The organism is Rhodococcus sp. IEGM1339 (genome assembly GCF_050321925.1).
In the GTDB taxonomy this organism is placed as follows: domain Bacteria; phylum Actinomycetota; class Actinomycetes; order Mycobacteriales; family Mycobacteriaceae; genus Rhodococcus; species Rhodococcus pyridinivorans.
Window position 1 is genome coordinate 342,370 of record NZ_JBNQFT010000001.1, and the last position, 115,343, is coordinate 457,712.

Annotated in this window: 101 protein-coding genes, 2 tRNA genes and 5 pseudogenes (2 of these 108 only partly in view); 37 read left to right on the plus strand and 71 right to left on the minus strand. The window is 68.9% G+C overall.

Annotated features, from left to right (window positions below; all coding sequences use genetic code 11):
- The 6 genes from ftsY to ACQR3U_RS01670 form a co-directional block, all read right to left on the minus strand.
- A protein-coding gene (gene ftsY / locus ACQR3U_RS01645; RefSeq protein ID WP_230809536.1) for a signal recognition particle-docking protein FtsY crosses the window boundary here: on the minus strand, positions 1–405 show its 5' portion. 1,155 nt of this gene lie to the left of the window's left edge; only the first 405 of its 1,560 coding nucleotides appear in the window; the start codon lies at positions 403–405; its stop codon lies beyond the left edge, outside the window.
- 12 nt (positions 406–417) lie between these two features.
- Positions 418–4,044 carry a chromosome segregation protein SMC gene (gene smc / locus ACQR3U_RS01650; protein ID WP_230809537.1) on the minus strand — a complete coding sequence of 1,209 codons (3,627 nt, stop codon included), beginning with the start codon at positions 4,042–4,044 and terminating at the stop codon, positions 418–420.
- 36 nt (positions 4,045–4,080) lie between these two features.
- A complete protein-coding gene (locus ACQR3U_RS01655) occupies positions 4,081–5,055 on the minus strand; it encodes an SMP-30/gluconolactonase/LRE family protein (RefSeq protein ID WP_230809538.1) in 975 nt (324 codons plus the stop codon).
- Positions 5,056–5,144: 89 nt separating this feature from the next.
- Positions 5,145–5,432, minus strand: coding sequence for an acylphosphatase (locus ACQR3U_RS01660; protein ID WP_019289083.1), 288 nt, complete (start codon positions 5,430–5,432; stop codon positions 5,145–5,147).
- Between the two features lie 3 nt (positions 5,433–5,435).
- Complete coding sequence (locus tag ACQR3U_RS01665; RefSeq protein ID WP_006551214.1) at positions 5,436–5,873, minus strand: OsmC family protein; 438 nt, start codon at positions 5,871–5,873, stop codon at positions 5,436–5,438.
- Positions 5,866–6,837: a LysR substrate-binding domain-containing protein gene (locus ACQR3U_RS01670; protein ID WP_006551213.1), complete on the minus strand. Its 972-nt coding sequence runs from the start codon at positions 6,835–6,837 to the stop codon at positions 5,866–5,868. Before ACQR3U_RS01670 ends, ACQR3U_RS01665 begins: the two co-directional genes overlap by 8 nt.
- Before the next feature lie 94 nt (positions 6,838–6,931).
- Here ACQR3U_RS01670 and pcaH point away from each other — a divergent pair, with 94 nt between their 5' ends.
- Positions 6,932–7,663 (plus strand): protocatechuate 3,4-dioxygenase subunit beta, encoded by a 732-nt coding sequence (gene pcaH / locus ACQR3U_RS01675; protein WP_006551212.1) that lies wholly within the window; start codon positions 6,932–6,934, stop codon positions 7,661–7,663.
- Positions 7,660–8,343, plus strand: a complete 684-nt coding sequence (pcaG, locus tag ACQR3U_RS01680; RefSeq protein WP_006551211.1) for a protocatechuate 3,4-dioxygenase subunit alpha — start codon at positions 7,660–7,662, stop codon at positions 8,341–8,343. The genes pcaH and pcaG overlap by 4 nt, the downstream gene beginning before the upstream one ends.
- 37 nt (positions 8,344–8,380) lie before the next feature.
- Here pcaG and mutM read toward each other — a convergent pair whose 3' ends face one another.
- The 10 genes from mutM to ACQR3U_RS01730 all read right to left on the minus strand — a co-directional run bounded on the left by mutM (position 8,381) and on the right by ACQR3U_RS01730 (position 20,524).
- Positions 8,381–9,244, minus strand: a complete 864-nt coding sequence (gene mutM / locus ACQR3U_RS01685) for a bifunctional DNA-formamidopyrimidine glycosylase/DNA-(apurinic or apyrimidinic site) lyase (protein WP_230809539.1) — start codon at positions 9,242–9,244, stop codon at positions 8,381–8,383.
- 6 nt (positions 9,245–9,250) lie between these two features.
- The gene (gene rnc, locus ACQR3U_RS01690) at positions 9,251–10,054 is read right to left on the minus strand and encodes a ribonuclease III (RefSeq protein WP_006551209.1); all 804 of its coding nucleotides are present in this window, start codon (positions 10,052–10,054) and stop codon (positions 9,251–9,253) included.
- An 11-nt stretch (positions 10,055–10,065) separates the two neighbouring features.
- The gene (gene rpmF / locus ACQR3U_RS01695) at positions 10,066–10,248 is read right to left on the minus strand and encodes a 50S ribosomal protein L32 (RefSeq protein WP_006551208.1); all 183 of its coding nucleotides are present in this window, start codon (positions 10,246–10,248) and stop codon (positions 10,066–10,068) included.
- A 2-nt stretch (positions 10,249–10,250) separates the two neighbouring features.
- Positions 10,251–10,865 carry a YceD family protein gene (locus ACQR3U_RS01700; RefSeq protein WP_006551207.1) on the minus strand — a complete coding sequence of 205 codons (615 nt, stop codon included), beginning with the start codon at positions 10,863–10,865 and terminating at the stop codon, positions 10,251–10,253.
- A gap of 101 nt (positions 10,866–10,966) precedes the next feature.
- Positions 10,967–11,725, minus strand: a complete 759-nt coding sequence (locus ACQR3U_RS01705; protein WP_006551206.1) for a DivIVA domain-containing protein — start codon at positions 11,723–11,725, stop codon at positions 10,967–10,969.
- 138 nt (positions 11,726–11,863) lie between these two features.
- Positions 11,864–12,355, minus strand: a complete 492-nt coding sequence (gene coaD / locus ACQR3U_RS01710; protein WP_006551205.1) for a pantetheine-phosphate adenylyltransferase — start codon at positions 12,353–12,355, stop codon at positions 11,864–11,866.
- Entirely contained in the window at positions 12,352–12,918 is a 567-nt protein-coding gene (rsmD, locus tag ACQR3U_RS01715) for a 16S rRNA (guanine(966)-N(2))-methyltransferase RsmD (protein ID WP_006551204.1), read from the minus strand. The genes coaD and rsmD overlap by 4 nt, the downstream gene beginning before the upstream one ends.
- Positions 12,915–16,316 carry a pyruvate carboxylase gene (locus ACQR3U_RS01720; protein ID WP_230809540.1) on the minus strand — a complete coding sequence of 1,134 codons (3,402 nt, stop codon included), beginning with the start codon at positions 16,314–16,316 and terminating at the stop codon, positions 12,915–12,917. The genes rsmD and ACQR3U_RS01720 overlap by 4 nt, the downstream gene beginning before the upstream one ends.
- 182 nt (positions 16,317–16,498) lie before the next feature.
- Entirely contained in the window at positions 16,499–18,790 is a 2,292-nt protein-coding gene (gene recG, locus ACQR3U_RS01725; RefSeq protein ID WP_033096481.1) for an ATP-dependent DNA helicase RecG, read from the minus strand.
- 45 nt (positions 18,791–18,835) lie between these two features.
- Positions 18,836–20,524 carry a DAK2 domain-containing protein gene (locus tag ACQR3U_RS01730; RefSeq protein WP_033096480.1) on the minus strand — a complete coding sequence of 563 codons (1,689 nt, stop codon included), beginning with the start codon at positions 20,522–20,524 and terminating at the stop codon, positions 18,836–18,838.
- A gap of 233 nt (positions 20,525–20,757) precedes the next feature.
- On the opposite strand from ACQR3U_RS01730, the gene rpmB reads away from it, so the two are divergent.
- On the plus strand, positions 20,758–20,949 hold the full coding sequence (rpmB, locus tag ACQR3U_RS01735; protein ID WP_006551201.1) for a 50S ribosomal protein L28: 192 nt from the start codon (positions 20,758–20,760) through the stop codon (positions 20,947–20,949).
- A gap of 88 nt (positions 20,950–21,037) precedes the next feature.
- Positions 21,038–21,853, plus strand: coding sequence for an enoyl-CoA hydratase/isomerase family protein (locus tag ACQR3U_RS01740; RefSeq protein ID WP_006551200.1), 816 nt, complete (start codon positions 21,038–21,040; stop codon positions 21,851–21,853).
- A gap of 22 nt (positions 21,854–21,875) precedes the next feature.
- On the opposite strand, the gene ACQR3U_RS01745 is transcribed toward ACQR3U_RS01740, so the two are convergent.
- Genes ACQR3U_RS01745 through ACQR3U_RS01755 form a run of 3 tightly spaced genes read right to left on the minus strand, consistent with a single transcriptional unit; the run spans position 21,876 to position 24,152 of the window.
- Complete coding sequence (locus ACQR3U_RS01745) at positions 21,876–22,604, minus strand: uracil-DNA glycosylase (RefSeq protein WP_230809541.1); 729 nt, start codon at positions 22,602–22,604, stop codon at positions 21,876–21,878.
- 3 nt (positions 22,605–22,607) lie between these two features.
- Positions 22,608–23,135, minus strand: a complete 528-nt coding sequence (locus ACQR3U_RS01750; protein WP_006551198.1) for a gamma carbonic anhydrase family protein — start codon at positions 23,133–23,135, stop codon at positions 22,608–22,610.
- Between the two features lie 45 nt (positions 23,136–23,180).
- Entirely contained in the window at positions 23,181–24,152 is a 972-nt protein-coding gene (locus ACQR3U_RS01755; protein ID WP_052039961.1) for a thiamine-phosphate kinase, read from the minus strand.
- A gap of 96 nt (positions 24,153–24,248) precedes the next feature.
- On the opposite strand from ACQR3U_RS01755, the gene ACQR3U_RS01760 reads away from it, so the two are divergent.
- Positions 24,249–24,863 carry a DUF3515 domain-containing protein gene (locus ACQR3U_RS01760; protein ID WP_019289078.1) on the plus strand — a complete coding sequence of 205 codons (615 nt, stop codon included), beginning with the start codon at positions 24,249–24,251 and terminating at the stop codon, positions 24,861–24,863.
- A gap of 75 nt (positions 24,864–24,938) precedes the next feature.
- On the opposite strand, the gene ACQR3U_RS01765 is transcribed toward ACQR3U_RS01760, so the two are convergent.
- Entirely contained in the window at positions 24,939–26,480 is a 1,542-nt protein-coding gene (locus tag ACQR3U_RS01765) for an acetyl-CoA hydrolase/transferase family protein (protein WP_230809628.1), read from the minus strand.
- A 349-nt stretch (positions 26,481–26,829) separates the two neighbouring features.
- Between ACQR3U_RS01765 and ACQR3U_RS01770 the strand changes: the two genes are divergently transcribed.
- The 5 genes and pseudogenes from ACQR3U_RS01770 to ACQR3U_RS01790 all read left to right on the plus strand — a co-directional run bounded on the left by ACQR3U_RS01770 (position 26,830) and on the right by ACQR3U_RS01790 (position 32,529).
- Positions 26,830–29,016: a RecQ family ATP-dependent DNA helicase gene (locus ACQR3U_RS01770; RefSeq protein ID WP_230809542.1), complete on the plus strand. Its 2,187-nt coding sequence runs from the start codon at positions 26,830–26,832 to the stop codon at positions 29,014–29,016.
- Positions 29,017–29,232: 216 nt separating this feature from the next.
- Entirely contained in the window at positions 29,233–29,739 is a 507-nt protein-coding gene (ectA, locus tag ACQR3U_RS01775) for a diaminobutyrate acetyltransferase (RefSeq protein ID WP_230809543.1), read from the plus strand.
- A gap of 61 nt (positions 29,740–29,800) precedes the next feature.
- On the plus strand, positions 29,801–31,090 hold the full coding sequence (ectB, locus tag ACQR3U_RS01780) for a diaminobutyrate--2-oxoglutarate transaminase (protein ID WP_006551192.1): 1,290 nt from the start codon (positions 29,801–29,803) through the stop codon (positions 31,088–31,090).
- A 58-nt stretch (positions 31,091–31,148) separates the two neighbouring features.
- Positions 31,149–31,547, plus strand: a complete 399-nt coding sequence (locus tag ACQR3U_RS01785) for an ectoine synthase (RefSeq protein ID WP_006551191.1) — start codon at positions 31,149–31,151, stop codon at positions 31,545–31,547.
- A 49-nt stretch (positions 31,548–31,596) separates the two neighbouring features.
- Positions 31,597–32,529, plus strand: a pseudogene (locus ACQR3U_RS01790) (D-isomer specific 2-hydroxyacid dehydrogenase family protein).
- Positions 32,530–32,567: 38 nt separating this feature from the next.
- On the opposite strand, the gene ligD reads toward ACQR3U_RS01790, so the two are convergent.
- Positions 32,568–33,506, minus strand: a complete 939-nt coding sequence (gene ligD / locus ACQR3U_RS01795; protein WP_230809544.1) for a non-homologous end-joining DNA ligase — start codon at positions 33,504–33,506, stop codon at positions 32,568–32,570.
- Positions 33,507–33,640: 134 nt separating this feature from the next.
- On the opposite strand from ligD, the gene ACQR3U_RS01800 reads away from it, so the two are divergent.
- Both ACQR3U_RS01800 and ACQR3U_RS01805 read left to right on the plus strand, forming a co-directional pair.
- Positions 33,641–35,179: an ATP-dependent DNA ligase gene (locus tag ACQR3U_RS01800; protein WP_230809545.1), complete on the plus strand. Its 1,539-nt coding sequence runs from the start codon at positions 33,641–33,643 to the stop codon at positions 35,177–35,179.
- Between the two features lie 5 nt (positions 35,180–35,184).
- Positions 35,185–36,030: an NAD-dependent protein deacetylase gene (locus tag ACQR3U_RS01805; protein WP_024100600.1), complete on the plus strand. Its 846-nt coding sequence runs from the start codon at positions 35,185–35,187 to the stop codon at positions 36,028–36,030.
- A 5-nt stretch (positions 36,031–36,035) separates the two neighbouring features.
- On the opposite strand, the gene proB is transcribed toward ACQR3U_RS01805, so the two are convergent.
- The 9 genes from proB to ACQR3U_RS01850 form a co-directional block, all read right to left on the minus strand.
- Positions 36,036–37,139 (minus strand): glutamate 5-kinase, encoded by a 1,104-nt coding sequence (gene proB, locus ACQR3U_RS01810; RefSeq protein ID WP_006551186.1) that lies wholly within the window; start codon positions 37,137–37,139, stop codon positions 36,036–36,038.
- A gap of 51 nt (positions 37,140–37,190) precedes the next feature.
- Positions 37,191–38,648, minus strand: coding sequence for a GTPase ObgE (obgE, locus tag ACQR3U_RS01815; protein ID WP_019289071.1), 1,458 nt, complete (start codon positions 38,646–38,648; stop codon positions 37,191–37,193).
- A 141-nt stretch (positions 38,649–38,789) separates the two neighbouring features.
- A complete protein-coding gene (gene rpmA / locus ACQR3U_RS01820) occupies positions 38,790–39,053 on the minus strand; it encodes a 50S ribosomal protein L27 (protein WP_006551184.1) in 264 nt (87 codons plus the stop codon).
- Between the two features lie 36 nt (positions 39,054–39,089).
- Positions 39,090–39,401: a 50S ribosomal protein L21 gene (gene rplU / locus ACQR3U_RS01825; RefSeq protein ID WP_006551183.1), complete on the minus strand. Its 312-nt coding sequence runs from the start codon at positions 39,399–39,401 to the stop codon at positions 39,090–39,092.
- 234 nt (positions 39,402–39,635) lie between these two features.
- Complete coding sequence (locus ACQR3U_RS01830; protein WP_372477496.1) at positions 39,636–42,956, minus strand: translation initiation factor IF-2 N-terminal domain-containing protein; 3,321 nt, start codon at positions 42,954–42,956, stop codon at positions 39,636–39,638.
- Between the two features lie 445 nt (positions 42,957–43,401).
- Positions 43,402–43,821 carry a nucleoside-diphosphate kinase gene (gene ndk, locus ACQR3U_RS01835; RefSeq protein WP_230809546.1) on the minus strand — a complete coding sequence of 140 codons (420 nt, stop codon included), beginning with the start codon at positions 43,819–43,821 and terminating at the stop codon, positions 43,402–43,404.
- A gap of 9 nt (positions 43,822–43,830) precedes the next feature.
- Positions 43,831–44,241, minus strand: coding sequence for a DUF4233 domain-containing protein (locus ACQR3U_RS01840; protein WP_006551180.1), 411 nt, complete (start codon positions 44,239–44,241; stop codon positions 43,831–43,833).
- Positions 44,238–45,659, minus strand: a complete 1,422-nt coding sequence (folC, locus tag ACQR3U_RS01845) for a bifunctional tetrahydrofolate synthase/dihydrofolate synthase (RefSeq protein ID WP_230809547.1) — start codon at positions 45,657–45,659, stop codon at positions 44,238–44,240. The genes ACQR3U_RS01840 and folC overlap by 4 nt, the downstream gene beginning before the upstream one ends.
- On the minus strand, positions 45,656–48,316 hold the full coding sequence (locus ACQR3U_RS01850; RefSeq protein ID WP_230809548.1) for a valine--tRNA ligase: 2,661 nt from the start codon (positions 48,314–48,316) through the stop codon (positions 45,656–45,658). Before ACQR3U_RS01850 ends, folC begins: the two co-directional genes overlap by 4 nt.
- Before the next feature lie 182 nt (positions 48,317–48,498).
- Here ACQR3U_RS01850 and ACQR3U_RS01855 point away from each other — a divergent pair, with 182 nt between their 5' ends.
- Positions 48,499–48,864, plus strand: a complete 366-nt coding sequence (locus tag ACQR3U_RS01855) for a hypothetical protein (protein WP_024100597.1) — start codon at positions 48,499–48,501, stop codon at positions 48,862–48,864.
- Between the two features lie 32 nt (positions 48,865–48,896).
- On the opposite strand, the gene ACQR3U_RS01860 is transcribed toward ACQR3U_RS01855, so the two are convergent.
- On the minus strand, positions 48,897–50,891 hold the full coding sequence (locus ACQR3U_RS01860; protein ID WP_230809549.1) for a S9 family peptidase: 1,995 nt from the start codon (positions 50,889–50,891) through the stop codon (positions 48,897–48,899).
- A gap of 125 nt (positions 50,892–51,016) precedes the next feature.
- On the opposite strand from ACQR3U_RS01860, the gene thiD reads away from it, so the two are divergent.
- Positions 51,017–51,808, plus strand: a complete 792-nt coding sequence (gene thiD / locus ACQR3U_RS01865; protein WP_006551175.1) for a bifunctional hydroxymethylpyrimidine kinase/phosphomethylpyrimidine kinase — start codon at positions 51,017–51,019, stop codon at positions 51,806–51,808.
- A 22-nt stretch (positions 51,809–51,830) separates the two neighbouring features.
- Here the strand turns inward: thiD and ACQR3U_RS01870 are convergent, their stop codons facing one another.
- The 8 genes and pseudogenes from ACQR3U_RS01870 to ACQR3U_RS01905 all read right to left on the minus strand — a co-directional run bounded on the left by ACQR3U_RS01870 (position 51,831) and on the right by ACQR3U_RS01905 (position 58,110).
- Positions 51,831–52,436, minus strand: coding sequence for a GNAT family N-acetyltransferase (locus ACQR3U_RS01870; protein WP_024100595.1), 606 nt, complete (start codon positions 52,434–52,436; stop codon positions 51,831–51,833).
- A gap of 9 nt (positions 52,437–52,445) precedes the next feature.
- Positions 52,446–53,657 (minus strand): winged helix DNA-binding domain-containing protein, encoded by a 1,212-nt coding sequence (locus ACQR3U_RS01875; protein WP_230809550.1) that lies wholly within the window; start codon positions 53,655–53,657, stop codon positions 52,446–52,448.
- 59 nt (positions 53,658–53,716) lie between these two features.
- Entirely contained in the window at positions 53,717–54,697 is a 981-nt protein-coding gene (locus ACQR3U_RS01880) for a heme-dependent oxidative N-demethylase family protein (RefSeq protein WP_230809551.1), read from the minus strand.
- A gap of 24 nt (positions 54,698–54,721) precedes the next feature.
- Complete coding sequence (locus ACQR3U_RS01885; protein ID WP_230809552.1) at positions 54,722–55,198, minus strand: dimethylamine monooxygenase subunit DmmA family protein; 477 nt, start codon at positions 55,196–55,198, stop codon at positions 54,722–54,724.
- Positions 55,195–56,220, minus strand: coding sequence for a heme-dependent oxidative N-demethylase family protein (locus tag ACQR3U_RS01890; protein WP_230809553.1), 1,026 nt, complete (start codon positions 56,218–56,220; stop codon positions 55,195–55,197). Before ACQR3U_RS01890 ends, ACQR3U_RS01885 begins: the two co-directional genes overlap by 4 nt.
- Positions 56,217–57,212: a PDR/VanB family oxidoreductase gene (locus ACQR3U_RS01895; protein WP_006551169.1), complete on the minus strand. Its 996-nt coding sequence runs from the start codon at positions 57,210–57,212 to the stop codon at positions 56,217–56,219. The genes ACQR3U_RS01890 and ACQR3U_RS01895 overlap by 4 nt, the downstream gene beginning before the upstream one ends.
- Positions 57,212–57,724: a dimethylamine monooxygenase subunit DmmA family protein gene (locus ACQR3U_RS01900; RefSeq protein ID WP_230809554.1), complete on the minus strand. Its 513-nt coding sequence runs from the start codon at positions 57,722–57,724 to the stop codon at positions 57,212–57,214. The genes ACQR3U_RS01895 and ACQR3U_RS01900 overlap by 1 nt, the downstream gene beginning before the upstream one ends.
- An 8-nt stretch (positions 57,725–57,732) precedes the next feature.
- Positions 57,733–58,110: pseudogene (locus tag ACQR3U_RS01905) on the minus strand (ethanolamine utilization protein).
- Between the two features lie 362 nt (positions 58,111–58,472).
- Between ACQR3U_RS01905 and ACQR3U_RS01910 the strand changes: the two are divergent.
- From ACQR3U_RS01910 to ACQR3U_RS01955, 10 genes and pseudogenes are all read left to right on the plus strand, one after another.
- Positions 58,473–59,075: pseudogene (locus tag ACQR3U_RS01910) on the plus strand (amidase family protein); the annotation flags it as partial.
- Positions 58,987–59,388, plus strand: a pseudogene (locus ACQR3U_RS01915) (acyl-CoA dehydrogenase family protein); the annotation flags it as partial. The pseudogenes ACQR3U_RS01910 and ACQR3U_RS01915, both read left to right, overlap by 89 nt.
- Positions 59,389–59,590: 202 nt before the next feature.
- Positions 59,591–60,967 carry a type III glutamate--ammonia ligase gene (glnT, locus tag ACQR3U_RS01920; RefSeq protein WP_230809555.1) on the plus strand — a complete coding sequence of 459 codons (1,377 nt, stop codon included), beginning with the start codon at positions 59,591–59,593 and terminating at the stop codon, positions 60,965–60,967.
- A gap of 42 nt (positions 60,968–61,009) precedes the next feature.
- Positions 61,010–61,897, plus strand: coding sequence for a glutamine amidotransferase (locus tag ACQR3U_RS01925; protein WP_230809556.1), 888 nt, complete (start codon positions 61,010–61,012; stop codon positions 61,895–61,897).
- Positions 61,898–61,950: 53 nt separating this feature from the next.
- Positions 61,951–62,649: a protein glxC gene (locus tag ACQR3U_RS01930; RefSeq protein WP_050993466.1), complete on the plus strand. Its 699-nt coding sequence runs from the start codon at positions 61,951–61,953 to the stop codon at positions 62,647–62,649.
- A 46-nt stretch (positions 62,650–62,695) separates the two neighbouring features.
- A complete protein-coding gene (locus ACQR3U_RS01935; RefSeq protein ID WP_033096464.1) occupies positions 62,696–64,024 on the plus strand; it encodes an FMN-binding glutamate synthase family protein in 1,329 nt (442 codons plus the stop codon).
- Positions 64,025–64,070: 46 nt separating this feature from the next.
- On the plus strand, positions 64,071–65,300 hold the full coding sequence (locus ACQR3U_RS01940) for an allantoate amidohydrolase (RefSeq protein ID WP_006551157.1): 1,230 nt from the start codon (positions 64,071–64,073) through the stop codon (positions 65,298–65,300).
- A complete protein-coding gene (locus ACQR3U_RS01945; protein ID WP_024100582.1) occupies positions 65,301–65,861 on the plus strand; it encodes a HutD family protein in 561 nt (186 codons plus the stop codon).
- A 57-nt stretch (positions 65,862–65,918) separates the two neighbouring features.
- Positions 65,919–67,109 (plus strand): NAD(P)/FAD-dependent oxidoreductase, encoded by a 1,191-nt coding sequence (locus ACQR3U_RS01950; protein WP_006551155.1) that lies wholly within the window; start codon positions 65,919–65,921, stop codon positions 67,107–67,109.
- A gap of 128 nt (positions 67,110–67,237) precedes the next feature.
- Complete coding sequence (locus ACQR3U_RS01955; protein WP_024100581.1) at positions 67,238–67,885, plus strand: helix-turn-helix domain-containing protein; 648 nt, start codon at positions 67,238–67,240, stop codon at positions 67,883–67,885.
- 84 nt (positions 67,886–67,969) lie between these two features.
- Here ACQR3U_RS01955 and ACQR3U_RS01960 read toward each other — a convergent pair whose 3' ends face one another.
- Entirely contained in the window at positions 67,970–69,307 is a 1,338-nt protein-coding gene (locus ACQR3U_RS01960; RefSeq protein ID WP_006551153.1) for an ammonium transporter, read from the minus strand.
- A 300-nt stretch (positions 69,308–69,607) separates the two neighbouring features.
- Here ACQR3U_RS01960 and fdhD point away from each other — a divergent pair, with 300 nt between their 5' ends.
- Positions 69,608–70,438 (plus strand): formate dehydrogenase accessory sulfurtransferase FdhD, encoded by an 831-nt coding sequence (gene fdhD / locus ACQR3U_RS01965; RefSeq protein WP_019289053.1) that lies wholly within the window; start codon positions 69,608–69,610, stop codon positions 70,436–70,438.
- Between the two features lie 9 nt (positions 70,439–70,447).
- On the opposite strand, the gene ACQR3U_RS01970 is transcribed toward fdhD, so the two are convergent.
- The 7 genes and pseudogenes from ACQR3U_RS01970 to ACQR3U_RS02000 all read right to left on the minus strand — a co-directional run bounded on the left by ACQR3U_RS01970 (position 70,448) and on the right by ACQR3U_RS02000 (position 77,023).
- Positions 70,448–71,629, minus strand: coding sequence for an alpha/beta hydrolase family protein (locus ACQR3U_RS01970; protein ID WP_039586891.1), 1,182 nt, complete (start codon positions 71,627–71,629; stop codon positions 70,448–70,450).
- Positions 71,630–71,665: 36 nt separating this feature from the next.
- Positions 71,666–71,977, minus strand: coding sequence for an SDR family oxidoreductase (locus ACQR3U_RS01975; RefSeq protein ID WP_372477497.1), 312 nt, complete (start codon positions 71,975–71,977; stop codon positions 71,666–71,668).
- A gap of 147 nt (positions 71,978–72,124) precedes the next feature.
- Entirely contained in the window at positions 72,125–72,781 is a 657-nt protein-coding gene (locus tag ACQR3U_RS01980) for a PaaI family thioesterase (protein ID WP_016691875.1), read from the minus strand.
- The gene (locus ACQR3U_RS01985; RefSeq protein ID WP_230809557.1) at positions 72,778–73,647 is read right to left on the minus strand and encodes a MaoC/PaaZ C-terminal domain-containing protein; all 870 of its coding nucleotides are present in this window, start codon (positions 73,645–73,647) and stop codon (positions 72,778–72,780) included. The genes ACQR3U_RS01980 and ACQR3U_RS01985 overlap by 4 nt, the downstream gene beginning before the upstream one ends.
- A gap of 6 nt (positions 73,648–73,653) precedes the next feature.
- Positions 73,654–75,089, minus strand: a pseudogene (locus tag ACQR3U_RS01990) (acyl-CoA dehydrogenase).
- Between the two features lie 34 nt (positions 75,090–75,123).
- A complete protein-coding gene (locus ACQR3U_RS01995; RefSeq protein ID WP_230809558.1) occupies positions 75,124–76,287 on the minus strand; it encodes a steroid 3-ketoacyl-CoA thiolase in 1,164 nt (387 codons plus the stop codon).
- Between the two features lie 118 nt (positions 76,288–76,405).
- Complete coding sequence (locus tag ACQR3U_RS02000) at positions 76,406–77,023, minus strand: TetR family transcriptional regulator (protein WP_230809559.1); 618 nt, start codon at positions 77,021–77,023, stop codon at positions 76,406–76,408.
- Positions 77,024–77,225: 202 nt separating this feature from the next.
- Between ACQR3U_RS02000 and ACQR3U_RS02005 the strand changes: the two genes are divergently transcribed.
- Positions 77,226–78,146 (plus strand): 3-oxoacyl-ACP reductase, encoded by a 921-nt coding sequence (locus ACQR3U_RS02005; RefSeq protein WP_230809560.1) that lies wholly within the window; start codon positions 77,226–77,228, stop codon positions 78,144–78,146.
- 33 nt (positions 78,147–78,179) lie between these two features.
- Complete coding sequence (locus ACQR3U_RS02010; RefSeq protein WP_006551143.1) at positions 78,180–78,923, plus strand: SDR family NAD(P)-dependent oxidoreductase; 744 nt, start codon at positions 78,180–78,182, stop codon at positions 78,921–78,923.
- A gap of 93 nt (positions 78,924–79,016) precedes the next feature.
- Here the strand turns inward: ACQR3U_RS02010 and clpX are convergent, their stop codons facing one another.
- From clpX to ACQR3U_RS02035, 5 genes are all read right to left on the minus strand, one after another.
- Positions 79,017–80,294: an ATP-dependent Clp protease ATP-binding subunit ClpX gene (clpX, locus tag ACQR3U_RS02015; protein WP_006551142.1), complete on the minus strand. Its 1,278-nt coding sequence runs from the start codon at positions 80,292–80,294 to the stop codon at positions 79,017–79,019.
- A 230-nt stretch (positions 80,295–80,524) separates the two neighbouring features.
- Positions 80,525–81,187 carry an ATP-dependent Clp protease proteolytic subunit gene (locus ACQR3U_RS02020; RefSeq protein WP_016691867.1) on the minus strand — a complete coding sequence of 221 codons (663 nt, stop codon included), beginning with the start codon at positions 81,185–81,187 and terminating at the stop codon, positions 80,525–80,527.
- 46 nt (positions 81,188–81,233) lie between these two features.
- Positions 81,234–81,860: an ATP-dependent Clp protease proteolytic subunit gene (locus ACQR3U_RS02025; RefSeq protein WP_016691866.1), complete on the minus strand. Its 627-nt coding sequence runs from the start codon at positions 81,858–81,860 to the stop codon at positions 81,234–81,236.
- A gap of 143 nt (positions 81,861–82,003) precedes the next feature.
- A complete protein-coding gene (gene tig / locus ACQR3U_RS02030; protein WP_346772272.1) occupies positions 82,004–83,389 on the minus strand; it encodes a trigger factor in 1,386 nt (461 codons plus the stop codon).
- A 73-nt stretch (positions 83,390–83,462) separates the two neighbouring features.
- Positions 83,463–83,539 (minus strand) — tRNA-Pro (locus ACQR3U_RS02035).
- Positions 83,540–83,678: 139 nt separating this feature from the next.
- Here ACQR3U_RS02035 and ACQR3U_RS02040 point away from each other — a divergent pair.
- From ACQR3U_RS02040 to ACQR3U_RS02065, 6 genes are all read left to right on the plus strand, one after another.
- Positions 83,679–83,752, plus strand: a tRNA-Gly gene (locus ACQR3U_RS02040).
- A gap of 397 nt (positions 83,753–84,149) precedes the next feature.
- Positions 84,150–85,307 carry a carboxylate-amine ligase gene (locus ACQR3U_RS02045; protein ID WP_230809561.1) on the plus strand — a complete coding sequence of 386 codons (1,158 nt, stop codon included), beginning with the start codon at positions 84,150–84,152 and terminating at the stop codon, positions 85,305–85,307.
- 127 nt (positions 85,308–85,434) lie between these two features.
- On the plus strand, positions 85,435–86,529 hold the full coding sequence (locus ACQR3U_RS02050; protein WP_230809630.1) for a zinc-dependent alcohol dehydrogenase: 1,095 nt from the start codon (positions 85,435–85,437) through the stop codon (positions 86,527–86,529).
- A gap of 12 nt (positions 86,530–86,541) precedes the next feature.
- Positions 86,542–87,117, plus strand: a complete 576-nt coding sequence (locus ACQR3U_RS02055; protein WP_230809562.1) for a hypothetical protein — start codon at positions 86,542–86,544, stop codon at positions 87,115–87,117.
- Positions 87,118–87,236: 119 nt separating this feature from the next.
- Complete coding sequence (locus ACQR3U_RS02060; protein ID WP_006551136.1) at positions 87,237–88,343, plus strand: wax ester/triacylglycerol synthase domain-containing protein; 1,107 nt, start codon at positions 87,237–87,239, stop codon at positions 88,341–88,343.
- A gap of 56 nt (positions 88,344–88,399) precedes the next feature.
- Positions 88,400–89,161 (plus strand): DUF1542 domain-containing protein, encoded by a 762-nt coding sequence (locus ACQR3U_RS02065; protein WP_230809563.1) that lies wholly within the window; start codon positions 88,400–88,402, stop codon positions 89,159–89,161.
- Between the two features lie 34 nt (positions 89,162–89,195).
- On the opposite strand, the gene ACQR3U_RS02070 is transcribed toward ACQR3U_RS02065, so the two are convergent.
- The 4 genes from ACQR3U_RS02070 to ACQR3U_RS02085 form a co-directional block, all read right to left on the minus strand.
- Positions 89,196–89,993 (minus strand): Fpg/Nei family DNA glycosylase, encoded by a 798-nt coding sequence (locus ACQR3U_RS02070; RefSeq protein WP_230809564.1) that lies wholly within the window; start codon positions 89,991–89,993, stop codon positions 89,196–89,198.
- Between the two features lie 3 nt (positions 89,994–89,996).
- Positions 89,997–90,476, minus strand: a complete 480-nt coding sequence (locus ACQR3U_RS02075) for a ribose-5-phosphate isomerase (RefSeq protein WP_230809565.1) — start codon at positions 90,474–90,476, stop codon at positions 89,997–89,999.
- A gap of 296 nt (positions 90,477–90,772) precedes the next feature.
- Positions 90,773–91,360 carry a GNAT family N-acetyltransferase gene (locus ACQR3U_RS02080; protein WP_024100565.1) on the minus strand — a complete coding sequence of 196 codons (588 nt, stop codon included), beginning with the start codon at positions 91,358–91,360 and terminating at the stop codon, positions 90,773–90,775.
- Between the two features lie 37 nt (positions 91,361–91,397).
- Positions 91,398–92,030 (minus strand): DsbA family protein, encoded by a 633-nt coding sequence (locus tag ACQR3U_RS02085; protein ID WP_006551131.1) that lies wholly within the window; start codon positions 92,028–92,030, stop codon positions 91,398–91,400.
- 159 nt (positions 92,031–92,189) lie between these two features.
- Here ACQR3U_RS02085 and ACQR3U_RS02090 point away from each other — a divergent pair, with 159 nt between their 5' ends.
- Positions 92,190–93,431, plus strand: a complete 1,242-nt coding sequence (locus ACQR3U_RS02090; RefSeq protein ID WP_019289039.1) for an NAD(P)/FAD-dependent oxidoreductase — start codon at positions 92,190–92,192, stop codon at positions 93,429–93,431.
- Positions 93,432–93,494: 63 nt separating this feature from the next.
- Positions 93,495–96,077, plus strand: a complete 2,583-nt coding sequence (gene pepN, locus ACQR3U_RS02095; RefSeq protein WP_230809566.1) for an aminopeptidase N — start codon at positions 93,495–93,497, stop codon at positions 96,075–96,077.
- Between the two features lie 123 nt (positions 96,078–96,200).
- On the opposite strand, the gene ACQR3U_RS02100 is transcribed toward pepN, so the two are convergent.
- Genes ACQR3U_RS02100 through ACQR3U_RS02110 form a run of 3 tightly spaced genes read right to left on the minus strand, consistent with a single transcriptional unit; the run spans position 96,201 to position 97,622 of the window.
- Positions 96,201–96,674, minus strand: coding sequence for a DUF5130 domain-containing protein (locus ACQR3U_RS02100; RefSeq protein ID WP_006551128.1), 474 nt, complete (start codon positions 96,672–96,674; stop codon positions 96,201–96,203).
- Positions 96,661–96,933 carry an aa3-type cytochrome oxidase subunit CtaJ gene (gene ctaJ / locus ACQR3U_RS02105; RefSeq protein ID WP_006551127.1) on the minus strand — a complete coding sequence of 91 codons (273 nt, stop codon included), beginning with the start codon at positions 96,931–96,933 and terminating at the stop codon, positions 96,661–96,663. The genes ACQR3U_RS02100 and ctaJ overlap by 14 nt, the downstream gene beginning before the upstream one ends.
- Positions 96,934–96,992: 59 nt before the next feature.
- Entirely contained in the window at positions 96,993–97,622 is a 630-nt protein-coding gene (locus ACQR3U_RS02110; RefSeq protein ID WP_230809567.1) for an HNH endonuclease, read from the minus strand.
- Positions 97,623–97,808: 186 nt separating this feature from the next.
- Between ACQR3U_RS02110 and ACQR3U_RS02115 the strand changes: the two genes are divergently transcribed.
- Positions 97,809–98,201, plus strand: a complete 393-nt coding sequence (locus ACQR3U_RS02115) for a globin (protein ID WP_230809568.1) — start codon at positions 97,809–97,811, stop codon at positions 98,199–98,201.
- A 16-nt stretch (positions 98,202–98,217) separates the two neighbouring features.
- Here the strand turns inward: ACQR3U_RS02115 and ACQR3U_RS02120 are convergent, their stop codons facing one another.
- On the minus strand, positions 98,218–98,637 hold the full coding sequence (locus ACQR3U_RS02120; RefSeq protein WP_230809569.1) for a cupin domain-containing protein: 420 nt from the start codon (positions 98,635–98,637) through the stop codon (positions 98,218–98,220).
- 84 nt (positions 98,638–98,721) lie between these two features.
- On the opposite strand from ACQR3U_RS02120, the gene ACQR3U_RS02125 reads away from it, so the two are divergent.
- Positions 98,722–100,359, plus strand: coding sequence for a glycoside hydrolase family 13 protein (locus tag ACQR3U_RS02125; protein WP_372477498.1), 1,638 nt, complete (start codon positions 98,722–98,724; stop codon positions 100,357–100,359).
- A 7-nt stretch (positions 100,360–100,366) separates the two neighbouring features.
- On the opposite strand, the gene ACQR3U_RS02130 is transcribed toward ACQR3U_RS02125, so the two are convergent.
- From ACQR3U_RS02130 to ACQR3U_RS02180, 11 genes are all read right to left on the minus strand, one after another.
- Positions 100,367–101,062, minus strand: a complete 696-nt coding sequence (locus ACQR3U_RS02130; RefSeq protein ID WP_230809571.1) for a hypothetical protein — start codon at positions 101,060–101,062, stop codon at positions 100,367–100,369.
- A 35-nt stretch (positions 101,063–101,097) separates the two neighbouring features.
- The gene (locus tag ACQR3U_RS02135; protein WP_016691845.1) at positions 101,098–101,532 is read right to left on the minus strand and encodes an acyl-CoA thioesterase; all 435 of its coding nucleotides are present in this window, start codon (positions 101,530–101,532) and stop codon (positions 101,098–101,100) included.
- A 3-nt stretch (positions 101,533–101,535) separates the two neighbouring features.
- The gene (locus tag ACQR3U_RS02140; protein WP_230809572.1) at positions 101,536–106,344 is read right to left on the minus strand and encodes an NAD-glutamate dehydrogenase; all 4,809 of its coding nucleotides are present in this window, start codon (positions 106,342–106,344) and stop codon (positions 101,536–101,538) included.
- A 140-nt stretch (positions 106,345–106,484) separates the two neighbouring features.
- Positions 106,485–106,907 (minus strand): acyl-CoA thioesterase, encoded by a 423-nt coding sequence (locus ACQR3U_RS02145; protein ID WP_019289031.1) that lies wholly within the window; start codon positions 106,905–106,907, stop codon positions 106,485–106,487.
- Entirely contained in the window at positions 106,900–108,573 is a 1,674-nt protein-coding gene (ettA, locus tag ACQR3U_RS02150) for an energy-dependent translational throttle protein EttA (RefSeq protein WP_230809573.1), read from the minus strand. Before ettA ends, ACQR3U_RS02145 begins: the two co-directional genes overlap by 8 nt.
- 72 nt (positions 108,574–108,645) lie before the next feature.
- The gene (locus ACQR3U_RS02155; RefSeq protein WP_372477499.1) at positions 108,646–109,776 is read right to left on the minus strand and encodes a lipase family protein; all 1,131 of its coding nucleotides are present in this window, start codon (positions 109,774–109,776) and stop codon (positions 108,646–108,648) included.
- 90 nt (positions 109,777–109,866) lie between these two features.
- Positions 109,867–111,900, minus strand: coding sequence for a cytochrome c oxidase assembly protein (locus ACQR3U_RS02160; RefSeq protein WP_230809574.1), 2,034 nt, complete (start codon positions 111,898–111,900; stop codon positions 109,867–109,869).
- A gap of 2 nt (positions 111,901–111,902) precedes the next feature.
- Entirely contained in the window at positions 111,903–113,153 is a 1,251-nt protein-coding gene (locus ACQR3U_RS02165; protein WP_230809575.1) for a vWA domain-containing protein, read from the minus strand.
- Positions 113,153–114,001 carry an AAA family ATPase gene (locus tag ACQR3U_RS02170; protein WP_230809632.1) on the minus strand — a complete coding sequence of 283 codons (849 nt, stop codon included), beginning with the start codon at positions 113,999–114,001 and terminating at the stop codon, positions 113,153–113,155. Before ACQR3U_RS02170 ends, ACQR3U_RS02165 begins: the two co-directional genes overlap by 1 nt.
- 44 nt (positions 114,002–114,045) lie before the next feature.
- Positions 114,046–114,957, minus strand: a complete 912-nt coding sequence (locus ACQR3U_RS02175) for an XdhC family protein (protein ID WP_230809633.1) — start codon at positions 114,955–114,957, stop codon at positions 114,046–114,048.
- 46 nt (positions 114,958–115,003) lie between these two features.
- Positions 115,004–115,343 carry the 3' portion of an aerobic carbon-monoxide dehydrogenase large subunit gene (locus tag ACQR3U_RS02180; protein WP_006551114.1) on the minus strand. It continues 2,054 nt past the right edge of the window, so the window shows 340 of its 2,394 coding nt (coding positions 2,055–2,394); its start codon lies off the right edge, out of view — the gene reads right to left on this strand; its stop codon occupies positions 115,004–115,006.

The following is a 115,343-nucleotide window of genomic DNA, read 5'->3' on the forward strand; positions in this document are numbered from 1 at the left end:
CTTGGGCTCGACCTTCGGCTCGGGCTTCGGTTCCGCCTTCGGCGCAGGCGCAGGTTCCGCCTTCGGCTCGGCGGGTGCGGGTGCGCTCGGCGGAGCTTCGGTGATCTCCTCCGGCAACGGCACCGTGCGGGGCGCCGGCTCCGGCTTCACCGCAGGCTTCGGTGCCGGTTTCGGCGCAGGTCGGGGGACCGGCGCCGGTGGCGCGGCCGTGCCCTGCGAGAAACTGAATCCGCTCTGCGCCTTGTAACCGCCCGAGCGGTCCTTTGTCTCGGCGGAATCGAGCTGCGGGGTCTCGGGCGCCTTCAGCGACACCTGCCGCCGCCGGTAGAGGGTCAGACCGACGACGAGCGCGACGAGAACGACCGCCAGCGCGGCGGCGATGACTATCCAGGCTCCGGTACTCACGCACCCATACTGTCAGGCCTGGAGCTCTTCCTCCGGTTCGGGGACCGGTGTCGCGATCTCGCGTCCGCGCAGTCGCTGCGAGATGACCCGGGTGATGCCGTCGCCCCGCATGCTCACGCCGTACAGCGCGTCGGCGACCTCCATCGTCGGCTTCTGGTGGGTGATGACGATGAGTTGGGACTTCTCGCGCAGCTGCTCGAACAGCCCGATCAACCGTCGCAGGTTGGTGTCGTCGAGCGCGGCCTCGACCTCGTCCATCACGTAAAACGGCGACGGACGGGCCCGGAAGATCGCGACCAGCATCGCCACCGCGGTCAGGGACTTCTCGCCGCCCGACAGCAGCGACAGGCGCTTGACCTTCTTGCCCGGCGGCCGGGCCTCGACCTCGATGCCGGTGGTGAGCATGTCGCTCGGGTCGGTGAGCACGAGCCGCCCCTCACCGCCGGGGAACAACTTCGCGAAGACCTGTTCGAACTCGCGCTCGACGTCGGCGTACGCCTCGGTGAACACCTGCAGTATTCGCGCGTCGACCTCCTCGACGACAGCGAGCAGGTCCTTGCGGGCGCTCTTGACGTCCTCGAGCTGGGTAGACAGGAAGTTGTACCGCTCCTCGAGTGCCGCGAACTCCTCCAGTGCGAGCGGGTTGACGCGTCCGAGCGTCGCGAGATCCTTCTCGGCGCGCTTGGCCCGCCGCTCCTGGGTGACCCGGTCGTAGGGCATCGGTTGGGGAGCGACGACCTGTTCGCCGCGTTCGCGGGCCTGCTCGTACTCGGCCATCTCCAGCGGCGTCGGCGGCAGCGGCACGTCGGGGCCGTACTCGGCCACGAGGTCGTCGAGGGCGATGCCGTGCTGCTCGAGGATGGTCTGTTCGAGTTGCTCGATCCGGAGCGAGGCCTGCGCCCGCGCCACTTCGTCGCGATGCACCGCGTCGGTGAGCTGGTCGCGCTGCACGGACAGTTCGCGGACGAGTTCGCGGGCCCGTTCGAGTTGCTCGGCGCATTCGGCGCGGCGCCGGTTCAGGTCGTCGCGCTGTGCGAGTGCCGTCGCCACGGCCACCTCGAGTTGTTCGGCGAGTCGCTGCCCTGATTCGGCCACCGCCGCGGCGACGGCCGCCGCCTGACGACGCGCGACGCGGGCACGTTCGGCACGAGCGCGGGCCTCGCGCTCGGCCTGCGCGGCGCGACGGAGCGAATCCGCTTTGCCCCGAAGCGCTTCGGCACGTTCCTCGGCCGTGCGTGCCGCGAGTCGCGCCTCGACCTCGACGGCCCGGACCTCGGCGAGCGCGGTCGCGGCCATCTCCCGCTCGGCGGCGGTGTGATCGGTGCCCGCACCGTCGCTACTTGCGGCCGAGTCGTCCTCGGCCAGGCGCAGTCGCTCCTCGAGCTCGGCCAGCTTCTCCCGTGCCGCGTCGCGTTCCTTCTCTGCCTCCGTGCGTTGGGCTGCGAGGCGTCCGGATTCGGCGTGAGCGGTGCGTGCCGCCTGGCCGAGCCGACCGAGTTGTTCGTAGACGGCCGACATCGCCGCGTCGGACTCGTTGAGCGCGGCAAGGGTCTGTTCGACGTGTTCGGCGCGTTCGGCCTGTTCCGCGAGTGCGCCCGCGAGGGCTGCGGCCAGTTCCTCGGAGCGACGTTCGGCCTGTTCGAGGCCGGCACGGGAAGTATCGATCGCCGCCTGGATCTCGAGGGTGCTCGGGGCGCGGTGCGAGCCGCCGACCACCCAGCCCGCGCCGGCGAGGTCTCCTCCGCGCGTCACGGCGCGCAGATCGGGCCGGGCAGCGCAGACCCCGAGGGCAATGGGCAGGTCGTCGACCACGACGGTGCGGGCCAGCAGGCCGTCGACGCCTCCGCGCAGGTCTGCGGGGCACTCGACGACCTCGCGGAGCCATCGGGCACCGGACGGCAGGTCGCCGGTGTCGGTGGGACCGGCAGTGCCGGGCAGGACGAATGCCACCCGGCCCTGGTCGGCTTCGGCGAGCGCTGCGACCGCCGAGATCGCGGCGTCGGCCGACTCCACCTCGAGGGCGTCGGCCGCGGCGCCGAAGGCGGCTGCGACGGCGGCCTCGTATCCCGAGGACACCCGGAGCCGGTCGGCGAGGCGCCCCACGAGTCCGTCGCCGGAACGCGTGTCGATCAGCCAGGCCGCGCCGTCGGTGCGTTCGAGTCCCAGCGACAGGGCTTCGATACGGGCGCCGAGCGAGGCGACCACCTTGCCCGCGGCGCGTTCTGCCTCCTGGAGTTCGGTGACCCGCTCGTCGGCGAGCCGCTGTGCTTCCAGCGCTCGTTCGTGCTGCGCGTCGGCGTCGATCTCACCGGCGTCGAGATCGTCGATGCGTGCCTGAGCGGTCTCGAACTCGGCCTGTGCGGCGACGCCGCGGAGCCGGGCCTCCTCGATGGCGACGGTCAGGCGTGCGATCTCCGCGTCGATCGATTCGGCGCGGGTGCGCATCGTCTCGACCTGGCCTGCGAGACGCGCGAGGCCCTCGCGCCGGTCGGCGACGGCACGCACCGCGGCCAGATGTGCGCGTTCGGCGGCCGCTGCGGCCTCCTCCTGCGCGGCGAGCTGCTCGCGGGCCGCCTCGAGGGCTCCGTGCGCGATCTCGACGGCCTCGACCAGTTCCGCTTCCTCGGCGGCGATCCGGTGGGCACGGGCTTCCATCTCGTCGGGATCCTGACCGGAACGGTCCTCGGGTTCGGCGTGCAGGTGCCGGGCGCGTTCCTGCGCGACCCGCACGGTCGCCGAGACGCGCTCGGCGAGGGCGGACAGGCGGAACCAGGTCTGCGACGCCGCTTCGGCACCGGGAGTGAGCTGCGCGAGGGCCTGTTCGTGGCGGGCGAGTTCGGCGTTAGCGTCGTCGAAGGCCGCGAGCACGGTGTCGAGCCGCTCCCGGACCATCTTTTCCTGCTCGTCGTGCCCGGCGAGTTCGGCGCGGCGCGTGACGAGGTCGTCGGCGGCCAGACGTAACCGCGCGTCGCGCAGGTCGGCCTGGATGGTCTGGGCGCGACGCGCGACCTCGGCCTGCCGGCCGAGCGGTTTGAGCTGGCGGCGCAGCTCGGCGGTGAGGTCGGTGAGGCGCGCGAGGTTGGCCTGCATCGAGTCGAGCTTGCGCAGCGCCTTTTCCTTGCGCTTGCGGTGCTTGAGGACGCCGGCGGCCTCCTCGATGAAGGCGCGTCGGTCCTCCGGGCGGGATTCGAGGATCGCGGCGAGGCGGCCCTGACCGACGATGACGTGCATCTCGCGGCCGATACCGGAGTCGGACAACAGTTCCTGTACGTCCATGAGACGGCAGGAACTGCCGTTGATCTCGTATTCGCCCGCGCCGTCGCGGAACATGCGGCGAGTGACGGAGACCTCGGAGTACTCGATGGGCAGCGCACCGTCGGAGTTGTCGATGGTGAGCGTGACCTCGGCGCGTCCGAGCGGCGGGCGGCCGGCGGTTCCGGCGAAGATGACGTCCTGCATCTTGCCGCCGCGCAGGGCCTTGGCGCCCTGCTCCCCCATCACCCAGGTGAGTGCGTCGACGACGTTCGACTTGCCGGACCCGTTGGGGCCCACCACACAGGTGATACCCGGTTCGAAACGGAGAGTCGTCGACGAGGCGAAGGACTTGAAGCCCTTCAACGTCAGACTCTTGAGGTACATGGGTGAGAACTCTACCGGCGGGTTGTGACCGCTTTCCTAGGCCGGGTGCACCGCGCGGACCGTCCCGTCGAAACCGGTCGTGTACAGGACGTTCGGGTCCCAGCCCGGTCCCGAACCGAAGGCGAGCGAGGACATCAGTGGGATGCCCTCGGCGATGCGGCAGCTGTGCCCGGTCGCCGGATCGACCCGCAGGACCGCGCCGGCGAGGTTGAGCGCGATGTACAGCGCGCCGTCGGGACCGATCGTGAGGTCGTCGGGCATAGAGAGCAGCCCCGGCCCGGGCAGGTCGATGCTGCGCACGGGTCCTTCGAGGTCGCGTGCGTCGAGGATGTGGAGCCGGTTGACGTTCTCGAAGGTCGTCACGGTGTAGACGGTGTCGCCGTCGACGGCGATGCCGTTGACGGATCCGAGATCGGTACGGACGACGCGGGCCTCGCCACCGCCGGCGGGCACGAGGGTGAGTCCGACCTCGCCGAGATCGCGTGAGGTGAGCATCGATCCGTCCGACAGCCGGCCGAGGCCGTTGGGCATGACCAGCCCGGTGCCGTGGGTGCCGCGTTCACCCGTGTCGAGGTCGAGCGTGTCGATCGTGCCGTCGGCGATCCCGGCCAACCCCGAGACGGTCGTGTTGCCCACGTTCAGGTACACGGTGGGAACGTCGACGACGATGCCGCCCGGACCGGTCACCTCGGACAGCACGGTGGTCACGCTGCCGTCGGGAGTGATCCGGCGCAGCGCTCCGGGGCCGACGAAGGAGGTGTCCGAGACGAGCAGACCGCCCCGCTCGTCGAACGCCAGGTTCTCGAGGACACCGAGCCCCGACGCGACCGTCGTGACGGACCGCGGTGCGCAGGCAGCCGGAACGAACGCCGCCGGTGCTGTGGCAGCGGGACCGGCCGCCGCCGGTGCTGTGGCAGCGGGACCGGCCGCCGCCGGTGCTGCGGCCAGGGGTGCCACTGCCACAGCGGCGGCTGCTGCCGCCACCATCGTCGAACGTGCACGCCTGCCCATATGTCTCCCCCTCGCCGACCGCGACCCCCCCGGCCGCTTGCACCCGATCGCGGCAGGATACCAAGCCGAACGGACAAACAGGACGGATGTCAGCGTTCGACGAAACCGTCGAGGTCGCCGCGCGCGGGATCCCACGATTCGACGACGAGCCGCACCTCACCGGGGGTGTCGCCGGACCGCAGCCACGCGAGGAGCTGTTCGAGTGCCGGCCGGGGGCCCTCGGCCACGACCATGACGCGACCGTCGGGATGATTCGTCGCGTGCCCGACAAGACCGAGTTCGAGTGCGCGGGCACGCGTGAACCAGCGGAAACCGACCCCCTGGACGCGGCCGTGCACCCACGCCGTGAGCCGTTCGACGTCTGCGGGGGCGCTCATCGATCAGTCCTCAGGGGTGATCGTCAGCGAGACCTCGGTGCCCGCCTCGAGGGTGCGGCCCACCGTGCACACCTTGTCGACGGAGCGTTCGACGAGGGCGATGAGGCGGTCCCGTGCGTCTGCGTCGAGCTCCGACAGGTCGAGGACCATCTCCTCCTCGAGGTGCGGGTAGACCTCGTTCTCGCGGTCGGCGGCACCGGAGACGCGGATCGTCGCGTCGTAGTCGTCGCCGAGCCTGCGGGACAGCGGGAAGTCCGAAGCCATGCCGGAGCACGCGGCGAGCGCGATCTTGAGCAGCTCGCCCGGGGTGAAGACGCCCTCGACGCTCTCCGAGCCGATGAGCACCTCGGCGCCGCGGGAGCTGCGTCCGGTGTAACGGCGCGTGCCGGTGCGCTCGACCCACAGCTCGGTGGTGGGAAGGTCGGAAGTCTGGTCAGCCATGGAGGAAATCCTGCCATGTCCCGTCGACCGGGATGTCGCGCAGGATGGTCACGAAGTCCTCGACCTCGGCGGACGACGCGTCGGCACTGCGTCGCAGCACTCCGACCGGTTCGACGGTGCCCGCGGTGGGTAGGTCCAGGCGCCGGACCACGCCGTCGGCGAGGTCGTCCCGGGCCGCGCGTTCGGTGGTGATCCACACGGCATCGCTGCGCCGCACCACCCCGCGTGCCACGGCGAGGTCGAGTGTCTCGATCAGCCCGACCGGCAGTCGCAGGCCGTGACGTTCGAACAATGCCTCCGTCGCGTGGCGCGGTACGGTTCCGCTGGTCGCGACCACCAGGGGGTGTTCGAGCGTGTCGGCGACGGAGACGGAACGCCCGGCGAGGGGGTGGCCGGGCCGGACGACGAGGATCAGCGTCTCGGCGTACAGGAGCTCGAACGACAGCCCCACCATCCGGGACGGTTCGGCCATGCGCCCGAGGACGACGTCGAGGGCGCCGGCGGCGAGCGCCGACAGCAGGACGGCATTGGGGTCGGTGCGGATCCGGATGTCCAGATCGGCGCGCACGCGGCGCAGCTCCGCCAGAGCTTCGGGGAGTACGTACCCGGCCACGGTGGGTAGGGCCCCGATCCGCAGCGGCTCGCGGGCGGGTTCGGCCGCTCCCGCCAGTGCGGCCACAGCTGCGTCCAGTGAGGTGGTGACGTCCTGCGCGTATCGCAGGAAGCGGTGACCCGCCGCGGTGAGGCGCGCACCGTGTCGGCCGCGGTCGAGGAGTTTCGCTCCGGCGAGCACCTCGAGCTCGTTGAGTGTCTTCGTGACGGCCGGCTGACTCAGCTGCAACAGCTCGGCGGCCCGACCGACCTGACCCTCGCGCGCGACGGTGACGAAACATCTCAGGTGCCGGAGGCGGATGCGTCGCACCTGCTCCGGGACGGACGAGGACGGACCGAACGCGGATTGCATTACTGAAAGTTATGAATCAACTGCCGTTTTGTCAATTTACATGAGTTTTTATTCACCTTATGGTTGTGTCCACAGCTCAGAGATCGGAGATCGCATGTCCACCGGCGAATACGTCGAGCGCGACCACACACTGCACCCACCCGCGCTCACCCCCGGCTACCGCACGTCGGTGCTGCGCGCACCGCGCAACGCGCTCATCACGCCGAAGCCGACCCTGTCGGAGATCACCGGACCTGTCTTCCGCAGCGACGAGCTCGGCGCCCTCGACAACGACCTGATCCTGAACTTCTCGAAGGACGGCCTGCCGATCGGCGAGCGCATCATCGTCCACGGCTTCGTCAAGGACGAGTTCGGCAATCCGGTCGAGGGCGCACTCGTCGAGGTGTGGCAGGCCAACGCCGGTGGCCGGTACCGCCACAAGAAGGACACCTATCTCGCTCCCATCGATCCGAACTTCGGCGGTTGCGGGCGGATGCTCACGGACGCGAACGGCTACTACCAGTTCCGGACGATCAAACCCGGCGCATATCCGTGGGGCAACAGCCGCAACGCCTGGCGCCCGGCGCACATCCACGTGTCGATCCTCGGCCGTGGGTGGGCGCAGCGCCTGATCACCCAGCTGTACTTCGAGGGCGACCCGCTCATCGAGAAGTGCCCGATCGCGCGGACGATCCCGACCGTGGATCAGCTCCGCAGCCTGATCGCCCAGGAGGACCCCGCCTCCAACGCGCCGTTCGACGCCCGCGCCTACCGCTGGGACATCACCCTGCGCGGTCGCCGCGCCACCTTCTTCGAGAACACCGACCTCCCGGGAGCCCCGCGATGAGCCTGCCCACCGATCCCTACCGGCCCGTGCCCCCGCTGCTCCCCCGCGCGATGGTCACGCGTTTCCCGGAAACGCCCTCGCAGACCGGCGGCCCGTACGTCCACATCGGGCTCGCGCCGCAGCAGGCCGGCTTCGACATCTTCGACAACAACTTCGGCAACGTCCTCGTCACCGACGAGACCGAGGGCGAGCGAATCGTGTTGGAGGGCCGCGTCATCGACGGCACCGGCACCCCGGTGCGCGACGCCCTGCTCGAGAGCTGGCAGGCGAACGCGCACGGCCGGTACGCACATCCGGACGACGCACAGGACAAGGATCTCGATCCGAACTTCCGCGGCTGGGGACGCACCGGCGGCGACTTCGAGACGGGCGTGTTCACGATCGAGACGATCAAGCCCGGGGCCGTCACCAACCCCGACGGCTCCGTCTCGGCACCCCACATCCTGCTGGTGATCTTCGCGCGCGGAATCAACCTCGGGCTGCACACGCGGGTCTACTTCGAGGACGAGGCCGGGCTCAACGCCGAGGATCCCGTCCTGAAGGGCATCGAATGGGAGGTGCGGCGCAACACCCTGATCGCGTCGCGTTCCGAGCGCGACGGACGCACCGTCTACACGATCGACATCCGGCTGCAGGACACTCCGGACGGTGGCGCCGAGACGGTCTTCTTCGACATCTGAACCACCACCTTTCCGAACGGCCCGGTATGCGCGTGCGCTACCGGGTCGTTCGCGGTCGTGGCTGACACTTCGGGCAGCTGTACGACGAGCGGTTCATGAACTTCTCGCGGCGGATCGGCGCGCCGCAGCGTCGGCACGGCTCGTTCTCGCGTCCGTAGACGTTCAGGGAACGCTCGAAGTAGCCGGACTCCCCGTTGACGTTGACGTACAGGGCGTCGAACGACGTACCACCCTGCCCGAGGGCCTCCGCCATCACCTCGGTGGCCGCATCGAGAGCCGACCGGAGCTTCGGACGCGACAGCGCGTCGGTGGGCCGGTTGCCGTGAATCCTTGCGCGCCACAGCGCTTCGTCGGCGTAGATGTTGCCGATGCCGGAGACGACGGTCTGGTCGAGCAGCGCACGCTTGATCTCGGTGTGCTTGGTGCGCAGCACGGCCACGACCGCATCCGGGTCGAACCGGGGATCCATCGGGTCGCGGGCGATGTGCGCGACGGGCAGCGGCAGTCGATCGCCGTCCACCTCCACGAGCGGCGCCAGGGCCCAGCCTCCGAAGGTGCGCTGGTCGACGAAACGCAGATCGGCGCCGTTGTCGAGGACGGCGCGGATACGCAGGTGTTTCTCGTCGGGGACGCTCGGCGGCTGCACGAGCATCTGCCCGCTCATTCCCAGGTGCACCACGAGGGCCAGGTCGGCCGGCTCGAGCACCAGCCACATGTACTTGCCGCGGCGCTCGACCGAGGCGACCTTCTGACCGGTCACCTGCAGTGCGAGATCACGCGGACCGGGTTCGTGCCGGCGGACGGCACGGGGATGCAGCACCTGCACCGAATCCACCGTCGCGCCGACGACGTGCGCGTCGAGTCCGCGACGGACCACCTCGACCTCGGGAAGTTCGGGCACCTGCGGTCAGTTGTCCTCGGTGGGCGTGTCGGCGGATCCGGACTGCTGGTCGGAAGCCCCGGCATCACCGGTCTCGGCAGCAGTGCCCTCGGTCAGCGCGTTCCATGCGGCCGACGCGGCCTTCTGCTCGGCTTCCTTCTTGGTGCGTCCGACACCGGTGCCGTAGGGATTGCCACCGATGAGGGCGGTGGCGGTGAATTCCTTGTCGTGATCCGGACCGGTGGCGGTGATCTCGTAGGCGGGAACACCGAGACCGCGCTCGGCGGTGAGTTCCTGCAGACTCGTCTTCCAGTCCAGACCGGCACCGAGGCGCGGGCCGCGTTCGAGCAGTGCGGCGAACAGGCGCAGAACCACTTCGCGCGCGACGTCGATGCCGTGCGCGAGATGGACGGCGCCGAGGAGCGATTCCATTCCGTCGGCCAGGATGCTGGCCTTGTCGCGTCCGCCCGTCAGTTCCTCGCCCTTGCCGAGCAGGAGATGCACTCCGAGCCCGCCTTCTCCGAGGCCGCGCGCCACCTCGGCGAGCGCGTGCATGTTGACAACGCTCGCGCGGATCTTGGCGAGTTCGCCCTCGGACTTGTCCGGGTGGGTGAGGTAGAGCTTTTCGGTCACCGCGAGCCCGAGGACGGCATCGCCGAGGAACTCGAGACGTTCGTTGGTGGGCAATCCGCCGTTCTCGTAGGCGTACGAGCGGTGGGTGAGCGCCAAGGACAGGAGTTCTGCGTCCAGAGGCACGCCGAGGGCGGCGAGGAGAGACTCGTGGCTCTCTTCGCCGCCCTCGGTAGCTGTTTCGGAGGACTTGCTCGTCACGTGAATACCGATTAGACGGGCGCGGTCACCTGACGGCCGTTGTAGGTGCCGCACGACGGGCACGCCACGTGGGGCAGCTTCTTCTCTCCGCAACCCCGGTTCGGGCAGGTGACGAGCGTCGGCGCAGTGGTGTTCCACTGGCTGCGCCGCGACCGGGTGTTGGAACGCGACATTCTGCGCTTGGGGACGGCCACGTCTACTTCTCCTCGTTGTTCGAGCTGTCGATTTGACTGCTGGGTTCTTCGGAGCCCGCGCCGAACTTGGCTGCCAACCCAGCCCAGCGAGGATCCATTGTCTCATGACGGTGCCCGGATTCTGCAATCGCCAGGCGAATGCCGCATTCGGGGCACAATCCCGCACAGTCGTCACTACACAACGGCTGCAGCGGAAGTTCCAGACCAACCGCGTTCACGAGGACCGGTTCGAGATCGATCAGATCGTTCTCGACGCGGTACACCTCGTCGTCCTCGGTGGTCTGCTCAGTGACGCTGTTCGGGTAGGCGAACAGCTCGGTGAGGTACACGTCCACCGGCTCGGTGAACGACTCGAGGCATCGAGAGCACTCGCCGAGGGCGTCGACACGAACACTACCGGTGACCAGGACGCCCTCGGACACCGACTCCAGGCGGAGATCGAGATCGATCTCGGAGCCTTCCTCGATCGCGATCAGATCGAGCCCGATGCGCGAGGGTGACGGCACCTTCCGCTCGACCGTACGCATCGAACCGGGCCGGCGACCCAGGGAGAGCGTGTCGAACACCAGCCCCGAGTCCCGGCCGGAACGGGACGTGCTGGAATCACGGGTGGACACGGGGAACTCACCTTCTTCGGACGACGCAGGACACGACTCGGTCGTGATAGGGCAACCGCTCCATGATACGCGATGGGCGGCAGGAGCGAAAATCCCGCGGGTCAGCGGCGACGGCTCGCCCGGTGGTCGGCCTCCGCGAAGTCGGGAGCACCCGACAGCCGCAGCTGCTGCCGGCCGCGGCCGACGGACCGCAGCGTGGTGCCGAGCAGTTCCTCGAACTCTCCCAGCTTGCCGTCGATGTACTCGTCGCACTCCGTCCGGAGACGGTCGGACTCGGCGTGGGCCGAATCGATGACACGCGCCGACTCGGCGTGTGCGGCCTGCACGACCTCGGTCTGCGACACCAGACGTGCCTTCTCGGCCTCGCCCTCGGCCACGGAACGCTCGTAGGACGCCTGCCCGGACTCGACCAGACGGTCGGCCTCGACGCGGGCACGCCCGGTCACGCTCTCGTACTGCTTGTTGCCCTCAGCGACGAGATCGTCGGCCTCGGCCTGCGCATCGCGCACCAGTTCCTCGGCGTGGGCGCGGGCCTCCTTGACCATCCGGTCCGCTTGGGCCTTCGCGTCCGCGAGCATGCGGTCGGCGTCGGCGCGCGCGTCCTCGAGGAGGGTGCGTGCCTCCTCGTCGGCGTCCCCGACCGTCTTGTCGGCCTGAGCCCGCGCGTCGTTGATCAGCTTGTCACGGTGATCGAGGACGTCCTGCGCGTCGTCGAGTTCGGGCGGCAGCGCATCGCGCACGTCGTCGAGCAATTCGAGGACATCGCCGCGCGGTACCACGCAGCTCGCCGTCATCGGAACGCTACGTGCCTCTTCGACGATTGCGACCAGCTCGTCGAGTGCCTCGAATACCCGGTACACGCCCAACCCCAATCACTCGCTCGACACGACCGGTGCGGCCGCGCCGCCGTCCAGTCTGCCGCAGCGCAGGGCACGCTCGTGTGCCCTGCGCTCGGTGTGTCGGGATACGGCCGTCACAGGCCGTGCGGAGGGTCCGGTCTATTTCGCGGCGGCCCGCTCGGCCAGGCGCGTGAGCAGACGATCGTGCACGGAGCCCGGCAGCATCTCGGAGACGTCGCCACCGTAGGTCGCGACCTCCTTGACGAGCGAGCTCGAAAGGTAGCTGTAGACCGGGTTGGTGGCGACGAACAGCGTGTCGACGCCGGTGAGCTTGTGGTTCATCTGCGCCATCTGCAGCTCGTAGTCGAAATCGTTGGCGCCGCGCAGGCCCTTGACGATCGCGGTGATCCCCCGCTCGCGGGCGTAGTCGACGAGCAGGCCCTGCCAGGCGTCGACCGTGACGTTCGGCAGGTGCGACGTGGCCTCGGTGAGCATCTCGAGGCGTTCGTCGATCGTGAACATCCCCTGCTTGTTGGGATTGATCGTGACGGTCACGACGACCTCGTCGAACTGGGCCGAGACCCTGCCGATGACGTCGAGGTGTCCGTTGGTGACCGGGTCGAAGGATCCTGGGCAGACCGCGCGGCTCATGACCCAGCACCGTAGCAGGTGGCGATTTCCACTCTCGTCTCGCCGTAGCGCTTCGACCTGCCGACCTCGAATCCCTGCGGCCACACCGTTTCCGGTGATCGCGACGATCGTTCGACCACGACGATCGAGCCGTCCTCGACCCAACCTCCGGACACCAGCGTCCCGAGCACGCCGGTGACGGCCTCCTCGGTCACGGCGTAGGGCGGGTCGGCCAGGACGAGGTCGTAGACGCGGTCGGGGGTGCCCGCAAGCACGGCGGATACCGGTGCGGTGCGCAGCACCGCACCGGACAGTCCGACGGTCGCGATGTTCTCGCGGATCACGCCCGCCGCCTTCGCGTCGGACTCGACGAGCATCGCGTGCTCGGCGCCGCGGGACAGCGCCTCGAGGCCGAGCGCCCCCGACCCCGCGTAGAGGTCGAGGACGGCGGCCCCGTCGATGTCCATGCGTGCGTCGAGCGAACTGAACAGGGCTTCGCGCACCCGTTCGGAGGTGGGCCGGGTTCCGCGGGGCGGCACCTTCAGGCGCCGCCCCCCTGCCCGGCCGGCGACGATCCGTGTCACTCGGCGCTGTCTCCCGTGGACACCTCGACGAGCAGGTCGCCACCTTCGACCTGTTGCACCGGCCCGATCGCGACGCGCGTGATGCGGCCGCCGCGCGGCGCGGTGATCGCGGCCTCCATCTTCATGGCCTCGATCGTGGCGACGGTGTCGCCCGCCGAGACGCTGTCGCCCTCGGACACGACGAGGGTGACCATGCCGGCGAACGGCGCCGCGACGTGACCGGGATGGTTGCGGTCGGCCTTCTCCGCGGCAGGGGTCTCCGCGGCCACCGAGCGGTCGCGCACCGACACCGGGCGCAGCTGCCCGTTGAGGATGCACATGACCGTGCGGTAACCCTTCTCGTCGGCATCGGAGATCGCCTCGAGGCCGATGAGCAGTTCGACACCCTTGTCCAGGCGCACCCGGTGCTCGTCGCCGTGCCGCAGACCGTAGAAGAACTGGTTGGCCGACAGCTCGGTGGTGTCGCCGTAGGTCTCGCGGTGCTGCTCGAACTCCTTCGCGGGGCCCGGGAAGAGCAGGCGGTTGAGCATGCGGCGACGCTCGTCGGACGAACCGCCGAGGGCCTTCTCCTCCTCCGACGCGAGCGGGGTGATCGGCTTGGGCTCGGCGCGGCCCGACAGCGCCTTGCTGCGGAAGGGCTCCGGCCAGCCGCCGGCCGGGGTCCCGAGATCGCCGCGCAGGAAGCCGATCACCGAATCGGGGATGTCGTACTTGCCGGGCTCGGCGGCGAAGTCGTCGACCGAGACGCCCGCGCCCACGAGGTGCAGCGCGAGGTCGCCGACGACCTTGCTCGACGGCGTGACCTTGATCAGGCGGCCCAGGAGGCGGTCGGCGCCGGCGTAGGCGGCCTCGACTTCTTCGAATCGGTCGCCGAGGCCCAGCGCGATGGCCTGCTGGCGCAGGTTCGACAGCTGACCGCCGGGGATCTCGTGGGTGTAGACGCGGCCGGTCGGTGCGGGCAGCCCCGACTCGAACGGTGCGTACACCTTGCGCAGCGCCTCCCAGTACGGCTCGAGATCGCACACGGCCTGCAGGTCGAGACCGGTGTCGAACTCGCTGTTCGCCGCGGCGGCGACGATCGCCGACAGGGCGGGCTGGCTCGTCGTACCGGCCAGCGCCGCGGACGCACCGTCGACGGCGTCGGCACCGGCGTGCCAGGCCGCAAGGTAGGTGGCGAGCTGACCGCCCGGGGTGTCGTGTGTGTGCACGTGCACCGGCAGATCGAAGTTGCTCCGCAGCGCCGACACGAGCGTCGCGGCGGCCGGGGCGCGCAGCAGACCCGCCATGTCCTTGATGGCCAGGACGTGCGCACCGGCCTCGACGATCTCCTCGGCCAGACGCAGGTAGTAGTCGAGCGTGTAGATCGACTCGTTCGGGTTCGACAGGTCGCCGGTGTAGGACATCGCGACCTCGGCGAGGGTGGTGCCGGTCTCGCGCACCGCGTCGATTGCCGGACGCATCTGGTCGACGTTGTTCAGCGCGTCGAAGATACGGAAGATGTCGATGCCGGTGTCGGTGGCCTCCTGCACGAAGGCGCGGGTGACGGCCTCCGGGTAGGGGGTGTAGCCGACGGTGTTGCGTCCGCGCAGCAGCATCTGCAGGTTGATGTTCGGGATCGCCTCGCGCAGCGCCGCGAGCCGCTCCCACGGATCCTCGTGCAGGAAGCGCAGTGCGACGTCGTAGGTCGCGCCGCCCCACGCCTCGATCGACAGCAGTTGCGGCGTCATCCGGGCCACGTGCCCGGCCACCGTCAGCAGGTCCTTGCTGCGCACGCGGGTCGCGAGCAGCGACTGGTGGGCGTCGCGGAAGGTGGTGTCGGTGACGCCGATCGCCTTCTGGTCACGCAGCGCACGGGCGAAGCCCTCGGGTCCGAGCTCGAGCAGACGCTGACGCGAACCGGCCGGCGGCTCGGCGTTCAGGTCGATCGCGGGCAGCTTGTCGTGCGGGTAGACCGTCGTGGTGCGCTCGCCGTGCGGCTTGTTCACCGTCACGTCGGCGAGGTACCGCAGGATCTTGGTGCCGCGGTCGGCGGACGAGCGCAGAGTCAGCAGGTGCGGGCGCTCCTCGATGAACGAGGTGTTGACGTTGCCGCCGCGGAAGTCCTCGTCGTCGAGCACCGCCTGCAGGAACGGGATGTTCGTGGCGACACCGCGGATACGGAACTCGGCGACCGCGCGGCGCGCGCGGGCGACGGCGGTCTCGAAGTTGCGGCCGCGGCAGGTGAGCTTGACGAGCATCGAGTCGAAGTGGGCGGAGATCTCCGCGCCGACCGAGGTGCCGCCGTCGAGACGGATACCGGCACCGCCCGGAGTGCGGTAGCCGGTGATGCGGCCGGTGTCCGGACGGAACCCGTTGGCCGGGTCCTCGGTGGTGATGCGGCACTGCAGCGCCGCGCCGCGGATGGTGATGCCCTCCTGCGACAGGCCCAGTTCCTCGAGCGACTCGCCTGCGGCGATGCGCAGCTGGGACTGCACGAGGTCGACGTCGGTGATCTCCTCGGTGACCGTGTGCTCGACCTGGATACGCGGGTTCATCTCGATGAACACGTGGTTGCCGCGTTCGTCGACGAGGAACTCGACGGTGCCCGCGCACTGGTAGCCGATCTCCTTGGCGAAGGCGACGGCGTCGGCGCAGATGCGGTCGCGAAGCTCGGGATCGAGATTCGGGGCGGGGGCGAGCTCGATGACCTTCTGGTGGCGGCGCTGCACCGAGCAGTCGCGCTCGTACAGGTGGATGACGTTGCCGTGCTTGTCGGCGAGGATCTGCACCTCGATGTGCCGCGGGTTGACCACGGCCTGCTCCAGGAAGACGGTGGGATCACCGAAGGCCGCGTCGGCCTCGCGGGAGGCGGCTTCGATGGCCTCGCGCAGTTGGGAGGGCTCGGCGACCCGGCGCATGCCGCGTCCGCCACCGCCGGCGACAGCCTTGACGAAGACCGGGAAGTTCATCGTTTCCGAGGCGGCGACCAGCTCGTCGACGTCCGACGACGGCTCCGACGACGCCAGCACCGGGAGGCCGGCGGCCTTCGCCGAGGCGATCGCGCGGGCCTTGTTGCCCGTCAGTTCGAGGATCTCCGCCGACGGACCGACGAAGGTGATGCCCGCTTCGGCGCACGCCGCGGCGAGGTCCGGATTCTCGGAGAGGAAGCCGTAGCCGGGGTAGATCGCGTCGGCACCGGCCGACACGGCCGCTTCGACGATCTTCTCGACCGACAGATATGCGCGGACCGGGTGCCCCTCCTCACCGATCTGATAGGCCTCGTCGGCCTTCAACCGGTGCAGGGAGTTCCGGTCTTCGTACGGGAACACCGCGACCGTCCCGGCGCCCAGTTCGTAGGCGGCACGGAATGCGCGGATCGCGATCTCGCCACGGTTGGCGACAAGCACTTTCGAGAACATTGGTCGACGGTACCGCGACGTAACATGCCGCCTTCGACGCGCGTTCCACATCGTGGGACAAGGCGCCCGGATGGCACGACTGGAACGATGCAGTCGGCCCCGTCGTAACACGGCGTCAACATGCCGGGCACGGCCACCGAAACCTCACCGCGGGTTCTGCGGCACGGTGTACGGAACGTAACTCAGGACTTGTCGAGATAGGCGACGCGCTCGGCGTCGAGCGCGGCCCGCACCATGCTTGCGAGCCCCGGGTGGTGTTCGAGGCCAGGATCCTTCTCCGTCACCGTCCGGGAGAAGTCGCGAGCCGCCTCGATGACGTCGGCGTCGTCGACGAGCGAGAGTAACCGCAGCGTCGACACGGTGCCGGACTGGGCGACGCCGAGGACGTCACCCTCCCGGCGCAACTGCAGGTCGAGCTGGGCGAGTTCGAAACCGTCGGTGGTGCCGGCGACGGCCTCGAGCCGCATCATCGTCGGGGTCGCGGGCTTCGCGTCGGTCACGAGCAGGCACAGGCCCTGATGGCCGCCACGACCGACGCGACCCCGCAGCTGGTGCAACTGGCTGACACCGAACCGGTCGGCATCGACGATCACCATCACGGTCGCGTTCGGCACGTCGACACCGACCTCGACGACGGTCGTGCACACGAGCACGTCGAGCTCCGCGGCGTTGAAGGCCTGCATCACCGCGTCCTTCTCGTCGCCGGGGAGGCGACCGTGCAGCAGCCCCACCCTCAGATCCCGCAGCGGACCGGAAGTGAGGAACTCGAACTGCTCGAGCACAGAGACGGTTTCGGGCGGGGCCTGCTTGCCCTTCCCCGATCCCGACGGCTCGGGCCCGTCCGGATCGAAGAGCGCGTCGTCGTCGGAATCGCCGTCGCCGATGCGGGAACACACCACGTAGGCCTGCCGCCCCTCGGCGACCTCCTCGCGGATGCGTTCCCACGCGCGGTCGACCCACTTCGGATGCACCTTCGCCGGCACCACGCGGCTGACGATCGGCGACCGTCCTCTGGGGAGTTCGCGCAGGGTCGAGACCTCGAGGTCGCCGAGCACCGTCATCGCGATGGTGCGCGGGATGGGTGTTGCGGTCATCACCAGCACGTGCGGGGACGCGCCGTCGCGACCCCGCGAGCGCAGTGCGTCGCGCTGTTCGACACCGAAGCGGTGCTGCTCGTCGATCACCACCAGGCCGAGGTCGAAGAACTGCACCGTGTCCTCGATCAGCGCGTGCGTGCCGATGACGATGCCGGCGTCGCCCGTCACCGCCTCGTTGAGCGCGGCCCGCTTGCGTGCGACCCCCATCGAGCCGGTCAGCAGGGTCACGCGGGTGGCGAGTTCGTGAGCGCCGAGTTCGCCCGCCGCGGCGAGATCGCCCAGCATCTTCGTGAGCGAGCGCGCGTGCTGCGCCGCGAGCACCTCGGTGGGTGCGAGCAACGCGCACTGCCGACCGGAGTCGATCACCTGCAGCATCGCCCGTAGCGCCACGATGGTCTTGCCGGAACCGACCTCGCCCTGGAGCAGCCGGTTCATGGGGTGTTCGCGTGCGAGATCGGCCGCGATCTCGTCGGCCACCGAGAGCTGCCCGGCCGTCAGTTCGAAGGGCAGCCGCCGGTCGAACTCGTCGGCGATCCCGCCCTCGCGGCGCGGGCAGGACGGCGCCGACCGCACCTCGACGTCGTGCCGGCGTCCGGCGAGCACGAGCTGCACCGCGGCGGCCTCGTCGAACCGCAGACGGTCGCGTGCCCGGTCGATCTCCTGCTTCGTGTCGGGCAGGTGGATCGAGCGGAGCGCCTCGTCGAGGCCCACGAAGCCGTGCTCGTCGCGCACCCACTCGGGCAGCGGATCGTCGACGTGGTCGAGCTGGTCGAGCACCTGCCGCACGCAGCGCATGACGGTCCACGACTCGACCTCGCGGGTCGCGCGGTACATCGGGATCAGCGCGCGGTCGAAGACCGACATGTCGACTCCCGATCCGTCCTGCGCGGTGCGGGCGAGACCCGCCAGGGCGCCGGCGCCCCGCACCCGCGCGGGGGTCGCCGAGACCAGGTCCTCGGCGTCGCGCGGTTCGGGCAGCACGAGATAGCTCGGATGGGTCAGGCTCCACTTGTCGCGGAAGTACTTCACGGTGCCGGAGAACATCGCGCGCACGCCGGGCTTGATGTTGTGCTTGACCCGGTGCGGGTTGAAGAAGGTGACGTCGATGCTGTGGCGATCGGAGCGCAACCGCACCGCGAGGCGTTTGCCGGCGCGGGATTTCATCGGCACCTCCTGCGCCGACTCGACCCGCGCGATGATCGTGATGTGCTGGCCCTCCGCGGGCTGGCTCTCGCCGAGTTCGGCGCCCTGGGTGGCGTAGCGGTGCGGATAGTGCCTCAGTAGATCCTCGACGGTGGTCATCCCGAACGCGTCGTGCAAGGCGTCCGCCGTCTTGCGGCCGAGGACATGATCGAGCCGGTCCGCGAGTGTCGCCACTGCCGTCCCTTCCGCTACTCCTGCGGTGGCCTCGCGGCGCACCGGCTACTCGACGCCGAGCTGCAGCAGGTCGCCGCGCTGACCGCCCTGGTAGACCACCACGTCGATCTCCGGGTGACGGCGATCGAGGTGGGCGGCCAGTTGCTCGACGAGTCCGTCGGGGGCGTCGGCGCCGACCAGCATCGTCACGAGCTCGCCGCCCGCGGCGAGAATCCTGTCGAGCAGCGACGCTCCCGCTGTCACCAGATCATGCTCGATCACTACGACATCATGGCCGGCCAGTCCGAGACTGTCGCCGGGCTCGCACGTTCCGACCCAGGTCAGCGCGCGTTCGTTCGCGTACCGCAGCGATCCCCAGCGCACGCACGACGCCGCCTCCGACATCGCGAAGGCGTCGTCGACCGTCGCGCGCATCGGATCGTGCACGGCCAACGAGGCCAGCCCCTGGACGACGGAGGAGGACGGCAGGAACATCACGTCACGGTCGTCCCGCCGCGCCCGGGCGCCCACGGCGACGACGTCCTGCGCGGAGAGCGCACCGTTGGGCAGCACCAGGACGTCCCGGCTCGGCAGTGCCCGGATCGCCTCGAGCAGTTCGTCCGGGGCTGAGATCTCCTCGGCCCGCAGCACCCGGGCACCCTCCGCCTCGAACAGTTCGGCCGCGCCCTCGCCGCCCACCACTGCGAGGACCGCCCGGGACTGTTCCTCCGCCGACTCGGCACGGACCCGGGCGGGAGCCGTGCCCAGCGCCACGGGACCGTCGCCGCACCCGCGACGCGCGGACTCGAGCGCGAAGCACGTGATGTCGATGCGGCTCAGCGAACCCGCCGCGAGACCGGCCTCCACGGCAGCTCCGGGCTCGCAGCAGTGCACGTGAACGGACCAGCACCCCGATCCCCCGGAAACGATCGCGACCGAGTCGCCGAGCGCGTCGAGCGAGGACCTCAAGGCATCCATGCGCGCGTCGTCGGAATTCCCGACGAGATACATCACTTCGTACTCCTGCTGGTCGCTGTCGTGACGTTCGTCGACGATCTCGGGTTCGACGACAGGCCGCGAGGTGCCGGCGAGCACCATCCGGCGATCGGGCCGTATTCCGGTGGTGACCTCCACCAGGCAGTCGAGCAGCACGAGCAGGCCGAGGCCGCCGGCGTCGACGACCCCTGCCTCGGCGAGGACGTCGAGCTGGGTGGTGGTGCGCTGCAGCGCGTCGGCGGCGGCGTCGGCACTCGCGACGGCGACATCGCACACGGTCGCATCCGTCTCCGAGGCGACGCGGGTCGCGCCCTCGGCCGCAGCTTCGAGGACGCTGACGATGGTGCCCTTCGCGGGTGCGCTGAGCGCTCCGGTCACGAGCGTCGCGGCGTTGGAGAAGGCGGCGGCGAGGTCCCGGGCGCCGACCGTCGTCAGTCCCGCGATCGCGTCGGCGAGACCGCGCAGTGCCTGTGCCAGGATGATCCCGGAATTGCCCCGCGCCCCGGCGAAAGCACCACGCGCGAGCCCTTCGGCGACGTCGGATGCGGTGAGCGCGCCGTCCACGGGCCCGCCGATCCGGGCCGCCGCGGCCTGCAGGGTGATCAGCAGATTGTTTCCGGTGTCCCCGTCGGGCACCGGGAAGACGTTGAGCGAGTTGATCTCCGCTCGGCGCTGTTCGAGCGCTTCCACACCGAACTCGACCCACCGGCGCAGCGCCCGCCCGTCCACCGTGTCCTCGGCTCCGAGCAACGATTCCACCCCCTTCGCCTCGTCCTGCGAGCATCGTCCACCTCTGCGATCGGTACCGTTGCGCACGGTGCCGAGCCCTGGCGCACAGGTTAGCCGCGAGTCGTCGCACCGTCCGGTTTGGCCAACCGCCCTCGAGTTCGCTAAGCTTGCCGGGTTGCCTCGCACGGGCGGCTCGTTCCCCGTGTTCGCAAGGCGAAACAACAGACAGAAGATCTATCCACTAGACACAAGGAGTTCGCGACATGGCTGCCGTCTGCGACGTATGCGCCAAGGGCCCCGGCTTCGGGAAGTCGGTCTCGCACTCGCACCGGCGTACCAACCGTCGCTGGAACCCGAACATCCAGAGCGTGCGCGCTCAGGTTGCACCGGGCAACACCCGCAAGATGAACGTGTGCACCTCCTGCCTCAAGGCCGGCAAGGTCGTCCGCGGCTGATTCCCGGTCGAGTCGTCGCGAAGGCCCCCTGCGCTGATTGCGCAGGGGGCCTTCGCCGTTCGATCCTGCGGCCCGATATCGTGCGGGAATGACCGAGAACCAAGTTTCCTTCCCCGACAGCGACTCTCTCCGTTCACTGGTGAGCGTGGAGGACCGCGTCCTGCGGATCGCCGTGGCGACCTCCGAGCACGGCACCTCCCTGTCCCCCGCAGGGATGGAGCAGGGCATCGCAGCCCTGCGTGCGGCAGGCCCGGAGATCGGCGCCGTGCTGCTCGTCGGTGAGGGTGCGAACTTCTGCGCGGGCGGCAACGTCCACGGATTCGCCGCGGCCGAGGACCGTGGCGCCCACCTGCTCGAGATCGCGAACCTCTTCCATGACTTCGTGCGCGCACTGGAGAAGGCGGCCGTGCCGGTCGTCGCCGCCGTGCACGGCTGGGCCGCCGGCGCCGGCATGAGCCTGGCGCTGCTCGCCGACATCGCGCTCGCCGGCCCCGGCACGAAGATGCGCGCCGCGTACCCGTCGATCGGCTTCTCCCCCGACGGCGGCATGTCGTGGACGCTGCCGCGGATCGTCGGCCCGTCGCGGGCACGGGAGATCATCATGACCGACGCCGTGATCGGCGCCGACGAAGCCGTGCGCCTGGGTCTGCTCAGCCGGCTCGTCGCCGACGGCGAGATCCAAAGCGAAGGGTTGCGACTCGCACGAACCCTCGCGCACGGCCCCACGCAGTCCTACGCCGCCATCCGCTCGCTCGTGGCGGGCTCGGCCGGACGATCGCTGTCCGACCACCTCGATGCCGAAGCCGCCTCGATCTCCGCGGCCGCGACGACGCCCACGGGTATCGAGGGTGTCGACGCCTTCGTCGCCAAGCGGCGTCCGGACTGGGATTCGGCCCGCGCCTGACATCCGGGCGGCGGATCGGTGGTCAGGGCAGTCGCCAGTCCACCGGTTCGCCGCCCTGCTCGACGAGCAGGGCGTTCGCGCGGCTGAACGGACGCGACCCGAAGAATCCGCGTGAGGCCGACAGCGGGGACGGGTGCGCCGACTTCACGGTGGGCACACCACCGAGCATGGGTTCGAGGGTCGCCGCGTCGCGGCCCCACAGGATCGCGACGAGCGGGGTACCGCGCGCGACCAGCGCGCGGATCGCCTGCTCGGTGACGGCCTCCCAGCCCTTGCCGCGGTGCGAGGCCGGCTGGCCCGGCGCGACGGTGAGGACCCGGTTGAGCAACAGGACACCGTGCTCGGTCCACGGCGACAGGTCGCCCGTGGAGGGCTGCGGCAGACCGAGATCGTCGGTGTACTCGCGGTAGATGTTGGCGAGACTGCGCGGGATCGGCCGGACGGCCGGAGCCACCGAGAAGCTCAGTCCCACAGCGTGACCCGGAGTGGGATAGGGATCCTGCCCGACGATCAGGACGCGGACGGACTCGAACGGCTGCGTGAAGGCACGCAGCACGTTCGGACCGGACGGCAGGTAACTGCGGCCCGCGGCGAGTTCGGCGCGGAGGAACTGCCCCATCGCGCTGATGTCACCTGCGACGGGTTCGAGTGCTCGCGCCCAGCCCGGGTCGACGAGTTCGGACAGGGGCCGACCGGCACGGGGCTCGTCCGCTCCCCCGTCCGCGGACTGTGTGTCGACGGTGTCGGCCACCTGTCACTCCTGGTCGATGCGGCGGAGAGCGGTCCGGTAGTAGGCGGCGTTCGCCGCATACATCTCGGCGTTGGGGTCGAATTTGTTCTCGGGGATCTCGTAGCCCTCGCGGACCTTCGCGGGGATGCCCATCGCCATGCGGCGGGGCGGAAGTTCGAAGCGCGGTGGGATCAGGGCGCCGGCGGCGACCTGCGCTCCGGCGCCGATGACCGATCCGTTGAGGACGAGCGAACCCGAGCCGATCAGCGCGCCGTCACCGATCGTGGAGCCCTCGATGTGCGCGTTGTGCCCGACGACGCACCGCGCGCCGATGACGGTGGCCTCGATCGCGGTGCAGTGGATGATCGTGCCGTCCTGGATGTTGGTCTTCTCCCCCACGGTGATCGTGCCGTAGTCCCCGCGCAGCACCGCCGAGGGCCACACGGAGGCACCGGCACCGAGGGTGACGTTGCCGATCACGACCGCGTCGGGGTGAACCCACGCGTCGGGATGGATATCGGGGACACGCTCGCCGAGTGCGTAGACAGCCATGACTGCAGAACCTATCTCGAGCGAACCCCACCCGAAGTGGTCGCCCTAGTGACCAGCGCCCGCCGCAAAGCTCTCCCAGCCTCCGGATCCGTCGCGGCGCTGCCCGTCGACGGTGACGCCGAAGCCTTCCAGGACCACGCCGATCGGCCGCCATCCGTCCGGCAGTGCGACCTCGCGAGGGAAGCACGCTGCGAGGGCATGGTCCTCGCCGCCGGTGAGGATCCACTCCCACGGGTCGGCCGCCAGCACCCGACCGGTCTCGCGGAGTTGCGTGTCGGGAGCGAGCGCACCGGAGTCGAGGTCGATCGCGACCTCCGAAGCCGTGCAGATGTGCTCGAGATCGGCGACGAGACCGTCGGAGATGTCGGTGCATGCGTGGGCGCCTGCTGCGGCCGCTGCAGGACCTGCGGCGTAGGGCGGAGTGGGCACACGATGCGCCGCGACGAGTTCGGGGAAGTTCCGGTTGCCGGCCAGCAGTAGGGCCAGACCCGCCGCGGAACGACCGATGCGACCGGCGAGGGCGACGACGTCGCCGGGGCAGGCGGTGGAGCGGAGCAGCGGTGGCCGTCCGTCGAGTTCGCCGAGCACGGTGACCGAGACGATCACCTGACCCGCTTGCACGAGATCGCCTCCCACGACTCCGGCGCCGATCTCCTCCGCAGCCTCCCCGATGCCCGCCGAGATGCCGTCGAGCACGGCGACGGGAGTCTCGGGCGGACAACCGAGGCCGACGACGAAGGCCGTGGGGCGGGCGCCGACCGCGGCGACATCGGCTCCGTTCTGGGCGACCGCCTTGCGTCCGACCTCTTCCGGGCTCGACCAGTCGAACCGGAAGTGACGTCCTTCGACCAGCATGTCGGTCGAGATCGCGATGCGCCCGTCGGATGCTGTCACGACCGCTGCGTCGTGGCCCGGCCCGACGAGTGTGCTGTCGGGTTGCCGCCGTGCTCTCACCGCGCGCTCGATCACAGGGAATTCGCCGATGTCGGCGACGGTGGGTCCGCTCGGGTTCGTCACGGTGACGGTCGCCTCTTTCTCGGTCGGCGGTGGGAGAGAGCCGGCACGTGCCCTGCTACGTTCGATCACGCTACCGCCCCCTGTCCCCGAGCCCGGATGCTGGACACGATGAACGACACCTCTGCTTCCGATCGCGAACCTTCCGACGACGCCCCCGTCGAGGCACCCGGATCGGACGGGATGCGACGCAGTCCCGCTCTGATCGCCACGGCGATCGCACTGCCCGTCGCCCTGCTGGTCGGAGTGGTGGTGGCGGCCGTGATCGTGTCGCAGTCACCGGTGAATACACCCGTGGGTCTCGGTCCCGTGCCCGCTCCGGAGGCGGAATCCGAATCCTGCTCGCAGTTGCTCGACGCGCTGCCGGAGGAGCTCGGCGACTACACGCGCGCCGAACTGGCCGATCCGGCACCGGTGGGTGCTGCGGCCTGGCAGTCGGACGACGGCGAGGAGGTCGTCCTGCGTTGCGGTCTCGACCGGCCCGACCAGTTCGACCGAGCGGCGGCGCTGCAGGTGATCGACGACGTGCAGTGGTTCGAGGTGTCGGGGGCCGAGCAGGGCATCCCGGCGAGTACGTGGTTCGCCGTCGACCGTCCGGTCTACGTGGCCTTGACCGTGCCCGACGGATCCGGGCCGACCCCGCTGCAGGACATCACGGCGACGATCTCCGCGACGCTCCCGCAGCAGGAGATCGATCCGGCGCCGATCCGCTGAGCCGGACGGACGAGAAAGGTCGGCCCCGGCACCGTGATGTGGTGCCGGGGCCGACCGTGTTCGTCGCCGCGTCGATCAGGACGCGTGCATGGTCCCCGTGCGCTGGTAGCGCTCGTGGAAGGAGAACGCCTCACCGAGCAGGTGCGGGGTGTGACCTGCTCCGGGGGTGGCTTCTGCGCGCTCGATGTAGTCGAGCAGTTCGGCGCGGTAGTCGGGATGCGCGCAGCGCTCCACGACGACCCGCGACCGACGGCGGGGGGACAGTGCGCGCAGATCGGCGAGACCCTGTTCGGTCACGATGACCTGCACGTCGTGCTCGGTGTGGTCGACGTGCGGCACCATCGGGACGATCGACGAGATCGCGCCGTCGCGGGCCGTCGACGGGCTCAGGAACATCGACAGGTAGCCGTTGCGCGCGAAGTCGCCGGAGCCACCGATGCCGTTCATGATGCGGGTGCCCATCACGTGGGTGGAGTTGACGTTGCCGTACACGTCGGCTTCGAGCATGCCGTTCATGGCGATGATGCCGAGTCGGCGGACGATCTCGGGGTGGTTGCTGATCTCCTGCGGCCGCAACATGATGTGGTCGCGGTAGAAGTCGATGTTCTCGACGAAGTCGTTCAGCCCCGCTTCGGACAGTGCGAGGGAAGTCGCCGAGGCGAACCGGACGGTGCCGTGTTTGACGAGGTCGAGCATGCCGTCCTGGATGACCTCCGAGTAGCAGGTCAGCCCCCGGTACGGTCCGCTGTCGAGACCGGCGAGAACGGCGTTGGCGACGTTGCCGACACCCGACTGCAGCGGAAGCAGCGTGTCGGCGGGCAGCCGTCCCGCGGCGACCTCGTGCGCGAAGAAGTCGAGGACGTGGTCGGCGATGGCCCGGCTGGTGGCGTCGGGCGCCGTGAGCGCGGTGGCGCTGTCGGGACGGTCGGTCTCGATGACCGCGACGACGCGTTCCGGATCGATCCGGAAGTAGGGCTGGCCGATGCGGTCCTCGACGTCGGTGAGGTCGATCGGACGACGGTTCGGGGGAAGCGCGGTGCCGTAGTAGACGTCGTGCACGCCGTCCATGGCGGCGGGGATCCACGAGTTGACCTCGAGGATCACCTTCTCGGCGACGTCGAGCCAGGTCTTGTTGTTACCGATGGACGTGGCGGGGATCAGCTCGCCCGTCTCCGTGATGCCGGAGATCTCGACGACGGCGACGTCGATGTGTCCGTAGTAGCCCTCCCAGACCTGCTGGGCGACGTGCGACAGGTGTATGTCGACGTAGTCCATCCGGCCTTCGTTGATCCGCCCTCGGGCGGTGGGCTCTGCCTGGTACGGCATACGCAGCGCGATTCCGTCGACGTCGGCGAGCATGCGCTCGGTGTCGGAGGCCACCGACGCTCCGGTGAGCAGGTTGATCCGGAAGTCGCCGCCGGTCGCCCGCGTGCGCCGGATGTGTTCGGCGAGGGCCGGGGTCACTGCCTTCGGGGTGCCTGCGCTGGCGAAGCCGCTGATGGCGACCGTGTCGCCGGGGCGAATCCACTGGACGGCGTCCTGAGCCGACACGATCTTCTTGCGGTAGGTCTCATGACGTACCCGAGCCTCGGCCGGGGTCACGACGACCGCCTCCACAGACGGCGCTGCGGGGGATGAAAGGGCTGCGTACATGACGACGACCATAGCGGCGCGGACGATCCGCTCATCACACTCGGTCCGGATCAGCGATCGCCGTCACCAATTCGGACACAGAGTGCCACGAGTCGCACTCCAAGATCGATGCAATCGGCAGTTGTTGTTTCGCAAGCTTTTACATCATGCTCTCTGCCACGTCGACTGACACTGGGTGCCACCCTCTTTCGTTAGAGCCACTCCGTCGCCATCTCTAGGGTATCCCCGTTCGCCGCCGCGTCAGTACCGTTCGCCGCCCCCGGAGAACCGTTCACCGTCGCCGTGACGGAACGTCGTCGGGCACGATTGCAGCATGACGAACTCCACCGACCTGTTGCGCGACGATGCCGAGCACCTCCTCCGCGAGCTGGCAGGCCCCGATGCCCGGCTCCGCGACGACCAATGGGTCGCGATCGAGGCGCTCGTGGTACACCGTCGCCGCGCCCTCGTCGTCCAGCGCACAGGCTGGGGAAAGTCGGCCGTCTACTTCATCTCCGCCAAACTGCTGCGCCGGCAGGGCCGCGGTCCCACGGTGATCGTCTCGCCGCTGCTCGCCCTGATGCGCAACCAGGTCGCGGCCGCCGAGCGGGCGGGTGTCCACGCCGCGACCATCAACTCCGGCAACGTGACGGAATGGGCGGCGATCCACGAGCGGATCGCGGCGGGTGAGGTCGACGTCCTCCTCGTCAGCCCCGAACGCCTCAACAACCCCGACTTCCGCGACCAGGTCTTGCCCTCCCTCGCCCGCGACGCCGGATTGGTGGTCGTCGACGAGGCGCACTGCGTGTCGGACTGGGGTCACGACTTCCGGCCCGACTACCGCCGCATCCGCACCCTCGTCGCCGAACTCGGCGACGACATCCCGGTCCTGGCGACGACCGCGACCGCCAACGACCGGGTGGTCGCCGACATCGCCGCCCAGCTCGGTGTCGGCGGAGGCAGCGACCTCGGTGGAAGCAGCAATGCCGGCTCCGACGGCACGCTCGTGCTGCGCGGCGGCCTCGACCGTCCGTCGCTGCACCTGTCGGTGGTGCGGATCGACGAACCGGCACGACGCGCAGCATGGCTCGCGCAACATCTGAAGGATCTGCCGGGCTCGGGCATCGTGTACGCGCTGACGGTCTCCGCCGCCCGCGACCTCGCGGCGCTGCTCACCGACCACGGCTATGCAGTGGCGGCATACACCGGTCAGACCGAACCGACCGAACGTGAACAGCTCGAGGCCGATCTCCTCGACAACAAGGTCAAGGCGCTCGTCGCGACCTCGGCACTCGGCATGGGCTTCGACAAGCCCGACCTCGGCTTCGTGGTGCACCTCGGCGCTCCCTCGTCCCCGATCTCCTACTACCAGCAGGTCGGGCGTGCGGGTCGCTCCACCGAACGCGCCGAGGTGGTTCTGCTCCCCGGCCCGGAGGACCGCCGGATCTGGCAGTGGTTCGCCTCGGTCGCCTTCCCGGACGAGGCACTCGTACGCCGTGTGATCGCAGCGCTCGATACCGAACGGCCGGTATCGACACCCGCGCTCGAACCGCGGGTCGACCTCACGCGCTCCCGCCTGGAGATGGTCCTCAAGGTCCTCGACGTCGACGGAGCGGTGAAGAGGGTCAAGGGTGGCTGGATCGCCACCGGGCAGCCCTGGATGTACGACGAGGAGCGCTACGGGCGGCTCGAGGAGGCGCGCGCCGCGGAACAGGAGGCGATGCTCGAATACGAACGCACCACCGAATGCCGCATGGTCTTCCTCCGCCGTCAGCTCGACGACCCCGATCTCGACACCCGGACCCCCGGCTGCGATCACACCGCCGGAGGCCCCGGCTGCGATCACACCGCCGGAGGCCCCGGCTGCGGCCGGTGCGACAACTGCATCGGCTCCCGGTGGGAGACGTCCGTCGGCGACGACGAGGTCGCCCGCACCCGCGCCCGCCTCGAACGCCCCGGCGTCGATCTGCCGCCGCGCCGGCAGTGGCCCACGGGGATGTCGACCCTCGGGATCCCGCTGTCGGGCCGGATCACGGACGGTCCGCACCCCGGGCGAGTGCTGGGCAGGCTGTCGGATCTGGGATGGGGACCGCGACTGCGCGAACTGCTCGACGGACCGGACCGCGAAGTGCCGAAGGCGGTGGTCGACGCGTCGATCGCGGTGCTCGCCGCGTGGGACTGGGAGGAGCGGCCCACCGCCGTCATGGCCATGGACTCCCCCACACATCCCCTGCTCGTCGAGTCTCTCGCGTTCCGATTGGCACAAATCGGACGATTACGAGATCTAGGTGTATTGCGACGCCGAAGCGGGAATACGGAGCCGACGGCAGCGAACTCGGCATATCGGGTCGCCGCACTGATCGATGCGTGGGAGCGACCCGACAACCTCGGGTCGAGTAGTCCGATCCTTCTCGTCGATGCGGTGACCGACACCGGCTGGACGTTCACGATGGCGGCGAGAACTCTCGTCGCTGCGGGAGCCGACGCGGTGTTGCCGTACGCACTCGCGAGCCCGAAGTAATCGCCACGAGGAGGACCGACGTAACATGTTTGTGACTGGCCTCACAACATGCGCTCGACCTGCACGGACCACAGGGTTCCGATCCCGATTCCGGACACGGGCGTGATCTCGACACCGGAAGTTGTTAGGTTGAAAGGACATATGAGGCCCGTCAAGGAAAGAAGTACCCCGACCCCCGACTCGGCTGAATCGAATACCGCGACCACCTCTTCGGAGGTGGCCGCAACCGAGTCCGGTAGTGAGCCGGCTGCAATCGAATTCCGGCGTCCGCGTATCGCCGACGGTAGACGACTCTGGCAGATCGCGCGTGATTCGCAGGTTCTCGACGTCAATTCCGGTTACGCATATGTGTTGTGGTGTCGCGATTTCGCCGACACATCGGTCGTCGCAACGGACGACACCGATCGCCCCGTGGGATTCGTCACCGGCTACCGCCGTCCCGACTCCCCGAACACCCTGTTCGTCTGGCAGGTGGCAGTCGACGCAGACCAGCGTGGACGTGGAGTGGCCGGCCGTATGCTCGACGCTCTGCTCGACCGACTCGAGCCGCTCGGCGCGACCCGTCTGGAAACGACGGTGAGTCCCGACAACGAAGCGTCGATCGCAATGTTCACCGCTCTCGCGCGTCGCCGCGGAACGCATATCACTCGCACCGAGTTGTTCGCGCCCGACGATTTCCCCGATTCACATCTGGCCGAGGATCTCTACACCATCGGCGAATGATCGCAGCGCGTGTGCGCACGACATCTTCATAATTCTCGAATAATCACAGGAGGACCACGACATGACCATCCTGGAAAACAAGCCCGAGACCACCAGTAAGCCCGATACTGCGATTTTCTCGCACCTCGAATCCGAGGTCCGGAGTTACAGCCGCGGCTGGCCCGCCGTTTTCGACAAGGCATCGGGATCCTGGCTGCGCAGCGAGGACGGCAAGGACTACCTCGACTTCTTCGCCGGCGCCGGAGCCCTGAACTACGGCCACAACAATCCGGTTCTCAAGTCGGCCCTGGTCGACTACATCATGAGCGACGGCGTCACCCACGGCCTCGACATGTACACGGTCGCCAAGCGCAAGCTGCTCGAGACCTTCGAGTCGCACGTGCTCGCGCCGCGCGGCCTGGACTACAAGGTCCAGTTCCCAGGCCCGACCGGCACGAACGCCGTCGAGGCGGCGCTCAAGCTCGCCCGCAAGGTGACCGGTCGCGAGTCGATCATCAACTTCACCAACGCTTTCCACGGCATGACCCTGGGTGCGCTGTCGGTGACCGGTAACTCGATGAAGCGCGCCGGCGCGGGTATCCCCCTCGTCCACGCCACGCCGATGCCGTTCGACAACTACTTCAACGGCGTCACCGAGGACTTCCAGTGGTTCTCGCGCGTCCTCGACGACGCGGGCAGCGGCCTGAACCGTCCGGCCGCGGTCATCGTCGAGACCGTGCAGGGTGAAGGCGGCGTGAATGTTGCTCGCCCCGAGTGGCTTCGCGCTCTGGCCGACCTGTGCAAGGAACGCGACATCCTGCTGATCGTCGACGACGTGCAGATGGGCTGCGGCCGCACCGGCCCGTTCTTCTCGTTCGAGATCGCCGGCATCACGCCCGACATCGTGACCCTGTCGAAGTCGATCGGCGGATACGGAATGCCGCTGGCGCTCACCCTGTTCAAGCGTGAGCTCGACGTGTGGGGCCCGGGCGAGCACAACGGCACCTTCCGCGGCAACAACCCGGCTTTCGTGACGGCGGCTGCCGCCCTCGAGCACTACTGGGCCGACGACAAGCTCGAGCGCGACACCCTGCGCAAGGGCGAGCGCATCCGCCAGACCTTCATGAATCTGTCGGACATGTTCGACGGCGTCTCGACCCGCGGCCGCGGCCTGGTCCAGGGCCTGGTCTTCGACAAGCCGGAGGACGCCGACAAGGTTTGCGCCCTGGCCTTCGAAGAGGGTCTGCTCGCCGAGACCTCCGGTCCGTCGGACGAGGTCGTCAAGCTGCTGCCGCCGCTGACCATCACCGACGACGAACTCGAGTTCGGGCTGAACATCCTGGCGGAAGCGACCGCCAAGGTCCGTTCCTGAGCGGTCCCCCGCTCCGCCCGTTCCGAACCCGCTTGCAGAAGAAGGACTTTCGACACCCATGATCGTTCGTACGACAGAAGAGATCACCGGCACCGAGCGCGACGTCGTCTCGGAGGACGGCCAGTGGCGCAGCAAGCGCATCGTCCTCGCCGGCGACAAGGTGGGCTTCTCGTTCCACGAGACCACCATCGAACCCGGCACCGTCAACGAGTTCCACTACGCCAACCACGTCGAGGCCGTGTGGCTCGTCGAGGGCACCGGCAAGCTCCAGGACCTCGACAACGACGTGGAGTACGACCTCGCACCGGGCACGATGTACCTGCTCAACGGACACGAGCGTCACCGCGTGCTCCCCGAAACGCGCATGCGCATGCTGTGCGTCTTCAATCCTCCGGTCACCGGCCGTGAGGTGCACGACGAGAACGGTGTGTACCCGTTGATCGTCGAACCCGCCTGAGCGCGGTAACCACGTGACCGATGCGGGGCGGACGCTTAGAGTCGAGACCATGACTCCCGAGCGTGCGCCCCGCATCGCTGTCGGCCCCGAGCGCGACCCCCGTTTCGAACGGGCGGTCACGGGCGGGGCGGCGTGCCCTGCGGACTCGAGGAGACCCCCGACGCGCTCGTCTGGACGGCCGGGCCGCAGGACTTCCCCGAGGTCCTCCCCGCCTCCGTCCGCTGGGTGCAGCTACCGTCCGCCGGTGTCGAGTACTGGCTGTCGCAGGGCGTCGTCAAGGCCCATCCTCGCGTCACCTGGACGTGGGCGGCCGCGGCCTACTCCACGACCGTCGCCGAGCACGCGCTCCTGCTCCTGCTCGCCGGGGTCCGGGCCCTGCCGGCCCATCTGGCCGCCACCTCGTGGACACCCGAGAGTCTCGCGCCGGTCGTCGGCACCCTCCGCGGCGCGACGGTCGGGATCATCGGCGCCGGGGGTGTCGGCCGGGCGCTGATCCCGATGCTGGCCGCGCTGGGGGCGCGCGCTCGCCGTCACCCGCAGCGGTCGTCCCGTGCCGGGAGCCATCGAGACGTTCCCCGTCGAACGTATCGACGAGATATGGCCTCTGGCAGATCATTTCGTCATCTCCGCGACGGCCACTCTCGACGTCGAGCAGCTCGTCGGCGCAACCGAGCTCGCAGCGATGAAGTCCACGGCGTGGGTCGTCAACGTCGCCCGGGGCGATCTCGTCGACACCGACGCCCTCGTCGCCGCTCTCCGATCCGGCGCGATCGGTGGTGCAGGGCTCGACGTCACCGATCCCGAACCGCTCCCCGAGGATCATCCGTTGTGGACGCTCCCCAACGCCGTGATCACTCCCCACGACGCCAATCCACCCCCGCTGCGCATCCCGGCCTATCTCGAGCACGTGATCGAGAACGTCACACGCTTCGCATCCGGCCTCGTGCCGATCGGGGTCGTCGATCCCAGCGCCGGCTACTAGGCCACGTCTACCGGGCCACCGTTACCGGGCCATAGGGCTCACTCCGACGGCTTCTCGTCGCGTTCCGCCCATTCCAGGAGCGGATCGAGGGAGAAGACCGCGTCGTCGATACCCGAGTGCAGGTCGCCGAGTTCCTCGAACCGCTTCGGCACGGTCCGGATCGTGAAGTCCCGTGGTTCGAGGTCGTCGATCTCGTCCCACCGCACCGGAGTGGAGACGGTCGCCTCCGGCACACCGCGGACCGAATAGGCACTGGCGATCGTGTGGTCGCGCGAGTTCTGGTTGTAGTCGACGAAGACCGCCGACGGGTCGCGTTCCTTGCGCCACCATGCCGTCGTCACGTCGCCGGGCGCGCGTCGTTCCACCTCCCGCGCGAAAGCCCATGCGGCCCTTCGGACGTCGTCGAACTCCCATTCCGGCGCGATCCGGACGTAGACGTGCAGGCCGTCGCCGCCCGAGGTCTTCGGCCAGCCCACGGCACCGAGTTCGTCGAGCACCTCGTGCGCCACCTTCGCGACACGCCGGACCCGGTCGAAATCGCAGTCGGGCATCGGATCGAGGTCGATCCTCCACTCGTCGGGTCGCTCCACGTCGCTGCGCCGCGAGTTCCACGGATGGAACTCCACCGTGGACATCTGCACGGCCCACACGACGTCGGCGAGATGGGTCACGCACAGTTCGTCGGCATCGCGGTCGTAGCGCGGGAAGTGCACCCGCACGGTCTCGACCCAGTCCGGAGCCCCGCGCGGCAAACGCTTCTGGTGTACCTTCCGCCCTTCGAGCCCGTCGGGGAACCGGTGCAGCATGCAGGGCCGTTCGCGGAGTGCCCGGACGATCCCCTCCCCCACGCTCAGGTAGTAGTTCGCGAGGTCGAGCTTGGTCGCCCCGATCTCGGGGAAGTACACGCGCTCGGGGTGCGAGATGCGCACCGTGCGACCGTCCACGTCGAGTTCGACTGCATCGGCGTCCTTGCTCATCCGCGTCTCCCGTCCCTCCCTGCGTGGAGGCGTCCTGTGCACCATCCTGGCCTCTCGATTCCCACCCCGTGCGGAAATACACCCCGGCACACGATTTCCTCCGCTTGGCACGTCCGGGCGCTAACGTCGAAGCGATGCTGCTGCACTCGGTTGTCGACACCTCCGTCGCCGTCGCCGCCACACGGTCACGACGCACCAAGATCGATCTGCTGCGGGAATTACTCGGGCGCGCCGAACCTCACGAGGTCGAAGCGGTGGTCTCATGGTTGTCCGGAGAGATGACCCAGGGTCGCCTGGGTGTCGGTTTCCGCACCCTCGCCGGCCTCTCCGCACCGGTCGCCGACGATCCCGTGCTCGACGTCGACGAGGTATCCGGCTTCCTCGACCGCCTCGCCGGCATCTCCGGTTCCGGATCCACCGCCGCGCGGCAGCAACTGCTCCTGGATCTGTTCGAACGGGCCACCGAGGCCGAGCAGCGTTTCCTCGTCGCGCTCCTCGGCGGTGAGCTGCGGCAGGGCGCGCTCGAAGGGGTGATGACCGATGCGGTCGCAGCGGCAGCCGGTCTCCCCGTCGAACCGGTCCGTCGGGCGGTGATGTTATCGGGCCGACTCGCGCAGGCCGCAGCGGCGGCCTTCGAGGGTGGTGTCGACGCGCTGGCGGAGTTCGGCCTGGAGCTCGGCCGACCGGTCCGGCCGATGCTCGCCTCACCCGCCGAGTCGCTCGAGGCGGCACTCATCGAGTTCGACGGGGCGGTGAGCGTGGAGTACAAACTCGACGGTGCACGCATCCAGGTGCACCGCCACGAGGACGCGGTGTGGATCTTCACCCGCACGCTGCGCGACATCACCGCATCGGTCCCCGAACTGGTCGAACTCGTCCGGGCGCTGCCGTGCCGCAGTGTCGTGCTCGACGGCGAGACACTCGCGCTCACCGATGCCGGCCGTCCCCGACCGTTCCAGGAGACCATGAGCCGGTTCGGTGCCCGCTCCGGACGCGAACTGCTTCTCCACCCGTACTTCTTCGACTGCCTGCACCTCGACGGCGCCGACCTGCTCGACGAGCCGCTGTCGGTGCGTCGCGACCATCTCGCCCGCGTCGCGGGTGAGCACCGCATCCCCGCGCTCGTCGCTCCGGACGCCGACAGCGCCGAGGCGCACCTCGGTCACTCGCTCGGCAACGGTCACGAGGGCGTCATGGTGAAGTCGCTCACATCGACCTACACCGCCGGCCGCCGGGGCCGAGCCTGGCAGAAGGTCAAACCCGAGCACACCCTGGATCTCGTGGTGCTCGCCGCCGAATGGGGTTACGGGCGCCGCACCGGCTTCCTGTCCAACCTGCACCTCGGTGCCCGCGACCCCGACGGTGGTCCGCCGATCATGGTCGGGAAGACGTTCAAGGGACTCACCGACGCGCTGCTGCAGTGGCAGACAGAGGAATTCCCACGCCACGAGACACACCGCGACGAGCACACCGTCCACCTGCGACCCGCGATCGTCGTCGAGATCGAACTCGACGGAGTGCAGACGAGCAGCCGCTATCCGGGCGGGGTGGCGCTGCGCTTCGCACGGGTGCTGCGGTACCGGCCCGACAAGTCGGCCGCCGACGCCGACACCATCGATGCGGTCCGCGCGCTGCTGCCCGCGGCACCGGTTCCCGGAAGCCGCCTACCGTAGAAGGAGTGATCGACGTTCCACTCCGTTCCGACGACCTGCCCACTCTCCTGCACGGCCGTCGGATCGCTGTTCTCACCGGCGCCGGGCTGTCGACGGACTCCGGTATCCCCGACTATCGCGGACCGGACTCGCCGCCCCGCAACCCGATGACCTACCAGCAGTTCGTCGGCGACGCGGAGTTCCGGCAACGCTACTGGGCCCGCAACCACGTCGGCTGGAAGCACATGGACGCCGCCCGCCCGAATCCCGGGCACCGGGCGCTCGCGGCCCTCGAACGCGCCGGTTCCGTCGTCGGCGTGATCACCCAGAACGTCGACCTGCTGCACACGAAGGCCGGCAGCCGGCAGGTCGTCGACCTGCACGGCACCTACGCGCAGGTCCGATGCCTGTCGTGCGAACACCGCATCTCGCGGTTCACGCTGCACGAACGGCTGTGCGCGGCCAATCCGGGATTCGACGACCGGATGCGCGCGACGACCGGTCTCGAGGTCGCCCCCGATGCGGACGCGGTGGTCACCGACACCGAGGACTTCGTCGTCGTCGACTGCGAGCGCTGCGACGGGATGCTCAAACCCGACATCGTGTACTTCGGGGAGACGGTGCCGCGCCCGCGCGTCGATCTCGCCTTCTCGGTGGTGGACGGTGCCGACGCCCTGCTGGTCGCCGGGAGTTCACTGACGGTGCAGTCGGGGTTGCGGTTCGTACGTCGCGCCGTGCAGCGGAACATCCCGGTGGTGGTGATCAATCGTGGCCCCACCCGCGGGGATGCGCTGGCGACCCTCAAGCTCGAGGCGGGTACCTCGGAGACCCTCGCCTTCCTGGCCGACGCGGTGACCGCACCGACTTCGTGAGGTTCTCAGACCACCCGGACGAGGTCGTCGGCGTGCACGACGGGTCGCTGGAGATCCGGCGGCAGCTGACCGGTCGAGAAGCCGATCATGAAATCGAGTTCGGACGCGTCGTAGGCCACCACCCCGCGCGCGACCGTGCGGCCGTCGGGCGCGACGATGCCGACGACGTCGCCGGCGTGGAAACCGCCACTGGTGCCGGTGATTCCGGCGGCGAGCAACGAGCGTCGCCGCTCCATCACGGCCCGCACCGCACCCTCGTCGAGATACAGCGAACCGTGGACGTCGGCGGCGTGCCGCACCCAGAAACGCCGCGCCGACAGACGCTGTGGGCGGGCCGCGAAGGCCGTGCCGACGTCGGCGGCGCCCAGCGCACGATCGGCCTGGGAGGCCGCGGCGAGCAGCACCGGCACGCCGGAGTCCGCCGCGAGACGGGCCGCGGACAGTTTCGACGCCATGCCACCGGTGCCCAGCGCGCCGCCCGACCCGGCGACCACACCGTCGAGATCCTCGGGGGTGCGGACCTCGGGGATGAGGTTCGCGGAGCCCTTGCGGGGATCCCCGTCGTACAAGCCGTCGACGTCGGACAGCAGGATCAGCGCGTCGGCGCCGATGAGATGCGCGACGAGTGCAGCGAGCCGGTCGTTGTCGCCGAAGCGCAGTTCGACGGTCGCGACGGTGTCGTTCTCGTTGACCACCGGCACCGCCCCGAGCGAACGCAGCCGGTCGAGGGTGCGTTGCGCGTTGCGGTGCTGAGTGCGCCGGCCGATGTCGTCGGCGGTGAGGAGCACCTGGCCCACCGTGCGGTCGTAGCGGGCGAAGGAGGTGCCCCAGGCGTGGGCGAGGGTGAGCTGCCCGACGCTGGCCGCGGCCTGCTTCGTCGCGAGATCACGCGGCCGACTCGTGAGACCGAGCGGTGCGAGCCCGGCACCGACCGCACCCGAGGAGACCACGATGACACTCGAACCCGTGCGGATCCGGGCCTCGATGGCATCGACGAGACGATCGAGCCGGCCACGGTCGAGTCCACCCACCAGGCTCGTGATCGCCGACGAGCCGATCTTGACCACTACGCTGCGGGCGTGGGAGACGACCTCCCGGGTGTCGCTCATGTTCTCCTCGGTACGCTTCGGGCTTCCTGAACGGTGGGGACGCGCGGACGGTTACTCGAACTCGTCGTCGGTGGCCAGGCCGCGGCGCACCTTCTTCGCGTGGCGACGCTCGGCAGCGCCGACGCGGTCGACCTGGTCGAGACGGGCGTCGGTGCCGCGACCGGTGGGCACGACGTCCACGCCGGCCTGCGTCTGCGGTTCCCACTCGAAGCCGACCTCGCCGATGGTGACCCAGCATCCGGGTTCCGCGCCGAGCTTGACGAGCTTGTCCTCGACGCCGAGACGGGCGAGTCGGTCGGCGAGGTAACCCACGGCCTCGTCGTTGTCGAAGGCCGTCTGGCGCACCCACCGCTCGGGACGGGTGCCCCGCACGATGAATCCGCCGGGCACCTCGGGATCGCGGACCACGGTGAAGGCCTCCTCGTCGCGGGCGACGGGACGGATCACCGGGCGGGTGGGCGCGGCCGGCGGATGCGCCGCCCGGTACTCGTCGACCATCCTCGCGAGGGCGAACGTCAGCGGACGCAGGCCGTCGCGGCTCACGGCCGAGATCGTGAAGACCGGCCAGCCACGGGCCTCGAGTTCGGGGGTGACGAACTCGGCGAGTTCTTTCGCGTCGGGCACGTCGGCCTTGTTGAGGATGACGATGCGGGGGCGCTCGGCGAGGTCGCCGAGTCCGCTGTCGCCCGACAGCGCAGGCTGGTAGGCGGCGAGTTCGGCCTCGAGCGCGTCGATGTCGGAGATCGGGTCGCGGCCGGGTTCGAGGGTCGCGCAGTCGACAACGTGCGCGAGCACGGCGCAGCGCTCGAGATGACGGAGGAAGTCGAGGCCGAGGCCGCGACCCTCACTGGCGCCGGGGATCAGGCCGGGCACGTCGGCGACGGTGAAGGTCGTGTCGCCCGACTGCACCACACCGAGATTCGGCACGAGGGTGGTGAACGGGTAGTCGGCGATCTTCGGCTTGGCGGCCGACAGCACCGACACGAGCGACGACTTGCCGGCCGAGGGGAAGCCCACGAGGCCGACGTCGGCGACGGACTTCAGTTCGAGGACGAGGTCGAGTTCCTCGCCTTCCTCACCGAGGAGCGCGAAGCCGGGGGCCTTGCGTGCCTTCGACGCGAGTGCGGCATTGCCGAGACCACCGCGACCGCCGTGCGCGGCGACGAAACGCGTGCCGGTGCCCACGAGGTCGGCGAGGATGCGGCCGTCGCGGTCGAGTACGACGGTGCCGTCGGGAACCTTCAGGACGAGGTCGCCGCCGTTGGCACCGTTGCGGTGGCCGCCGGCGCCCTGGGCACCGTTGGTCGCCTTGGCGTGCTGGTGGAAGTGGAAGTCGAGCAGGGTGTGGACGTTCCGGTCGACTTCGAGGACGACATCGCCGCCGTTTCCTCCGTTACCGCCGTCGGGGCCGCCGAGCGGCTTGAACTTCTCGCGGTGGACGGAGGCGCAGCCGTTGCCGCCCTTGCCGGCGCTGACGTGCAGCACCACCCGGTCGATGAAGCGGGACATGGGTGGACCTTCTCTCGTCCTAAAAAAACAAACCTGGTGATCAACGCAACAAGGGCGGGTCAGGGTGTGCGACCCTGGCCCGCCCCTATTGGGAGTATGTCGCGGGAGCTGGTCCCGCGGTGTCCGTTACCGGACGGCAGATCAGGCGTCTGCCGCAGCCGGAACGATGTTGACGGTCTTGCGACCGCGCTTGGTACCGAACTCGACGGCACCGGCCGCGAGGGCGAACAGCGTGTCGTCGCCGCCGCGTCCCACGTTCACGCCGGGGTGGAAGTGGGTGCCGCGCTGGCGCACGATGATCTCGCCGGCGTTGACGGCCTGGCCACCGAAGCGCTTGACGCCGAGTCGCTGTGCGTTCGAATCGCGACCGTTACGGGAGCTGGATGCGCCCTTCTTGTGTGCCATGACGAACCCTCCTGGGGTTGAAGCTCGAAGCTCGGTTTACTTGATGCCGGTGACCTTGACGACCGTCAGCTTCTGACGGTGGCCCTGGCGCTTGTGGTACCCGGTCTTGTTCTTGAACTTGTGGATGCGGATCTTCGGGCCCTTGGTGTGCTCGACGATCTCGCCGGTGACCGAGACCTTGGCCAGCTTGTCGGCGTCGGTGGTCAGTTCGGATCCGTCGACGACGAGGACCGGGGCAAGCGAGACAGCAGCGCCGGGCTCACCCTCGATCTTCTCGACCTTGACGAGGTCGCCTTCAGCGACCTTGTACTGCTTACCGCCGGTCTTGACGATCGCGTACGTTGCCATCGGACGGCTACCCCTTGCTTCTTCGAACGTGCTCGCGCCACAGTGCTGCGGACGCGACTGGTCTGGTGTGGTTGCTGACTCGGGTCCCGCCGGCATCCTGAATCCGGACGCGGCTGGGCACTATCGCCGAGTAGCGACTGAACAAGATTACGGGAAGGTGACTCCCAGGGTCAAACCGGGTGGCACGGTAGTGCCCGCTTCCGGGCCGGTCGTGACCGGCCCGGAAGCGGAGGGTCACGCTTCGGCGTCCACCGGAGGTCCGGCGGGGCGCCCTGCGGCACGCCGCGAACGCGGCCGCCGCACGATCTCCACCGGCGTCTCGACCGGTGTGCTCGGCCGGGAGTCCGACTCGGCCCCCGTGGACGACCCGGTCGTCGCGGGGACGACGAACACCTTGGCTGTAGGCCCACCGTCCCCGGCGGGCGCTGCGGCCGCCCGGGCGACCCTGCGTGCCCGACGGCGACGCGGAGCCGGTCCTGCGGCCTCGACGGAAGCCGCTCCGTCGGTGCCCTCCCCTGCGCCGGAGACGGCCGTCTCGGACACGGCAGCCTCGGGAACAGCGGTCTCCGCGACCGCGGCTTCGGCTGCTGCGACCTCTGCCTCGATCTCGGCGGGCTCGTCGGAGGCCGTCGTCACCGTGGTGGCGTCCTCCCCTGCGACGGGCTCCTTCGTCGGTGCGGCGACCTTCTCGGGCTCGACGGCCCGCAGCGGCTCGGTGACCTTGACCGGGTCGACGTCGCCCGCAGGTGCGGACGCCGCCTCGGATGCGGTCTCGGTCGCTGCCGGCTCTGCGGCCGGAGCGTCCGCGGCCGGTGTCGAGTTGTGCGCGGCCATCGCGAGCGCGACGGGGTGCGCGGCACGCTTGACGACCTCTTCGGGCGACGGCGTCGTGTGCGTCTCGGCGGCGGGCTCCTGCGAACTCTTGTCGCGTCCACGCTTACGCCGCGAACCACCGCCGGACGAACGACCGGAGTCGTCCGAGGACTTCGACTCGATCGGCTCCGAGTGCACGATGAGGCCGCGGCCGCTGCAGTGCTCACAGGTGGTGGAGAACGCCTCGACGAGACCGGTCCCGAGCCGCTTGCGCGTCATCTGGACCAGGCCGAGCGAGGTGACCTCCGAGACCTGGTGGCGGGTGCGGTCCCGGCCGAGGGCCTCGGTCAGGCGACGCAGTACGAGGTCGCGGTTCGACTCGAGGACCATGTCGATGAAGTCGACGACGATCATGCCGCCGATGTCGCGCAGGCGCATCTGGCGGACGATCTCCTCGGCCGCCTCGAGGTTGTTACGGGTGACCGTCTCCTCGAGGTTGCCGCCGGAACCGGTGAACTTGCCGGTGTTGACATCGATGACGGTCATCGCCTCGGTGCGGTCGATGACGAGCGTGCCGCCGGACGGCAGCCACACCTTGCGGTCGAGAGCCTTCGCGAGCTGCTCGTCGATGCGGTGCGCACCGAAGACGTCCACCGAGTTCTCCGAACGGTAGCGCTCGACGCGCGGCAGCAGGTCGGGTGCGACCGTCCGGATGTAGCTCTCGACGGTGTTCCACGCCGAGTCGCCCTCGATGACGAGCTTGGAGAAGTCCTCGTTGAACAGGTCCCGCACGACCTTCACGAGCAGATCCGGCTCCTCGTAGAGCGTCTTCGGCTGGCCCGAGGCGTCGGCCTGCAGCTTCTCGGACTGCTCGCGGATCGACTCCCACTGCGTCTGCAGGCGGGTGACGTCGCGCGAGAGTTCCTCCTCGCTCACGCCCTCGGCGGCGGTACGGATGATCACGCCCGCCTCGGAGGGGACGATCTCGCGGAGGATGTCCTTCAGACGCTTGCGCTCGGTGTCGGGGAGCTTGCGGCTGATGCCCGTGGACGAACCTCCCGGCACGTAGACCAGGAAGCGTCCGGCGAGGCTGATCTGGGTGGTCAGACGCGCACCCTTGTGACCGACCGGGTCCTTGCTGACCTGCACGACCACCTGGTCGCCGGGCTTGAGGGCCTGCTCGATCTTGCGGGAGTTGCCTCCGAGGCCGGCGGCCTCCCAGTTCACCTCACCCGCGTAGAGCACGCCGTTGCGGCCACGGCCGATGTCGATGAACGCCGCCTCCATGGACGGGAGGACGTTCTGCACGCGACCGAGGTAGATGTTGCCGACCATCGACGCCGAACCGGAGGTCGTGACGAAGTGCTCGACGAGGATGCCGTCCTCGAGCACCGCGACCTGCGTCATGCCCGCGTGGGAACCGCCCGTGCGTTCGCGCACGACCATGACCCGGTCGACAGCCTCGCGGCGGGCGAGGAACTCGGATTCGGTGAGGATCGGGGGCCGGCGGCGACCGGCCTCGCGACCGTCGCGACGACGCTGACGCTTCGCCTCGAGGCGCGTCGAACCGCTGATGCCCTGGACCTCGTCCTTGGCGCGGCTCTTCGGACGCGGCTCCCGCTCGTGGACGACCGTGGGAACCGAGTCGTCGTCGGTGCTCGCGGTGTCGGTGTCGGAACCGCGACGGCGACGGCGACGGCGGCGACGACGGGACGTCCCCCCGCCCTGCTCGTCGTCGGTGTCGTGCTCGTCGCTGCTCTGCTCGTCGCCCGAGGCGGACTCGTCGGAGGTGCTCTCCTCGGTGCCGGCGGTCTCCTCGGCGGGAGTCTCCGCTGCGGTGGACTCCGCTTCGGCGGACTTCTCTGTCTCCGCGGCCGCGGACTTCTCCGTCTCCGCGGCGGCGGACTCGGAGTCCTCGCCGGTCGCGGTCGTCTCGTCCTGCTGGTCGGTGTCGGTGCCGTCCCCGCGTCCACGTCCACGACCGCGACGTCCGCGTCGGCGGCGACGCGGCTGGTCGTCCTGGTCTTCGTCCGCCTGGTGCGACGGCGCTTCCTCGGTGGACTCGGCGGCCGGCTCGGCGGTCTGCTGCTCGTCCTCGGCCGGTGCCTGCTCGGTGTCCTTTCCGCGGCGTGCGCGCCGGCGACGCGGGCGGGTCTCCTCTTCTCCCTCGGCAGGCGAGGGTACCTCGGGCTGGAGGAACAGCGGTGCAGCGACGATCGGCTCGGCCGTGGTGGACGGCTCGGGCATCTCGAACAGCGGCGTGCTCTGCTCCACCGACGTGAACAACCCGGTGGGTCCTCCGACGGAGGGGATCTCGACGGCCTGCGGTGCGGTCTCGTCCGCGGTCTTCTCGGCGGGTCGCAGCTCGTCGCTCTCGACCGGCGCGGCCTCGGCGGTCTCCGCAGCCTCGGCCGCAGGCTCGGGAGTCGTCTCCGCGGCAGGCTCGGGGGCGGTCTCGGCCTCGGGAGCCGTCTCGGCTTCCTGCACGGCGGGCTCGGCCGTGCCCGTGTCGTCGCTCAACGCAGCGTGCAGGTCCTCCGCGACGTCGCGTGGGAGGGTCGAGTGCGCACTGCGCAGCTCGGTGCCGCGCTCGGCGGCTTTCGCGATCACCTGCTTACTGGTCAGCCCCAGCAGCTTGGCGAGGGCATGGACGCGGATCTTGGCAGGCAGACCGAGGAGGTTCCGTCCCCCTGCGTCCGACGCTTCGATCGAGTTGTTCTCCGGCGGCTCTTGATCGGCCACGTAGGTCTCCTAAGGCCCCCGGGCGCGTCCACCACCGACAACAGCGATGTGAGCGGCCACGCGGGGGCGCAGCTTGTGTACTCGCGCCGGGTGGGCGCGAGTCCTTCCGGTCTCGCATCGCGCGGTCGTCCGGTGCCCGTTTTCACTGCACGGCCGAGCAATGCCTGGCTTGATCGCGGGTCGAGCGCCGGAACATCCAGCGTGCCGCCGAGCGAGGTGTCTCCTTCGTCCTCGGCCACAGCGATGTCGGGCATCGATCCGTGATGTCGTTCGGCCGCTCCGCACGCGGTGTGTGCGGAGCAACCTCTGCCAGTATCCCACACGGAGATGCACGGATACGCCAACGGCGCCCCGGAGGGCGCCGTCGGCGGTGTCGGGAGGCGCGAAGCGCGACGCCCCGAGAGGTTTCGTGAGCGACACGCCAGGCGCCGCTCGTGCGGGGCTGTTACTTCGCAGCCAGGGCGGGGAACCAGAGAGCGATCTCGCGCTTGGCGGACTCCACCGAGTCGGAGCCGTGGACCAGGTTCTCGCCCGGGTCCAGGCCGAGGTCGCCGCGGATCGAGCCGGGCACGGCCTTCTCGACCGGATCGGTGCCACCGGCGAGTTGACGGAACGCCGCGATCGCGCGCGGGCCTTCGAGGACCGCGGCCACGAGGGGGCCGCCGGTAATGAACTCGATCAGCGAGGGATAGAAGGGTTTGCCCTCGTGCTCGGCGTAGTGCGCTCCGGCGACCTCCTCCGTCGCAGTGCGCAGCTCGAGAGCCACGATGTCCAGCCCCTTGCGCTCGATGCGCGAGAGGATCTCTCCGACGTGACGGCGTGCGACGCCGTCGGGCTTGATCAGTACCAGGGTCCGCTCAGTCACGCGACAAGCCTAGAGGTCGTCCCGCTGGCCCGGCAGCAGACCCCTGGATTCGCGATCCCTGATGTCCTTGCGCAGGTAGAAGATGTACGCCCACACCGCGGCGAAGAGCACACCCACCGCACCGAACGCGAGGTCGACGAAGAAGCCGAGCACGGCGAGCACCTGCAGCGTGATGTTGAACGGGATCGCCCACGACTTCTTCTGCACCCCGGCTCCGAGGAACATGAGAACGGCGAGGCCCACGACGTAGGTCGTCGACCACGCGCTCAGTCCCCCGCCGACGGTCGCGATCACCGGCAGCACCAGCAGCACCACGATCGCCTCGAGCACGAGGGTTCCCGCCATCACGCCGCGGAAGCCCTTCCAGGGGTCCGTCGTCGGCGGCCGGAACTTCTGTTCCTCCGGCTTGTCGTTGCTCACGCGGGATCCTTTCCGAACAGACTGCGGGCCGCACCTGCGGTCACCACCGAACCGGTGACCACGACCCCGGCGCCCGACACCGCTTCGCCGGGCTCGCCGACCTCCTCCGCGATCGCGATCGCGGTTTCGATCGCATCCGGGAGCGTCGCCGCGGTGACGACCCGTTCGTCGCCGAATCGGGCGACGGCGATGTTCGCGAGATCGTCGACGTCCATCGCTCGCGGCGACCCGTTGTGGGTGACGACGATCTCGTCGAAGACCGGTTCGAGCGCCTCGATCAGACCTGCGACGTCCTTGTCGGCCATCACGCTCACGACGCCCACGAGCTTGCGGAAGTCGAATTCCTGGGCGAGCGCGGCCGCGAGGGCCTTCGCGCCGTGCGGATTGTGCGCGGCGTCGAGGAAGACGGTGGGCGCATTGCGCACCCGCTCGAGCCGGCCCGGCGTGGTCACCGACGTGAACGCGTCGCGCACCGCCTCGACATCGAGCTGCTTGCCGGGGCCCGCCCCGAAGAACGCCTCGACCGCGGCCAGCGCGACCGACGCGTTGTGCGCCTGGTGCTCGCCGTGGAGCGGCAGGAAGATGTCGGTGTAGAGACCCCCGAGACCCTGCAGGTCGATCTGCTGTCCGCCGACGGCGACCGCACGCCGCACCACCGCGAACTCGGATCCCTGACGGGCCACGGCCGCGTCGGCCTCGACGGCCTGCCGCAGCAGCACGTCCATCGCCTCCGGTTCCTGCTGCGCGATGATCGCCACGGTGTCGCGGGGCACGAGACCGTCGTCGGGTGCCTTCTTGATGATCCCGGCCTTCTCCCCCGCGATCTCCGTGAGGGTGTCGCCGAGATAGCCGGTGTGGTCGATGCCGACGGGCGTGATCACCGCGACCTGCCCGGTGACGACGTTCGTGGCGTCCCACCGTCCGCCGAGACCGACCTCGACGACCGCCACGTCGACGGGTGCATCGGCGAACGCCGCGAACGCCATGGCCGTGGTGACCTCGAATTTGCTCATCTTCGGGCCACCGGCCGCCTCGGACTGCTCGTCGATCATCCGGACGTACGGTTCGATGTCGCGGTAGGTGTCGACGTAGGTCCGCGGCGAGACCGGCGCGCCGTCGATGCTGATCCGCTCGGTGGCGAGCTGCAGGTGCGGGCTCGTCGTCCGGCCGACCCGGTGGTGCATGCGGGTGAGCAGCGCGTCGATCATCCGGGTTGTCGACGTCTTGCCGTTCGTGCCGGCCACGTGGATCGACGGGTAGCTGTTCTGCGGCGAGCCGAGGATGTCCATGAGCGCGGCGATCCGCGCCAGGGACGGCTCGATCTTCGTTTCCGGCCAGCGCTTGTCGAGCTCGGCTTCGACGAGCGTCAGTTCGGCCAGGTCCACCGGGGACGGCGCCCCCGGGGTGTCGGTGCTCACGCCGCGCCCAGCTCCTTCAGTCGTGCGGTGATCCGTGCGATCTCCTCTTCCGCGATCTGCTTGCGACCGCGGATCTTCTCGACCACCTGATCGGGTGCCTTCGCGAGGAAGGCCTCGTTCGACAGCTTCGCGGAGGTGCCCGTCAGTTCCTTCTCCGCGGCGGCGAGATCCTTGCGCAGGCGCGCGATCTCGGCGCCGACGTCGATGCTGCCGGAGGTGTCGAGCTCGACGGTGACCGTCGCGCGGCTCAGCCGGACCTCGATCGACGCGGTGGCCGAGAACGAGTCCTCCGGCGCGGTCAGGCGCGCGAGCGACTGCACGGCCGGCACCTGCGCGACGAGATCGGCGTCCTCGACACCGACGAGCCGGGCCGCGACCTTCTGCGACGGCTTGAGACCCTGGTCGCTGCGAAACCGGCGGATCTCGGTGACGAGCCTCTGCAGGTCGGCGACCCGCTGCGCCGCGGTCTCGTCGGTGGCGATGCCGGACGTCTCGGGCCAGGACGCGATGACGACGGACTCGCCGCCGGTGAGCACCTTCCACAGGGTCTCGGTGACGAACGGGATGACCGGGTGCAGCAGGCGCAGCAGCTGGTCGAGGACGGTGCCGAGCACAACCTTGGTGCCGTCGGCGTGGGCGCTGCCCTCGGCGAGCTGGACCTTGGCGAGCTCGAGATACCAGTCGCAGACCTCGTCCCACGCGAAGTGGTAGAGCGCCTCGCACGCCTTCGAGAACTCGTAATGATCGAAGGCCGCGTCGACCTCGGTGCGCACCTGCTCGAGGCGGTCGAGGATCCACCGGTCGGCGTCGGTGAGCTGCTGGCGGACCGGGAGCTCGCCGATCACCGCGCCGTTCATCAATGCGAACTTGGTCGCATTGAACAGCTTGTTCGCGAAGTTGCGCGACGACTGGGCGTGGTCCTCACCGACGGCGAGATCGCCACCCGGGTTCGCGCCGCGCGCCAGCGTGAAGCGCAGGGCGTCGGCGCCGAAACGCTCGACCCAGTCGAGCGGGTCGATGCCGTTGCCGCGCGACTTCGACATCTTCTTGCCGAACTGGTCGCGGACGAGGCCGTGCAGGAACAGATCCCGGAAGGGCACCTGTGCCTGGTGCACCGCGTCGTCACCCGACACGTAGGTGCCGAACATCATCATGCGGGCGACCCAGAAGAACAGGATGTCGTAACCGGTGACGAGAACGCTGGTGGGATAGAACTTGTCGAGCTCGGGGGTCTTCTCCGGCCAGCCCATCGTGGAGAACGGCCACAGGCCGGACGAGAACCACGTGTCGAGCACGTCCGGGTCCTGCTCCCAGCCCTCGGGCGCGCTCTCGTCGGGGCCGAAGCACTCGACCTCGCCGTTCGGGCCGTACCAGATCGGGATGCGGTGACCCCACCACAGCTGACGCGAGATGCACCAGTCGTGCATGTTGTCGACCCAGTCGAACCAGCGCGGTTCCTGGCTCGCCGGGTGGATGACGGTGTGGCCGTTGCGCACCGCGTCGCCGGCAGCCTTGGCGAGCTTGTCTACCTTGACCCACCACTGCATCGACAGCCGCGGCTCGATGGTCTCGCCGGACCGCTCGGAGTGGCCGACGCTGTGCAGGTAGGGGCGCTTCTCGGCGACGACGCGGCCCTGCGCGGCGAGTTCCTCGCGGATCGCGATGCGCGCCTCGAAACGGTCCATGCCGTCGAAGCGGGTGCCGGAGTCGGCGATACGACCGGCCTTGTCCATGATCGTGGGCATCGGCAGGTCGTGCCGCAGGCCCATCTCGAAGTCGTTGGGGTCGTGCGCAGGCGTGATCTTCACTGCGCCCGTACCGAATTCGGGGTCGACGAATTCGTCGGCGATGATCGGGATCTGCCGGCCGGTGATCGGGTGCTCGAGCGTCGTGCCGATGATGTCCTTGTAGCGCTCGTCTTCGGGGTGCACCGCGACGGCGGTGTCGCCGAGCATCGTCTCCACACGAGTGGTAGCGACGACGACGTGCGGCTCGTCGTCGTTCAGGGAGCCGTAGCGCAGGGAGACGAGTTCGCCCTCGACCTCCTCGAACTTCACCTCGATGTCGGAGATCGCGGTCTGCAGCACGGGCGACCAGTTGACCAGGCGCTCGGCCCGGTAGATCAGCCCCTCGTCGTAGAGGCGCTTGAACATCGTCTGTACCGCGCGGGACAGCCCCTCGTCCATGGTGAAGCGGTCGCGCGACCAGTCCACACCGTCGCCGATGCGACGCATCTGGCCCTGGATCATGCCGCCGGACTCGGCTTTCCACTGCCAGACCTTCTCGATGAAGGCCTCGCGACCGAGGTCCTCCTTCTTCTTGCCGTCGGCGGCGAGCTGCTTCTCGACGACGGTCTGGGTGGCGATGCCGGCGTGGTCCATGCCGGGCAGCCACAGCACCTCGTAGCCCTGCATGCGCTTACGGCGGGAGAGCACGTCCATGAGGGTGTGGTCGAGGGCGTGACCCATGTGCAGGCTGCCGGTGACGTTCGGCGGCGGCAGGACGATCGAGTACCCGGGCTTGTCGCTCGTGGGGTCGGCCTCGAAGTAGCCGGCGTCGACCCACTGCTGGTAGAGCTCCGCTTCGACGGCGCTGGGGTCCCAGCTCTTGGGAAGGGCGTCGGCGGGGTTCTGCGAGTTCTCTGGCGCACTGGTCACCCGTCAATCGTAAGCGTCGCGGCGAACCTCCTGGACACGGGCCACGACAGAGATGGACAAGGGTCGCGACAGAGCCGGACAGGGGTCGCGACAGAAGAGTGTGGCCCGCTCCCCGACCGGGTATCGCAGTGCCGGGCGGCCGAATGCGCGGACGCCGAACGGACAGGACGGAGGACACCGTCATGATGCGGGCATTGATCTTCGCTGCAGGTGCGGCCGCGGGATTCGTCGCGGGGACCCGGGCGGGACGCGAGACCTACGACAAGATGCGGGGGCGTTCGAACGAGCTGTGGCACAACCCGGCAGTGCAGGAAAAGGTCATTCCTGCGGTACAGGACAAGGTGACGGAAGCGGCCGGCGTCGTGAAGGAGAAGGCACCGCACCTCCAGGAGACGGTCGGTGGTCTCGCCGAGAAGGTCACCCATCGCGGCGGATCGGGTCAGCACTCGGCCGGTTCCGGTTCCGCGACGAGCGAGTCGACACCGGCCACCGACGAGCCCACGCGTCCGCCGGTCTCGCCGGGCGACCAGCCGCGCCCGCCCGAATAGCGAGGCAGTAGACCCCGAGCGGACGTCCTCGGTCAGCCCAGCTCGTCCGGCAGGTCGAGCGGGCGACCGAGCACGTGCTCGGACAGGAACGCCTCGACGGCCCGGTACCAGATCTTCGAGTGCTGAGGCTTCAGCACCCAGTGGTTCTCGGACGGGAAGTACAGGAAGCGGTGGACGGTGGTGCCGTCGTCCTCGGCGGGTCGACCCGATTCGTTGAGCAGCTCGTACCACAGGCGCAGGGCTTCGCCGATCGGGACGCGATAGTCCTTGTCGCCGTGGATCACGAGCATGGGCGTGACGATGTCGGCGACGAACAGGTGCGGTGAGTTCTCGACCGCCATCTCCGGGGTCATCTCCCGCTGCCAGTACCAGGCAACGTCGGTGGTCGGGGTGAACTGGTCCAGCGCCCACAGACCCGCGTGGGTGACGACCGCGCGGAACCGGTCGGTGTGCCCGGCGATCCAATTGGCGAGATATCCACCGAACGATCCGCCCATCACCGCGGTCCGCTCCTCGTCGATATCCTCACGCGCGACCGCGGCATCCGTGACGGCCATCAGATCGGTGTACGGTTCGTTCCCCCACCGACCCCAGCCACGCCGCACGAAGTCGTCGCCGTAGCCGGTGGACAGTGCGGGATCGGGCAGCAGCACCGCATAGCCGCGGGCGACGAGGAGCCACGGGTTCCAGCGCCACGACCAGGTGTTCCAGCTGCTCAGCGGACCGCCGTGCACCCACAGAAGCATCGGCGCGGGGTCGTCGGCGGACGCCGTGTGCGGAAGCGCGAACCACGCCCGCAGCGGCGTGCCGTCGGCGGCCTCGGTGGTCAGTTCCTCGAGACGTCCCGGCAGTTCCGGGAGCGCAGCGGGAGCACGTAGCGGCGTGACGGTGCCGGCGTCCGGTCCGGTGAGGTCGATGCGCACGGGGTGCGGCGGCGCTTCGTAGGAGGCGCGCAGCGCGTACGCCCTGCTGCCGTCGGGTGCGAGGCAGACGTCCGCGTAGGCGGCGTCGTCCGCGGTCAGGCGGTCGGGCTGCGCGGACCCGAGTCTCTGCACGAAGACCGGCGCACGGCCGTGGTCGTCGGCGGTGAGCACGAGACCGGAACCGTCGGGCAGCCAGGTGACGGAAGTGGGACGTCTGTCCCATTCAGGGGCCTCGATGGTCGTGGTTCCGCTCGCGATGTCCAGGACGCGGACGGTGATCTGCGGCGGGTTCTCCGCGTCGCCCATCGATTCGTGCAGGTAGGCGAGCTTCGTCCCGTCGCGCGAGATCGACGGGTGCGTCGCGTCGCCGGTCTCGACGTCGACGAGCGGGGTGCGCAGGCCGGTGCCGAGATCGACCCGCACGAGCGTGACCCGGCGCGAGGCGAGCGGACCGGGGACCACCCAGGTCGCGGCGGCGAACGAACCGTCGGCAGCGATGTCGACGGAGCCATCACGCAGCGACCCTCGGATCCCGGGCGTGAGGTCGGTGAACCCGTGGCCGCACGTGTCCGGGACGAGCAGGTGCGGCTGGTCGGGTCCGAGATCGTGGTCCCAGTAGCGCACCGGATAGCCCGTGTGCAGCACCGCGGTGACGACCTTGTCCTTACGGGCGTCCCGGATCCGTTCGTCGTCGGACTCGCTGTGGCCGAGGACGGACGCGACGAGGACGATCCGGTCGGCCTCGGATGCCGCGTGCACCGATGCGAATCCACCCTTGCGGGATCCGACCTGCTCGGCCTCGCCGCCCGCTGCGGGCAGTCGCCACAGCGACACCGGCGGATCGTCCTTGCCCCGGGCGGCGGTGAACAGCAGGTCGCCGGACGCGGTGAAGGTCGGGTTCGATTCACCCGTGGTGCCGTGAGTGAGGCGTCGCGCCGGGGCGTTGCCTTCGGGATCCACCTCCCACAAAGCCTCGGTGTACGAGGTGGCCTTGTCGTCGAGCGTCGACTGCGTGATCACCAGGCGATTCCCGTCCGGGGACATCGTGAGGGAGGTGACGCGAGGAAGCGCCAGGTAGTCGTCGAGCTCGTGGAAGGCCGTCATGCCTGGACGATATCGGGAGCGGCGGTGGGCGGTCCGCAAGGTGGCACCGAGTTCGTCTGTAACCTGGTCGTTCGGCGGGTACATCCCGTGGCAACGCCGTCACCCAGTCCGAACGGAGCACTCACATGGTCGACCTCGCATACGTCATCGCCGGCTCGGAAGCGACCGGTGGCGCCGGTCTGCAGGTCGACCTCAAGACGTTCCAGCAGCTCGGTGTGTACGGGGTGGGCACCACGACGTGCATCGTCTCGTTCGACCCGAAGAACAACTGGGGCCACCGCTTCTTCCCCGTCCCGGCCGACGTGATCGCCGAGCAGATCGAGGCCGCCACCGCCGCCCACAATCTCGACGTGGTGAAGATCGGCATGCTGGGCACGCCCGCGACGATCGACGTCGTCGCCGAGGGACTCGAGAAGCAGGACTGGCGGCACGTCGTGCTCGACCCGGTCCTGATCTGCAAGGGCCAGGAGGCCGGCGCGGCCCTCGACACCGACAACGCCCTGCGCGCGCAGGTGCTCCCCCACGCCACGGTCGTCACCCCGAACCTGTTCGAGGCACGGACGCTGTCCGGGATGGACGAGATCACCTCGGTCGACCAGCTCATCGAGGCGGCGCGTCGCATCCACGACCTCGGCCCGAAGTATGTCGTCGCGAAGGGCGGCGTCGAACTCGACGGCGAGGACGCCGTGGACGTGCTGTTCGACGGCTCCGAGGTCACCCTCCTGACGGCACCGAAGGTCGGCAACGAGCGTGTCTCCGGCGCCGGCTGCACCCTCGCCGCCGCGATCACCGCCGAACTCGCGAAGGGCGCGTCGGTCGCCGACGCCGCGGCCCGCGCGAAGGATTTCGTCACGACCGGGATCAAGGGCCGCGTGTCCGCCAACACCCCGTTCGACACCGTCTGGCAGGGCGCCTGATCCGAAGGCGGGAAGCATCCCGTCAGCGCGGCTGCCGCCACATCCCCCACAGGGTCGGCCCACCACCGGGGATGACGATGGCGCGGGTGACCTCGAACCCGAACCGCTCGTAGTAGGGAACGTTCGATTCCTTGCTCGACTCGAGGTAGGCGGGGGCGTGTTCGGCGTCGGCGCGGTCGAGGCCGGCCTTCATCAGGGCTTTGCCGAGGCCGGTCCCCCGCGCATCAGGTGAGGTGCCGATCGTCGACAGGTACCAGTGCGGTTCGTCCGGATGCGCCGCGTCGAGGGTGACGTTGACCTGCCCTCCCCGCTTCATGTAGCGGCCGAGCGCGGCGTAGAAGCCGGGCAGGAGGCGGAGGGAGGTCCACGCATCGGTGCGCCATCGTCCGGGCGGCGCCCACATCGCCGCGCCTCCGACGGTCCCACCGGACTCGGCGATGTCGGTGGCTCCCAACGGCACCATGTGGTGGCGGGCGTCGGCGGCGAAGAAACGGGTCATGCGGCGGATACGGTGCTCCTCGTCCGGGAACATCCACGCGAAGACCGGATCGTCGAAGAACGCCTCGGCGATCACCCGAGCGAAGACCGGAATGTCGCGGCGCGTGGCGGTTCTCGGTTCGACGGCCATGTCGGCAGCCTACGACGAAGACGTGCCCGACGACCTGCCTTCCGTCGCCAGTTCCTTCGCGAGGGGCGTGGGGAACCGCGGCATCACCCGCACCCCACCCAGCCAGTCGTCGAGGCGGGCGGCTTCCTCGCGTAGCACCGCGGTTCCCTCGGCGCCGATGTCCTCGAGCAGATGCAGGCTCACCGCTCCCGTGTCGGTCTGCCACCACGTGCCGACGATCCGTCCGTCCCACCAGGCGGTGGGACCGGCGTTGCCGTTGGAGTCGAACAGCGCCTCCTTGTACGGCCCGAGATACCACTCGCGTTCGGTCCACCCCATGACTGTGGGGTCCAGACCGGGCAGCAGTGCACCCCACGGTTCGACGGGAGCGGGCTCGTCCACGTCGTCGGCCAGGAGGTAGCCGGGACGGCCGTCGAGATCGACCTCCACCACGTCGAGTTCGGCGAGGGCCGCGCGGACGGCAGTGAGGGTGGAGCCGAGCCACCATTTCAGATCCCCCTCGGTGCCGGGACCGAATGCGCGCAGCCACATCCGCACGAGTTCGCGCACACCCGTCGCCTCGTCGACGGGGTCGACGGCCGAGCCCAGCCACGACTCGGTGGTCGTCCAGGTGGGGCGCGAAACCCGCCACGACCCCTTGCTCGACGCCCGGACCACTTTCCCCTCGGCGGAGAGCACCGTGAGCACGCGAGGCGCGAAGGTGACCGGCCCACCCCAGGATTTGCCGGCACCGAACTCCAGCGCGCCGTCGAGGAGCGGGATCTCGGCTTTGAGCTCGCTCGATGTCGCCTCCCGCCCGTCGGCCAGGGCGGCGAGGATGTGGCGGCTCACCTCGTCGAGCCAGCTCTCGCCGTCGTCGTGCAATCCGGCCTTCACGACGTCCTTGACGACCGTGCGCCGTTGTGCGGCGGCAACCCGGGCGCTCGCCCCGGCCTGCACCACCGGGAGGGTGTCGAGCGGGACGACGAAGACGGTGCGCCGCATGGCCATGTGTTTGACCATGGTGCGGTCGTCGTAGAGCGCCCTGTCGAGGTCGGCCACGGTGAACCCGTCCACACGTGCCCACGCCGACAGGTAGACGGTCGCCGGGTCGGTGCCGTGCAGGCACACCAGGGACGTCGCCGCGTCGACGGCGTCGGGGGCGCGGTGGGCGGGATGCAACCGGTGCCGGACGGCCAGTCGTGCCCGGCGTTCGTCCACGTCGATCCTGGGTGCGGCCATGGCCGTCATCGTAGGACCGGCCACCGACCTCGGGCGCGCGGTGAAGGGGCCCCGCGGCCTCAGGCTGCTCGTTCGCGCAGCCAGGCCATCGCCTCCATCCGGTACTCGTCGATGCCCTTGTACTGCGCGATCTCGCGCGGCAGCTCCTCGACGATGTCGGCGAGCTGGTACGCCCACTGCGGGTAGGCGGCGATCTCCGCGAGGGGTGCCATGTAGGTGCGGATGTTGAACACGATCGCACCGGTCGTCGGCAGCCGGATGAGGTGCTCGAGTTCGATGCGCAGCTGGATCCTCCCCCAGTCCTTCTCGGCCATCAGGCGGGGGATGTCGTCCATCCACTCGGGCATCGTCTCGAGGCTCGTGTCGCGGCGCCGCGAGCCGACGGCCGAGAAGGTCCAGTTCACCCGTCGGTAGGGCTGGTCGGCGGTGAGCCGGCGCAGGAACTGCTCGGCCCGGTCGGTGACCCCGTCGCGCGTGAGACCGGGTACGGGACGGTGGATCTCGTGCATGCTCATGCCGATGTCGAACTTCACCGACCAGTCGGCGGAGGAGGTCACCACGGCGGCGTCGAAGTAGAGGTGGCCGTCGCGTTCGGTGACGAGCAGGACGTCGTCGGGGATCTGGCAGGCGACGAACACCAGCGGGTGTTCGGGCAGCGTCTCCGGATCACCCGGGACGAAGGTGCAGTCGATTCCGAGAGGTTGGTTGCGCCAACGGTATCCGGATCCGAGGCGGTCGAGGGTCAGGAGGTCGGGATACGACGCGGCCATCTCGCGGAAGTAGAACATCAGCAGGTCCCACGAGGCCGGGGTCATGTGCGGGAGGTAGCGGACCCGGTGCGGGTCCCGCTCGAGGATCCCCTGTCGCAGCGCCATCATCTCGACGTAGTCAGGTCCGAGGTCGACGATGTGTTCGCCCCAGCCGCCGGCGAACGTGTCGACGCGGCGGCGGGCGGGTTCGACGTTGACCCCGTAGCGGAATCTGTTCTCACCTTCGAGAAAAGGCCACGGGAGATAGGACAGGTCGCTGGTAACGGTCACATTCGGTCCTTCCGGTCGGTTCTGTCAGGCGACGGCTCCGAGATAGGTGCCGTGGTGACTCGACAGGTGCGGGCGGATCTCGAGGGAGATCCCGCACCCGGCGCACGAGATCCAGTCGCCGGGTCGCGCGTCGGCCCGCTGTGTCGTCTCGCAGTGGGGGCAGAAAACCGTCAGCGTCACCGTCGACGTGACGTAGGTGATGAGTTCGCAGGGCAGGGCGCCGGCCTGCCGGGCGGCGGCGGTGTAGGCCATGGCCTCGGCGGCCGGACCGGCGACGAGGATGCGTGATCCCGCCCGCAGCGCGGCGACCGCTTCGGCGGCGCGACCGGGTGTCGGGTCGTAGAGGGCGGCGGCGTCGCGTCCAAGTTCGGAGGCGTCGGCCATCCAGTGCCGCACCGCCTTTCGCGCGAGTTCGCAGTCGCTCGCGGCGAGGACGAGGAAGGCGCGACCGGCACGGTCGAGTGCGGGTGGGTCGCCGTGGACGAATCCGGAGGCCTTCACGTCCGCACACCCCCGTAGGTGCGGAGCCAGCGCACCCCCGGTTCGCGGGTGCGGGTGATGCCCTTGTAGTCGGCCATATCCTCGGGCAGCTCCTCGAGGACACGGCACAACCGCTCGGCCCATTCCGGTACGCGGGCGATGTCCTCGAAGGGCAGCAGGTAGGTGCGGATGAGGAACATGATCGCGCCGGAGACACCGAGGCGCACGAGGTGCTGGACCTCGACGCGCAGGTTCAGCCGGCGCCCCACGTCCTCGAGCGGCCCCTCGGCGAGCAGCCGCCGGTCGCGTCCCCACACGGGATAGGTCTCGGTGGACTGGTCGAGGAGGCGGTCGACGCTGAGCGACCAGTTGGTGCGGCGGTACTGCCGGCCGGGCTGCAGGCCCATGAGGAACTGCTGGGCGCGCGGGATGACCCCTTCAGTGTGCACGCGCGGGACGGGCCCGTGGATCTGCAGGAAGCTCATGCCGACGTCGAAGCGCAGCGACCAGTCGGCGGCGAAGGTCACCAGTCCGGCGTCGCCCCAGAGGGCACCCTCACGCTGGTCGAGCAGCACGACGTCCTCCTGGAGGTGCCTGCCGACGAACAGCAGGGGTGGTTCGGGCAGGGTGGACGGATCACCGAACACGAAGGACTGTTCGACGCCGAGTGCCCGGTTGGTGAATCGCCGGGCCGCACCGTCCCCGTCGAGCGAGAACTTCTCGGGGTGGGCGTCGGTGAGCATCTGCATGAGGGTGAGCATCGCGTCCCACTGGGCGATCTCCATGTGCGGCAGAGCCTGGAACCGGGTGGGGTCCTCGGCGAGGATGCGGGTGCGTTCGGCGAGATCCTCCCGGTACCGGCCGTCGACGTCGACGGGGTGGGTCCCCCATCCCCCGACGGGTGTCTCCACGACACTGCCGGCGGGTTCGACGTTGGTGCTGTAGCGGTAGGTGTCGCGGGGGAAGGGGAACGGGAAGCGGGCGATGCGGTCGGGGATCGCCGCGCTGTCGCCGAGGGACTCGAGGTCGATCGTGGTACTCACAGATCCAGCTCCAATCGGGGTCCGTTCGCGCGGGAGACGCACGGCATGAGGCAGTCTCCGGCCTCCTTCTCGGCGGCGCCGAGATACAGGTCGCGGTGTTCGATGTCGCCGCTCACCACGGGCAGCCGGCACTCCCCGCACACGCCCTGACGGCAGAGGCTGGGGACCGCGATGCCGCGGGATCCGAGCGCTTCGAGGAGGCTGACACCCGAGGCGACGTCCACGTCGACGCCGCTGCGGGTGAGGTGTGCGGTGAACGGTTCGCCGGGGTCGAGGTCGCCGACCCCGAAGTGCTCGTAGTGCACGCGGGCGCCGGGCCAGCCGGCGCGACCGGCACGGTCGGTGAGTTCGTCGATGAGCGCAGCCGGGCCGCACGCGTAGAGGTGGGTGCCGATCGGCTGGTCCAGCAGCGCGGGTCCCATATGCTCCCAGAAGCCGTCGCGGCCGGTGTGGAGGTGGAGGCGGTCGCCGCACAGCTGCTCCAGGTCGTCGAGGTGGGCGGCGTCGCCCTCCCGGTGGACGTAGTGCACCTCGAACGAGCGGCCCCACTGAACGGCGGCGCGGACGTGGGACAGGATCGGGGTGACGCCGATTCCGCCGGCGACGAGCAGGTGGTGCCGCGCGGTGAGGACCGGGGCGAAGGCGCTGCGCGGGGTGCTCACCTGCACCCTGTCCCCCGCTCGCAGGGAGTGGATCCAGCGGGAGCCACCGCGGCCGTCCTCCTCGAGCCGTACGGAGATGCCGTAGTGGTCGGGCTCGAAACCGGGTCCGGTGAGGGAGTAGGAGTTCCGGCGGGATTGCCCCTCCGGCCCGGTTCCGCAGGTCACGACGATGTGACTGCCCGGGGTGAAGGAGGGCAGGAGTGCGCCGTCGGACGCGACCAGCCGCATGTGCCGCACGGTCGGGGTCAGTGCGGTGACCTCGTCGACCGCCAGCACCAGGCCGGCGTCGGACGGCACGTTCGTTGCGGGGCTGTCGGACATCAGGGTCATCAGCGTTCCTCCGCGTCGATCATGTAGCCGAGGTAGGCCGCGTGGTGACGCGAGACATGGTGGTAGACCACGAGTTCCGCGCGGCAGTTGGGGCAGGTGGTGCACCGGCCGACCTCGACGTCGGCGAGATGGGTGGTGTGACAGTGTGCGCAGTAGACCGCGCGGTCGGCGGTGTCGATCGGGACGGGCATGATCTCCTCGTCGACGAGCCCGCCGGCCACCGCCACGGCCCTTGCGGCGAGGACGGCGGCCTCGGATCCGACGAGGACGAGTCGGCAGCCGACCCGGGAGGCGTCGAGCTGCCGTCGGAGGACGCGGGCAGCCGTGTCGCCCCACTCGGCGGGCAGACGCATCCAGTCCACCCGCCGACCGTCGAAGGACAGCAAGAGATTCCGCGCCTGCTCGGCGGCCTCGTCGCCGAAGGACAGGATCGTGAAGGTCCGTCCCCCGCCGGCGATGCTCCGTTCCTCGTCCCACCTCGGCACACTGGTGGTGTCCATACAGACGTTCACGGCATCTCCTAGGGCGCGAAGGAGCGGAGGCCGACGTAGAAGGCGAGCGCGCCTTCGGGGGTGGTGAAGCGGATGCGGGATCCCTCGGGGAAGAAGATCGCGTCGTACGCACGGGCGATCTCGACCTGGCCGGTGTCGAGGTTCTCGAGGCGGAACTCGCCGTCGAGGACGACCTTCATCTCGTCGTATTCGTAGGTGTAGTCGAGGGGCGCCTCGGTGGGTTCGAGACGGAAGTAGCCGGAGGCCATGGGTCAGCCTTCGGGATTCGGGTGGACGTCGTCGATGTAGCCCTTCGTTCCCGGGAACTCGTCGACCGACATCTGCGGGAGGTTCTTCCAGAAACCGGAGGTCACTCGGAATGCGGGCACGGTGGTGGTCTCGGACATGGCAACTCCTCAAAGGGAAGGAATGCGCGAACGCGCGGTGTGCAACGAGAACGTCGATCGCTGACGTGAAACAGACGATAATGGGAAGAAACGCAGCGATGGTTGCAGTTCTGTTAACGCGCGTAACCGATTCCTCTCGAGGGCAAGGGAATCCGGACCCTCGAGGAGGTTCCCCGGAACCTGGACGGAACATCCGTCAGCGGCCGGGATCGAAGAGGGCGCGATGCCAGATACGCGTGACGATCTCGGCGGCCCGTTCGAGCGGTATGGGCGTCTCCTGCAGGGCGTCCTGCGCGTACCAGACGTAGTCCGACCCAGCGCGGGCGGATCGCCCGGTCCGACTCCGGTGCCGTCGCCCGGCTGCGCGCCGCGGGCTCGTCGGGTTCAAGCCGACCACCGGATCGTGCGCGGACGAACGGGGTTTCCGCGCGATGACTGATTTCGTCACCGCCGGCCCGCTGGCCTGGACGGTGGACGAAACCCGCATCATGACGGAGATCCTCGCCGAGACGACCTTCGAACGCACCGCGGTGCGGCACCGGCGGATCGCCTTCTTCCGGCGCCCGGACGGACGTCCGGTCGATCCCGCGGTCGCCCGCACCGTCGAGACCGTCGCCGGAATCCTGTCGGATCTCGGGCACGAGGTCGTCGAGACCGACATCCCGATCCAGGGGTGGAACGAGATCCTCGGGCCGCTCGTGCTCGACGACGGGCTGCGCGAACGCGCCCATCTGCTCGACGATCCGGAGCTGCTGACCCCGCTACGAGCGGGCGAGTCCGCGAGCCGCGATGCAGCTGACCAGCGCCGAGGTCGCCGGTGCCCGCGGGCACTGGACGGATTCCGCCTCCGCATGGACGATTTCCAGCACCGTTGCCGTCAAGGGCATCGACACCCTGAACGGTACCGAGGTCGACGACCCCTACTTCTCCGACTGCGAGTTGCCCGCCGACTCGGTGGTCGGTGAGGTCGGCCAGGACTGGTCCCAGCTCATGCCCGGGCCGGCGACCGAGCGGCTGATCCTCGCCGCCCAGATGCTCGGCGTCGCCGAACGTGCCTTCGACGACCTCTAGGGTCTGGCGCGGGCGTCGTCGATGGCCAAACTCGAGGCGACGGAGGTCGCCAAGAACACAGCCCTCGAGTGCATGCAGATGATGGGCGGCTACTCCACTGAGTTCGACATGGTGCAGCACGTGCGCGCGGCCCTCGGCGCGACGATCTACGGCGGAACCAACGAGATCCAGCGCGACATCATCGGGAACTCGTTCGGTCTCCGATAGAACCCTCGCTCACACGAACATCGCAGCGGCGGGACGGTCCTTCGACCGTCCTGCCGCTGTTTGTCGTTCGCATACAGGGCGGTTTCCACGCCAAGCGTCACCGCAATCTCACGGTTGCGTAACACGCCCGTCATGGATACCGTGTTTCCTTCTATTCGACAGCGATTCCTACAGTGAAACTTCGTCGAACCGAGGAGCCCCCATGACGCTGGAAGCCACCGACACATCCGTGCTGCGCCTCCCGTCCACGAACGGCCGGTCCCCCGAGACCTCCGGCACCGCCGGTATGGCCGAGCTCGCACACGCGACCGGCACCCGCTTCATCCTCGCCGTCTTCACCACCCTGTCCGGAAAGCCCTGCGCCAAACTGGTTCCCGTCGAATCCGTCGACGAGCTCGCCACCGACGGTGTCGGTTTCGCCGGCTACGCCGCGGGCTCGATGGGCCAGGTCCCCAAGGACCCCGACCTGGTCGCCATCCCCGACGTCTCGTCCTTCACCCCCATCCCCTTCGTCCGCGAGGGCCTGGCGCTGGTCCACTGCGACCCCTACGTCGAGGGCAAGCCCTGGCCGTACGCCCCGCGGGTGATCCTCAAGACCGCGCTCGCGCAGGCCGCCGCCAAGGGCCTGAGCGTCAAGGTGGGCACCGAGATCGAGTACTTCCTCGTCCAGCGCGACGAGAACGGAACCCTGCGCACCGCCGACGCCCTCGACACCTCCCGCCAGCCCTGCTACGACGCCCGCGACGTCACCCGCATGTACGAGCACCTGACGTCGATCTCCTCGGCGATGAACACCCTCGGATGGGGCAACTACGCCAACGACCACGAGGACGGCAACGGGCAGTTCGAGCAGAACTTCCAGTACGCCGACGCCCTGACCACCGCCGACCGCGTCATCACCCTGCGTTACCTCATCTCCGTGCTCGCCGAGCAGCGCGGCATGACCGCGACCTTCATGCCCAAGCCGTTCGCCGATCGCACCGGCTCCGGGATGCACATGCACCTGTCGCTGTGGCAGGGCGACACCCCCGTCTTCCCCGACGCGAACGATTCCTGCGGACTCGGACTGTCCAAGACCGCCTACTCGTTCGTCGCCGGCATCCTCGAGCACGCCTGCGCCCTGCAGGGTGTCATCGCACCGACGGTCAACTCCTACAAGCGCACCGGCGCCACCAGCACCGCCTCCGGCGCCACCTGGTCGCCGCGCTACGCGACCTACGGCGGCAACGACCGCACCCACTACCTGCGCGTCCCCGACGCCAACCGCGTCGAACTGCGCGGCGGGGACGGCTCGGCCAACCCCTATCTCGCCACCGCCGCGACCGTCGCCGCCGGCCTCGACGGCATCGAACGCGACCTCGATCCCGGCGAGCCGGGCACCGGCGGCACCGCGACGCTGCCGATGACGCTGCTGCACGCCATGGACGCCCTCGAGGCCGATCCGGTGGTCTCCGGCGCACTCGACGCAGCCGGTGCGGGCGTTGCCGACTACTTCGCCTCCCTCAAGCGCGAGGAGTTCTTCCACTGGCACAACACCGTGACCCCGTGGGAGATCGACAGCTATCTGACCGCTTTCTGATCACCCGACTTCTTCCAGACCCATCGAACAGGAGAGACGACCATGTGCGGAATCGTCGGACTTCATCTGCGAGACGCCTCGCTCGAGCCCCGGTTGGGCAGCCTGCTGACCGGGATGCTCGGGCAGATGGTGGACCGCGGACCGGATTCGGCGGGCGTCGCCGTCTACGGCAACCCGGTCTTCTCCCCCGCCGGGGAGTCGTCGGTCTCGGTGCTCGACGCACCCTCGGACCTCGTCACCGCCGTCGGCGATGCACTGGGTGTGACCGTCGGGGCGCTCGATCTCGCCCCCACCACCGTGCTGCACGCCCCCGTCCCCGCGACCCTGCTCGCCGACACCGTCCGCACGCTGGCTCCCACCGCGACCGTCATCGGTTTCGGCGACGACGTGACCGTCCTCAAGGGCACCGGCGATCCCCGCGATCTCGCCGAGACCTTCGGCCTGCCCGCCGCCTCCGGCCGGCAGGGTGTCGGCCACACCCGCATGGCCACCGAATCCGCCGTCACCGCAGCAGGATCGCACCCCTTCGCCGTCGGCCCCGACCAGTGCCTCGTGCACAACGGCTCGTTCTCCAACCACCTGTCGATCAAGCGCGAACTCGAGGACGAGGGCGTGGTGTTCGACAGCGAGAACGACACCGAGGTCGGCGCACGCTTCGTCGCCAAACACCTCGCCGAGGGCGCCGACCTGGAGAAGGCACTGCGTCTGCTCGGTGAACGCTTCGACGGCTTCTACACCCTGCTGGTGTCCACCTCCGATTCGTTCGCCGTGGTCCGCGATCCGATCGCCTGCAAGCCCGCGATCGTCGCCGAGTGCGACGCCTACGTCGCGATGGCCTCGGAATTCCGCGCCCTGGCAGGACTTCCCGGCATCGCCGACGCCCGCATCTTCGAACCCGAGCCGGACCGGGTCTACGTGTGGCGACGCTGACCGGCCGCGCGAATCCCGACTCCGCCGTCCCGATCTCATCCCCGGAGGCAATCATGACCACCGATACCCTGCTCCCGACCGCCACCTACGACCTGGCGACGACCACTACCCGCGAACTCAATGCGGCACTGCACGCGATGGAGGCCCCGGCCTCGATCGAGGTGGTGAACCCGCAAGGCGCCCACGCACTCGCCTGCGGCCTGAACCGGCCGATCGACGTCCGCATCGACGGCCACGTCGGCTACTACGCAGCCGGGATGAACCAGCACGCCCACGTGACCATCGATGGCAACGCCGGCGTCGGGGTCGCGGAGAACATGATGTCGGGCAGTGTGCGCGTCACCGGCGACGCCTCTCAGTCCGCCGGTGCGACCGCCCACGGCGGGCTGCTGGTCATCGAAGGCAACGCCGCCGCACGCTGCGGCATCTCGATGAAGGGCGTCGACATCGTCGTCGGCGGTGATATCGGTCACATGAGCGCCTTCATGGGACAGGCCGGCCGACTCGTCGTCCTCGGCGATGCCGGTGAGGCCCTGGGCGATTCACTGTACGAGGTGCGGATCTACGTGCGGGGCAGCGTCGCCTCGCTCGGTGCGGACTGCGTCAAGAAGGAGATGCTCCCCGAGCACATCGCCGAGCTGCAGGAACTGCTCGACACGGCCGGTTTCGACGCCGACCCGGCCGAGTTCACCCGCTACGGCTCGGCCCGGCAGCTCTACCACTTCCACGTCGACAACGCTTCGGCCTACTGAGAGCCCCCGACGTTCTTCCGCCCGCTCGACCCCCGAGGAGACTTCCATGACCTTCCAGCCCGGACTGCGTGAGTCGGCCACCTTCGACCGCAACGTCATCCACGAGATCCAGCGCGCCGCCGCGACCGGCATCTACGACATCCGCGGCTGGGGTGCCAAGCGCAAGGTTCCCCACTTCGACGACCTGCTCTTCCTCGGCGCGTCCATGTCGCGTTACCCACTCGAGGGCTACCGCGAGAAGTGTGAGACCGACGTCGTCCTCGGCGACCGCAACGCGAAGTACCCGCTGCACCTCGACATCCCGGTCACGATCGCCGGAATGAGCTTCGGTGCGCTGTCCGGTCGCGCGAAGGAGGCCCTCGGGCGTGGCGCCAGCGAGGTCGGCACGTCCACCACCACCGGCGACGGCGGCATGACCCCGGAAGAACGTGGGCAGTCCAAGCACCTCGTCTACCAGTACCTTCCGTCGCGATACGGCATGAACCCCGACGACCTCCGCAAGGCCGACGCCATCGAGGTCGTGCTCGGCCAGGGCGCCAAGCCCGGTGGCGGCGGCATGCTCCTCGGGCAGAAGATCACCGAGCGGGTCGCGGGGATGCGTACCCTGCCGGTGGGCATCGACCAGCGCAGCGCGTGCCGGCACCCCGACTGGACCGGCCCCGACGACCTCGCCATCAAAATCCTCGAACTGCGCGAGATCACCGGCTGGGAGAAGCCGATCTACGTCAAGGTCGGCGCGACCCGCACCTACTACGACGTCAAGCTCGCCGTGAAGTCCGGCGCCGACGTCGTGGTGGTCGACGGGATGCAGGGTGGCACCGCTGCCACCCAGGACGTCTTCATCGAGCACGTCGGCATCCCGACCCTGGCCGCGCTCCCCCAGGCGGTGCAGGCCTTGCAGGAGATGGGTGTGCACCGCACCCCGGGCGGCGTGCAGCTGATCGTCTCCGGCGGTATCCGCTCCGGCGCCGACGTTGCCAAGGCGATGGCCCTCGGCGCGGACGCCGTCGCCCTCGGCACGGCCGCGCTGATCGCCCTCGGCGACAACGATCCGAAGTACCAGGCCGAATACGAGAAGCTGGGCTCCGCAGCCGGTTTCTACGACGACTTCCAGGACGGCAAGGACCCCGCCGGCATCACCACGCAGGATCCCGACCTGCAGGCCCGCTTCGATCCGGTAGAGGGTGGCCGCCGCCTCGCGAACTACCTGCGGGTGCTCACCATGGAGGCCCAGACCATCGCCCGGGCGTGCGGCAAGTCGCACCTGCGCAATCTCGAACCGCAGGACCTCGTCGCGGTCACGATGGAGGCCGCCGCGATGGCTCGGGTGCCCCTGGCCGGCACCGACTGGATCCCCGGCCGCAGCGCCTTCTGACCGTGGCGACAGGCCTGCCACCGCACTTCCCGAGAGGACACAAGATATGACCGCCTTCGACACGCTCTGGGCATCGATCCTGGATGTCGGTAAGCATCCGACGACCGGAGGCTATCGTCGATTCGCTTGGAGCGAAGCAGATCTCACTCTCCGCGAGTGGTTCCGCGGCTGCGCCGCCGAGCGCGGCATGGACGTCGAAGAGGACCGGAACGGGAACCTGTGGGCGTGGTGGCTCCCCGTCGGCTGGGAAGGCGATCCCACCGACGCCTTCGTCACCGGTTCGCACCTGGACTCGGTGCCCGACGGCGGCGCGTTCGACGGACCACTGGGCGTGGTCTCGGCGTTCGCCGCGGTCGATCTGGTCCGTGAGCGCGGCATCGTCCCGACCGTGCCGATCGCGATCACCGCGTTCTCCGACGAGGAGGGTGCCCGCTTCGGTGTGGCTTGCGTGGGCAGTCAGCTCACCACCGGGGCGCTCGCTCCGCAGCGTGCGCTCGGCCTGCGTGATCGTGACGGAATAACGTTGGCCGAGGCCATGACCCGCGCCGGTCGTGTGCCGGAACACATCGGCACCGACCCCACCCTCGTCGACCGGGTCGGGGTGTACGTCGAACTTCACGTCGAACAGGGCCGGGCCCTCGACCTCGTCGATGCACCGGTCGCGGTCGCGTCGTCGATCTGGCCGCACGGCCGATGGCAGTTCACCTTCACCGGTGAGGCCAACCACGCCGGAGCCACGCGCCTGGTGGACCGCCGCGACCCGATGCTCGCCTACGCCTCGTCGGTGCACAGCGCCCGCTCGTGTGCCGCGGCGGCCGGTGCGGTCGCCACCTTCGGCAAACTCGAGGTGCTGCCCAACGGGGCCAACGCGATCCCCTCCGAGATCAAGGCCTGGCTCGACGCTCGCGCCGCGGACGAGGAGACCCTGACGACGCTGGTCGCCGAGATCGAGGCCGAGGCCCGCAAGCACTGCCTGCCGGACGAGATCGGACTCGATGTCTTCGCCGAATCGATCACCCCGATCGTCGAGTTCCCGGCCGGACCGCGCGAACGGTTGCGCCGCGCGCTGTCGCATCTCGGGGACATCCCGGTACTGCCCACCCAGGCGGGACACGACGCGGGCATCCTCTCGGAGAAGGTTCCCACCGCAATGTTGTTCGTGCGCAACCCCACCGGTGTCTCGCATTCACCGCACGAGTTCGCCGAGGCCGACGATTGCAACATCGGAGCGCAGGCGCTGGCCGACATCATGGCGGACTGGACGACGGGCAGTTAGGTGGCCGCGCAGGTGATCCGGTCCGGCGAGCGGCGGCGGGTGCCCTGGCGCAACGGCGCCGGGATCACGGAGGAGGTCGCGACCGGACCCGACGGCCCCTCCGGCCGTCCACTGTGGCGGATCAGCGTGGCCGAGCTGGGCTCCGAGCCCAGCGAGTTCTCGGCCTTTCCCGGCACGGAACGGATCTTCACCGTCATCGGTGAGCACGGCGCCGACCTCGACTCGGGCCACGGACCCCGTTCGCTGGATCCGTGGCGTCCACACTCGTTCGCCGGTGAGGACGCGCCCCACTGCGTCCCCCGAGGCGCCACCCGTGCATTCAATGTCATGACCGAGCGCGGGGGCGCCACTGCGGCCGTCGGGTACTTCGCGCTCGACACGGTGTGCGACACCGCCGCAGATGGTGTCACGGCCCTCTACGTGCGATCGGGCTCGGTGCAGGCCGGTACCGAACGAGCTGCGCCCGGGGACTGCGTCCTGATCCGCGGCGAGGCCGTCACCCTACGAGGCTCGTCGGCCACCGGACTACTGGTCCGCATCGAACCCACTTCCTCCCTCTGACATCGACTCCCCCACCGACCTCCTGATTCGGAGGCCGACCGAACAAAGGATCCTCAGGTGACGGACACGACCAAGTTTCTGATCGTCGGCGGCGGCCTCGAAGGCCTGGCCATCGCCTACTCCCTCGCCGACCGCGGCGAAACCGACGTCCTCGTCCTCGAGCGCGACACCCTCTGCTCGGGCATGACCGGTAAATCGAGCGGCGTCGTGCGGTGCCACTACGGCACCCCTTCGCTGGCCGCGATGTCCTGGTACGGCGTCGATATCTTCACCAGGGCGACCGAAATCTTCGGCGACGACATGGCATTCCGCCGGTGCGGTTACGTCGTCGGTGTCGCGGAGAACAACGTCAAGCCGCTCGAGGCGAACATCGAGATGATGCAGGGCCTGGGCATCGCCACCGAACTCATCTCCCACGACAAGATGGCCGAACTGTGGCCGGGCCTGAACCTCGACGATTTCGCCCTGTTCGCCTACGAACCGCTCGGCGGTCGCGGCGAGGCCTACATGGCGGGAATGGCGTTCGGTGCAACGGCACGTCGGATGGGCGTGAAGATCCGACAGAGCACCCCGGTGGTGTCGTTGCTGCAGAACGCCGCGGGCCGGGTCTACGGCGTCACTCTCGCCGACGGGTCCGAGGTGCACGCCGAGCAGGTCGTCGTCGCGGCGGGACCGTGGACGCCGGCACTCGTCGCCGGTGTCGGCGTCGACATCGACGTCCGGGCGCAGCGCGCGCAGTTGGTTCTCGTCGACCAGGGTGTCCCGACCCCGGAGGTGCCCGTGCTGTCCGATCTGGCGGGTCTACAGTACATCTGCCGTGAGCCGAACGGTGAACTCCTGGTGGGCAATTCCGATCATCAAACGCCGCAGTACATCGATCCCGACAAGTACGTGAACCGCGCCGACGACTCGACGATCGAGAAGAACATCATGAAGCTCGGCAACCGCCTTCCCGACATGCCGGACCCGCGGATCACCAGTTCGTACGTCGGTGCCTACGACGTGACCGAGGACTACAACCCCGTCATCGGTCCGGCACCGGTCGAGGGTCTGTTCCTGGCGACGGGATTCTCCGGGCACGGATTCAAGATCTCCCCCGCGGTGGGCAAGCTGGTCGCCGACCTGCTGATCGACGGGAAGACCGACCTTCCGAACGTGAACCCGGACGACTTCCGTTTCTCCCGCTTCGAGGAGGGTGATCTGCTCCTGAGTCTCAACCCCTACGAAGGCGCCGGCGAGATGCGCTGATCCCCACCTACTCAGCACTCGTGCCCTCCACGGACCCGGCCGGATCCCTGTCGTCCGGATCTGTGGAGGGCACCGCCATGTCTGCATTGCGGCGTTCACCACCGGTGGACACACGCTACGCTGACGAGATGGCCAGCCCAGATCGTCCCGTCTTGTACGACGATTCCGGACGCGAAGTTCCGCGCGGCACCCCGACGGGTGTGGATCTCGAGCGCGCGATCGCCCATCAGGTGCGGTCGTTGCGGCTGGCCAGCGGCCTGTCCGTCGGCGACATGGCCGCGAAGGTGGGGATCTCCAAGGCGATGCTCTCGAAGATCGAGAACGCCCAGACCTCGTGCAGTCTGTCGACGCTCGCCCGGCTCGCCGTCGGCCTCGACGTCCCCGTCACCTCGCTCTTCCGGGGCGCGGACGCGCACCGCGACGCGGTGTTCACCAAGAACGGGCACGGCGCCGAGATCGTCGGTCGCGGTACGCGGGTGGGCCATCACTACGAACTGCTCGGCGCGCTGCGGGGACAGCACAAGAGACTCGAACCGGTGCTGGTGACCCTCACCGATGCGAGCGACGTCTTCCCGCTCTTCCAGCATCCCGGCACGGAATTGCTGTACATGCTCGAGGGCGAGATGCTCTACGGCCACGGCGATTCCGAGTACCACCTGCAACCGGGCGACGCCCTGCTCCTCGACGGCGAAGGGTTGCACGGACCGAACGAGCTGCTGAAGCTGCCCATCCGGTTCCTCGCCGTCACGGCGTATCCCGACAATCACCAGCCGTGAACGACCGGCAACCGTGAACACGACGGAGCCCTCACCGCCCGGTGCGGTAAGGGCTCCTGCCGTTCGATCGGTGAAGCTCGCCGGTCAGGACTTGGGCACGATCACGTCGCGATCCTCGGCGAACGCCTCGGGACGGAGCGTCGACGGACCGGTGGGTGAGAACGAGTCCATCACGTAGGCCGTCTCCCCATGGACCGGGACGTCGATGCCCCGCATCTCCGTCTCGGTGTCGACCCGGATGCCCATGATCTTGTCGAGCGCCTTCGCGATCAGGAAGGTCACCGCGAACGAGTAGGCGAACACCGCGGCCATCGCGACGATCTGGCGTCCGAGGAAGTCGATCCCGCCGCCGAAGAACAGACCGTCGACACCGGCCGGCGCGGCGGCCGTCGCGACGAAGGCGATGAGGGTGGTGCCTACGACGCCGCCCATGAGGTGGATGGCAACGACGTCGAGTGAGTCGTCGTAGCCCATGCGGAACTTCCAGCTCACGGCGAAGCAGCCGACGGCACCGGAGACCACGCCGATCAGCAGGGCACCGAGCGGGGACACGAGGCTCGCTGCGGGCGTGATGCCCACGAGTGCGGCGATCACGCCCGAGATGGCACCGAGCGTCGTCGCGTGCTTCTCCTTGATGCGTTCGACGATCAGCCAGCCGAGCAGGCCGGCCATCGCGGCGACGAGCGTGTTGAGGACGACGACACCGGCCGTGTGGTTGGCGCCGCCCGCCGAACCGCCGTTGAAGCCGAACCAGCCGAACAGCAGGATTCCGCCACCGAGCACGACGAGGGGCAGGTTGTGGGGACGTGCCACGTGCGGGAATCCACGGCGGCGACCGAGTGCGATGGCGAGTGCCAGCGCCGCGACACCCGAGTTCATGTGCACGGCGGTGCCGCCGGCGAAGTCGTGGGCGGCGAGCGTGTTGGCGATCCATCCGCCCTTCGTGCCCGCTTCCTCGTCGTCGAAGGCGAAGACCCAGTGCGCGACCGGGAAGTAGACGAGGACGACCCAGATGCCCGAGAACACCAGCCACGCCGAGAACTTCATCCGGTCCGCGACACCACCGGCGATGATCGCCACCGTGATGCCTGCGAAGAGGAGGTGGAAGGCCGCGGTCAGTGCGGCGGGCATCCCTCCGTCCGGGTCCTCCTCGAGCAGCGAGCCCAGACCGATGTCGGTGAAGGGATCGCCGATGAGGCCGAGGCCCCCGACGCTGTCACCGAGCACGGCGGCCGGACCGAACAGCACCCACAGGACGGCTGTGACGGCGAATCCACCGAACACCATCATGATCATGTTGAGCGCGCTCTTGACTCCGAGCATGCCGCTGTAGAACAGCGCCAGGCCCGGAACCATCAGTACGACTGCTGTGAACGCCGCCAAAACCCAGGCGGTATCGGCGGCCGCGAGTGCCTGTTCCATATAAGTCCACCCTGTTCGATCCCGGGGTTCACGACCCCTACGTCAGTCGGTGACCCACATTCATCACCGTCCCCTGAGAGTGGACCCACTCTGTAATGTCCCTGCGAGGCGCGGGTGAACTTCGTGTAACGCCACCGCAGTTCACCGGACGGGGATGCCGTTGCGTCCGGGCAGGCAGTATGGAGGACGAGACGCCGCATCCCGCGGTGTGCACAACCTGTGCCACCCGGGTATCCCTGCCCTGCCCGGGTTCCGCGGGATCGACGGCTCGAACCGCTGCACGCATCTGGGAGGTAGACGATGGGACGGGTCACGACACGTCGACCGGTACTGCGCATCACTGCGGACAGGGCGACGCGACGTCCCGACACCCTCGCCGTCGAGGAACCGCTCGAGATCAGGGTCGGCGGTGAGTCGCTCACCATCACGATGCGCACCCCCGGTCACGACGTCGATCTCGTCCACGGATTCCTGCTGGCCGAAGGGATGATCGGCAGTCGCGAGGACATCGCCGCCGTTCGCTACTGCGACGGGGTGGACGAGAGCGGCGCCAACACCTACAACGTTCTCGACGTCGCCCTCGCGCCCGGCGTCACCGTCCCCGAAGGGACGGGGCGACGCGCATTCACGACGACCTCCGCGTGCGGGGTGTGCGGGAAGAACTCGCTCGACGAGGTGCGCACGCGCACGCGATATCCACTGAAGGATGCCGGCACCACCTCTATCGGAACGCACACCCTCACCGAACTGCCCGACACGCTGCGTCGGCACCAGCAGGTCTTCGAGTCGACCGGCGGTCTGCACGCGGCCGCACTGTTCACCCCCGACGGGGCGCTGCTGGCCCTGCGCGAGGACGTCGGCCGGCACAACGCCGTCGACAAGGTGATCGGCTGGGCCCTGACCGACAACCGGGTGCCGCTCTCGCACAGCGTGCTCATGGTGAGCGGACGCGCCTCGTTCGAACTCGTGCAGAAGGCGGTCATGGCCGGGATCCCCGTGCTCGCGGCGGTCTCGGCGCCGTCGTCGCTGGCCGTCGATCTCGCCGCGGAGTCCGACCTCACCCTCGTGGGCTTCCTCCGCGGCGACACGATGAACGTCTACACCGTCCCCGAACGCATCAAGACCGACTGATCGGCGGCATCAACCGCACGTGCCGTCCTGCGCCTCGCCCGCGCGTACTCCGTCGACGAACGCCCGCACGTCGTCGACGGACTCCTCGAGTACCGCTCGGTGATCGGCTCCGTCGTATACCCGATAGCTCAGGTCGGCTCCGTTGCCGCACAGCGCCGCGGTCACCTGATCGGTGACCGGACGCAGTACCAGCGCGTCGTCGCTTCCCTGCACGACGAGCGTCGGCACCCTCAGGGTGAGCGGTTCGACCTCCTGACCGGCGTAGTACTCACGGAGCGGTTCGAGGTCCGCATCCGGAGCGAACACCTGATCCACCGGTACCGTGCTCGCCACCTCGCGGATGTCGTCCATGCACCCGGTGCGCGCGGCGTCGAGCAAGGGGCGGGAGGCGTCGGTGAGCATCGCGTCGGCGTCGATGCTCGGGTCCGCCGCCTGCGCTCCGAGCAGCAGCACCGGCAGGAACCCGAGCGCCGGACCGATCGCGGGTCCGGCGGTCGCGTAGTACTCGGCCGTCTCACTCGTGCGACTGCCCGGGGCGAAGGCGACCGCGCCCTGCAGTTCGAGTTCAGGGGCGCGTTCCGTGCCACGAGCCGCCGCATACAGCGCGGCGTGCCCGCCCTGACTGTGTCCCATCGCGATCCATCGGGTGCCGATAGCCGGATCGAGTTGACGAGCGGCACGCACGATGTCGACGACACTGTCGGCTGCGCTGTCTCCGTTCATGTAGGGATGTCCGCCCGGTGTGCCGAGGCCTTCGTAGTCGGTCTGGACCACGGCGTAGCCGTCTGCGACCCACCGGTCGAGCATGGCAGTCGTCCTGCTGATGTAGGAGTGGGCGGGACCACCGGGGGTGTCGGCGGACGGCGCACAGGCGTCACCGACCCCGGTGGTGCCGTGCGCCCAGCTGATCACGGGCCAGCCTCCGGCGGGCGCTTCTCCCTCGGGGATCGCGACCGTGCCCGAAACGAGGGTGGGGCGCCGATCGGCACCATCGGACAGGTAGGTGATCAGATGCGTTCGCGACGCGCTGGGAAGCGCCGCCGTACCGGTGAGGGTGCGTTCGGTGACGAGGGAGCCGGGTCCCCCGGCAGTCTCCTCGGCGTCGTCGCCGAAGTCGGAGCAGGACGTGATGCCGAGCATCGACGCTGCGGCGAGTACTGCCATCACACGCCGGGAAGTACGAGAGAGCATGAATCCTCCGTTGGGATGTCAGTCCACGTTCGGCGCTCACTGCACGCCGTTGACGTGGCTACCGCCGTCGACGAACAGCGTGTTGCCTGTGGGATAGCGGGAGTCGTCGCTCGCGAGAAAGGCTGCGACCGTGCCGATGTCGTCGAGAGGGTCGCCGATGCGGCCCATCGGGTTCGCCGCGGCCTGCGTGGCGGCCATCTGCGGGTCGGCCGCCGCCACCCGTCTGTATGCCGCGCTCGGCACGCCGGGGCAGATCACGTTGCAGCACACCAGTTTCGATGCCCATTCCCGAGCCGCAGTACGGTCGTGCTGCGCAGTGCCGAATTCGCGCACCGCGGCATCCACCATGGCGTGCACCTGTGCGCGGTCGGTGACGTCGGTCGGGACGAGATCCGCGGCCGATCCCCATCCCGGCGCCGGTGACGATCGCCACCCGCCCGTCCAACTTCCGCATGCCGTTCCTTTCCGATACGACGGCGTGTGCGGCGCAGGCCGTCAGCGAGGACGGGGAACCGTCCTGTCGATGAACAGCGCTTCCACGGACACGCACACCGTGCCGTCCGCGGTCCTGATCTCGCCGACCGTGTTGATCTTGCGGCCGTCCTGCTCGACCAGACGACCGGTGATCGTCAGCGGCTCGAACAGTGGGGTCGGCCGGTGGTACCGCACGTTGAGCTGTGCGGTGGCGCCGCTGCGCCCGGCCCAGGCGTTCGCCACACCCAGCGTGTGATCGAGCAGGAGGGCGGAGACTCCGCCGTGCACGTGCCCGGGCGGGCCCTGGTACGGGAAGGTCAGTTCTACGACGCCTTCCACCGATCCGTCTTCGCGACCGGCCAACACCAGCGGCGGAGCGAGCGCGTTCTCCGGACCGGTGACCGGATCGTGCCGGGTGACGCCCTCCCCGTGCCACATGTCGATCAGTCGCTCCCGCACTTCGGGAGCGTGTTCCTCGAGGTGCTCGGCGATATTGTCGAGCTCTTCGGCGACCCGCTCGAGATTCGCGTTGCCACGGTCGGTGCGCAGCAACGCGTCCACCACGCGCCGCGCGGCGGCGGTGGCGCGGTCGACGGCGGTGTCCTGCGGTGCCGAGGTCAGAACCGTACCGTCGGGCGCGTGTCCGACGACGGGGTGGGTGTCCGGGTCGACTCTCATCGAATCTCCATCGTGGCGTGGGTGAGCACCGGTTGCCCGTCGCGCTCGGGACATGTGGCGAGCAGGGTGAGGGTGTCGTCGTCTCGCCAGACCTCCGTCTCGATCGTCTCCCCGGGGTACAGCGTGCCGGCGAAGCGGACCGAGAACGACCGGACCCGGGTCGGGTCTCCACCGAGCACACCGTCGACGACGGCCTTGCACACGACACCGTACGAGGCGAGTCCGTGCAGGATCGGCCGATCGAAACCGGCTGTCTTCGCGAATTCGGGATCCGCGTGCAGCGGGTTCATGTCGGCACTGAGCCGGTACACCAGTGCCTGTTGCGTGCTCGTAGGTGACACCAGGGTCTTGTCGGCGTCCCGTTCCGGCACTGCGTTCGACACATGGGGCCCGGCGTCTCCGCCGAAGCCGCCCTCACCGCGCGCCCAGATCTGCATCGCACTGGTCCACAACGGGTTTCCGTCGGCATCCACTGCGGACTGTTCGAGCACGATCACGGCGGCCTTGCCCTTGTCCCACACATCGGAGATGCGAGACGAGACGGTCGCCGAACCCGAGATCGGGATCGGGGCGTGCACGGTGACGGACTGGCCACCGTGCAGGATCCTGCGCAGGTCGATGTCGATTCCCGGCAGGCTCAGTCCGGCCTGTGTCACCGCACCGGCAGAGACACCCTGACTGGCGACCATCGCGAAGGTCGGCAGGACCCGCAGGTCCTTCTCGTACACCCACCGCAGTTCGGCGGGATCGAGCGAGTCGACACCCGCACCCAGACCGAGGTGGTAGAGGATCACATCGCGTTCGGTCCACGAGGCATCGCGGACGGTGGGCGCAGCGGAGAGCGCGACATCGGTATCGATGGGCATGGGGCGTCACTTTCCGGGCTCGGGATCGCGGGGCAGGCCGAGAAGCCTCTCACCGATGATGTTCAGCTGGACGTTGGTCGTCCCACCGGCGATGGACATGCACTGCACGTTGAGAAACATGTGGGTCGCCGAAGTTCGGTCCTGGTCGTCGAGCAACGACGCAGTACCGGCCCAGTCCATCGCGGTCTCCCAGACCTGCTGGAGGTGCTCGACGCCGAGGAGCTTGGCGACGGAGGACTCGGCACCCGGCTGTGCACCGGCCAGGGAGCGGAGAGCGGTGCGCAGACCCATGAGGCCACCGGACGCGGCATCGCCGAGAACCTTGCCGAGGACGGTGAGTTGTTCGTCGTCCGGCCCACCGGGCATACCGTTCGCGAGCGCCATGAGGGTCTCGCAGCCGGCACCGAAAGTCGAATCGTGCGAGAGGAGCCGAGCAGGATCCGGGGGGACTGCGCGCGGCGCATGTACAGGTGCGCGTCGTGCTCCCAGGTGTAGCCGATACCGCCGAGCACCTGGATGCAGTTCTTGGTGACCTGGAAGGCGGCCTCCGGGGCGATGGACGCGGCAACTGCGACGGCGAGCGACGCCTCGTCGTCCGACACGTCCTCGGCATGCGCACGGGCAGCATCCCAGGCCACGACCCGGGCCTGTTCGGTATGGCAGAGCATCCGGGCGACGGTGTGCTTGACACCCTGGAACTGTCCGATGACACGGCCGAACTGCTTGCGGACCCGCGCATAGTCCGCGGCGGTGGTGGTCGCCCAGTCCGCGAGACCGGCGGCCTCGGCGGCGAACAAGGTCGCGGCGATATCGACGATCCGATGCGGGTCCGATCTCAGCACGTCCCCGTCGGACAACCTCAGGGCGCTCACGGTGATCTCGGCGTTGCGGCGGATCACGTCGTAGCTGGGCAGGTTCGTGACCTCGACCCGGTCACGGGTCACGACGACGAAGACCCTCTCACCACCGTCGTCGGCCGCGAGCAGGAACACATCCGCGACCTGGCCGCCGAGGGCGACACCGGAGGTTCCCGAGAGCGTGACGGAATCGCCGTCGCGCTCCACGCGCAGGTCCCCCGGCTGCAGGGCGACCGCACCGAACAGCGAACCGTCCGCGAGCCCGTCGAGTTCGCTGCGACGGCCGGCCTCGTCGAGGACCGCGGACACGATCGCGGTCGGAAGGAACGGGCCCGGCACCATGGCCCGTCCGAGTTCTTCTGCGACGATCGCCGTTTCGAGTAGTCCGAAACCGGCGCCTCCGACCTCTTCGGGCAGGTGCAATCCCAGCATGCCGAGTTCGGCGAACGAGCTCCAGTACGTCGGGCGGGCTTCCGTCTTCGCTTCGACGGCCGTGCGGATCACGTCGGGTGTGGCGTGTCGTGCCGCCCAGCCGCGTACGGAATCACGGAGCTCGCGGTCCTCGTCGCTCAATCCCAGAGTCATGATCGGGTCCCTTCGGATAGCAGAATGTCCGGCGTCAGATGCGCTCGATGATGGTGGCGGAGGCTATCGCGCCACCCGCACACATCGTGACCAGCGCAGTCGAACGGCCCGAGCGCTCGAGTTCGTGCAGGGCACTGGTGATCAGTCGCGAGCCGGTGGAACCGACGGGGTGGCCGAGCGCGATGGCGCCGCCGTTGACGTTGACCTTGCTCATGTCGGCCCCGTGGACCTGCGCCCAGGACAACACGACCGAAGCGAAGGCTTCGTTGATCTCGACGATGTCGATGTCGGACAAGGACATTCCGGTGCGCTCGAGTACCGCGCGAGTCGCGTCGATGGGGCCGTCGAGGTGGTAGTACGGGTCCGAACCGACGAGCGTCGACGCGAGGATACGGGCACGTGGCCGCAGACCCGACTCGCGCGCCTTGTCCTCACTCATCAGCAGTACGGCGGCCGCGCCGTCGCTGACCTGGGAGGAGTTTCCGGCGGTGTGGATTCCGTTCTCGATGACCGGCCGGAGACCGGCGAGTCCTTCCGCGGTGGTTTCGCGAAGACCTCCGTCACGCGTCACGGTCGCGATCTCACCGGTGGGCTCGCCCTCCTTGGTCACGACCGGCGCCTGCACCGGGACGATCTCGCGGTCGAAGCGCCCCTCGGCCCACGCGGCTGCGGCGCGACGCTGCGACTCGAATCCGAGAGCATCGACATCGTCACGTTTGATGCCGCGCTTGTGGGCGATACGTTCGGCAGAGGTGAACTGGTCGCCCATGTCGATCGACCAGTCGTCCGGATAGGGGTTGCCGGTGCCCGGGGCGTTTGCCTGGCCGAGGAACACGCGGCTCATGACCTCGACGCCGCATCCGATTCCGGCGTCGATCTGCCCGGACGCGATCAGGCCCGCCACCATGTGGACCGCCTGCTGCGACGAACTGCACGCGCAGTCGATGGTCGTCGCCGCGGTCGTGTACGGGAGACCTGCGTGGAGCCAGGCCTGCCGGGTCACGTTGTTCGACTGTTCCCCCGCCTGGGTGACGGCGCCTCCGACGAGCTGACCGATCTGGTCGGCGGGGAGGCCGGTGCGGTCGAGAACGGCCTTCTGGGCGGCACCGAGCAACACCGCGGGGTGGACCCCGGCCAGCTGTCCGCGGCGACGACCGATCGGTGTCCGCGCGGCCTCCACGATGACGACCTTGCTCATGCCTACTCCCAGCTCTCGAAGATATTGAAATTTATTCTAGTGACGGTGACCGCAGTTTCCTGCGCAGTCCCAACGAGCGGGACGGACCTTGCGGAATGCGATCTTCGAGAATTGCCCGTCAACGCGTACCGGCGGGCAGATCGACCAGCAGAAGGTCGCACGCGACGCGCAGATCGGACTCCACCTCGGGGATCGATATCCGCCCGTTGAGCGCGGACTGGACGAGACCGAACCACAGCGCCACGACCAACCGCACGACGGTCGCGTCCCGCACCGTGGGTTCCGCGATACCCGCGGCGGCCAGGAGCAGTCCGTCGAAGTGCTGGTCGATCTTCGCCACGTCGGGAATGGTGACGGCGTTCGACGACGCGGCGGATCGGATCATCGCGTTCGCCAGTAACGGAGTGCGCACGAGCGCCCGGGTGGCCTGCAGCAACGCGTCGTATACGACGTCGACAGGCGACGAGGACGACTGCGAGCGCCTGGAGAGGTGGATTCCCATCCGATCGATCCGATCCACCATGACCGCGACGAACAGATGGGTCTTGGACGGAAAGTAGCGGTAGAGGGTCCCGATGGCGACGCCGGCGAGTTCGGCGACCTCCTGCATCCGAACGCGTTCGAGTTCCTTCACCGCCCCCAACTGTGCGGCAGCGTCGATGATCCGGCCGTATCGCGCATGCTGTTCCGCCGAACTCGGTTCTGCGGCGTCCCGGGCCTCCGCAAGTCTGGGCATGCTCGGTTCCTCCCCTTCACGACCGGTGGCGCATCGACCACTGCGGCGACGAACGTTCCAGGTGGGCACGTCTCGTATCCCGCCTGATCCCGGCCAGTGGGACCTGTCCAGTGGGTGGACCAACCACCACCCGAGACTAGAATGAATACTAATTCCGGCGCGGTGCACTGACGAACCGCCGCCATCGAACAGGAGACGTTCCATGGGTGAATCCGTAAGTCTGGCCGGGCGCGCGGCGGTCGTGACCGGCGCCGGGGCCGGCCTGGGCCGCGCCGAAGCCCTCGCCCTCGCCGAGGCAGGCGTCGCAGTCGTCGTCAACGACGTGGGCGACGCAGCGCACGAGGTGGCAGAGGAAATCGTCGCGTCGGGAGGCCAGGCCATCGCCGTCACCGGCGACGTGTCCGACTGGGCTCTCGGCGGTCGCCTCGTCGAGGAATCGGTCAAGGCATTCGGGTCCTTCGACATCCTCGTCAACAACGCGGGCATCATCCGCGACAAGATGATCTTCAACCTCACCGAGTCCGACTGGGACGACGTGATCCGAGTGCACCTCAAGGGCCATGCCGCCACCTCACATGCGGCGGCGGTGTACTGGCGTCAGGCGAGCAAGGCTGCGGGTGGACCGGTCTACGGCCGCGTCGTCAACACCTCGTCGGAGGCCTTCCTCTTCGGTTCCGCCGGACAGCCGAACTATTCCGCTGCGAAGGCAGGCATCACGGCACTGACACTGTCCACGGCGCAGGGGCTGGCGCGCTACGGCGTCACCGCGAATGCGATCTGCCCCCGCGCACGCACCGCGATGACCGCGGAGGCCTTCGGCGAGGCCGGCGCCACGACCGGACTCGATCCCCTGGCGCCGGAGCGCGTGGCCACCCTCGTGCGTTACCTCGCCTCGCCGGCCTCCTCGGAGATCACCGGACAGGTGTTCGTGGTGTACGGAAAAATGGTCGCGCTCATGGCAGCGCCGACCGTCGAGAACTGCTTCGACGCAGCCGGTTCGGCATTCACGGTCGAGGAACTCGACGAGCAGCTCTCGTCGTACTTCATCGGCCGCGGCCCGTACGAGACCTACGCCGCCTACAGCATCGCGGAACTCGAGAAGGTCGCACTGGCCGTCGACTGATCGCTTGACACCGCACCCACGAAGGGAGCAAACATGAGACTTGCAGACAAGGTCGCGATCGTCACCGGTGGTGCCGGAGGGATCGGACGCGGCATCGTCAGAGCATTCATGGGCGAGGGTGCCCGCGTCCTGTTCGTCGACATCGACCGGCCCGCGGGTGAAGCCCTCGAAGCCGAGGTCGGCGAAGCCGGGAAATTCCTGTACGCGGACATCTCCGACGAGTCGAGCGCCGAGACGATCGTCGCGGCGGCCGTCGAACGGTTCGGAAAGCTCGACGTGCTCGTCAACAATGCGCACGCATCCCGACAGGCGCCACTGCTCGAGACCACACAGGAGATGCTCGACCTGTCGTTCGGCACGGGCTTCTATCCGACCTTCCGATTGATGAAGGCAGCGCACGCCCAGCTCGCCGCGAACAAGGGGTCGGTGATCAACTTCGCGTCGGGAGCCGGGATCGAAGGGAGCGCCACGCAGAGTTCGTACGCCGCTGCGAAGGAAGCGATCCGGGCGATCAGCCGGGTCGCGGCGAACGAATGGGCCGCGGAGGACATCAATGTCAACGTCATCTCGCCTCTGGCACTGACCGAGGGCGTCGAGGCGTACATCGCGGCCAACCCCGGCGTCGAGGAGGCGCTACTGGCGAAGACCCCGATGCACCGCTTCGGTGACCCGCAGGCCGATATCGGCCGTGTCGCGGTCTTTCTGGCCAGTGAGGATGCGTCCTACATGACGGGCCAGACACTCATGGTCGACGGCGGGACCATCACACTGCGCTGATCCACCGACGGACCGGATTCGACCGCCAAAGACGACGAGCGCCTCGGCACTTTCGTGCCGAGGCGCTCGTGCAGTTCCGAAGGGTCTTCGGAATCAGGCGGTCTTGTCGCGCCGTTCCCGATCGGTCTTGCGCGGCACGATCGTCGGAAGGACGTTGTCGTTGACGGTCTCGGCGGTGACCACGACCTTGGCGACGTCGTCGCGGCTGGGGATGTCGTACATCACGGGCAGGAGCACCTCCTCCATGATGGCGCGGAGCCCGCGGGCGCCGGTGCCACGGAGGATCGCCTGGTCGGCGATCGCTTCGAGTCCGTCCTGGGAGAACTCGAGTTCGACGCCGTCCATCTCGAACAGGCGCACGTACTGCTTGACCAGAGCGTTCTTCGGCTCCGACAGGATCTGGACGAGTGATTCCTTGTCGAGATTGGTCACCGACGCGAGGATCGGCAGACGACCGATGAACTCCGGGATCAGGCCGAACTTGATGAGGTCCTCGGGCATGACGTCGGCGAAGTGGTCGGTGGTGTCGATTTCGGCCTTCGACCGAACCTCGGCGCCGAAGCCGATGCCGCGCTTGCCGACGCGGTCGGAGACGATCTTCTCGAGACCCGCGAATGCACCCGCCACGATGAACAGCACGTTCGTGGTGTCGATCTGGATGAACTCCTGGTGCGGATGCTTGCGACCACCCTGCGGCGGGACGGATGCCTGGGTGCCTTCGAGGATCTTCAGCAGCGCCTGCTGCACGCCCTCGCCCGACACGTCGCGAGTGATCGACGGGTTCTCGCTCTTGCGGGCGATCTTGTCGACCTCGTCGATGTAGATGATGCCGGTCTCGGCGCGCTTGACGTCGTAGTCGGCGGCCTGGATGAGCTTGAGGAGGATGTTCTCGACGTCCTCACCGACGTAGCCGGCCTCCGTCAGTGCGGTGGCGTCGGCGATGGCGAAGGGCACGTTGAGCATCTTCGCGAGCGTCTGCGCGAGGTAGGTCTTGCCACAACCGGTGGGGCCGAGAAGCAGGATGTTGGACTTCGCGAGTTCGACCGTCTCACCGCGGGAGTCGCGGCCCTTGTCGCCGGCCTGGATGCGCTTGTAGTGGTTGTAGACCGCCACGGCCAGCGTGCGCTTGGCGTCGTCCTGGCCGATCACGTAGTTGTCGAGGAAGTCGCGGATCTCGGCCGGCTTGGGCAGCTCGTCGAGCTTGACCTCGCTGGTCTCGGCCAGCTCCTCCTCGATGATCTCGTTGCAGAGATCGATGCACTCGTCGCAGATGTAGACACCGGGGCCCGCAATGAGCTTCTTGACCTGCTTCTGGCTCTTTCCGCAGAAGGAGCACTTGAGCAGATCTCCGCCGTCACCGATACGTGCCATCAGTCAGGTCCCTACTTCCTCGTGTGCGTGCAACCGGTCCCGCAACCACCACACGGGGCGGTCCCGGGGAGCGGGCCCTTTGATCGACCGTACCCGGATGTCGGCGCGCAGGTCGACCGGTTCTGCGCGTTTCCGGTCATATTTGTACACCACAACATGTGTCGGCGATCACAGTCCCGGCGTCGGTGGTTCCGGAAGGCACCGTGCCTTCCGGAACCGCCTGCGACGTTCTACTTCTGGGCCGAGAGCTTGCGGTACTCGAGGACCCGGTCGATCAGACCGTATTCGACTGCCTGCTCCGCCGTGAGGATCTTGTCCCGATCGGTGTCCTTGCGGATCTGCTCGGGATCCTTACCGGTGTGCTTCGAGAGCGTGTTCTCCATGAGGGTACGCATGCGCTCGATCTCGGCGGCCTGGATCTCGAGGTCGGAGACCTGTCCCTGGATGCCACCCGTCGCGGGCTGGTGGATGAGCACGCGAGCGTTGGGCAGCGCCAGACGCTTGCCGGGGGTGCCGGCGGCGAGCAGGACGGCCGCGGCGGATGCCGCCTGCCCGAGGCACACCGTGGTGATGTCGGCGCGGACGTACTGCATGGTGTCGTAGATCGCCATGAGCGAGGTGAACGAACCACCCGGCGAGTTGATGTACATGGTGATGTCGCGGTCGGGATCGAGCGACTCGAGCACCAGCAGCTGGGCCATCACGTCGTTGGCGGACGCGTCGTCGACCTGGACGCCGAGGAAGATGATGCGCTCTTCGAACAGCTTGTTGTACGGGTTGGATTCCTTGACGCCGTAGCTCGAGTGCTCGATGAACGACGGGAGGATGTAGCGGCTCGCGGGCGAGGCAGGAGCGGCGCCGCCGAGCTGGCGCGGATCGAACATGTTGGTCATCGCTTCTCCAAGAATTCGGTGGTGTGAGGGCAGATCGGGCCGGGACCTAGTTGGCGGTGCCGCCGGCCTGCTGCGCCCGGGAGACGACGTGGTCGACGAAGCCGTATTCGAGCGCCTGCTGCGCCGTGAACCAGCGGTCGCGGTCGGAGTCCTTGGTGATCTGCTCCACCGACTGGCCCGTGTGCTCCGCGATGAGCTCGGCCATCTCGCGCTTGGTGTGTGCGAACTGCTCCGCCATGATCGCGATGTCGCTCGCCGTACCACCGATGCCTGCGGACGGCTGGTGCATCATGATCCGCGCGTGCGGGAGTGCGTAACGCTTGCCCTTGGTACCGGCGGAGAGCAGGAACTGACCCATCGAGGCGGCGAGACCCATCGCGAAGGTCGCGACATCGCACTCGACGAACTTCATCGTGTCGTAGATCGCCATACCGGCGGTGACCGAACCGCCCGGTGAGTTGATGTACAGGGAGATGTCGCGGGTGGGGTCCTCGGCCGACAGCAGAAGGATCTGCGCGCACAGTTTGTTCGCGATGTCGTCGTCGACCTGGGTGCCCAGGAAGATGATGCGCTCGCGGAGCAGGCGTTCGTACACCGAGTCGCTGAGGTTCAGCCCAGCAGTGGCCGAGGTCATCGCGGGACCGATGGATGTCGCCGGATTCTGAGGAGTCACGGGTACCTGCCTTCTCGTCGATCGTGGGTTGCTGACACTGACACTAACGAAACGGGGCGGCACCGGATGCCCGGTGCCGCCCCTCTTCGCTGAAAGCGGAAATTCGTGGCCCCTGGGGTTTCGAATCTCCGCGGGTCGTCCGACTACTCGGAGGCCGAGTCCTCGGTGGTCTCCGCCTCGGCGTTCTCGCCCTCGGCGTCATCGTCCTTCTTGGTGCCGAACAGCTCGGCGGTGTCGACGGTCGCACCCGTGGTGTCGGTCACGTTGGCGCGATCGACGACGGTGCCGAGCGCCTTGCCGCGGCGGACGTCGGCAAAGACGGCACCTAGCTGGTTGGCCTGGCTGATCTGCTGGATGAACTGCTCCGGCGGGATGCCGTAGCGCTGCGCCTGGAAGAAGATGCGCTCGGTCAGCTCCTGCTGCTCGACCGTGGTGTTCTCCGCCTCGGCGATCGCGTCGAGGAGCAGCTGGGTCTTCACCGAACGCTCGGCGGACTCGCGTGCTTCCTTGTCGAACTCCTCGCGGCTCGAACCCTGGGCCTCGAGCAGCTCGTTCAGCTTGGTCTCGTCGTGATCGAGCTCGTGGATCGCGTCGTGCAGCGCGCTGTCGACCTCGGCCTGGACGGCAGCCTCGGGAACCGGGATGTCGACGGTCTCGAGGAGAACCTCGAGGACCTTGTCGCGGATCTGGCCGGCCTGCTCGACCTGCTTGACGCGCTGGACGCGCTCGCGGAGGTCGGCCTCGAGCTCGCCGATGGTGTCGAACTCGCTCGCGAGCTGCGCGAACTCGTCGTCGGCCTCGGGCAGCTCGCGCTGCTTGACGGTGTTGACCTTGACGGTGACGACGGCTTCCTTACCGGCGTACTCGCCGGCGACCAGCGTGGAGGTGAACTCCTTCGACTCGCCGGCGGACAGGCCGATGATCGCCTCGTCGAGTCCGTCGATGAGCTGGCCGGAGCCGACCTCGTGCGACAGGCCCTCGGTGGCGGCCTCTGGAACCTCGTTGCCGTCGACCGTCGCGGACAGGTCGATGGAGACGAAGTCGCCGTCCTGCACCGGACGCTCGACACCCGTCAGGGTGCCGAAGCGCTGACGCAGCGACAGAAGCTGCTCGGCGATGTCCTCGTCGGTGATCTCGACGGGATCGACGGTGACGGCGATCTCGGAGAAATCGGGGAGGGTGATCTCGGGACGCACGTCGACCTCGGCGGTGAACGCCAGCTCGACGTTGTCCTCGAGCTTGGTGACGTCGATCTCGGGCTGGCTGATGACCTTGACGTCGTTCGCGGTCACGGCTTCGCTGTAGCGGCTCTGGATGGCCTCGTTGATGACCTGGTCCAGGACGGCTCCGCGGCCGACGCGGGCCTCGAGGATCTTGCGAGGTGCCTTACCGGGGCGGAAGCCCGGGATGCGGACCTGGCCGGCGAGGGCCTTGAAAGCGCGGTCGAAATCAGGCTGGAGCTCCTCGAAGGGCACCTCAACATTGATACGGACTCGCGTCGGGCTCAGCTGCTCGACGGTGCTCTTCACGGACATGCTCCTTCTGTCGTGCTCTCTTGTCGGTCGTTCGTGTCACTACTGAGCGCGCTGACGCTGTTCGATCTGGTCGGGATGACAGGATTCGAACCTGCGACCCTCCGCTCCCAAAGCGGATGCGCTACCAAGCTGCGCCACATCCCGGTCGTGAAGGCACCGCATCCGACCGCGGGACCCATCGCAGAATCCTACGGCCCCCCGATTATGAAATCCAAAGCGAGGTCCGGTACAGTCTCATCTCGCAAGCCGCAGCACCGGTCGACACCGGCACTGCAGGCGCAACGGGGATGTAGCTCAATGGTAGAGCCCCAGTCTTCCAAACTGGCTACGCGGGTTCGATTCCCGTCATCCCCTCCACGGAGGAAGCCCGCCGGGTGCACACAGCACCGGCGGGCTTCGTCGTTCCGGACCGTCCCGTCCGGCCCAGCCCATCCGCATTCCGACGACCGCACGAACCACCGCGTCGTGATTCCTCGTCGCGTCCCTCCAGCGGACGCGACCGCGAACGGGTGGGGCGTCGTCGGATGACACCGTAGGGGGTGTGGAGGGACCGACCCCCGCCCCACCTCCGGTCGGTCCCTCCACACCATCGAATGCCGTTCTCCGGTGTGAAATCCGAGTATCGTCGTCTCACCCCCGTAGGTCAGCGGTCGGTCGAGAAGGCGCCGGCGTCAACGACGGCGCCGGCTGTACCGACGGCGCCTCGCTATGCAGGGAAGCAACGATGCCTCGGCGCCACAGACCGACTCCGGACATGCCCCCGACCCCCGCTCCGACCGTCGGCGTCGAGGAGGAGTTCTTCCTCGTCGACCCGACCTCCGAACGGCTGACCGCGAGCAACGACCTCGTCGTGGCCGCAGCCGCCCGGCTCGGACTCGACATGGACTACGAGCTCAAACGCATCCAGGTCGAGGTGAACACACCGGTCTGCCGCAGCTCGGCCGAATTGCGCGCGCGTATCGTCGAGGGCCGGACCGTCGCAGCCGCGGCCGCGCGGGAGGCGCACGCGGGTCTGCTCGCGTCGGGTGTGTCGCCCACGCTCCAGAAGCTCGCGTCCGTGACGGATGTGCCGCGCTACCGGACGATGGCCGAGCGGTACGGACGTCTCGCCGAGGAGCAGGAGGTCTGCGGCTGCCACGTCCACGTCGGTGTCGCGGACCGCGAAACCGCCGTCCTGGTGTGCAATCACGTCCGGGTGTGGTTGCCCACCCTGCTGGCCGCGACGGCCAACTCGCCCATCCATCGGGGCCGCGACACCGGGTACGCCAGTTGGCGGGCGATCATGGCCTCCCGGTGGCCGTGCGCGGGTCCTCCCCCGCGGTTCACGTCGGCGGAGCACTACGACGCGATCGTCGCCATGATGATCGAGAGCGGCAACATCCTCGATCCGGGCATGATCTATTGGGACGTGCGTCCCTCGGCGCATCTGCCCACCGTCGAGATCCGGGTGAGCGACGTGCCGGCGACGGTCGACGAGACTGTTCTCCTGGCGATGCTCGTCCGCGCGCTCGTCGCCACCGCCGAACGAGAGGTCCGGGCGGGCATCACTGCTCCTCCGGTCGCCGACGAGGTCGTCCACGCCGCGTACCTGTGCGCTGCTCGTGAGGGGCCGACCGGACGTGCCGTCGACGTGTTCACCGGGCGGCCCACCACCGCGCAGCAGTCCTTCCGCGCCTTCCTCCGGTACATCGGCCCCCGACTGGAGGAGGCCGGCGACCGCCGGTGCGCGGTGGCGATGTGGGAGGCGATCCTCGCCCGCGGCACCGGGGCGATGCTGCAGCGACGCGCGTTCGCCCGCCGTCACGCCGTCGCCGACGTCGTCGACGCGCTCCACCGGGCGTTCGTCGCCGGACCGCAGACCCCTCCACTGTCCGGCGGAGCCCATCCCGCCCCGGACGTCCCCGCGCTCTGATCCCGCGACCTGCCGTTTGGAGCGCCTTCCCTCGGGTATTCGCGACCACACGAGCCAGGACGAGGGAGCACGTATGCGCGCGATGGTCTATCGCGGCCCCTATCGGGTCCGCGTCGAAGAGTAGGACATTCCCCGGATCGAGCACCCCAACGACGCCATCGTGCGCGTCGAGTTGGCGGCGATCTGCGGTTCCGACCTGCACCTCTACCACGGGATGATGCCCGACACCCGCGTCGGTACGACCTTCGGTCACGAGTTCGTCGGGGTGGTCCACGAGGTCGGGCCGTCGGTGCAGAACCTGAAACCCGGCGACCGGGTCATGGTCCCGTTCAACGTCTTCTGCGGGTCGTGCTTCTTCTGCGCGCGCGGCCTGTACTCCAACTGCCACAACGTCAACCCCAACGCCACCGCGGTCGGCGGCATCTACGGTTACTCGCACACCTGCGGCGGCTACGACGGCGGCCAGGCCGAGTTCGTGCGGGTGCCGTTCGCCGACGTCGGCCCAACCATCGTGCCCGACTGGATGGACGGCGAGGACGCCCTGATGCTCACCGACGCCCTCGCGACCGGCTACTTCGGTGCACAGCTGGGTGACATCGTCGAGGGCGACACGGTCGTGGTCTTCGGCGCCGGACCGGTGGGCCTGTACGCGGCGAAGTCCGCCTGGTTCATGGGTGCCGGCCGGGTCATCGTGATCGACCACCTCGAGTACCGGCTGGAGAAGGCCCGGACCTTCGCTCACGCCGAGACCTACAACTTCGCGGAGTACGACGACATCATCGTCCACCTGAAGAAGATCACCGGTCATCTCGGAGCGGACGTCGCCATCGATGCGGTCGGGGCGGAGGCCGACGGCAACTTCCTGCAGCACGTCACGGCCGCCAAATTGAAGATGCAAGGTGGCTCGCCGGTCGCGCTGAACTGGGCCATCGACGGTGTCCGCAAGGGCGGCACCGTCTCGGTGGTGGGTGCCTACGGCCCGATCTTCAGTGCCGTGAAGTTCGGCGACGCACGCAACAAGGGGCTGACCTTGCGGATGAACCAGTGCCCCGTCAAACGTCAGTGGCCCCGTCTGTTCGAGCACGTCCGCAACGGCTATCTGAAGCCGAACGACATCGTCACGCACCGTGTCCCGCTCGAACACATCCCCGAGGCCTACCACATGTTCTCGTCGAAGCTCGACAGGTGCATCAAGCCGATCATCGTCGCCGACGGGAGTTGAGGAGGATCCGCCATGGCCTACACCGCAGACAAGCCCGAACCCCCGGAGACCCCCGACCAACTGCGCGCCCGCATCCCCGGATGGGGAGTCGACCTGGATCCTCGCGATCGGCCCTCGGTGCCGAAGGAACGCTTCGCACCTGAGACGACCGGCGCGCACTGGGACTTCCCCGAACGCCAGCCCGGGTACGAGACCCGCGAACGCTCGATCGAGCATGCCTTCGTCACCCCGGTCTTCGGCACCACGGCGCCGCTGAAGGGACTGTCCGGCGTCGTGCGCAGGCACGCCTACTGCCGCTACAGCGAAGGCCGCGCCGCGCACTGGCTGCTCCTGATCGGCGCCGACCGCATCGACGTCGCCGAGAGCCGGGTCCGGGCCCTGATGCAGGGCCGTCCCGACAATCCCGTGACCGAGAGCGGGATCCGGTCGGAGATCACCGCGCACGGCGGGGCGTCGAGGCGGCGGAGTTCGCGTGCCGACGTCAACCACCAGTGGCTCGATCCGTTCGTCTCCGGCGCACCGTGGATCGCCGCAGCGGGTCTGGGCGCAGCGGTGGTGGTACGCCGGAAAGGGCGCTCACGGAGGTGAGAACCGGCACGTGGGGAGATCCCGAATCCAGCAACGACGTGTCACCTTTTCGACTCGATAGTGCAAAGCGAGAGTCAAGCAGGGGTGTGCGTCGTTCACGATATGAGACCGTCCCTCTTGTGAAGGACACCTCCGACGACCTCCCCCGGGCCCTCTCTCCCGGCTCCTCCGTCGTCGCCGCGGTCCTTCTCGATGCCACCCCCGACTGGGATCGGGTCGCCGCCGTGCTCGCGCCCGGCAACCACGAGTCGCCCAGTTTCCGGCACCGGGTGGTGGAACTGCCGTTCGGGCTCGATCCGCCGCGCCGCGCCGGGCATCCCGACTCGGATCCGCCGTGGCATCTCGAGCGGGTCGCCCTGCCCGCCCCGGCGACTTTCGAGGAGGTACTCGCCTACGCCCGCACGGCCCCCGACCCCTCGGGTCTCCGGCACCCGCGCTGGGAACTGACCTTGCTCGACGGCCTCGGCGGTGGCCAGTCGGCGCTGGTGATCCGGCTCCGGCATCTCGGCTCGGCACCCTCACCCGGTCAGTCCGAGTCCATGTTGTCGTGGGCGAGATCGGTGTCCGAACAGGGCGTCGAGTCGTTCCGCACCGCGGCGCACATGTTCACCTCGCTGGGCACCGGATTGATCAACGCCCTGCTCGGACGCACCGGCGACCACGAGGAGCCCGCACCCCGCGCGCCGCGACTGCACGTACTCGACGCGGATCTCGCCGCCCTGCGTCACGCCTGCGAACGCGCGGGCTGCCGCGTGTCGAGCGGGTTCTCCACTGCGATGCTCCTCGCGTGCAGCGAGTACCGGCGGCGGCACGGCCGCTCGATCGACGATCTGCGTGTCGTCGTCCCCGGGCCGGACGGCGGGGCGGTGCCTATGGCACCCGAGGACGAGGCGGACATCCACGCGATGGACACGGTCGATCTCATGCGACGCATCGACATCTCGTTCCCGTCCTCCGCCGGAGCACACTCCGACATCGCCGTCGGTCCGCGGGACGTGGTGGTGTCCACGCTCCCCGGTTCCCACGCGCCGCTCTACGTCGGCGGCGCGAAGATCGAGCGGTACTACGGCTTCGGTGCGGCCGACGGCGCGATGATGACCGCGTCGGCGATGTCCTATCGCGACACCTGCTGCATGGGCCTGGCGGTGGACCCCACGGTCGTCCCCAACCGCGATTCGTTCGATTCGTGCCTGCAGGAAGGGATGCGCGCGGTCCTCGGGGAGTGACTCCCCGCGTCGGTACGCTGGAGGACAGGACCCTCCCCCACCGGAAGGATCGGGCCGTGGAACTTCTGCTCATCCTCGCCGCCGTCGGTGCCGTGGTGTACTTCGTCTCCCGCTCCCAGAAGAGCACCACCCGTCACCGCACCGTCACCCTCGACGACGCCAAGGCCGACGCACGGCAGGCGATCGAGCGTCTCGGCGGCCAGATCTACAATCTGACCGGCACCGACGACGCCTCGCGTCAGGCGCTGGCGGACGCCTCCGAGCGCTTCACCGCCGCCGGCTCCCAGATCGAACAGGCGAACTCGCCGATGCAGGCGCGTCTCGCGAAACAGACCGCGCTCGAAGGTCTGTACTACATCCGAGCTGCGCGCCTGGCGATGGGCATGGACCCGGGGCCGGAGATCCCAACGCTCGACGGACAGAAGTCCGCCGGCGAGGTCACCGAGAAGCGCACCGTCGACTTCGAGGGCCGCACCATCGCCGCGTCGCCGTCACCGTCCTCCGCGACGCCGAACTACTACCCCGGCGGCCGCGTCGCGGGCCGGCCTGTCCCTGCGGGCTGGTATTCGGAGCCGTGGTGGAAGCCCGCCCTGGTCGCGGGCGCGTGGGGCGTCGGCTCGATGATGCTCTTCTCGACGATGTTCGCCGGGATGGCCGGTGTCCCCTACGACGCGCAGGCATTCGAATCCGGTGTCGGTGATCCGTCGGCGGAGACAGGTGCCGGCGACGACTTCGGCGGGGGCGACGAGTACGGAGGCGGTGACGACTTCGGTGGCGGAGACGGCGGCGGATTCGATTTCGGGGGCTTCGATTTCTGAGTCGGATCTGCTGAGTCGGATCTGCTGAGTCGGGTCAGCTCGGCTGACAGACCGGGCACCAGAACAGGTTCCGCGCCTGCATGACCGAGTGCAGAACGGGAGTCCCGCAGATCCGGCAGGGTTCGCCGGCACGGCGGTAGACGTACGTCCGGGGCCTGTTCTTGGCGTAGGCCGGTGCGCCGTGGTCGTGTTCGGGTCGCACGACGTGCATGCGCCCGTGCTCCACACCGACGTTCATCAGTTCGACGAGGTCGGCCCAGATCGCGTCGAACTCTCTGCGGGACAGCTTGTTTCCCGGACGTTCCGGATGGATGCCGTGACGGAAGAGCACTTCTGCGCGGTAGACGTTGCCGACGCCGGCGATGACGGCCTGGTTCATGAGCAACGCGCCGATCGCGGTGCGTGATCTGCCGATACGGCGCCATGCCCGCTCGGGATCGGCGTCGGGTCGCAGCGGGTCTGGACCGAGCCGGGCCTCGATCGTCTCGACCTCGCCGGGGGTGAGCACCTCGCACGCCGCCGGACCACGCAGGTCGCTGCCGTGGCGCGCGCCGATCATCCGCATCCGCACCTGTCCGACCGGTTCGCCGAGCGGCAACTCGCGGTCGGTGAACTCACCGTAGATACCGAGGTGCACGTGGACGGCGAGACCGCCCTCGTAGTGGTGGAAGAGATGCTTGCCCCACGCGTCCGCGTGGGTCAGGACGCGCCCGTCCACGGCGGCGGCACCGTCGGCGAAGCGCCCCTGCGGACTGGACACCCGCACCGGCGCACCCGAGTACCACTCGTGGTGCAGCCGGGCAAGCCGGTGCAGGATGTGTCCTTCGGGCACGGATCAGGCAGGTGCGCCGGGCACTGCCGGAGCCTCGCCGGTCTTCTCGTACTCGGCGAGGATGTCGATACGGCGCTGGTGACGCTCCTCGTTCGACCACTCGGTCGACAGGAAGGCGTCGACGATCGCGAGGGTCTCCTCGAGGCTGTGCATGCGGGCACCGATGCCGATGAGCTGCGCGTTGTTGTGCTCGCGCGCAAGCTTGGCGGTGTCGACGCTCCAGGCGAGGGCGCAGCGCGCACCTCGCACCTTGTTGGCGGCGATCTGCTCGCCGTTACCGCTGCCACCGAGCACGATACCGAGGCTGCCCTCGTCGGCGACGGTGCGCCGAGCAGCCTCGATGCAGAAGGCCGGGTAGTCGTCGAGGGCGTCGTACTCGAACGCACCGCAGTCGATCGGCTCATGGCCGTTCTTCTTCAGGTGCTCGATGATCTCATTCTTCCGTTCGAAGCCCGCGTGGTCGGCTCCCAGGTAAACGCGCATGGGCCGAGTCTAACGAGACTCGTCCGCTCGCCCGCAGGCGCCGTTCGCCGTGCGAGGGGCGGGTCGGAGCACACCCCGCCGGGGCGGGTCAGAGGGCACCACGCCGGGGGCGGGTCAGAGTGCACCGTAGCGCGGCGGGTGGGTGCCGCTGGCAGTCCGGAGGCCGCGAGCCGTGATGCATCACGGTAGTCCGCACCCGACCCGAAGCCGAGAATCGAATTCGGAGTGAGTACAAGTCTGTACGGCGGAGCGTTGCGACCTTCGGTCCCGAGCGTGGCGAACCCCGCCCCGGCAGGTCAGCGGCGCATCGCCCAGACCTTCGGGCCGCCGTCCGGCAGCTCCACGACACCGGTAACGACGAATCCGAGACGTTCGTAGAGCGCGACGTTCGCCTCCGAGGAGGTCTCCAGACAGGCCGCGACCCCCTGCCGCTCGGCCGCGCGAAGTCCTGGTTCGAGGACGGCCCGTCCCAGGCCGCGCCCCTGCGAGGCGGGATCGACGCCCACCGTGGCCAGGAACCACCCTGGCTCGCTCGGTTGCAGTTCCGCGGTGGCCTGCTCGGCCAGTTCGGCGGCGCGGGCACGATCACCCCGCAGCTCCGTCACCCGATCGGAGACGGACGTGAACGCCTCCTCGAGTCCGGTGGAGCCGGGCGTCGTCCAGACGGCCACGGCGTCGACGTCGTCGGAGACCCATACCTCGCCGCAGCGCATGCCGATCTCGGCGAGGAAGAGCCCTTGGAGGTCGCGGACCCGGGTCTCGTGGTCCCGGCCGTCGACGGTGTAGCGGGTGAACGGATAGTCGCGGAACGCTCGTCCGAGCGTTGCCGTCGCCTTCTCGACATCGTGCACCGTCGCCGGTCGGACCACATGATCGTTCGACACGCCGTTGCACTCTACCGAGCGCCACGGCGGTGCCCGGTCAGGAGAAGTCGGGCTCCTCGTCGCGGCTGCGCTTGAGCTCGAAGAAGTGCGGGTAGGACGCGAGGGCAACCACACCGTCCCATACCTTGCCGGCCTCTTCCCCGCGCGGGATCTTCGACAGGACGGGCCCGAAGAAGGCGATGCCGTTGACATGGATCGTCGGGGTACCGACGTCCTGGCCCACCTTGTCCATGCCGGCGTGATGGCTCGTGCGCAGAGCCTCGTCGTAGGCGTCACTGTCGGCGGCCTCGGCCAGCGAGGCGTCGAGGTCGAGTTCGGCGAGCGACGCGGCGATCACGTCCGCGAAGTCCTTGTTGCCCTCGTTGTGGATGCGGGTGCCCATCGCCGTGTACAGCGGGGAGAGGATGTCGTCGCCGTACTTCTGCGCCGCAGCGATCGCGACGCGCACCGGGCCCCAGGCTTTCGTCATCAGCTCGGCGTACTCCTCCGGCAGGTCGCGCCCCTCGTTCAGCACGGCCAGGCTCATGACGTGGAAACGCGCCTCGATGTCGCGCACCTTCGTGACCTCGAGGATCCAGCGCGAGGTGATCCAGCACCACGGGCACAACGGATCGAACCAGAAGTCGGCGATGTCCTTGCCGGTCGAGGACGCGGCGGTCAGGTCGCTCAAGAGATCTCCTCACAAGAGTTCGTACGGGCCGGACAACTACAAGCATGTTCAACACGGCCCCGTCGACGATTCTTCCTGAACCGGGCCGTAGTGCGGGCGGTAGCCGTAACGTCGGAGCCGGGAAGCAGGTCCGGCACGCATCACAGCGGAGGCACCACGATGTCGGGTGAGGAAACGTTTCTGATCGTCGGCGCGGGTCTGGCCGGCGCCAAGCTGGCAGAGGAACTGCGCGCCCGCGACTTTCCCGGGCGCATCCTGCTCATCGGCGCGGAGGAGCACCTGCCCTATGAGCGACCGCCGTTGTCGAAGGACTACTTCGCCGGACGCAAGCAACTCACCGACTTCACGGTGCACGACGGCGACTGGTACCGCGACCACCGCGTCGAACTGCTGCTCGGCACGAAGGTCACCGCGATCGATCCGGCCGCCCACACGGTGACGCTGCCCGACGGGTCGACGCTCCACTACGACAAGCTCGCGCTCGCCACGGGCTCGACTCCCCGCACGGTCCCGATTCCCGGAGCCGACGCCGAACGCGTGTACGTCATGCGCACCATCGAGGACTCCGATGCGCTGCTCACCGCGATCCAGGGCGAGACCGACCACGCGGGATGGCTGGCCGTCATCGGCGCGGGATGGATCGGCATGGAGATCGCCGCGAACGCCCGCGACCGGGGCGCGGGCGTGGTGGTCGCGGAGACCGCGAAGCAACCCCTGTCCGGTGCCCTCGGCGAGGAGATGGGTGCGGTGTTCGCCGACCTGCACCGCGCGCACGGTGTCGATCTGCGGACGAACACCTCGGTGCGCGAGATCGTCGCCTACGACGGTCGCGCGAGCGGCATCCGGTTCGGCGACGACAGTGTGGTGCCCGCCGACGCCGTGCTCGTCGCGGTCGGGGCGCGCCCGAACATCGAGCTGGCCCGCGACGCCGGACTCGCGGTGGACGACGGCGTGCTCGTCGACGCATCGCTGCGGACGAGCGACCCGGACATCGTCGCTGTCGGCGACATCGCGTCGGCGGAGCATCCGCTGCTCGGCACCCGTGTGCGCGTCGAACACTGGGCGAACGCCCTGAACCAGCCGGCCGTCGCGGCCGCGACGATGCTCGGACGTGAGGCGACCTACGACCGGCTCCCCTATTTCTTCACCGACCAGTACGACCTTGGCATGGAGTATGTCGGGCTCGCGCCCCGCGACGCGCGGGTGGTCACCCGCGGCGACGTGCCGGGACGGCAGTTCCTCGCGTTCTGGCTCGACGACGAGCAGCGGGTCCGGGCGGGGATGAACGTCAACATCTGGGATGCCGGGGACGACCTCCGCGCACTCATCGCCTCCGGGCGGCCCGTCGACGTCGGCCGGCTGACGGACACCACGGTGCCGTTGTCCGACGTCGCTCCGTGAGGGTTCGCCGATCATGATGGGATGGACGCCGACCGACATTCCGTCGTGAGAAGGAGTTCTCCCGTGGCACCACCGAATCTGACCCGCGAGCAGGCCGCCGAACGGGCCGCGATCCTGTCCGTCGACAACTACAGCATCGAACTGGATCTCACCGACGGTGCCGGCGCGCCGGGCACCACGACCTTCCGATCGGTGACCACCGTGCGATTCGACGCGACCGAGGGAGCCTCGACGTTCATCGACCTCATCGCGAAGACCGTGCATTCGGCGACCCTCAACGGCGACCCCGTCGACGTGTCCGGATACTCCGAGGAGACCGGCATCGCCCTTACCGGGCTCGCCGCTCACAACGAACTCGTCGTCGACGCCGACTGCCTGTACACGAACACCGGCGAGGGCCTGCACCGGTTCGTCGACCCCACCGACGACGCGGTGTACCTGTACTCGCAGTTCGAAACGGCCGACGCCAAGCGGATGTTCGCGTGCTTCGACCAGCCCGATCTCAAGGCCACCTTCGACCTGCAGGTCACCGCGCCGCAGGACTGGGCCGTGATCTCCAACGCCGACACCGTACAGACGGCGGCCGCGCAGCCGGGTCTGCACATCTTCCGCACCACCCCGCGGATGAGCACCTATCTCGTCGCGCTCATCGCCGGTCCGTATGCCGTGTGGTCCGACGAGTACACCGACGAGCACGGCACCATCCCGCTGCGCATCTTCTGCCGAGCGTCGCTCGCGGAGTACATGGACGCCGACCGGCTGTTCACCGAGACCAAACAGGGCTTCGGCTTCTACCACGCCAACTTCGGGATCCCCTACGCCTTCGGCAAGTACGACCAGCTGTTCGTGCCCGAGTTCAACGCCGGGGCGATGGAGAACGCCGGAGCGGTGACCTTCCTGGAGGACTACGTCTTCCGGTCCAAGGTCACCCGCTACTCCTACGAGCGCCGCGCCGAGACCGTCCTGCACGAGATGGCGCACATGTGGTTCGGCGACCTCGTCACCATGCGCTGGTGGGACGACCTGTGGCTCAACGAGTCGTTCGCGACGTTCGCGTCGGTGCTGTGCCAGGCCTCGGCCACCGAGTACACCAACGCGTGGACGACCTTCGCGAACGTCGAGAAGTCGTGGGCCTACCGGCAGGACCAGCTGCCGTCGACGCACCCGATCGCCGCCGACATCCCCGACCTCGCCGCGGTCGAGGTCAACTTCGACGGCATCACCTACGCCAAGGGCGCGTCGGTGCTCAAGCAGCTCGTCGCCTATGTGGGGCAGGAGCCCTTCCTCGCCGGTCTGCGCGAGTACTTCCGCGACCACGCCTACGGCAACGCCACCTTCGACGACCTGCTCGCCGCGCTGGAGAAGGCCTCCGGCCGCGACCTGTCGGACTGGGGTGCCCAGTGGCTCAAGACCACCGGCCTGAACATCCTGCGACCGGACTTCGAGGTCGACGACCAGGGACGCTTCACGCGTTTCGCGGTGGTGCAGGAAGGTGCCCAGCCCGGCGCCGGTGAGTTCCGCGTGCACCGCCTCGCGATCGGTGTGTACGACGACGACGGCTCCGGCAAGCTCGTCCGCACGCACCGCGTGGAGATCGACGTCGACGCCGCCGAGCGCACCGAGGTCCCCGATCTGGTGGGCGTGCCGCGCGGCGCGTTCGTCCTCGTCAACGACGACGACCTGACGTACTGCTCGGTGCGGCTCGACGAGGAGTCGCTCGCAACCGTCATAGACCGGGTCGGCGACATCGCCGAGTCGCTGCCGCGCACCCTGGTGTGGTCGGCGGCGTGGGAGATGACCCGTCAGGCCGAGATGAAGGCGCGCGATTTCGTCGCCCTCGTGCAGCGCGGTATCGCCGCCGAGACCGAGGTCGGTGTCGTCCAGCGTCTGCTCATGCAGGCGCACACCGCGCTGGAGAGCTACGCCGACCCGTCCTGGGCCGCGGAGCAGGGCCGGGCGGACTTCGCCAACCGTCTGCTCGAGCTCGCCCGCGAGTCCGTCGCCGGCTCCGACCATCAGCTCGCGTTCGTCAACGCGCTGACCACCGCGTACCTGTCTCCCTGGCACACCGAGGTGCTCGAGGAGCTGCTGGGCGCCGATCCGGCGACGGTCGGCCTGCCCGGGCTGACGGTCGACACCGATCTGCGCTGGCGGATCGTCCAGGCGCTCGCCGCGGCGGGTGAGGTCGACGCCGAGGGCGTGGAGTCGCCGTTCATCGACGCGGAGGCCGAACGCGACCCGACGGCCGCGGGTGCCCGCCAGGCGGCGGCCGCCCGCGCGGCCCGTCCGCAGGAGGCCGTCAAGGAGCAGGTGTGGCAGACCGTCGTGCACGACGACAGCGTCCCGAACATCACGGCGCGCGCCGTGATCGGCGGTTTCGCCCCGGCCGGTCAGGGCGAATTGCTCGAGCCGTACGTCGCGCGGTACTTCGCGGAGGTGCCGGGAGTGTGGGAGCGTCGTTCGAGCGAGGTCGCGCAGACCGTCGTGATCGGGCTCTACCCGTCGTGGTCGATCAGTGAGCAGTCGGTGGCTGCGGCAGACGAGTTCCTCGCCGGCGACCATCCGCCGGCGCTGCGCCGGCTCGTCGTCGAGGGTCGTGCCGGGGTCGTGCGCTCGTTGAAGGCACGCGCGTTCGACGCGTCCTGACGCGCCGACCTCACCGAACGACCGTGGGCGGTGCCCACATGAGACGCCCACATGAGACGACTGTGGCCCGCCGCCTCTCCTTCGCGGAGTGGCAGCGGGCCACAGATGGTCGTGGGCTCCGGACTAGGGAGCGACCATGGCGTTCGCGATGACGCGGACCGCACTGGTGATGCCGTCGAGCAGATTCCCCTGGCCGAAGGACGACACGGCCGCGGTCACGCCGAGCTGCAGCACCCGGTCGGTGGCGCGGTCGGCGGCGGTGCGACCCGAGCGAATCTCGATGCTCCGCTGGTTCGGGAAGACGGCGACGAGGACCGAGTTGTCGGCGTCCGGCGTCGTCGGCAGCAGGGCGTCGGTCGCCGCGGCCGGATTCTCGTCGTCACCGATGTAGACGGTGAACCGCACATTGGTGATCCGCGTCGCGTGCGTGAGCGTGTCGTCGAGGGTGATGAGGTCGCGGTCCTTGAAGGGCGCACCCGTGAAGGCCTGACCGAGACCGCGCACGGCGGAGATGCGTCCGCTCGCGGTGAGTGCCGCACCGTGCGGCAGGTTCTCCGGCGCGACGACCGGACGCTGGATCACGTCACCACTTGCCACTTGCGGTACCTCCGATCAGCTCCGCCGAGGTCAGAGCGGCATGACCGTGACCATGATGCGGGTATTTCCAGGGATGGGTCGATTCGTCGGTCGCGGTCCACAGGAGCGGTCCGTGCTCCCATTTCCGGTCGAGCGTGTACGGGTCGTCCGACGGCGTGGAGCCCGGGTACTTGCTCAGGACGAAGGACAGCCCACCGAAGACCAAGACGATCAGCAGCGGGATGCCGACGAAGATCAGGGTTGTCTCGAGAATGCTCACAGCCAAACGTTAGCCCAGCCGGGCCCGAAAGGCCTCATATGCCCCGGAGAACGGCCCGATCAGGCCGCGCCCTCCCCCAGATAGGGCAGCCAGGTGGGGTGCAACTCGGGCAGGGTGGCGAGCAAGCGCCAGTGCCGGCCCTTGGGCGGATTCGGCACCACACGCAGGGTCCATCCGAGTTCGGTGAGCAGCTTGTCGGCCTTGCGATGGTTGCACGGCGCGCAGCATGCGACGCAGTTCTCCCAGGTGTGCTCGCCGCCTCGGCTGCGCGGCACGACGTGGTCGATCGTCTCGGCCTTGCCACCGCAGTAGGCGCACCGGTTCAGGTCGCGGTACATGAGCGCGGCCCGGGTGAGCGGCACCCGCGCGTGATACGGAACGCGTACATAGTTGCGCAGACGGATCACCGATGGCAGCTGCACGGACCATTCTGCCGACCGCACCAGCGGGGCGAGCGGATCGTCGTGCACGGTATCGGCCTTGCCCCCGGCCATCAGGACCACGGCCCTGCGAGCGGGCAGGGCCGTGAGTGGCTCGTAGGTGGCGTTGAGCAGCAACACTCGACGTTTCAACCAGTCGGGTACCGTCGCGGTGCTGTCGTGCACCACGCGCAGTGTGGTAGCCCCCGGCACCCCTGCAGGGGCGTCCGCGGGCGGGAGTTGTCGATGCGAGCTGCTGCTGTGCTTCATACGACCTCCGAAAAGACTGGGAACAGTGGACCACGGATGCTCCCGAATCGCACCCCGAATCAGCGGACCGGTCCAGGTCGGGCCGGTGAACATCCGGTGACGGTCCCGCCCGGCACGGCTCGTCGGGCGGTGTGCGGTCGGGAGCGGGCACAATGGACGGTCGAGAGGGACGGTGAACGAATACAGATGAGTGACGAGCAGACCTTCTACGAGGCGGTCGGTGGCGCCGAGACGTTCCGCCGGCTCACTGCACGGTTCTACGAGGAGATCGCACGGGACGAGATCGTCCGGCCCCTGTATCCCGAGGAGGATCTCGGTCCGGCCGAACGACGCATGCGGATGTTCCTCGAGCAGTACTGGGGCGGCCCGCGCACCTACTCCGAGGAGCGGGGCCACCCGCGGCTGCGCATGCGTCATCATCCCTTCCGGATCGGGCCGCTCGAGCGCGACGCCTGGTTGCGCTGCATGCACACCGCGATCGCGTCGATCGACGAGAAGACGCTCGACGACGAGCACCGCCGGCAGCTAGTCGACTACATGAACATGGCGGCCGACTCGCTGATGAATTCCCCCATCTGACCGAGGTCGGCGCAGCTCAGCGGCCCAGAATCCGGCGCAGGCGGTCCTCCACCTTCTGGGTGAACCGCGCCGCCGGCGACAGGTGACGACGCAGGACGGCGTGCTTGCGCACGTATTCGGGGACCTCCCACAGAGCGGTGGTCCCGGCTCGGAAGAGCGCCGCGTCCCCGGCACGCAAGGTGCGCGGCTCGGAGTCTGCGGACGAGACGATGACCGAGCCCTCCACGATGTGAACAATCTCGTCGACGCCGAAATGCCAGTCGAAGCGACCGGCCGTGCAGTCCCACACGTGTGTGGTGGTGGTGCGGTCGACGCTGGTCGCCCACAGACCGCTGCGCGCCACGGGCGCGCCCTCGCGGATCCACGCAGGGTCGATCGGGTCGTCGCGCAGCTCCACGTCGTCCAACCGGACCGCGACGATCGATGTCGTACTCATGCCGTTCGTCCTATCATGCGGGCAGGCCCGGACGGAACGGCCACGGCCACGTTCGCCCTGCCTTTCGCCCTGTCGTCTGACACGATGAGTCCCGTGGCCCACCCCGCAGCACCGACCTCCGGACGAGGCGACCCGACGGCGCCGTGGTGGCGCAACGCGGTCTTCTACCAGGTCTATCCCCGCTCGTTCGTCGATGCGAACGGTGACGGCATCGGCGACCTCGCGGGGGTGCGCAGCCGCCTCGGCTATCTCGAACTGCTCGGTGTCGACGCGATCTGGCTCAACCCGGTGATGCGTTCACCGATGGCCGACCACGGCTACGACGTCTCCGATCCTCGCGACATCGACCCGCTGTTCGGGGACATCGCCGATCTCGAAGCGCTGGTCGCCGACGCCCACGCGCGCCGCATCCGGGTGGTGATGGACCTCGTGCCGAACCACGTCAGCGTCGAGCACCGCTGGTTCCGGGCCGCGCTCGAAGCCGGGCCGGGCAGCCGTGAACGCCGGCGCTTCCACTTCCGCGACGGGCGCGAACCGGACGGCAGCGCACCACCGAACAACTGGCCGAGCGTCTTCGGCGGGCCGGCCTGGACCCGCATCACCGAACCCGACGGCACGCCCGGTCAGTGGTATCTGCACGTCTTCGCTCCCGGGCAGCCCGATCTGAACTGGGACGACGAGGAGGTCGTCGAGGACCTCGACAAGACCCTGCGGTTCTGGCTGGACCGGGGCGTGGACGGTTTCCGGATCGACGTGGCCCACGGGATGGCCAAGCCCGCAGATCTTCCCGACCACGAGGGGTGGGAGACCAACGAACTGCTCGGGCACTCCCCCGCCGACCCTCGGTTCAACAATCCCGAGGTGCACGACATCCACCGCCGCATCCGGCGGGTCTTCGACGAGTATCCCGACTCGGTGGCGATCGGTGAGATCTGGGTCGACGACCACGAACGGTTCGCCGAGTACCTGCGCCCGGACGAACTGCATCTCGCCTTCGACTTCCACCTGACGCTGTCGGACTGGGACGCCGACGCCGTCCGCGACGCGATCGAAAAGGGCCTGGCGGCGGTGACGTCGGTACATGCCTCACCGACGTGGACGCTGTCGAACCACGACGTCGACCGCGAGGTCACTCGGTACGGAGGCGGTGAGGTCGGGCTCGCGCGGGCACGCGCGATGATCCTCGTCGCCCTCGCGCTCCCGGGAGCAGTGTTCGTCTACAACGGTGCCGAACTGGGGTTGCCGAACGTCGACCTGCCCGACGAGGTGCTGCAGGATCCGGTCTGGGAGCGATCCGGCCACACCGAGCGCGGACGCGACGGATGCCGCGTGCCGCTGCCGTGGGAGGGCGAAACACCGCCCTTCGGGTTCACCTCCGCCGGGTCCGCGTGGCTGCCCCAGCCGCCGGAGTGGTCGGCGCTCACCGTCGAGAAGCAACTCGAGGATGTGGGCTCGACGCTCTCGCTGTACCGCCAGGCGATCGAGATCCGTACGGAGCGAAGGCGATCCATCAGCACGGAGCTAAGGCGATCCGAGGGCGGTGGGATCGGCTGGTACGGAAGCCCGGCGGGGTGCCTGGCCTTCCGCCGTTCCGACGGCCTGACCTGTGTTCTCAACGCCGGCGACGTCGCGGTCGATCTGCCTCCCGGCGAGGTGCTGCTCGCGAGTGCGCCGCTCACCGGACACGCACTGCCACCGGACACCGCCGCCTGGTTGGCGTGACGCTCCCTCAGAGGACGCTCAGACCGAGCCCCCCGCCGCGGCGCAGATAGACCGACCCGAAGCGGGCGTCGAGGCGCATCCAGGTGGCGGACGCCCGGATCCGGACCACCTCGGCGGGATCGATACCCGTCGAGTCGACGCTGTCACGACCGGAACCCGGCACGAAGCCCATCGCACCGAGCGCGAACACCATGCGCATCGGCACACCCACGGTCGTCCCGGCACCGCTCACCTCGAGAACCTCTTGGGCGAGCAACGACGCCGGCGGTCCCTGCGCGCCGTGCTCGCGGGTGAGCGCGACGCCGCGTTGCGCAAGTGCGACGAGGATCCGTGCCGGCACGTCGTCGACGTGGACGTAGCCGTCGTCGGGTGGAAGTGCGCCGCGCCAGGCGGAATCCATCGCCCAGCCCGGGTCGACCTCGGTGCGCGGTTCGGACCCGGCGAGAAGCGCGGCCCGCAGCGACTCGGCGGCCACGCAGGTGTCGGCCGGAGCCACGGTTCCGCGGACGACGCGTCCGGCGAGCACCTCGAAACCGGTGCGTGTCCACACACCGAGCAATCCGTCGCCGCGGCGGCGCAACCGCACCACGGCAGCCTCGTCGAGACGCGCGGCCCGGGCCAGGAATGCGGCGAGGTCGACGCTGTCGTCGGGGTCGGCGAGCGTCAGGAGGCGCTCTGCGCGTCGGGTCCGGTCGTCGGTCACGTCGGCCTCGTCCCTCGTCAATTGCGGTGCCACCGTCAGTTTCGTTGCCACTGACGCAGGAACTCGCGTTCGTCGTCGCTGAGCCGGCGCAGGCGCTGGGTCTCGATGTCGAACGCCGCGATCTGGGTGGACGCGACCACCGCCGGCGCCGAGTCGACCGGGGCACCGCCCGGCCGCACCTCGTACCCGATCGTGAAGTCGACCGCGCGTACCTTCTCCGTCCACATCAGCACGTCGAGCGGACCGTCGTCGTGACGCAACTGCCCGCGATAGCGGACGTGGAGATCGGCGATGACGGCCCCCTCGCGCAGGTCCCGGGTGGGGCGGCCGTCGGCGAACAGCCACGGGATCCGTGCTTCCTCGAGGAGCGTGACCATCCGCGCGTGATTGATGTGCTGGAAGACGTCCATGTCGGACCACCGCACCATCACCTCGGTGTGGAAACCGAACTGTTCGCCCGCACCGCTCACTCGTTACCTCCGATCGGATGCGCGCGTGCGCACCATGCCCCTGATCTGTCGTGCCGCCACCGAGAGGGTGGCGAGGTCCAGACTTCCAGACGCGAATATCTCGTCGAGCGCCGCCCTCGCACGGACGAGTTTGGAGCCGTTGGACGACTCCCAGTCCTCGATCATCTCCTCGGTCGACTCCCCGGGTTCGGCGCCGGCGAGCACGTCGAGGACGAGCGACCGCAACGAGCCGTACAGGTCTTCGCGCAGCGCGAGGCGTGCCAGCGAATGCCAGCGGTCGCCCCGCTCGAGACCGGAGACCGCCGTGAGCAGGCGGTCGACGCCGAGACGCGCGTCGAGGGCGTAGTAGAGATCGGCGACCTCCGCCTCGTCGCGCTGCTCTATGTCGGCGATGTCGATGACGTCGAGCAGCGGGAACTGGTCGAGGAGCCGGAAGACGACGCCCGTGAGCTCCTCCGGCGCTCCTCGTTCGAGGAGCGGGCGGGTACGACGAAGGAAGTCCTCGGCGTGGTGCCCGCGCATCCAGTCCGCGACCCGCGGTGCGAGACGCGCGAAGGCATCGCGGTAACGGCTGATCTCGGCACCGACCGCGAGGGGCTGCGGTCGCGTGGCGAGGAGCCGGCGCGACGCCCGGTCGAGCACGCGGCGGGATTCGAGCAGCAGGTCGTCCTCGATGTCGACAGGCAGCCCGGCGGCCCGGATCTCGTCCCACAGGGCTGGTAGCCCGAAGATGGTGGTGACGGCGGTGTAGGCGCGGATGGCGTCGGTCGCCGACGCCCCGGCCTCCTCGGCGAGCCGGTAGACGTAGGTGGGGCCGCCGTTGTCGACCGTGGTGTTGGCCAGCATGGTCGCAACGATCTGCCGACGCAGCGGATGCGCCCGGATCCCGGCCCGGAACCGCTCGCGCAGAGCGGGCGGGAAGTAAGCGGGCAGGATCGACGCGAAGGTCTCGTTGTCGGGCAGGTCCGTGGCCAGCAGGTCGTCGACGAGGGCGAGCTTGACGTGGGCGAGGAGCTGCGCCAGCTCCGGCGACGTCAATCCCTCCCCCGCCGCTTCACGACGATCGAACTCGGCCTCATCGGGCAGGGCCTCGAGGCCGCGGTCGAGTCCACGATCGAGTTCCAGGGCTGCGAGCATCCGACGGTGCACCCCCAGCAGGGACGGCGCGACGGCCCGCTCGAGTCCGAGCACGGCGTTCTGCGAGATGTTGTCGGCGAGAACGAGTTCGGCGACGTCGTCGGTCATCGACGCGAGCAGCGGATTGCGGTCCTCCGCCGCGAGTTCGCCGGCGGTCACCATAGCGTCGAGGAGAATCTTGATATTGACCTCGTGGTCGGAGCTGTCGACGCCGGCCGAGTTGTCGATCGCGTCGGTGTTGATCTTTCCGCCGGCGCGCGCGAACTCGATGCGGCCGCGTTGCGTGACACCGAGATTGCCGCCCTCGCCCACGACCCGGGCACGCAGTTCCCGCCCGTCGACGCGCACGCCGTCGTTGCTCTTGTCCCCCACGTCCGCATGGGTTTCCGTCGACGCCTTCACGTAGGTGCCGACACCGCCGTTCCACAACAGGTCGACGGGTGCGCGCAGGATCGCGCGGATCAGTTCGGGCGGTGGGAGTGCGGTGACGTCGTCGGGCAGGTCGAGCACCGCACGCACCTCGGGACCGACGGGCACCGACTTGGCCGTCCGGTCCCACACCCCGCCCCCGGCCGAGACGAGTTCGGTCGAGTAGTCCTTCCACGACGACCGCGGCAGTTCGAACAACCGGCGCCGCTCCTCGAACGACCGCTCCGGATCGGGATCGGGATCGAGGAAGATGTGCCGATGGTCGAAGGCCGCGACGAGCCGGATGTGCCGGCTGAGCAGCATGCCGTTGCCGAAGACGTCACCGCTCATGTCACCGATGCCGACGACGGTGAAATCGTCCGTCTGCGGGTCGGATCCGAGTTCGCGGAAGTGACGCCGGACGCTCTCCCATGCACCGCGCGCGGTGATGCCCATCTCCTTGTGGTCGTAACCGGCGGAGCCACCTGACGCGAACGCGTCGCCGAGCCAGTAGCCGTATTCCGCCGCAACGGAATTCGCGAGGTCGGAGAACGACGCGGTGCCCTTGTCCGCAGCCACCACGAGATACGGGTCGTCGTTGTCGTGACGCACGACCCGCTGCGGCGGGACCGTGTCGTTGCGGGCGGCGTCGAGATTGTCGGTGATGTCGAGCAGACCGGCGATGAAGCACCGGTAGCACCGCTCGCCACGCTCGCGGACGGCGCGCCGGTCCGCCTCGGCGTCACCGGTCGGACGCGGGGCGTGCTTGACGACGAAGCCGCCCTTCGCACCCACGGGCACGATCACCGCGTTCTTCACGGCCTGCGCCTTGGCCAGGCCGAGCACCTCCGTGCGGAAGTCCTCCCGGCGGTCGGACCAGCGCAGACCACCGCGGGCGACGGGACCGAACCGCATGTGGACGCCCTCGACGCCCGGGGCGTAGACGAACACCTCGAAAGCCGGTCGCGGCTGGGGTAGTTCGGCGATCCGTCGCGGATCGAACTTGAGCGACAACGCCCGGCCGTCCGGGCGCTCGTGCCCGATACCGCCGGCCACGTAGAAGTTGGTGCGCAGGGTCGCACGGATCAACGAGAACAGTCCCCGGAGGATGCGGTCGGTGGCCAGGGCGGTCACCTCTGCGATCGTCGTCGTGAGTTCCTCGGCGATCTGCTGTTCGCGTTCGGCGGAGGCGTTCTCCGGATCGAATCGGGACTCGAACAGCCCGACGAGCAGCGCCGCGGTGTGGGGGGCGCCGAGCAGCACACCTTCGATGTTGTACTGGCTGTACGGAAATTCGGTCTGGCGCAAGTACTTCGCGTAGGCGCGGAGAAGCACGACCTGCTTCCAGGTGAGCCCGGCGCGCAGCACGAGCTGGTTGAACCGGTCGGTCTCGACCGCCCCCCGCCAGGCCACGGTGAAGGTGTCGGTGAGACGATCCGCCAGGGTCGGATCGGCCTCCACGATGCCGTGCTCGATGTCCTCGGGCAGACAGAGTCCGAAATCGTATATCCCGCACTCGATTCCGTCCGATCGCGGCAGCCGGTAGGGCCGCTCGTCGACGACCTCGACGCCGAGGCTCTGCAACACCGGGAGGATCCGGCCGAGGGTGACCGTCTCGTCGGCGATGTACAGGGTGAAACGCAACGACAACGGATCGTCGGAACCCGGACGGTACAGGTGCGTGTCGAGATCGCCGGAGTCGAGCGCTTCCAGACGCCGCAGGTCGTCCAGGGCACGTTCGGAGCCGAAGTCCTCCTTGTACGCCTCGGGCACGACCTCGGCGTACCGCTGCACCAGCAACGGATCGAGATCGCCGGTCGCGGCCGCCGCCTCACCGAGCCGATCGGCCCAGTTGCGGGTCACTTCCGCGAGCATCGCCTGGATCCGCAGGCGGTTCTCCTCGGAGGTGTCCACCTCGCGACGTGCGCGCCCGGAGAAACGGATCGTCACGTGCAGCAACGCGAGGTCACGTTCGGAGACCCGCGCGGTGTAGTCGAGTACGCCGCCACCGAACTCGCGCAACAGGATGTCCTGGATCGCCACGCGCACCTTCGTCGTGTAGCGGTCGCGCGGCAGGTAGACGAGGCACGAGATGTACCGCCCGTAGGTGTCGACGCGGACGAACAACCGCACCTGCCTGCGGATGTCGACCACCGCCGTGACGGTCTCGTAGAGGGTGTCGGTGTCCATGGAGAACAGTTCCGCGCGGGGCACCGTCTGCATGATCTCGAGCATCGCCTGGCCGCTGTAGGACGACAGCTCGACCCGCGCCCGCGCGACGACCTCCCGCACCCGGCGCGAGACCACGGGGATGTCGAGGATGTTCTCGTGCAGAGCGGTCACGGTGAGGACACCGAGGAAACGATCCTCCCCGACGAGCGCGCCGTCGGCGTCGAGCCGGGCGACGCCGACGAAGTACGGATAGACGGAACGGTGCACGGTGGCGGGAAGCGCGCCCTGAGTGAGCACGAGCAGCGGGCGGCGGCACGTGCCGACCTCACCGGGCAGGTCGAGCGGGTCCGCGACCGAGGCATCGGTGCGCAGCACTCCCCTGCCGCTGCCGGGCACGGGCGTCGCGCGCACGTTGTCGTCGCCGCCGTCGGGAACGAAGTCGTAGCGCCGGTAGCCGAGAAGAGTGAAGTTCCCGCCGCTCAACCAGCGCAGCAGTTCGGCGGTCTCGGTGAGCTCGTCGGCCGTGTAGTGCGCCGGCGGATCGGCGGCCAGGCCGTCGAGCGCGTCCGCGAGGTCGCGCTGCAGGGCGTGCATCTTCCCGGAGTCCGACGCCACCTGCCGCACATCGGACAGTACACGCCGCAAGCCGTGATCGATCTCCTCGAGCGATTCGTCGTCGACGGGCCCGCGCAACTCGATGTGCATCCACGATTCGGCGACTCCACCCGAGGCCCGTCCGCCTTCGTCGGCCAGGCGCTCGAGGTCGCCCTCGGCGGTGCGGCGCGCAGACAGGACGGGGTGGATGACCGTCGCCACCGAGACACCCAGCCGGGACAGCAGTGCCAGCACCGATTCGACGAGCAGCGGCATGTCGTCGGTGACGATCTGTACGGCGACACCCATGCCCTCGGTGCGGCGCACACCGACGACAGCGGTGCCCGGTGCGCGGCGACGACCGAGACGGACGTGCTCGAGCGCGGCCGCGCCGTGGTCCGTGGTGAACTCTCCGGAGCCCTGATAGATCCGCTCGAGGACCGCCTCGGGAGAGGCATCGCTGTCCGTTGCATTTGTCTGCACCACAGCCGGGTCGGCCATCGACACCCTTCCTGCTCTGTCAGGCGGATACTCCGCGCGCCGCGGACGGACTCGTGATCGAGCTTATCCGCGGCGCGCAGTCGGGGGGTCGGAACCGGCGGGTCGGGTAACAGCCGGGCCGGTCGACAGGATGTACCCGCTCAGCCGGTGGGCGTGACGGCGCGGTGCCGGTCGAGCACCGCCCGTACCTCGTCTGTCAACGGCTGCGACGTGTCGGTCTCGGGATCGAAGCCGACGAGCACGGTGTCGGCGACCGCGCACACCACGCCGTCCCGGTCGAGGATCGTCTGACGCACCGTGAACGAGCTCGTGCCGAGACGAAGCACCGTCGTCTCGACCTCGATCGGCGCCGAGGAATCCTTGATCGGACGCAGGAACTCGACGTCCATCTTCCGGAGCACGACGGCATCGCGGGCCGGCAGCTCGCTCCGGAAGAACTTGATGCGCCCTTCCTGCAGGTACTCCACGACCTTGGCGTTGTTGACGTGCCCGAGCCGATCGGAGTCGCCCCAGCGCACCTCGACCGGGCACCGGTAGGGCCGGTGGCCGTTGCGCTCAGTCACGCGTGAGCTTCCGGTGCGTGACGCGGTGCGGACGTGCCGCATCGGCTCCGAGACGCTCGATCTTGTTCGCCTCGTAGGCCTCGAAGTTGCCCTCGAACCAGAACCACTTGCCCTCTTCGACGTTGCCCTCCCACGCCAGGATGTGGGTACAGGTGCGGTCGAGGAACCAGCGGTCGTGGGAGATCACGACGGCGCAACCCGGGAACTGCTGCAGCGCGTTCTCGAGCGACGACAGGGTCTCGACGTCGAGGTCGTTGGTCGGCTCGTCGAGGAGGATCAGGTTGCCGCCCTCCTTGAGCGTGAGCGCCAGGTTCAGGCGGTTGCGCTCACCACCGGAGAGCACACCGGCCGGCTTCTGCTGGTCGGGACCCTTGAACCCGAACGCGCTCACATACGCGCGCGACGGCATCTCGTTCTGCCCGACCTCGATGAAGTCGAGACCGTCGGAGACCACCTCGAAGACCGTCTTCTTCGGGTCGATGTTCGCGCGGTTCTGGTCGACGTAACTCAGCTTGACCGTGTCGCCCACCTTGACGGTGCCGCTGTCGGGCTCCTCGAGACCGACGATGGTCTTGAACAGCGTGGTCTTGCCGACGCCGTTGGGACCGATGACACCGACGATGCCGTTGCGCGGCAGCGTGAACGACAGGTCCTTGATCAGGACACGGCCGTCGAAGCCCTTGTCGAGGTGCTCGACCTCGACAACGACGTTGCCCAGACGCGGCGGCGTCGGGATCTGGATCTCCTCGAAGTCGAGCTTGCGGTACTTCTCGGCCTCGGCTGCCATCTCCTCGTAGCGGGCCAGACGCGCCTTGTTCTTCGTCTGCCGTGCCTTGGCACCGGAGCGGACCCACTCGAGTTCCTCGCGGAGCCGCTTCTGCAGCTTCTGGTCCTTCTTGCCCTGGACCTCGAGACGCTCGGCCTTCTTCTCCAGGTAGGTGGAGTAGTTGCCCTCGTAGGGATGCAGCTTGCCGCGGTCGACCTCGCAGATCCACTGCGCGACGTGATCGAGGAAGTACCGGTCGTGGGTGACGGCCAGCACGGCCCCCGGGTAGGACGCGAGGAACTGCTCGAGCCACAGCACCGACTCGGCGTCGAGGTGGTTGGTGGGCTCGTCGAGGAGCAGCAGGTCGGGCTTGCTCAGCAGCAGCTTGCACAGCGCGACACGGCGGCGCTCACCACCGGAGAGGTGGGTGACGGGCTCGTCCGGCGGAGGGCAGCGCAGTGCGTCCATGGCCTGCTCGAGCTGCGAGTCGAGATCCCACGCGTTGGCGTGGTCGAGCTCCTCCTGGAGCTTGCCCATCTCCTCCATCAGCTCGTCGGAGTAGTCGGTGGCCATGAGCTCGGCGATCTCGTTGAACCGGTCGAGCTTGACCTTGATGTCGCCGAGGCCCTCCTCGACGTTCTCCCGGACCGTCTTCTCCTCGTTGAGGGGCGGCTCCTGCTGGAGGATGCCGACGGTGGCCTCCGGATCGAGGAAGGCCTCGCCGTTGCTGGGCTGATCGAGCCCGGCCATGATCTTGAGAATCGACGACTTGCCCGCGCCGTTGGGTCCGACGACGCCGATCTTCGCGCCGTGGTAGAAGCTCATGGTGACGTCATCGAGGATGACCTTGTCACCGTGCGCCTTGCGCACCTTCTTCATCGTGTAAATGAACTCCGCCATGACCACCAGCGTATCGGTCGACGGTCGATAACCCATATCGTGCGACCACGGGATGCCCGGGCCGCGCCCGCGTCAGCGCCGCAGCAGCTCCGCGACGAAGCCTGTCGTGTCGGGCAGCGACGCGAACATCGTCTCCGAGTGCCCTGTCGAATACGTCCGGAACTGCGCGTTCGCGCCCCCGGCCCACAGGTCCCCGATCAGTTCGAACGCGAGCGGCGCGGGCACCGTCGTATCGCGCAGACCCTGCGCGAGGAACAGTGGCCGGTCGTAACCACGGGTCGGCACCGCGACATAGTCGGTGAAGGCGGCGCGGAACCGGTCGTCGCTCAGCGGACGGGCAAGGACCTCGCCGATGCCGATCTCGCCGTAGCGGTCCATCAGCTCGTCGTAACAGAGTCGCTCGGCGGCGTCGACCACCTCGCGACCGAGGGGAGTGAGGTATCCGTCGACGTCCAGGGAAGGATCGGCGTCGCGCAGACCCGCGAAGATGTAGGCGGCGAACGCCGTGAGCCCGTCGAGACCGAGGTCGGGGAAGCCCGGGAATCCGAGCGGGAACAGGTACTCGAGGTTGGACGGGGCGCCGGTCGTGAGTGTCCCGCGAAAGTCCAGTTCGGGCGCGCGGGAGGTCGCAGCGTGCGCGGTGTGTAGACCGGTGTGCCCACCCTGCGACTGGCCGATCACGACCCAGCGGTCGGACAGCGACGGTTCGACAGCGCGTCCCGCCCGCACGATGTCGATGACGCTGTTCGCGGCGCTCTGCCCGTCCAGATAGCGGTGCAGCCCGCCCGACCCGAGGCCCGGATAGTCGGCTGCCACGACGGCATAGCCCTGCCCGAGCCAGTGGTCGAGATAGGCAGTGTCGCGCGGTGTGCGCGGCAACCGCGAGGGCGCGCACGAATCGTCGAGACCGACGGTCCCGTGGGCCCATGCGACGACGGGCCACCCGCCCTCGGGCGGCGTGCCGGGAGGGACGAACAGTGCCCCGGTCGCCGTGGTCGGGGTGCCGTCGCGCCACTGCGTGGTGTAGGCGAGGACGCGAGCCGAGGACGCCCCGGGCAGGGACGATTCCGGGTCGAGCGTGGCGACCTCGACAACCTTTCCCGGCGCCGGGTTCGCGCCCACCGCGGGAGGTGACACGACGGTCGTCAGCAGTGCCAGAGCACCGGCGAGCAGCAGGGCGGGGACGTGCGTGGTACGGGTCACGCCGAGGACGATACGGACCGTCCGGCCGCGGCGTCCGTATTCGTCCGATTAGCCGCGGCGCGACAGGATGTGCACGTCGGATCGGCGCGGCTAGCGGCTTTCGCGGTCGCGGCGCGCCAGCTCGGCGAACATCGCGTTGTGTGCCGCGAGATCGGCGTCGTCGTCGCGTTCGGCGGCCCGGTCGACACGTCGCGCCGTGCGCCGGTCGCTGCGCGACCACTGGACGAGCAGGGCGAGCATCACGAGCACGAGCGGGATCTCGCCGGCCGACCATGCGATGCTGCCGCCGACCTTCTGATCGGAGAACAGGTCGTAGTTCCACGGTAGTGCCAGGCCGCGGTAGTAGCTCTCGGCCATCACCGTGCCCATGCTCATGAGGGTCACGCCGAAGAAGGCGTGGAACGGGAGCGAGCCGAAGACCATCGCCAGCTTCGTCACGGGCTGCAGGTCGCGTGGCGACGGGTCGACGCCGATCACCACCCAGTAGAACAGGTAGCCGCTGAGCAGGAAGTGCAGGTTCATCAGGACGTGGGCGGTGTGACTGTCGATGAACGCGGTGAAGATCCCTCCGAGATACAACGCGTAGAAACCGCCGACGAACATCACCGATGCGACGATCGGATGCGTGAAGAAGCGCGACAGCGGGCTGTGCAAGAACTCGAGGATCCATTCGCGTGGTCCGGGAGGGGCGTTGCGGCCGGCCGGCTTGAACGCACGCAGGGCGAGGGTCATCGCCCCGCCGAGCGCAAGGAGCACCGGGGCGAGCATCGACAGAGCCATGTGCGCGCCCATGTGCACGCTGAACATCGCCGGCGAGTACATCCCGACGCCCGAACTGGTGGCGACGAACAGCACGAAGCAACCCGAGAACCAGGCGATCGACCGGCCGACCGGCCACGAGTCGCCGCGCTTGCGCAGCGTCCACAGACCGACGGCGTAGGCGGCGGCGAACACGAGAGCAGCCGTGCCGAAGATCAGGTCGAAGCGCCACTGGCCGAAGAACAGGCTCACGAACGACGGCGGTACGTCGAGCTGGTAGCCGAGCTCGACCTCCTGGATCGTCGGTACCGAGGCCGGCGGCGGCGGGGGCGTGCGGCCGAGTCCCACGGCCAGGCCGATGGTCGCGGCGAGGACGAACGCCTCGGCGAGGGTGAACCGGACGAGAGCGGACCGGCTCGTGGGGTCGGCCTCGAGGGCCGGAAGCGCCCGGCGTCGCTGGGCCCAGCCGAAGATGCCGAGCAGGACCAGCGCGACGGTCTTCGCGAGCAGCAAACCGCCGTAGGTGGTGGTCGTCAGGTCGTCGAACGACATGCGGACCGCGGCGTTGATCACGCCGCTGACAGCCATCACGACGAACGCGAGTCCGGCGACGAAGGAGAACCGCCGGGCGGCGACATCGGTGTGCTCCCCTCCCCGCATCGAATGGGCGAGCAGCGCGAACAACCCGCCGGCCCAGACGGACGCCGCGCCGAGGTGCAGCACGAGGCTGTTGGTCGCCATATCGTGCGAACCACCCGACGAGGAGTGCCCGGTCAGGGCGATCGGCATGAGGGCGACGAACGACAGCAGCAACAGATACGGCGTCCACGACCAGCGCACTGCGAGCCGGATCAGCAGCGCGGTGATCAGCGCGAGCACGGTCGTCCAGGCCCAGGCCAGCGCGACCTCCACCTGACCGAGCGCCGAGAACAGGTTCTCCGGACGGATGGCCTCACTCAGCGGACTGCCGGAAGTGTCGGACAAGGTCAGCGGCACCATCAGCGCCGCTGTCACGGCCCACACCGTCGCCGCGACGCCCGCCGTCCGCACGGCACGATAACCGCCGACGTCGAGTACCCCGCTCCGCTGCGGGGGCACGAGGAAGGCGGCGAAGAACAGCGAGCCGATCGTGATGACCGTCGCGATCTCGGAGATCGCGCGGACCGCCGGGAGACCGTAGGTGGTGAGCGGACCGGGATCGGGGATGCCGAGCAACACCAGAGCCTGCGCAGCGGACAGTCCGACCGCGAACGCCGCGACGAGGGCGGCGAGGAGGCCGAAGAGAATCAGCAGTGCCGGCGGGTTTCCCCTCATGGGGGCGGGCGCCGGAGGCTGCGCGGGAGACGCGAGCTCGGATGTTGCCATGCCTACCAGGGTAGGACGTTCACGCCATGACCTACGACACGCCGTCGGAGTCCCCCGTCCCCCGTATCCGTGGACGTAACAACGTCGACGGCGTGCTGCAGGGCCACGAGTGTGTCGGCCGCCACCATCGCGTCGCAGTGTGGAAGCGCGGCGGACATCGACCCGGTCGAGGGCGTGAAACCGGCCTGCCCGGCCCGGGGGTTGAGCCACACCAGCCGGTGCGCGCGACGCCGGATCCTGGCCAGGACGTGGGCGAGTTCGGTGGGATCGTCGCTGTCCCAACCGTCGGACGCGACAACGACGATCGCTCCGCGCATCAGGTGTCCGTGATGGGAGGCGACCACCTCGGCGAGCGAACCGGCGATGCGGGTGCCTCCGAACCGCGTCCGTACCCGCTCGTTGGCGACGCCGATCGCCTGATCGACCGACCGGTGCCGGAGGACCGGCGTCAGACGCGCAGCTGTGGTGGAGAACACGAAGACCTCAGCCGTTCCGGTGTGGGCGAGCGCACGCACGAGATGCAGATATACCCCGATGTAGGGACGCATGGAACGGCTGACATCGCAGAACACGACGACCTGCCGCCGGCGTCGACCCGATCTCGTGCGGATCAGCCGGAGCGGCTCGAACCCCGTGCCGCGGGAGGCTGCGATGCTCGCGCGGATGTCGACGCGTCCGGTGTGGCGTTGCACCCGGCGGCGGGTGCGGCGGATCGCCCAGCGCGCTCCGGCCGCCTCGATCCATGTCTCGAGGAGTGCGAGTTGCGCCGGGTCGAGGTCGTCGAACCGCTGATCGGCGATCTCGGCCAGTGCGCTCGCCACCTCGCGCCCCGGGCGGCCGGGTGCCCGCTCCCCCTCTGCGGATTCGACGATCGTCCTGGTGACCCATGGAACGTCGTGCCCGGAAGTGGGAACCCCGATGGGCCGGCTGGGTCCGTCCGGTGTCGACGCCCCCGGCGCGCCTTCGTCCTCGGGTCCCGTGCGACGGGCGTGCGGGTCGAGCGGAACTGGTGCCTCGCCGAACACCCGGTCGAAGACCGTATCGAAGGTGGACAGGCTCTCGTACCGGTCGACGAGGGTGAGCCGCGCGGTCCAGTACAACCGAGTCCGCGTGGTTGGCGGACACGCACGCAAGCCGCGCGTGAAGGTCGCCGCTCCGTCCGCCGGGACCACGATCCCGGCGGACCTGAGCCGGTCGACCAACGCGACTGTGAAGGCGGCGTGATCGACCCCGGGGAGCAGCCCGGCGCTCATTACACTTCGGTGGAGACGAAGCGGGTCAGCGCCTCCCCCAGCGCGTCGCCGTCGTCGGGAGTCTTCGCCAGTGCCGCGAGCGACATCGCCGCTTCGGGCCGGACGAGGTCGGTGACACCGAGCGCGGCGAGGGCCGATACCCAGTCGATGGTCTCCGCGATTCCGGGTGCCTTGTCGAGATCGAGTCCGCGGGCCACCGCGACGAAATCTGTGGCACGTTCGACGAGCGCGAGGTTCGCCGATGGCACCGTGCGACGCAGGATCGCCACCGCCCGGGCGCGGTCGGGGTAGTCGATCCAGTGGTACAGGCAACGTCGCCGCAGTGCGTCGTGTAGGTCGCGGCTCCGATTCGAGGTCAGCACGACAACGGGCGGGCGGGTCGCGGTGAGGGTGCCGAGTTCGGGAATGGTGACGGCGAACTCCCCCAGGAACTCGAGCAGCAACGCCTCGAATTCGTCGTCGGCACGGTCGATCTCGTCGACGAGCAGAACGGCGGGTGTGTCGCCGCGGTGGCGGACGCAGCGCAGGATGGGGCGTTCGAGGAGGTATTCCTCGGAGTACAGGTCGGCTTCGGCGGGAACGTCGCCGCGCGCCTCGGCGAGCCGGATCGCGAGCAACTGGCGTTGGTAGTTCCAGTCGTAGAGGGCCTCGGCGACCGACAGTCCCTCGTAGCACTGCAACCGGATCAGCGGGCTGCCGAGAATCTGCGCGAGCACCTTGGCGGCAGTGGTCTTGCCGACCCCAGGTTCGCCCTCGAGCAACAGCGGTCGCCCCAATGCGACGGAGAGGTGGATCGCGGCGGCGGTGCCCTGATCGAGTAGGTGATCGTGGCTGTCGAATCTGGCCATCACGTCGTCGACGCCGGTGAAGATGCCCGGAGAGGACGGGTCGGTCACGCGACGTCGTCCTTCTCGAAGCGGCTGCGGCAACCCGGGCAGCAGAACCACATCGTCCGGCCCGCAACGACGAGGTGCGGGGTGGACTCGGTGATCGTGACGGTCATCCCGCACACCGGGTCGACGGCCGTCTGCGGCTTCGACTCCGTCTCCCTCGGCACCTCGACGCGTCGACAACTCTCCTCGGAGGGGCGGACGAGGCTGCCGCTGCGCGCGACTCGCACGATGTCGGCCACGATCGACAGACCGATCTCCGCAGGGGTGCGGGCACCGATATCGAGCCCGACCGGGGTGTGCACGTGGGCACGCTCGTCGTCGGTCGGATCCACCTCGTCGAGCACCGCGGCGCCACGGGTGTGACTGGCGACCAGACCGATATAGCGGCTTCCGGCGTCGAGCGCCGCGCGGATCACACTCCCCTCGTCGCCTCCGTGACTCGCGACGATCACCACCGACGCCTCGGCAGGCACTCGCGTCCCGCGGATCCGTTCCACCGAGTAGTCGACGCGCCGCGCGAAGTCGCTCACGGCGTCGGCCACGGGCGAGTCCCCGAAGACGGCCACCACGAGCGCAGGCATCCGCGGCTCGAGAAAGATCTCGGTGGCCCCACCGGACATGCACGGGTTGACCGCGATCGTCGCCCCCGGGGTGTCGGGGAACTCGGCGGCTCCGGCCGGCAGCACCCGTAGGAGCATGCTCTCCCCTCGCTCGAGCACCGTGCGGGACATTTCGCGCACCGAGTTCTCGGTGCACTGTCCGCCGACGAACCCCTCGATCGTGCCGTCGGCGTGGACGAGCGCCCGGTCGCCCGAGTGCGCGGACGTCGGCGGCTGTGCCCGTACGACGGTCGCTTCCACGAACGGGCGGCGTTCGCTGCGCAACTGTGCTGCCCGCACCGCAAGGTCCATGTCCTCGTACTCCGCTCGTTCCACTCGAATCCTTCTGTCGCGTCGCTCAGATCGGCGGGGTCGCGCGACCCTGCATGGCTTCCCACACCCGCGACGGTGTCAACGGCATGTCGGCGTGCCGGACGCCGAGGGGTTTCAACGCATCGACCACGGCGTTGACGATCGCGGGTGGGGAACCGACCGTGGCGGATTCGCCGATGCCCTTCGCGCCGATCGGGTGATGCGGTGACGGAGTGACGGTGAACGCCGTCTCGAGCGTGGGTACCTCGAGGGCGGTGGGGATCAGGTAGTCCATGAACGACCCGCCCAGGCAGGTGCCGTTCTCGTCGAACGAGATCATCTCCATCAGGGCCATGCCGATCCCGTCGACGATGCCACCGTGCACC

What these genes read in the sequence shown, in the direction of transcription:
- obgE (WP_019289071.1), bottom strand. Translation starts at nt 38,648, where the DNA reads ATGTCCCGCTTCATCGACCGGGTGGTGCTGCACGTCAGCGCCGGCAAG.
- ACQR3U_RS02090 (WP_019289039.1), top strand. Translation starts at nt 92,190, where the DNA reads ATGTCGGGTGAGGAAACGTTTCTGATCGTCGGCGCGGGTCTGGCCGGC.
- ectB (WP_006551192.1), top strand. Translation starts at nt 29,801, where the DNA reads ATGACCATCCTGGAAAACAAGCCCGAGACCACCAGTAAGCCCGATACT.
- ACQR3U_RS02020 (WP_016691867.1), bottom strand. Translation starts at nt 81,187, where the DNA reads ATGACCAACATGTTCGATCCGCGCCAGCTCGGCGGCGCCGCTCCTGCC.
- ACQR3U_RS01895 (WP_006551169.1), bottom strand. Translation starts at nt 57,212, where the DNA reads ATGACCCTGATGTCCGACAGCCCCGCAACGAACGTGCCGTCCGACGCC.
- ACQR3U_RS01860 (WP_230809549.1), bottom strand. Translation starts at nt 50,891, where the DNA reads ATGACGGCCTTCCACGAGCTCGACGACTACCTGGCGCTTCCTCGCGTC.
- pcaH (WP_006551212.1), top strand. Translation starts at nt 6,932, where the DNA reads ATGTCCACCGGCGAATACGTCGAGCGCGACCACACACTGCACCCACCC.
- ettA (WP_230809573.1), bottom strand. Translation starts at nt 108,573, where the DNA reads ATGGCGGAGTTCATTTACACGATGAAGAAGGTGCGCAAGGCGCACGGT.
- ACQR3U_RS01740 (WP_006551200.1), top strand. Translation starts at nt 21,038, where the DNA reads ATGACCGAGAACCAAGTTTCCTTCCCCGACAGCGACTCTCTCCGTTCA.
- fdhD (WP_019289053.1), top strand. Translation starts at nt 69,608, where the DNA reads ATGGGACGGGTCACGACACGTCGACCGGTACTGCGCATCACTGCGGAC.
- ACQR3U_RS02165 (WP_230809575.1), bottom strand. Translation starts at nt 113,153, where the DNA reads ATGAGCGCCGGGCTGCTCCCCGGGGTCGATCACGCCGCCTTCACAGTC.
- glnT (WP_230809555.1), top strand. Translation starts at nt 59,591, where the DNA reads ATGACGCTGGAAGCCACCGACACATCCGTGCTGCGCCTCCCGTCCACG.
- ACQR3U_RS01975 (WP_372477497.1), bottom strand. Translation starts at nt 71,977, where the DNA reads ATGGTGGATGCCGCGGTGCGCGAATTCGGCACTGCGCAGCACGACCGT.
- ACQR3U_RS01955 (WP_024100581.1), top strand. Translation starts at nt 67,238, where the DNA reads ATGGCCAGCCCAGATCGTCCCGTCTTGTACGACGATTCCGGACGCGAA.
- ACQR3U_RS01870 (WP_024100595.1), bottom strand. Translation starts at nt 52,436, where the DNA reads ATGGCCGTCGAACCGAGAACCGCCACGCGCCGCGACATTCCGGTCTTC.
- clpX (WP_006551142.1), bottom strand. Translation starts at nt 80,294, where the DNA reads ATGGCACGTATCGGTGACGGCGGAGATCTGCTCAAGTGCTCCTTCTGC.
- ACQR3U_RS01750 (WP_006551198.1), bottom strand. Translation starts at nt 23,135, where the DNA reads ATGGCTGTCTACGCACTCGGCGAGCGTGTCCCCGATATCCATCCCGAC.
- ACQR3U_RS02160 (WP_230809574.1), bottom strand. Translation starts at nt 111,900, where the DNA reads ATGGCAACATCCGAGCTCGCGTCTCCCGCGCAGCCTCCGGCGCCCGCC.
- ACQR3U_RS01720 (WP_230809540.1), bottom strand. Translation starts at nt 16,316, where the DNA reads ATGTTCTCGAAAGTGCTTGTCGCCAACCGTGGCGAGATCGCGATCCGC.
- rplU (WP_006551183.1), bottom strand. Translation starts at nt 39,401, where the DNA reads ATGGCAACGTACGCGATCGTCAAGACCGGCGGTAAGCAGTACAAGGTC.
- ACQR3U_RS02045 (WP_230809561.1), top strand. Translation starts at nt 84,150, where the DNA reads ATGCCCCCGACCCCCGCTCCGACCGTCGGCGTCGAGGAGGAGTTCTTC.
- pcaG (WP_006551211.1), top strand. Translation starts at nt 7,660, where the DNA reads ATGAGCCTGCCCACCGATCCCTACCGGCCCGTGCCCCCGCTGCTCCCC.
- ligD (WP_230809544.1), bottom strand. Translation starts at nt 33,506, where the DNA reads ATGAGCAAGGACGCCGATGCAGTCGAACTCGACGTGGACGGTCGCACG.
- rpmA (WP_006551184.1), bottom strand. Translation starts at nt 39,053, where the DNA reads ATGGCACACAAGAAGGGCGCATCCAGCTCCCGTAACGGTCGCGATTCG.
- ACQR3U_RS01670 (WP_006551213.1), bottom strand. Translation starts at nt 6,837, where the DNA reads ATGCAATCCGCGTTCGGTCCGTCCTCGTCCGTCCCGGAGCAGGTGCGA.
- ACQR3U_RS01655 (WP_230809538.1), bottom strand. Translation starts at nt 5,055, where the DNA reads ATGGGCAGGCGTGCACGTTCGACGATGGTGGCGGCAGCAGCCGCCGCT.
- ACQR3U_RS02055 (WP_230809562.1), top strand. Translation starts at nt 86,542, where the DNA reads ATGGCCTACACCGCAGACAAGCCCGAACCCCCGGAGACCCCCGACCAA.
- ACQR3U_RS01940 (WP_006551157.1), top strand. Translation starts at nt 64,071, where the DNA reads ATGACCGCCTTCGACACGCTCTGGGCATCGATCCTGGATGTCGGTAAG.
- ACQR3U_RS01660 (WP_019289083.1), bottom strand. Translation starts at nt 5,432, where the DNA reads ATGAGCGCCCCCGCAGACGTCGAACGGCTCACGGCGTGGGTGCACGGC.
- ACQR3U_RS02005 (WP_230809560.1), top strand. Translation starts at nt 77,226, where the DNA reads ATGGGTGAATCCGTAAGTCTGGCCGGGCGCGCGGCGGTCGTGACCGGC.
- ACQR3U_RS02120 (WP_230809569.1), bottom strand. Translation starts at nt 98,637, where the DNA reads ATGAGTACGACATCGATCGTCGCGGTCCGGTTGGACGACGTGGAGCTG.
- ACQR3U_RS02115 (WP_230809568.1), top strand. Translation starts at nt 97,809, where the DNA reads ATGAGTGACGAGCAGACCTTCTACGAGGCGGTCGGTGGCGCCGAGACG.
- ACQR3U_RS01665 (WP_006551214.1), bottom strand. Translation starts at nt 5,873, where the DNA reads ATGGCTGACCAGACTTCCGACCTTCCCACCACCGAGCTGTGGGTCGAG.
- ACQR3U_RS01760 (WP_019289078.1), top strand. Translation starts at nt 24,249, where the DNA reads ATGCTGGACACGATGAACGACACCTCTGCTTCCGATCGCGAACCTTCC.
- ACQR3U_RS02010 (WP_006551143.1), top strand. Translation starts at nt 78,180, where the DNA reads ATGAGACTTGCAGACAAGGTCGCGATCGTCACCGGTGGTGCCGGAGGG.
- ACQR3U_RS02000 (WP_230809559.1), bottom strand. Translation starts at nt 77,023, where the DNA reads ATGCCCAGACTTGCGGAGGCCCGGGACGCCGCAGAACCGAGTTCGGCG.
- ACQR3U_RS01985 (WP_230809557.1), bottom strand. Translation starts at nt 73,647, where the DNA reads ATGCCCATCGATACCGATGTCGCGCTCTCCGCTGCGCCCACCGTCCGC.
- ACQR3U_RS01970 (WP_039586891.1), bottom strand. Translation starts at nt 71,629, where the DNA reads ATGCTCTCTCGTACTTCCCGGCGTGTGATGGCAGTACTCGCCGCAGCG.
- ACQR3U_RS01770 (WP_230809542.1), top strand. Translation starts at nt 26,830, where the DNA reads ATGACGAACTCCACCGACCTGTTGCGCGACGATGCCGAGCACCTCCTC.
- ACQR3U_RS01875 (WP_230809550.1), bottom strand. Translation starts at nt 53,657, where the DNA reads ATGGCCGCACCCAGGATCGACGTGGACGAACGCCGGGCACGACTGGCC.
- rpmB (WP_006551201.1), top strand. Translation starts at nt 20,758, where the DNA reads ATGGCTGCCGTCTGCGACGTATGCGCCAAGGGCCCCGGCTTCGGGAAG.
- smc (WP_230809537.1), bottom strand. Translation starts at nt 4,044, where the DNA reads ATGTACCTCAAGAGTCTGACGTTGAAGGGCTTCAAGTCCTTCGCCTCG.
- ACQR3U_RS02075 (WP_230809565.1), bottom strand. Translation starts at nt 90,476, where the DNA reads ATGCGCGTTTACCTGGGAGCCGACCACGCGGGCTTCGAACGGAAGAAT.
- coaD (WP_006551205.1), bottom strand. Translation starts at nt 12,355, where the DNA reads ATGAGCCGCGCGGTCTGCCCAGGATCCTTCGACCCGGTCACCAACGGA.
- ACQR3U_RS01800 (WP_230809545.1), top strand. Translation starts at nt 33,641, where the DNA reads ATGCTGCTGCACTCGGTTGTCGACACCTCCGTCGCCGTCGCCGCCACA.
- ACQR3U_RS01925 (WP_230809556.1), top strand. Translation starts at nt 61,010, where the DNA reads ATGTGCGGAATCGTCGGACTTCATCTGCGAGACGCCTCGCTCGAGCCC.
- ACQR3U_RS02170 (WP_230809632.1), bottom strand. Translation starts at nt 114,001, where the DNA reads ATGGCCAGATTCGACAGCCACGATCACCTACTCGATCAGGGCACCGCC.
- ACQR3U_RS01785 (WP_006551191.1), top strand. Translation starts at nt 31,149, where the DNA reads ATGATCGTTCGTACGACAGAAGAGATCACCGGCACCGAGCGCGACGTC.
- ACQR3U_RS02110 (WP_230809567.1), bottom strand. Translation starts at nt 97,622, where the DNA reads ATGAAGCACAGCAGCAGCTCGCATCGACAACTCCCGCCCGCGGACGCC.
- ACQR3U_RS02125 (WP_372477498.1), top strand. Translation starts at nt 98,722, where the DNA reads ATGAGTCCCGTGGCCCACCCCGCAGCACCGACCTCCGGACGAGGCGAC.
- ACQR3U_RS01935 (WP_033096464.1), top strand. Translation starts at nt 62,696, where the DNA reads ATGACCTTCCAGCCCGGACTGCGTGAGTCGGCCACCTTCGACCGCAAC.
- ACQR3U_RS01980 (WP_016691875.1), bottom strand. Translation starts at nt 72,781, where the DNA reads ATGAGAGTCGACCCGGACACCCACCCCGTCGTCGGACACGCGCCCGAC.
- ACQR3U_RS01995 (WP_230809558.1), bottom strand. Translation starts at nt 76,287, where the DNA reads ATGAGCAAGGTCGTCATCGTGGAGGCCGCGCGGACACCGATCGGTCGT.
- proB (WP_006551186.1), bottom strand. Translation starts at nt 37,139, where the DNA reads ATGAGCGACACCCGGGAGGTCGTCTCCCACGCCCGCAGCGTAGTGGTC.
- ACQR3U_RS01930 (WP_050993466.1), top strand. Translation starts at nt 61,951, where the DNA reads ATGACCACCGATACCCTGCTCCCGACCGCCACCTACGACCTGGCGACG.
- ACQR3U_RS01960 (WP_006551153.1), bottom strand. Translation starts at nt 69,307, where the DNA reads ATGGAACAGGCACTCGCGGCCGCCGATACCGCCTGGGTTTTGGCGGCG.
- ACQR3U_RS02140 (WP_230809572.1), bottom strand. Translation starts at nt 106,344, where the DNA reads ATGGCCGACCCGGCTGTGGTGCAGACAAATGCAACGGACAGCGATGCC.
- thiD (WP_006551175.1), top strand. Translation starts at nt 51,017, where the DNA reads ATGGTCGACCTCGCATACGTCATCGCCGGCTCGGAAGCGACCGGTGGC.
- ACQR3U_RS01855 (WP_024100597.1), top strand. Translation starts at nt 48,499, where the DNA reads ATGATGCGGGCATTGATCTTCGCTGCAGGTGCGGCCGCGGGATTCGTC.
- ACQR3U_RS02175 (WP_230809633.1), bottom strand. Translation starts at nt 114,957, where the DNA reads ATGGACCTTGCGGTGCGGGCAGCACAGTTGCGCAGCGAACGCCGCCCG.